Genomic DNA, 111866 nt, shown 5'->3' on the forward strand with positions numbered 1-111866 from the left:
GCACCGATTTCCAAACCAACGGGTATCTTGACGATTCTCACCGCCCTACCCGACCTCTATAAAACGCAAAAACTCTTACGCGCAGAGATCACACATATTCGCGACACGCCGCACGATGGTTTGCTAAGCACTTTGATCCACGACCCCACGTGCAATCTGACGGATGATGAGATCTTGTCGCTTGCGTTCATTTTTTCATCGCGGGCCATAAGACGACTTTACATTTGATTTCCGACGCAGTTTTTGCAATCCCAGAAGGGGCATCATTCAACGAACCGACCTCTCTCACCATCGAAAAATTCATGCTGTTTTTCAGCCCTATGAAGATGAAAAGACCACTATTCATGCGCGAAATTTATGACCGCTTTGGCAAGACTTTGAAACAAGGCGACAAGGTCATCGCACAATTAATTGCCGCCAATCATGACCCTGCCCGTTTCGAAAACGCGACTGACCTCCAAACAGTCCGTCGTCCCAACGCACATATTGGATTTGGATTTGGCCCGCATGTGTGTCTCGGGATACACATTGCCCGCCTGGAAACTCAGATCCACTCGAACGCCTATTCCAGCGTTTTCTAAACCTTGAATGCAGCCCCAAAGATGCGACCCCACTTTACAGTCCGCGCGTCGGCTTTCGCAGCATAAAGCATCTCAAGGTCAAAATCAGACCTAAAGCCCTTTCCTTTTCCACAAATATCCCCAGCTCAGCGCAGCGCTCGAGGGGCAGCGCCCCTCTTTTAAGCAACGCTAGCCTTTAACTCCAAACGGCGCGCGTGAAGCACTGGTTCAGTATAGCCCGACGGTTGATTACGCCCTTCAAACACCAAATCGCACGCGGCTTTATAGGCAATTGTATCAAACCCCGGCGCCATCTTGCGATAAAGATTATCACCCTCGTTCTGGCGGTCGACAACGGTGGCCATCTTTTCCATCGCCGCACGAACCTGATCTTCGCTCACCACGCCATGATGCAACCAATTTGCTAATGCTTGGCTTGAAATCCGGCAGGTTGCGCGATCTTCCATCAGCCCTACGTCGTTGATATCAGGAACTTTTGAGCACCCAACACCCTGATCTATCCAGCGCACAACATAGCCCAAAATACCTTGGGCATTGTTCTCAACCTCACGCTGAATTTGCTCAGGCGACCACTGCGCATATTTCGCCAAAGGAATTTCCAGCAAGGTCTGCACGTTCGCGCGTCGGCCCTTTGCTTTGATCTGATCCTGCGCTTTTAGCACATCAATCTTGTGATAGTGCAACGCGTGCAACGTCGCCGCCGTTGGACTTGGTACCCACGCGCAATTCGCGCCCGATTTTGGATGATCTACTTTCTGCTCAAGCATCGCCGCCATAAGATCCGGCATCGCCCACATGCCCTTACCGATCTGCGCGCGCCCTTGCAGACCGCACTCCAGACCAATGTCAACATTCAGGTTCTCATAGGCACCGATCCAACCCTTGAGCTTGATGAAATCCTTGCGACTAAATGGACCAGCCTCCATGGAAGTGTGTATCTCATCACCAGTACGATCTAAAAACCCTGTATTGATGAAAGCAACGCGCGATTTAGCCGCTCGGATGCAAGATTTGAGGTTGGCCGAGGTGCGGCGTTCCTCATCCATGATACCGATCTTCACTGTATTGCGCGGCAGGCCAAGAATGTCTTCGACCTTGGCAAAAATCTCGTCAGAAAACGCGACTTCTGCGGGGCCGTGCATCTTTGGTTTCACAACATAAACAGAGCCATGCACCGAATTCCCGCTCTCGCGTGTCAGGTCATGCATAGCGATCATCACAGTGCAGAGCGCATCCATCAAACCTTCACTGATCTCAGCGCCATCACGGTCCAAAATTGCAGGATTGGTCATCAGGTGACCCACATTGCGCACCCACAAAAGGGCGCGCCCTTTCAGCGACACTTCTCCGCCCTCTGGCGCTATGTAAACGCGATCCGCGCTCAAGCGGCGGGTCATCGTCTGGCCACCTTTCTCAAAGGTTTCTTCTAGATCGCCTTTCATGAGCCCTAGCCAATTCCCGTAAGCGCCGACTTTGTCCTCTGCATCCACGCAGGCCACGCTATCCTCGCAATCCATAATCGCAGACAGCGCACTTTCCAGCACAACATCCGCGAGCCCCGCCTGATCGCGGCTGCCAATCGGGTGCGTGCGATCAAAGACTAGCTCCACATGCAGACCATTGTTGCGCAAAACGAGCGCACTTGGGGCCTTCGGATGCCCTTGATACCCAATGAATTGCGACGGATCACTTAGCGGTAAATCATCAACCAGTAGCGCCCCATCATGCACATGATAGCGACGCACATCTGCATGCGAAGCCCCTGAAATCGGGAAAGTTTCGTCTAGAAACACACGTGCACGCGCCACGACGCGGGCACCGCGGCCCTTGTCATAAGCGCCTTTTGGCGCAGCGCTGCCCATCACATCCGTACCGTAAAACCCATCATACAAGCTGCCCCAACGCGCGTTCGCAGCGTTCAGCGCAAAGCGCGCGTTCGTAACAGGCACCACCAATTGCGGACCGGGCGTTGTTGCGATCTCTGGATCAACGTTGGTCGTATCGATCTGGAAATCATCCCCTTCAGGGAGCAAATAACCGATCTCGCGCAAGAAACCGAAGTAAGCATCTCGCGTGTCACCACCTGCCTTGTGCGTCCTATGCCAAGTGTCAATTTTGCCCTGCATTTTCTCGCGCTCTGCCAGTAATGCGCGGTTCTTTGGCCCCAGATCATGCGCCAAATCCGACAGACCGGCCCAGAACACATCCGGATCGACACCCGTACCTTCAAGCGCGTTGCCTTCGATGAAATCCACAAGGATTTGATCGACCTGTAGCCCATGCTTTTCGATCCGTTTGGTCATGTCATTCACCTGCAAATGTATATCATCGTGCCTGACCTAGTTCACGCAGCACTAAGGGGCAACAAAAGCTTTGAAAGACTATTCACAAATTTCGAAACTAATTGCGTTCTACACCGATGCACCAAACAAATACGCCTCATGGGCGCGCAGAAATAGAAATGCTGCGGTCATCTTAGATGTGGTCTTCAACAAGTCGGGAAAAAGCGTTTCAAGCTCTTCTCGTGCAGCACTGCTCAATGCAGGGCGGGATGAATTGCCCAAGAAAAGCGTCTCCGTCGGTGCGCCATTGGCAAAAATTACGTCATTTTGGGCCGTGAGAATATGAAAATAGGTGATTTCATCGGTTTCAAGCTGTTTGATCGTGGTTCCATTAACCAAGATTTCGCCGCAACCAAAGCAGCGCTCGCTCCTGAATAAAGTTCGGACCATCGGGTTGCAGACATAAACGCGATGGTTGGGCGACGAGTGCAGGTCTTGCGAATTTCCCATAGCACCCGCCTCAAAACAAATTAGCGCAAGCTTGCCGCGCCCACGTACCGTGCTTTTGCCAGAGCAAAGGACTTCTTGCGCCCCATTTTCCAAAGTCACAAGATTATCACCGGCGCGTATTTCTGCCACGTCAACCAAGCCAAAATTTGTTTGAATGTTCGTGCCTTCAACGAAGCATGCAACATAATCGTCATATGCATTTGGTTTGTGTGTAAGATGTGCGTTCCTGATTAAACGTGTAGCTGCTGCCCGCGCGCAACAAAACTTTGGGAACAAGGCCATCCACCGGCCCTTTTTGGTAGCCATCTCCGCCAAAGTGCAATGACGTGACCTGATGGCCCGATGCTGTGTTTATTAGATCGTAAGCAGTGATAATCGATGTTTCAGCAGCGATGGCTGATCCGTCAATATTCGCGGCGACATCAAAGATTTACGAGCCATCGACCTCGTCAAAAATCACATCATCATCGTCAACTCCAATACGCGTTCCGGTCGCTCCGGGTACCAAGGTCAGCGTAAAAGACCCCGTGCCTGCCGCTGCCGCAAAAGCCTCATCAGGCAAACCACCGACAAAATCGGACGGGCTATATACGTAAAGATAATAAGGCATAAAACGACCTCATTCATGAACACTCGTACGCAACTAACTTTTAACTATGTCCAGATTGCGTGACTATCTTGTCTATCGGTGACAATTTTGGGTCGAGGATATTAATTAGCGACAGATGGGCGACAATCGCGATCTAATCAGCCTTGCTGCGCCGACATCGTTCGGAGCAATATTTTACACTCTCCCAATCGCGTACCCATTTTTTGCGCCATATAAATGGGAGCCCACAACATGCGCAAATCTTGCTCGGCAGGTTGGCTTTCTTCACACCTTTTGGCATCGTTTACTCCTTCTTTTCATTGCCCTCTCAGTTCGTTAGCCTGCGCCCAAGCAACAGGAGCACACGATGCGCGAGCCAGCACCGCAAACGATCTATCTCAAAGACTACACAGCTTTTGGTTACACCGTAGAAGATGTGCATCTGACGTTCAAACTCTCCCCCGCCGCCACGCGCGTCCTCTCACGTATTCGATTCGCGCCCAATTCTGAGGCCACTGATAAGACGTTCTTTCTAAATGGGGAGGGACTTGATCTGAAATGGGCGAAAATCAATGGTGCAGATATCGCGCCAAACCTCACGCACGAAGGCTTAACAGCCGATGTCCCTGATGAACCGTTTATGTTCGAGGCAGAGGTCGAAATCAGCCCGCAAACCAATACCGCGCTTGAGGGTCTCTACATGTCGAGCGGCATGTATTGCACGCAATGCGAGGCTGAAGGTTTTCGCAAAATTACCTACTACCCTGATCGTCCCGACGTGATGAGCACCTTCACGGTGCGCGTCGAAGGCCCGCATCCGGTTCTCTTGTCCAACGGAAATCCCACATCCTCCGGCACACATTTCGCAGAATGGCACGACCCTTGGCCCAAGCCTGCCTATCTATTCGCGTTGGTCGCAGGTGAGTTGATCGCGCATCCTGACCGCTTCACAACGATGTCCGGTAAAGACGTAGAATTGAATATCTACGTGCGGGCGGGCGACGAAGACAAATGCGCCTTCGGCATGGAAGCGCTCAAGAAATCAATGGTTTGGGACGAAAAGGTCTATGGGCGCGAATATGATCTCGACATCTTCAACATCGTTGCTGTCGATGATTTCAACATGGGCGCGATGGAAAACAAAGGCCTGAACGTCTTTAACTCCTCATGCGTGCTCGCCTCGCCAGAAACTTCGACGGATGCCAACTTTGAGCGGATCGAAGCGATCATCGCCCATGAATATTTCCACAATTGGACCGGCAATCGCATTACATGTCGCGACTGGTTCCAGCTCTGCCTCAAAGAAGGGCTGACCGTCTACCGCGACAGTCAGTTCACCTCTGACATGCGCTCTGCTCCGGTCAAACGCATCTCTGACGTAATTGATTTGCGAGGTCGTCAGTTCGCCGAAGATGGCGGTCCCCTTGCCCATCCCGTACGCCCCAACAGCTTTGTGGAGATCAACAATTTCTACACTGCGACAGTCTATGAAAAGGGTGCCGAGGTCATCGGTATGCTCAAAACCCTCGTCGGCGACGGCGCTTACGCAAAGGCCGTGGACCTCTATTTTAAACGCCACGACGGCGACGCAGCTACAATCGAGGACTGGCTTCAGGTCTTTGAAGACGTCACAGGTCGCGATCTGAAACGCTTCAAACGCTGGTATACTTCCGCAGGCACACCGCGTTTGCATGTGAAGGAAAGCTACAAGAATGGCCGCTATAAACTGACATTCCGCCAAGAAACGCCGCCCACACCGGGCCAGCCACAGAAGAAGCCGCGTGTTATTCCGATTGCCGTGGGTCTGTTAAATCCGAAGGGCAATGAAATTGCGCCGACACAGATTTTGGAAATGTCAAAACGCCAGCAAAGCTTCAAATGGGAGGGCTTAAACGAGCAACCGACGCCCTCGATCCTACGTGGTTTTTCAGCTCCTGTGATTCTAGAGCGCGAGACGAACGATACGCAACGCGCCTTCCTGCTCGCCCATGACACCGACCCGTTTAATCGTTGGGAGGCTGGTCGCGAGCTTGCCAAATCCACGTTGCTTGCGATGATCGTAGACGGTGCCGCCCCGAACGCAGGCTACCTTGATGGTATGCTCGCTGTGCTACGCGATGACAGTCTTGATCCCGCAACCCGCGCGCTGATGCTTGGTCTGCCCAGCCAGTCCGATCTAACGCAAATCCTTGCCGACAAGGGCGTAAACCCCGACCCACAAGGAATTTACGACGCAGTGCAAACCCTGAAACTCGCGATGGCGCAGCACATGCAAGACACGCTGCCGCGTATTTATGCTGAGTGCCAAGTCACCGGCCCCTACTCGCCCGAGGCAGAACCAGCAGGAAAACGCGCTTTGGCCAACGCTGTTCTCGCGCTTGGATCGCGCCTTGATGGGGGTAAAGCCGCGCAGAAACAATACGACGCAGCGGACAACATGACCCAACAACTCTCCGCACTGGCCTGTCTTTTGCAAGAGAACGTCGGCAAAACTGCTTTGGCAAACTTCTATGAACAATGGAAGCATGACCGTCTCGTAATGGACAAATGGTTCGGCCTGCAAGTCAGTTGCGCGGCACCAGAAGACACGGCGACGACTGCAGAAAACCTAACTATCCACGCGGATTTCGACCACAAGAACCCGAACCGGTTCCGCGCCACGCTTGGTGCCCTCGCGATGTGCCATGCAGGATTTCATCACATCTCCGGGCGGGGATACACGCTTTTGGCGGATTGGCTAATTACGCTTGACCCAATCAATCCACAGACCACCGCGCGCATGTGCAGCGCGTTTCAGACGTGGAAACGTTATGATGAGGCACGTCAAAACATGATGTTGGCAGAGATTGATCGCATTCTTGCCCAGCCGAGCCTCAGCCGCGACACGACTGAAATGCTTACACGCATTCGCACCGCATGAGCGATTTCACCTTCCAACGCGCCGCGCGCAACCCGCGCGCGGTTGGGTTTGTTGTGCTGTGGTGGCTCGTGATTTTCGCGCTTTACGCCGTTCTCAATGGCTCTTGGGTGATCCTTGCAATTTTGGCGCTGTACAGTGTTCCTGCCCTCTTAGATATTTATCGTGGGACCACAGCTGCATTACAGATCACTGCGAAAGACATCCAATGGCGGTCTGGCAAACGCGCAGGCAATTTAGCGCGCGGGCAACTAAAATCGGTAAGGTTTGATACACGGCTTGATCTGTCTTTGCGCATGACGTTGCTTACCTATCAAGACGAAAAATTACGTCTACCTTATGAGTGCACACCGAAAGCTAGCGATATCGAAGCCGCGCTCAAAGCCCGAGACATCCCCTACGATAGGCATCATTTCACATTGATGTCCTAAGCACCGGGCCACAGTCGTGGTCGCACTGATTTCAAATTCCGACAATATTTTTGTTTGCGCGTCCATGCGGCGATGTCTTTGCGTTTGGAGCTGATGAGCATCGGGCCCCAATGAGCGGCGACCCCGCGCCAACGTTTGTCCTTGGTAACCATGACTTTGTCGTGCGGCATCACAACAGTCAAAATACGCACAGCACATTCTAGATTTGAAGGCCCATGCTTGAGACCCTCGCGGCTTGACGCTCTACATTTATAGCCTCGCGCTATTGCAGACAAAATCTGCAACAAGCCATACCAACGGCTATTGCAGCCAACTGCGTCCTGACAATAGGTGCTTTCGTGTTAAGCCAAAGCCGACATAAACACTGCCCAAAAGGCAGCGCGTTGCTCCACGCCAGCCTCTGGATAGGCCGGACACCAACCAGCAATATCGCCCGTACGGTTTGCAAAATAGGTTTCCCATGCGATCGCAACGCGGAAATAGCCGCCCGCGTCCAGATGCGACCGGCGGGGCGATGGTCCCAACGCGCCACTGTTACACTGTCCCCCGCCCTGCGGTTTGGGCGTAGGGATTCTTGTGGTGCTTAAAATTTGGGTTCAGTGATTCGTGTAAAACTTCCGAATTCGGGCGGATCAATGGGCGCACGGTGTGATCTGCCGCGTTGCTCGCGACCGGGATCCACAGACACATCATTGCAAGAGTAGCTTAGCATAGGTGTTTCATCGCGCCACTCTGGCTGTTTCTATGGGTCGGACGCAAGCAAGTCCCTGCCTCTATCCCGTTTACAAGCAAGTCCCTGCCTCTATCCCGTTTAACGGTCTTCGGAAACAGTTTGTTCTCGCCCATCGCCCGCCACGATTGCGCCTGATTGCACCGCCATACGATATTCAACGCCTCGATCAAGAGGAGTGAAAGAAATACGGTATGTCTATTTTAAAATCGCTAATGGCTCGTCTGCCTGAAACGCAAATCACACCGCGCACCGCGATGGTGAAAAAGCCCTCAAAAGCAAGCATTCAAACCGACGCGCCAGATCTGGACAGCTCTTGGTCATTCCCGTCTCGAAAGAGCCGCGTGAAGAACAGCTGCGCAGCTATCGCTCTAATCAAGGTCAATTTTTGGCGCGCTAATAGCGTTGGGAAGATCTAAGTAAGCTTGTGCAGAACGAAGACACGCAGCGCCACGCCGCCGCTGGCGGCATGCCGATTGCTGAGCTTTTGTGCCAAGGTGCGCGCTCGGATGTGTTTGCACTCGCGGAACATCTTTTAATCGATGGAACACCTGAGGAAAACCACCCCCTGACAGAGATGATTTCCGCACTTGAAGGGATCTTAAGCGAGTACGCTGACAACAATGTCATCGCGACGATTGTTGCGCTCATACATCTCGATATTGCATGGGCACGGCGCAGCACCGAAAGCATACGCGATACACCAGCGCGCAACCTCGAAGCGTTCAACTTGCAGTCCAAACGCACGCAGCAAGTGCTTGATCCCTTTTGCGGAATAGAGCTTGACAGCCTACTCTTAACCTCTGCGCGCTGCGCACTTTTGGTTGGCAATCCGAACGCGAATGATCGCGTCACCAACGATTATGAGGACTTGATTGATCTCACGCCGCAACAACAACGCCATATCCACGCGCTTGGACATCACATTTTGCCGCAATGGTTTGGCAGCTACGGCTCCCTCGAATTGGAAGCGCGCCGAACAGCCTCCAGAACCCAAGACATATGGGGGGCTGGTGCCTATACATAGGCGTTTTTTGACGCGCTTTTGGTTGATCCGGCCTGTGCCCGCGTTCTCGACATTCCATTCTTCTTGGAAGGGATGCGCGATATTCTCGAGCGCTCTGAAGATCCACATAAATCGAACTTGTTTGCCTCCTTTGCGGCAGTGTTGATCCCGAATGCAGCAAAGCAATATAGTGAAGACCTCGAAGCAATCACAGCACTGAAACAAATTCAAAAGTCTGCGCGGTGGATTATGTCGGACCGTCTGCATGAACTGCATCCCCTCATTTGGGGGCATGCTATGGAAGCGTTCGACAACCAAGCCCGCATCGCATCCATTGACACTATTTTTAAGCAAGGTTGTGAAAAGGCGAACCAAGTCTTTGTGAGCCTGTTCGGGGATCAAATGCTTAAAGGCAACGCCCTCATATTCATTTGCAACCAAGCAGCAAACCCGAATCCAACGCGCAGCGGAGCAAATCATCTGGTATGCCCACTCGTTCCTGTTGTTAGCGCCTAAAAGCTTAAGGTTGGCATACAGGATCAAAGTTTAGCGATTTTTTAAAATTTTCCCAATTTTTGTGACCTCCGACAGAGCCCCTCTTGCCCCCTCCTCAGCTCTGCCTTAAAAGCCCTTAACGCCCTGATTTCATGGACCCACAGCATGCTTGATCTGACCTTCGAGACCCCTAAAATTAAAACGATTGCAGGGGCAAAACACGATTGGGAACTCGTCATCGGTATGGAAGTGCACGCGCAAGTTGCGTCGAACTCCAAATTGTTCTCTGCTGCCTCGACAAAATTCGGCGCAGAGCCCAATTCCAATGTCGCTTTCGTTGATGCGGCAATGCCCGGAATGCTGCCTGTTATCAACGAGTTCTGTGTTGAACAAGCAGTGCGCACAGGGCTTGGTCTAAAGGCAGAAATTAATCTGTTCTCGGCGTTTGATCGCAAGAACTACTTCTACCCTGACCTGCCGCAGGGCTATCAAATCAGCCAGTTGTACCACCCAATTGTAGGCGAAGGCGAAATCATCGTTGATCTTGAGCCCGGCATCGCGCGCCGAGTGCGGATCGAGCGTATTCACCTCGAACAAGACGCGGGCAAATCGATTCACGATATGGACCCGAATATGTCTTTCGTTGATCTCAACCGCACGGGCGTCGCCTTAATGGAGATCGTCTCGCGCCCAGATATTCGCGGCCCCGAAGAAGCCGCTGCTTTCGTGGTCAAACTGCGCCAGATCCTGCGTTATCTGGGCACCTGCGACGGCAATATGCAAAGCGGCAGCATGCGCGCCGACGTCAACGTCTCGGTCTGTTTGCCAGGCCAATACGAGAAATTCATCGAAACGGGTGATTTCGGCCACCTTGGCACGCGCTGCGAGATCAAGAACATGAACTCCACGCGCTTCATTCAGCAAGCCATCGATGTAGAAGCAAAACGCCAAATCGCAATCATCGAAGCGGGCGGCAAAGTCGATCAAGAAACCCGCCTCTACGATCCCGACAAGGGCGAAACCCGCTCTATGCGTTCCAAGGAAGAGGCGCATGATTACCGGTATTTCCCCGACCCTGATTTGCTCCCTTTGGAGATCGAACAGGCTTGGGTCGACGATATCGCCAAAACCCTGCCAGAGCTACCTGACAAGAAGAAAGCACGCTTCGTCACCTCATTCGGCCTTTCGGAATATGACGCCTCGGTCTTGACCGCAGACGTTGAATCCGCAAGCTATTTCGAGTCAGTTGCAGAGAATCGCGATGGCAAACTCGCGGCGAATTGGGTGATTAACGAACTCTTTGGACGTCTTAAGTCAGACGAAAAGGACATCACCACCTGCCCGATCACACCAGCACAGCTTGGTGGCATCATTGATTTGATCAAGACCGACACGATCTCTGGAAAAATCGCCAAAGATCTGTTCGAGATCGTCTACACGGAGGGCGGCGAACCCGCCGACATCGTCAAAGCGCGCGGAATGAAACAAGTGACAGATACGGGCGCAATAGAAGCCGCAGTCGATCAGATCATCGCCGACAATCCGGCGCAGGTGGCGAAAGCAAAAGAAAACCCAAAACTCGCAGGCTGGTTCGTCGGTCAGGTGATGAAAGCGACAGGTGGCAAAGCCAACCCGAAAGCCGTCAACCAAATCATCGCTGCAAAGCTCGCCGAATGATACGCTACGAATATAAGGTCCTGCCTGCCCCATCTCGGGGTCAGCGGGGCAAAGGCGTCAAAGGCAGCGATGGCAGATTCGCCAATGCCCTCGAAACCCTGATAAATCAAATGGGATCAGACGGCTGGGAATATCAACGCGCTGAAACTCTTCCCTCCGAAGAACGCGTAGGTATAGCTTCCAAGACGACAGTGTTTCGCAATGTGTTGGTGTTTCGCCGCTCTATTGAAACCGATGTAGAGGCGTTTGAGCCGAATTTGCTCGATGCGCCGAATGAAGAACCAGAGTTCGACAGCGAAGACACTGAAACGGATGACCCGCCCTCTGACCCAGAGCAACCCTCGGATCCAGACGCTCCAGTGCAAAACGAAGACCCCGACGACTACAGAGCCTAAACCCCAGGGCTTCTTTCGTCCTAAAATACCTCGGGGGAATCTGCCTCGCAGACGGGGGCAGCGCCCCCACCGCTCTCAACAAAACATACGGCCGCTAGGGCACATCCAGATCCAGCGCCAGCGCATGAATGCGGCCAATCAACTCAGGTCCAAGTGCTGCATGCACCATGCGATGCCGCGCAATCCGGCTCTTACCTTCAAACAGCTCTGCGCGAATACGCAGGTTATAATGGCTCTCGCCACCTTCCTGATACCCGCCATGTCCGCGATGGCTTTCGCTATCATCGACCACATCCAACGCGCTTGGGGCCAATGCGGCCTCAAGTTTTACACGAATTTCATCTGCCTTGGACATTTTTACAAAACTCCCCTTCAAACCCCTGCCAAATACTCTATTGTTATGCCCCTGATAGGACGAGGTGAGCAATGCAAAAGAAGAGCGATCCCTTTGGTTTCGATATGTCCGTATCGTCTGCAAAGAAGAAAAATACACGTGGTCGCAGGGGCATGTCGGGCGAATCTGAGACCTCGCAGCGTGTGTGCACCAAGGACGGCTGCGAATTGCCAGGCAAGTTTCGCGCTCCGCGCGCGCCTGATGTTCTGGATGATTTCATCTGGTTCTGCAAAGACCACGTGCGCGAATATAATCTGAAATGGAACTTCTTTAACGGCACGACAGAGGCCGAACTGAATGCACAACAAAGCAAGGACAAGGTCTGGGAGCGCGAAACAAAGCCCGTCAAAGACCCCGAAGCCGCTGCATGGGCCCGCCTTGGCATTGAGGATCCACATCAAGTTCTAGGCGGTAATGCTACGCGCAATCCGGGCAAAGGCGGTGGTGCGGGCAAGCGTCTACCACCCACCGAACGCCGCGCGATGGAAATTCTCGAGGCCAAAGATTTCTGGACCAAACCCGAAATTCGCAAGTCTTATAAAGCCCTTATCAAAGTGCTACACCCCGATATGAACGGCGGCGACCGCTCGCAAGAAGAGCAATTGCAAGAAGTCGTTTGGGCCTGGGATCAAATCAAAGATAGTCGCAACTTCAAGTAGCGAACACATCACCCAATACAGCCATTTCGGGAATTCCAAAATTTCCAATACGCGTTAAAACGTGAAAGATCTGCTAATATTTGAACATTAAGAGATCTTTTATTATCGATGCGTTTTTGTCCTCAATTCATACCAAGTCAAACGACACATCAGCCGACCAAGCCAGTAAATGCGAAGATATCCAGCAAACCGTGACCGATTTTATCGGCAAAACTGTGAGCCACTCGCTAACAGCTTGCAAAGAACTAAGGCCACCATTTGCGCTTGTGACCAAGCTTTACCAGTTGATGACTTGGACCTAGTCATATTAATTGATCAGTCGATGAGCATGGATGACATTGCCCCGCTTGTTGCCGATGCAAGTGCAGCCGCCTTATAATCCGCCAAGGAAAAGTGTGGCGCGGAAAATCTAAGGGTCGCGTGGTTCACTAACGATGGCTCCGATTATAGAGCCTCCATCCCGCGCGTGCCCTATATTGTAGCAGGTTTCACGCAAACCCATGAACAATACTTTCGTGAGCTTGATCACACGGGCCCTTTCGCCGGCAACGGCTTCCAAGGAAACAACAGCGAAGAAGGCGCAAAATCGATTAACGATCTTGCGCGCACGTATGATTGGCTCCCAGGTCTATACCGCGCTATTTTCTACGTCAGCGATGAGCACTTTGGCGATTATGGCCGCACGCACCGACAATAAATGCAGGCTGTTAATGCAGCTGTGGCTGAATAACAAATGGCTGGAGTCAAAGTATTTGCACATTATGAGGAGGGCGGAGAGCACAGCGGAACACGGCTTGCCGAAAATACCGAAGCCTACGAAACCTTGTGCAATTCAATCAATGGACCGGCCGAAATCGGCGGCTCTGCGTCGCAAGCACTATACGAAGGGCTCCTCCGCGAAGCGATATGTGAAGCCTGTATTACAGACGCAGGCTGCTCAGTCGTGGACAGGCCTGGCATCAAACCCTGCATCGATATCAAATGGGGACAAAGCGACTGTGACGGCGTTCAATCCGATGACAACGAAACGCTCTGCATCTCAATTTGTAACTGTTATGAAAATGTTACTTTCTCAAACGTGAAGATCGTATATCTTTGGCTCACAGACGAAAATGGAGAGGCCCCGCCCCCATTGCCCGACGGATCACCCTCCGGTCGCATTTACCCGCTTGGCCCCATTTGTTTCGGCAATATCGGACCCTACGTTGATGGCGAACCACCTGCGCTCACCACGAAGCGATTGTCGTACTTTGGGGCGTAAAACCTGATATATATAGCGTTTCTGTCGGTGGATTATGCTTTGATATCAAACGTTCGGTCTTCGTTGAGAAATCTACATTTGAAATGATCGTCTGTGCAAGTTGACACGTTAAACGTCCAGCATTTCCTCTTTTGTGCAAAACGTCTATATGTCGCGCCAAGCAGCCCAAGTGAGCGGGACACAGCAGCGATGCCAGCAAAAAAGACCCGTGAAACAGATCTCTACCCCCCTGTGAAATCCTTTTTGGAAGCACAGGGGTATGAGGTCAAAGGCGAGGTTGGAAAGCTCGATGTCATGGCCATGCGCAGCGATGAACCACCCTTGATCGTGGAACTCAAAACTGGCTTCTCGCTGTCACTGTTTCATCAAGGGGTGGAGCGGCTCTCGATCTGCGACACGGTCTACATCTGCGTACCGCGACCCAAGGGAAAAGCAGGGCTAAAGTCGCTCAATAACAACAAAACCCTGTGTCGCCGCTTGGGCCTTGGCCTGCTCACTGTACGCGCCTCTGACAATTTGGTAGAGGCGCATGTGGATCCAACACCCTACACCCCGCGCAAGTCGAAAAAGAAAGCCGACCGCCATTTGCGAGAATTTCAACGCCTTGTCGGTGACCCCAACACAGGCGGTTCAACGCGGCAAGGGCTTGTGACCGCTTACCGACAAGACGCGCTCAAATGCTTAGGTTTTCTTGAAGGACACGGGCCAACCAAAGCCTCCGAGATCGCAAAAATCACAGGTGTGCCAACCGCGCGCAATTTGATGTCGCACAATCACTACGGCTGGTTCGAACGTGTGTCGAAAGGCATTTACTGGCTCAGCCCCAAAGGCCAGGAGGCCCTAGGCGAATATGAAGCAAACCTTGATGCGATCCGCGATCTTTATCCAGGGGCTGAGGAATAGCGCCTGATTTTTCGAAGAAAAATCGTTTACGCAGCTTTGAACTCCAAAGACACTCCGTTCAAACAATGAGGCTTGCCTGTTAGCGTAGGTCCATCACCAAAAACATGACCCAAGTGCGATCCGCATCGGCGACAATGCACCTCTGTGCGCACAGCAAACAGCTTGTGGTCTGCCTTTGTGCAAATTGCATTTGGCGAAGACCGATAAAAGCTCGGCCACCCAGTGCGGCTTTCGTACTTGGTCTTAGAGGGGTAAAGTGCCAGATCGCAGCCGCGGCAATGATAGGTGCCAGCCGCATAATTTTTATCAAGCGGAGAAGAGCCTGCGCACTCCGTACCCTTTTCTCGCATCACCTTATATTGGAGAGTGCTTAGCATCTCTTTCCACTCTGCCTTCGAGCGCATCACTGCAAACGTACCAGCAGCCGCAGAACTCGGTGGCGCACCGAACGCGCCTATAACGCTCATACTGGCCAAACCGCTGGCCGTTCCGAGGTAAAGAAAGTGACGTCGATGCATGTGTAATCTTCTTTCCTCAAATCTGAGGGGCCGCTCCATCATTTGAAAGACAAGCTAAAGCACATCCATGTGAGTAGTGTTTACGGCCAATCGACCTCAAACCGCGGCTTAAAAATCGGATCGCCCCATAAGCGGTGCCATACCTAAGAATTCAGGTGTCTCTGCCTCTTGTGAAGCCGCAAGCATTACCCCTGCACGCAACGCCCTGCTTTGCGCGCCATTCAAACGCAGCGCGCCAAGTCGCTGCACAGGTATCACCAAAAAAAACACAGGTGCAGAATTGCCCTTTACGACCCAAACAGCGAACCCACTGCCCTCTAATTTCTGCCCATCGCCATACTCAAAATGCAGTAAGGCAGTAACTGGGTTGAACGTAAATGTAAGGTCGGCCTCACTCTGGGAAATCTGAATATTTGCTTGCAAAACATCAGTCACGGGTCGCGATCCCATGTCTGAGTTATAAACGAAATACGCCAGTAAAACCGCAGCCATACCGCCAAGCACATATTCCCAGATGCAGATACGGCGCCGCCAAGGCAACCGATTTTCTAACCACAATTCCCTTTTGAAATGACCGAAGATAAATGAGTGCAAATCTTTCCATGCAAGTAAGCTGCCAAGCCATTGCGTTGAAGCCTAGCAAAAGACTTTGACCGGGGTTTGGATTTAGCCGCCCTTCCCCTTGTCCTTGGGCCGGATTTGAGGCACGTGTTGATCATCAGACACGGCTGCGCCGCACGCACAAGACAAGGACAGACACCATGGCCGACGAGATGCTGGACATCGACATGAAACCAACTGAAGACATCTCCGTTCGCGAGGTCTTTGGCCTCGACACGGATATGGTCGTTAAAGGCTTTGCCAAGCGCACGGACCGTGTCCCGGAACTCGACAGCACTTACAAGTTTGACCCTGACACAACGATGGCGATCCTTGCGGGCTTTTCGCACAATCGCCGCGTTATGGTTCAGGGCTATCACGGCACGGGTAAATCCACCCACATTGAACAAGTTGCGTCACGTTTGAACTGGCCTGCTGTGCGTGTGAACCTCGACAGCCACATCTCTCGGATTGATTTGATCGGCAAAGACGCAATCAAACTGAAAGACGGTAAGCAAGTCACTGATTTCCAAGAAGGCATTCTGCCTTGGGCGCTGCGCAATCCCACTGCGATCGTGTTTGACGAATACGACGCGGGCCGCGCGGACGTTATGTTCGTGATCCAGCGTGTTCTGGAAGTGGACGGCAAGCTGACGCTTCTCGATCAGAACAAGGTGATCAACCCGCACCCCTATTTCCGCATCTTCGCAACCGCGAACACGGTCGGTCTGGGTGACACCACGGGTCTTTATCACGGCACACAACAAATCAACCAAGGTCAAATGGACCGCTGGTCGCTTGTGGCCACGCTGAACTATCTCAGCGTTGATGCTGAAAGCTCCATCGTTCTGTCCAAGAACGCGCATTATAATAATGAAGCGGGTCGCAAGACTGTGAAGCAAATGGTCAAAGTAGCCGACCTCACGCGCACAGCCTTCATGAACGGGGATCTGTCTACGGTGATGTCACCGCGCACAGTTATTGCATGGGCGCAAAACGCAGAAATCTTCCGCAATGTGGGTTACGCGTTCCGTCTGTCTTTCCTCAATAAATGCGACGAACTTGAACGCCAGACAGTGGCCGAATTCTACCAGCGTTGCTTTGACGAAGAGCTTCCAGAAAGTGCGGCAAGCCTCACAATTGCCTAAGCAGCACTAAGGAGGTCACATGCATCTGGGATTGATCGGCGGAATTGGACCTGCCTCTACAGTCGTTTATTATCAGAGGCTAACGGACGCGATCGTTCTTTCTGAAACTGATTTGGGCCTCGCCTTTTATGGGCAAACAACGGAATATAAAGTGATCGACGCGCTCGATGTGCATGTCGATTTGCTTGTCAGCCTTGCGACGGGCAAGGCACAATTGAACGATCACGCGGTAGGTGTATAAAATGGCGAGCAATAACGACAACCCAGCCGATCCCTTCAAGAAAGCCTTGGCGGAAGCCACAAAGGTGATGGCGAATGATCCCGACTTGTCCGTCACATACACGGTCGACCCCTCTGGTGTGTCCGGCGACACGATGCGCCTGCCCCAAGTTTCCCGCCGCATGACCCGCGAGGAGGTGTTGATCGCGCGCGGCACCGCAGACGCGCTTGCCATGCACCGCAAATTTCATGATGGCAGCACCCATTCGCGGTATGTCCCACAGGGCGAAACCGCGCGCGAGCTCTATGAAGCGATGGAAACAGCGCGTTGCGAGGCAATGGGCGCGCGCGACATGCCCGGCACCGCGGGCAACATTGACGCGAAAATCGGCAATGAGGCGCTGCGCAAGGGCTATGACCAGATCAAGGATGCCGCTGACGCGCCTTTGGCCACTGCCGCTGGCTATCTTGTGCGTCACCTCGCCACGGGGCGTGATCTGCCAGAGGGCGCGCAAAATGTGATGAATCTTTGGAAGGATTTCATCAAAAAGCAGGCCGGTGAAACGCTGGATGATATCGATGATTTGCTCGACGATCAGGCCGCTTTTGCCAAATTATCGCGTCAATTGATCCAAGATCTTGGTTACGGCGACCAGCTTGGCGATGATCCTGATGACATCGATGATGATGCGCAGGATGATGCCGAAGAAAGCGGCGAAGACGAACAACAACCCGATAGTTCCGGTCAGGATGACGAGGGCGAAGAGGCTGATGATGCCTCCGCTGAGCAATCCCAAGAAGAACAGGAAGACGCTTCGCAAGCCCAAGTCTCCATGGACGATGTCTCTGATCAGGAAATGGGTGATGAGGCAGAGATGCCCGAAGGCGAGGCCCCTCTTGAGCCGCCGCAGCCTCAATCAATTTCTGACGCTGATCCGAATTATCAGGTTTATGACACCCAATTTGACGAAGAAGTGCGCGCAGAAGATTTGGCAGAACCAATCGAGCTGGAACGCTTGCGTGCCTACCTTGATCAACAGCTAGAGCCTTTGAAAGGCGCGGTCTCGCGGCTTGCGAACAAATTGCAGCGCCGCTTGCAAGCGCAGCAGAACCGCTCTTGGGAGTTTGATCTTGAGGAAGGTACGCTTGACGCGGGCCGCCTCGCACGCGTGGTTGCCAACCCGACAACACCGCTTAGCTTTAAGGTCGAGAAAGACACAGAATTCCGGGACACGATTGTGACACTCCTGCTCGACAACTCCGGTTCTATGCGCGGTCGTCCGATTTCTATTGCTGCGATCTGCGCTGATGTTCTGGCGCGCACGCTCGAGCGCTGCAATGTGAAGGTAGAAATCCTAGGCTTTACCACGCGCGCGTGGAAAGGTGGCCAATCTCGCGAGACTTGGCTCAATGCGGGGCGTGAACAACAGCCCGGACGCCTGAATGATCTACGCCATATCATCTACAAAAGTGCTGATAGCCCTTGGCGTCGTGCGCGGCCCAATTTGGGCCTGATGATGAAAGAAGGTCTGCTCAAAGAAAACATCGATGGCGAAGCACTGGAGTGGGCGCACCGCCGCATGGCTGGTCGCCCTGAGGCGCGTAAGATCTTGATGGTGATCTCGGATGGCGCACCTGTGGATGACAGCACTTTGTCTGTTAACCCTGCGAATTACTTGGAAAAACACCTGCGCGACGTGATCGCGATGGTCGAAAAGAAACGCGCAGTTGAACTGCTCGCTATCGGTATCGGTCATGACGTGACGCGCTATTACGAACGCGCCGTGACGATCACCGATGTGGAACAGCTTGCAGGTGCCATGACAGAGCAACTTGCCGCCTTGTTTGACAGTGACCCACGTGCCCGCGCGCGGGTAATGGGTATGCGGAAAGTCGGTTGACGCCCCTCTGACTTTGCGCTCCTCTCACGTCAAAAGAGGATGCGCGCCATGTTTCAAAGCTTTGACACCACCAGCACACCAGAGCATGGCGCAGCGCGTCTTGCAGACCTGCGCACTCAGATGCAAGACGCGCAGCTAGACGGCTTCATCATCCCGCGCGCAGATGCGCATCAGGGCGAATACGTTGCACCTCGGGATGAGCGTTTACAGTGGCTTACAGGTTTCACAGGCTCTGCGGGCTTTTGTTGCGCCCTGCGCGAGACCGCTGGTGTGTTCATCGATGGGCGCTACCGCACGCAGGTGAGATCCCAAGTTGACCTGGCTCAATATAGCCCTGTCCCTTGGCCCGAAACATCGATGGCAGATTGGCTCAAAGAACAGATGCGGAGTGGTGGCACCGTGGGATTTGATCCATGGTTAATGACTCAAGGCCAGTTGAACTTGCATGAAGTCGCGCTTGCTGATAGCGGAATTGTGCTGCGCCCTTGCGATAATTTAGTGGATGCAATCTGGGCGGATCAACCAGCTGCGCCAATGACGCCAGCTTTCGCCTACCCCATTGAATACTCTGGAAAATCCTCTATAGACAAACGCAACGAGTGCGCTGCAGACTTGCAAGAAAAGGGCGAACAAGCAGCAGTGATCACCCTGCCTGACAGCCTTTGTTGGTTGTTGAACATTCGCGGCAATGACGTTTCCAAAACCCCATTGCTCCATGGCTTTGCGATCTTGCACAGCGACGCGCGCGTGCAACTATTCGTGGAGACGTCTAAGGTTGCGAGCCTCGGCCTTGATCCGACTATCGACATCGCACCGCCTTCTGAGTTTAAAGCCGCACTCAGCCAATTCGCAGGCAAAATGCGCTGCGATAAAACCTCTGTGCCGGTCGCCGTGATCGACGCACTCACAAAGGGCGACGCGGAAATTACATATGGCAACGAACCCTGCGTCCTGCCTAAGGCGCGCAAAAACCCTGTCGAGATCGAAGGTACGCGCAACGCTCACATCACAGACGCCACAGCCGTTTGCGAGTTACTCTGCTGGCTTGATCACCAACCCGCCAATAGTATTTCTGAGATCGACGTGGTGAGCCAGTTGGAGCATTGCAGGCGCGCCACCAACGCGCTGCAAGACATCAGTTTTGATACCATTTCTGGCGCTGGACCAAACGGCGCGATCATGCATTATCGCGTCACGAATGAGACTGCGCGCACCCTAAGCGACGGCGACCTTTTGGTACTCGACAGTGGCGGGCAGTACCTCAATGGTACCACCGATATAACCCGCACCATCGCAATAGGTACTGCTGGGAACGAAGAACGCACCGCCTTCACGCGCGTTTTGCAAGGGATGATCGCAATCTCACGTATGCGCTGGCCTAAAGGTCTTGCGGGGCGTGATATCGAAGCGGTTGGACGTGTGCCGCTCTGGCTTGCGGGGCAGGATTTTGATCATGGGATTGGACATGGCGTCGGACATTTCCTTGGCGTGCATGAAGGGCCCCAGCGGCTAAGCCGCGTCAGCCAAATCCCCCTTGATCCGGGCATGATCCTATCCAATGAACCGGGCTATTACCGCGAAAGAGCCTTTGGGATTCGCATCGAAAATCTTGTTGTTGTCTGCGAGGCGGATGTGCCCAAAGGCGGCGATGTACACCGCGTAATGTATGATTTTGAAACGCTCACATATGTGCCAATTGATCGCCGCTTGATCCGAACCGATCTGCTGAATGCGGCCGAACTGGAGTGGATGAACAGCTATCACGCCGCGTGCAAATTCAAGCTCACAGGCAAGCTAAGTGGAGCTGCACAAGTTTGGCTGGATGCAGCGACCATGCCTTTGTAAACGCTTAGCTATGCTCTTCCGCAGCGGTCGTAGCCAACGCACGGTTATAAGCTTTCAACGCATCCACATGATACAAAGCTCCCCACAATTCAGGCGCTTGGCCTTCCCCTGACAAGGTCACCACGGGAATGAAATCAACGCCAAATTTGTCAAAGATCGGCAACGCTGCCTCTAATGTAGCGTTACCATCTACGTAGATCCCTTCCGAAATCATCTCCCAACAGGCGTCCTCATCAAGCCCATCTTCGACCTTGCGCATCACGCCGGCCACACGGAACATCGCCAAAAGATAGGCCTGCGGACCAGCAGCAAGATGGATATTGCGCCGCTCTAACTGCGTTAAAAAGAACGACCGATCCACAAGTCGCGAGGCCAAGGCCGTAGACAACGACACCGACACCATCACCGCAAGGCCCGTTTGCCAATCCCCCGTTAACTCGAACACAATTAAGGTCGTTGAAATCGGCGCTCCCAAAACCGCAGCCGCCACAGCACCCATCCCTGCCAACGCATAAAGCGTGTGTGATCCGCTGATTTCTGGAAACACCGACGTCGCGATCAGACCAAACGCCAAACCCGTCAACGCTCCGATCATCAAGGACGGCGAGAAAATGCCACCCCCCATGCGCCCGCCCATCGTGATGGCGACCGCTGCAACTTTGATCATCGCGAAAACGATCGCTTCGTGCAGCAACAACTTACCTGTCAAAGCGGCCGACGTTGTCTCATATCCCACACCAATGATATGCGGAAACCAGATCGCCAAAAGCCCAAGCAGCGCCCCCGCAAAGGCGGGCCTGATCCAATACGGCAATCCCAATCTACTTTGAAGGCGCGACTCCATATCATCCGCCCAAAACACGCAGCGCATCAAAGTCACAGCGACCAAGCCACAGACCAAACCAAGTATCAGATAGGCTGGAAGCTCTGCATAAAATTCCAGAGCCGTGGTACCTGGCAAAGCGAATTCAGCGGTGTCACCAAAGGCCAAGCGGTTGATCACCGTACCCGCCACGCTGGCGATCACGATGGGGGCAAAAGCGTGCACCGCGAAATGGCGCAATACGACCTCGAGCGCGAACAACGCACCCGCAATCGGAGCGTTAAAACTCGCTGACACCGCCGCAGCAACGGCGCAGCCCAAAAGGTCGCGCCCCGTAATACCATCCGCGCGGATGAGGTTGCTGAGCCAGCTCGAAATCATCGCCGCGATATGCACCACAGGCCCCTCGCGCCCGGTCGATCCCCCCGTGCCAAGTGTGATCATCGACGATAGCGCAGAGGCGACGCCCGCCTTCTTTTCAACCCGACCTTCGTTGAGGGCTGCCCCTTCGATCACGTCCGCAACGGAGCGCACACGCCCATCAGAGGTAAAATGATGCAAAATGATCCCCACAGCGACACCCCCGATCATCGGGATGGTCAAAACCCAATACCACGGCAAATTTGCCGCGAAACTGTGCAATTTGGTGACATCTTCAACGCCGTAAATTTTTGTTTGCAATAGTAAAATACCATATCTGAACAGTACAGCCGCAAGGCCTGCCGCGATCCCGATCAACAAAGCTATAAACCAGAACTGGATCTGCGAAGGACCACGTCGCCGCATATGTGCCCAGACCTGTTTCAGACTGTCTTTGGCATCGTTTAGCACTGTGCCAAGCGCTAAAAGGACAGATTTAATCACATCAACCCGCCAGCAAAGACCGCGCAGCAGCGCGCGCTTCATCGGTGATCGTATCGCCTGAAATCATCCGTGCGATTTCGTCCGTCCGCTCGTCGGGTGACAAGGGCACAACCGTCGACAATGTCGCCTCGTTCACCACATGTTTTTCAACGCGCCAATGATGCCCGCCAAGGGCTGCGACCTGTGGCGAGTGCGTGACAACCAAAACCTGCCCGCCCTCCGCAAGGCTCGCCAAACGACGTCCAACTGCATCCGCTGTCGCTCCGCCAACGCCGCGATCAATCTCGTCGAAAATCATCGTAATACCTTGGCTCTCATTCGACAGACACACCTTCAAAGCCAGCAAAAAGCGACTCAACTCACCTCCCGAGGCGATCTTGTTGAGCGGCCCACTTGGCGCACCGGGGTTCGTGGCCACTGTAAAGGCAACCGCGTCGCGCCCTGTCCCCGTCGCAGGCGTTTCACTCACCTGCGTGGTGAACACAGCGCGCTCCATCTTTAGCGGTGCTAACTCTGTCGTCACTGCCTGATCCAGCGCCATCGCCGCTTTTCCACGTGCGTCGCTCAAGGCCTGCGCGGCACCGTCATACTGCGTATCTGCCTCTTGAGCGGCCGTACGCGCCTCACCCAATTGGGCGTCCCCTGCGTCCAACCCTGCAAGGCGATCGCGTAATTCAACCGCAAACACCCCAAGCTCATCCGGCGTCACATTATGCTTGCGCGCCAAGGCACGGATTGCAAACAAACGCTCTTCGCAATTCTCGAGATCCGTTGAATTGAACTCTAGGTTATCAAGGCAATTCTCAACTCCAGCGCTCGCTTCACCCATTTCTTCTAACGCACGGCTGAGCCGCGCCAAAGGCGCATCCAATTGCCCCTCCGCCTGCGCGGAAACGCCATCAAGCCAGCGGATCGCTTCGCCGATCACACCTTCAGCGCCCTCAAATCCAATCATGCTGTGCGCGCGCGCCACGTCACCACGAATCTTCTCCGCGCCCTGCATCTTGCGTCGCACCGTGTCAAGGGTCGCCTCTTCGCCCGGTTGCGGATCAAGACAATCTAACTCGGCCACAGCGTGACGCAAGAACTCTTCTTCCTCACGCACTGCAGCAATCGCAGCCTTTAATGTCTTCAGAGACTTGCGCGCCACAGACAGTTCTGTCCATGCGCTAGCTACAGCCTTGTGCAGTTTTGGCTGATCAAGAAATGCATCCAAAACGGTCATATGGCCTTTGGGATCTAGCAAGCCACGATCATCGTGTTGACCGTGCAATTCAACCAAGGTTTCGGACAGCGCACGCAGCACTTCGCCAGAACATCGTCGATCATTGACCCAAGCCGTTTTGCGCCCATCGCTGCGGTTCACACGGCGCAGGATCAACTCATGCTCCACAGGTACGCCCGCCTCTTCAAGAACACCTAGTGCTGCGTGGCCCTCCGGCAAATCAAAGACGGCTGTCACTTCGCCTTGCTCCGCACCTGCGCGTACAAGTTCGGCGCGACCTCGCCAGCCCAGAACAAACCCGAGTGAATCCAATAGGATAGACTTACCTGCCCCCGTCTCACCAGTCAAAACATTCAAGCCCGACTGAAAGCCGAGCTCGAGATGATCGATGATCAGGATGTCACGTATTTCGAGCGAGCGTAGCATTTAGCTATCCCTTCGCGCGAACCAGCCGCGCGCATGCAGAATTACAGCCACTTGCCTTGCAACATCTGGCGGTAAACTTGACGCAACCAGCTATCACCCGCCGCTTTCAATTCCAGACCACGCCCTGTGAGCAGCTTGAAACTATCCTCATACCATTCCGTGCTTTTGTAGTTATGGCCAAGGATCGCGCCCGCAGTCTGCGCTTCTTCGTTCAAACCAAGGGACAAATAAGACTCAACTAAACGATGCAGCGCTTCAGGTGTATGGGTAGTCGTTTGGAAATCCTCAACAACGACACGAAAGCGGTTAATCGAAGCGGTATAGTGATCGCGACGCAAATAATAGCGACCTATTTCCATCTCCTTGCCCGCCAAATGATCAAAAGCAAGATCGAATTTCAATATCGCAGAGTTCGCGTATTCACTATCAGGATAACGCTCAATCACGGTGCGAAGGCTCTGCAAGGCCTGGAAGTTCAGGCTTTGATCGCGGCCCACGTCTTCGATCTGGTCATAATAACTCAGTGCCAGTAAATACTGCGCGTAAGCGGCGTCATCATCGGTGGGATAGACATCAATGAAACGTTGCGCCGAGGCGCGCGAATTATCGTAGTCTTTGTCTTTGTGATAGGCAAAAGCCTGCATAATCAACCCGCGTTTCGCCCACTCTGAGTACGGATAAAGACGCTCAACTTCACCGAAATAGAATGCCGCATCATCATCGCGCTTGCGCTCCAACTCGAACTCACCGCGCTCGTAGATTTGTTCGGCTGTAAAAGTGTCTAGGGCAATAGTCGATTCATCGCCCAGAAAACGAGAGACCCCGCCTCCATCACCGCCGCTGCATCCGGCAAGTGTCAGAGTGAGTACAGTCGCAACTGTCAGAGCGTGACGCACAGATTTGCGTTTCATTCCAGCACCTTTGATCGAACCTGTTAGAGTTTTATCTCTGTTTCCACGTCGGTCCTAGCACATAATATTCACATGCAAAATGGCTATACCCCAAAATCTTGGGACAATGCGCATCTTCACGTCATATTGAAGTTAATGAGCCGCAGGAATCTCGCTACGAGTGACACCAGCACCGGGCAGACTGGCATTGATCGAGGCATCGCACTCGACTATTTCATAGGCTGTCGGATCCGCGAACAAAGCGCGCAGCAAAGCGTTGGTCATCGTATGCCCTGCCCGTGTGCCCGTGTAGCGACCCAAAATTGGCGCACCGGCCAGCGACAGATCACCCAAGGCGTCGAGCATTTTGTGACGCACAGCTTCATCCGAATGACGCAAACCACCCGGGCTCAGCACACGGTCACCATCAACAACGACGGCATTTTCCAAAGTTCCGCCTTTGGCGAGACCCTGAGCATACATCGCTTCCACGTCCGAATTGCGGCAGAACGTGCGGCTATTGCACAGCTCACGCACGAAAGATCCGTTCGCCATATTCAGCGACTTACTTTGCGAACCAATCGCTGCGTCTTCAAAATCAATTGCGAAATCTATTGACAGGCTGCGCGCAGGTTCAAACCGCGCCCACCCCGTATCTGTCTGAAATTCAACGGTTTTCAGGATTCTCAAAGCCCAGCCATCATGGCTGAGTGTAAGCACACCTTTGCCTAACAGGCCGCGCACAAACTCTGCAGAGCTGCCATCCATTATCGGCACTTCCGCGTCGTTGATTTCGATCAACGCGTTGTTAACACCACATCCAACGAGTGCTGCCATGATATGTTCAATGGTAGACACAACCGTTCCATCTGCATTCTCGATCTTAGTGCACAACGGCGTTGGTTTCACTGCATCCCAACGTGCTGGCACCATCGCGTCAACACCCGTGACGTCACTGCGGCGAAACCAAATCCCGTGTCCGGCAGACGCCGCATGCACAGTCATCTCGACAGGCGCACCAGAATGCAAGCCGACGCCAGCAAAAGTAACAGATGATTTCAAAGTCGTTTGCAAGGCAATCTCCGATACCAGACAGTCAAGCCTCGCCGTTCTGAGCTACAGTGATCTGATAACGATGCAGGTAGAAACCCTCAACTCAAACTTTGTAACGGTCTGAAACATGATTATCAGGCGGTTAAGCGGGTTTCTGCTGAGCATGCTCAAACCCACCGCAAAAAAGCTATTTCAAACGAAAAAAGGACGCCCGAAAGCGCCCCTCTTAAATCAAGTTAATTTTAATTTAGTTTGCTTGGCGGCGCAAAAATGCAGGGATTTCGATGCGCTCTTGCTGAGGATCGCTCTCTGCGACTTGCCGAGCTGCAGGTTGCCCCATTTGCATTTGAGGTTGCTGACGCGCAGGCTGCGCTGGGGCACCCTCTTGGCCATGACCAGTCATGCGGTTGATCAAGGAATTGATGCCAAAACGTGGGCGTTCAACCTCGGCAGATGCAGCAGGTTTCTGGTATTGTGACTGTTCTACGGGCGCACGGTGAACTGCAGCTTGCAACCGAGCCATCGCTTCTGGTGACGGCGCGCCCAAGCTTGATGCTTTTAGTGCGTCATAACCTGCTTGCCCTGGTTCTTGCATCGCTTGTGGCTCAAACGCAGGTGGCTGATATGCGGGCGGTGGCAGGTCTTCTTCAACAGGCGCTGGCGAGCGCTGCTGACTGCGATCCGCGATAAAGCTTGGAAGTTCAGGCTGGAATGCTCCTGCTTCTTCCTCGAAAATAACTTCCGCTTGCTCAGAGGCCGCGGCAGCTCGCGTGTTCATTTCTTCAGAAAAAACACGCTCTTGCGCGACAGGTGCCGTGGTTGCGACAGATGAAATCGTAACAAGTGCTGCGGGGGCTGGCTGCTCTTCTACTTGCGTAGCCAAAGGCTGCGCCATGGAGCGGCGCGGCACTGGTGTTTCGTTGGTCGTTGCAAGTGCGTCGATGCCCGTAGCAACAACGGAGACACGCATGCCGCCCTCCAAAGATGGATCCATTGTGGAACCCACAATGATATTGGCGTCTGGATCGACCTCTTCGCGAATGCGGTTCGCCGCTTCGTCGAGCTCGAACAATGTAAGGTCGCTGCCACCCGTGATGTTGATAAGAACACCCTTAGCGCCGCGCAGTGAAATCTCATCCAACAGCGGGTTGGCAATCGCTTTCTCGGCCGCTTGGATCGCACGATCCTCACCTGTCGCTTCTCCCGTGCCCATCATCGCCTTGCCCATCTCATCCATTACAGCGCGTACGTCTGCAAAGTCGAGATTGATCAAGCCGGGACGCACCATCAGATCTGTGACACCCTTAACACCTTGGTAAAGCACATCATCTGCAAGACTAAACGCCTCGGTGAAAGTAGTTTTTTCATTAGCCAGACGGAACAGGTTTTGGTTTGGAATAATGATCAGCGTATCGACAACTTTCTGAAGAGCTTCAACACCATCTTCAGCCTGCTTCATACGCTTACCGCCCTCAAACTGGAACGGCTTGGTAACAACACCAACAGTCAGAACACCCAATTCACGCGCCGCTTGTGCGATAATTGGCGCCGCACCTGTTCCAGTACCACCGCCCATTCCGGCTGTGATGAAACACATGTGCGCACCTGCGAGGTGGTCAACAATTTGTTCGATGCTCTCTTCGGCAGCGGCAGCACCAACAGTTGCACGCGCACCGGCACCGAGACCTTCAGTAACTTTAACACCCAGCTGAACCCGGCTTTGCGACATCGATTGTTGCAGCGCCTGCGCATCCGTGTTCGCGACCACGAAATCCACACCATCAAGTTCTTTCTCGATCATGTTGTTGACAGCATTGCCGCCCGCTCCGCCCACGCCAAATACCGTAATGCGTGGCTTCAAGTCTTCCTGTCCTGGCACCGTTAGGTTCAATGTCATGTTCTGTCCGCCTGTGTCTGCCGATCCATTTTCGGATCATTTTTGTTGCCTGATTGCTTTTAGCTTAACCAAGTGATTCGGTGACGTCACGCAAAAAAGCGAAAAACTCACAAAATGTGCGGGTCTTTCAGCGGATTTCTGCCGTATTTAGCCTAAACGGCCAGATGTAGCGGTTACCAATTGTCGCGGAACCACTTTACAGCGCGTTTGATAGAACGCCCTTGATTATTCTCAAGAATTTCAAAGTCCCACAATTCGTCTTGTGGATGCGCCGCAAACAGGCACAAACCAACTGCGCTGGAGAAGCCGGAGCCTGTGGTTGCACCAGGCAACCCACGCACACGCAAAGGCCGACCAAGGCGTACTTGCTGGCCCAAAATTTTGCTTGCCAAACCGTCAAGCCCCGGGATTTGGCTGCCCCCGCCTGTCAAGACAATTTGTTGGCTCGCCAGGTGATCAAATCCAGCGGCATCAAGACGCGCGCGCACGTCTTCTAGAATTTCTTCGACGCGAGGACGCATAATCCCGATCAGTTCCGCACGGCTCACTTGGCGACGATCGTGATCCCAATCGCCCGTGTCACCGCCTGTGTCGATCATGTCGCGATCATCCATGCCCGTTGCCACAACACCGCCGTTCACTGTTTTAATCCGCTCGGCTGTGGTCATCGGCACTTGCAAGCCCATCGAAATATCCGATGTTATGTGATTGCCACCCATGCGAACGGCATCGGCGAAAATCATGTGCTTTTTCATAAAGATAGAGATGCTGGTCGCCCCCCCCCCCATATCAATACACGCCGCGCCCAGTTCCTGTTCATCCTCAACCAGTGTGGAAATGCCCGACGCGTAAGCAGAAGACGCAACGCCAGCAAGTTCAAGATCACAGCGCCGCACACAATGTGCGAGATTTTGAATTGCCGCCGCATCAACGGTCAACATGTGCATATCAGTGTTCAACTGCTGGCCAATTTGGCCACGCGGATCACTGAGACCAGATCGATGATCCAGCATAAAATTCACAGGCTGCGCATGCAAAACTTCGCGCCCCGGCCCTAAATCAGGCACATCACAGGACGACAGCACGCGCGCCACATCCTGCTCGGACACAACCGTATTTTCGATTTCAACAGACCCGTCGAGCCCGTAAGAGCGCGGCTCCGCACCAGAAAAGCAGGCAATCACGTGATCCACGCGAATTTGCGCCATTTTCTGCGCAGACTGGAGCGCTGTGCGAATGGCGCGTTCTGTTTCTGACATGGCGCTGATTTCACCAAAACGGACGCCGCGCGAACGCGTCGTTGCAGCCCCAATCACGCGAAATCCGGTCTGTCCCGCAAGGGAGCTGACGCCTTCGGTTTCGCTCACCTTATCCGAGCCATCAAAGCGTAAAATCAGACATACAATCTTGGAACTGCCCACATCCAAAATCGCTACGACACCGCGCTGCATCGCTGCTTTTCGCATACTGCGCATTGCACGCTGAGAGCTATAAAGATCATTCATTATAAGGGACTTTCACTGCTGTCGTCTTGATGCGCCATAGTTCTTGCACGGCGTTCTCGTTCATTCGAATTGTCGGCCTGTGCGCAAGGCGCATGTCAACACGCGCCAAATCACGCTCAAGCACGTCTTGGACTTGGTTCAGCGCAATCACGCGCTCAAGCGCCCGCACGGGATCGTCTTTAGGAAGCATGATCCGCTGATCACGATCCAACACTACATCCCAACGCCGCGCACCCATGCGCACGAGCCCCTTAAGGCGATCATCCAAAGGTGCCGCCGCCGCCATCAATTCCTGCGCTTCAACAACGGCTTCGTCCGCGCCATCACCTGCAAGAATTGGCAATTTCGGGTAGTCATCACGATCAAGGGCAATGCCAATGTAGACACCCTCTTTGTCGAGACGAAACAACCCATCATGCGTACGCCAAAGCGCAGCCACTTGGCGTTCATCCACCGTGACTTGCAACACACCACCCGGCTGAAGATGCACATCTGCGCCGCGCACAGGGTTCATATCGGCTATGGTTTTTTGGACGTTTGATAGCTCGATATCAAATGAGCTAACGGGGAATTTGATCGATATAATTTCGTGAATGGCAGAGGCAACGTCTTCGCTCGCCCCGTCAACCTGCATCAAATGCACCATGAACTCAGGGCGCTCTTCGATGTTGGTACGCATCTCTGCGACGACATCCTGCAACTCCGTGCGGCGCGCTTCGTCTGACAAGTAGACCAGCCCTAACGAAAAGGTCAGCGCGAAAGGCACACCCACACGCAGGGAAAACCGAAAGAGCGGCGTCAACATCAAACGTTGAAGACGATAAGACCAACGCGATGGCGCGGGATCGGCCTTGCGCCGCTTAGACGCACGGCTCAGCACACTACCACCTTGCCTCTGTGGGCCGCCAGATGGGGCTGGGCCTACCTGTTGCATGACGCATCCTCAACCATCCAAGAACACAACTCGGGAAAACTCATACCAATCGCTTGGGCCTGCTCGGGCGACAGAGACGTTGCGGTCATGCCGGGCTGAGTGTTGGTTTCCAGCAAAATTAGCCCTGCCAAACCGCGGGTTTCATCCCAGCGAAAATCTGTACGTGATACGCCGCGACAACCTAATGCCTCATGGGCGCGTACGGCATAGTCAATGCAGGCATCCCAGATCTCTTGCGGGATTTGTGCGGGTACAACGTGGCGCGATCCGCCTTCTTTGTACTTTGCATCATAATCATACCAACCATCCGTCAGGATGTCGGTGACAGTCAGCGGGCGATCCCCCATGACTGTCGCTGTCAATTCGCGGCCCGGTGCAAACGCTTCAACCATGACCATTTCGGGCATCGTGTCATCAAGTTGCGGCGGACCATTTGCCGCCTCATCGACGAGATACACACCCACGGAGGAGCCTTCACTATTGGGCTTCACCACATAAGGCGCGTCCATCAAATGACGCGCGCGCACGTCGGCGGCAGGCACGATAATGCTTTTCACAATCGGCAAACCGACCCGTGCGAACATTTCTTTGCTGCGCTGCTTGTCCATCGCCAAAGCCGAGGCCAAAACACCAGAATGCGTGTAAGGAATTTGCAACCATTCAAGCATCCCTTGAACGCACCCATCTTCACCCCAACGCCCATGAAGCGCATTGAACACGACGTCAGGCGCAAGTGCGATGAGACGGGCCGCCAAATCAGCGCCCGCATCGATTTCCGTCACTTGGTATCCGTGTTCCCGCAAAGCTGCTGCGCATGCGCGCCCAGAGGACAATGACACTTCGCGTTCAGCCGAAGGTCCGCCCATCAAAACAGCTACGTTGCGGGGTTGCCTGATCGACATTCCCAACTCGTACCTCAAATACTTGTAAGAGCTGCTCGCTCTTTTGCCACCGAAGCATCCGTTTCTCGGACACAGCTATTTTTGCGGGACCGGTTCGCCGATCCTCAACACTTCCCAGTTTAACGTTATTGATTGTGTTTGGAAAACCTTTTTTCGCACCATCTCGCCCAAACCCTCAAGATCTGCAGCAGTTGCGCCACCGGTGTTGATCAAAAAGTTCGGATGTTTGGTGCTCATTTGTGCACCACCAAGGGTCGCACCACGCATGCCAGCCTCATCAATGACCTTCCACGCCTTAAGTTCATGGGTGTCATCCGCCTGCCCTGTGGATGAAAAACCAGCAGGATTGCGAAAGGTACTCCCCGCAGTGCGATTTCTCGTGGGCTGCGTTTCATCGCGCTTGCGCAGCTGCTCTTCCATCTTGGCGTGCAGCGTTTCGGGATCGCCCCGTTCTGCGCGCAGCACAACTTCGGTCAGAACGTAGCCCTCGGGCAAGCTGCTTTGGCGATAGGCAAACTCCAGCTCATCGGTACTAAAGCGCACTTCTTCACCCGCTCGCGTCACGGCCGTCGCTTCCACGAAATGATCCGCCACATAACTGCCATAGCACCCTGCGTTCATCCGCACAGCGCCACCAATTGCGCCAGGGATCGTGCGCAGAAACGTCAAATCTAACCCCGCATCCGCCGCTTTGCGCGCCACATGTGCATCCAGAGCAGCCACACCAACGCGCATCGTTTCACCTTCAAACTCGATATGGTTGAACCCGCGCCCCATGCGGATTACAGCCCCTTTGATACCGCCATCGCGCACGATCAAATTCGACCCGACGCCCATCGGGAACACCGAGGTCTCTATCGGTAAGGCCCTAAGAAAGGATTGAATATCGTCCTTATCTGCAGGTTGAAAGAACATTTCCGCGGGACCACCTACACGCAACCACGTTAAATCAGCCAAAGGGCGATCCATCCTGATCTTACCACGAATATGAGAAAAGTCGGTCATAAGTTGCTCAATCTGCTAATTCGGCTCGGTTTCGATCCTGTTTAGAGCGCGCTTAGCACATTGAAAAGAGTCCGCGTGCACCCCTTAGCTCAACGGCTACTCCGTTTCGAGCTCGATCCCAGGCGCATCACTCTCAACAAGATCCAACGTCTCTTTTCCCGCTTCAAGATCCTCGCTCTGATACTTTTTAAACGCGACTCTGTCTTCCACAACAGGCTCTTCACGCGCCAGATTATCCCGCTTCACCACGCGACGCTTTTCGCCAACAGCCTTGCGCGCGAACTTGCCCGTTACGCGTCTATAGCTGCCCAATAAAGGCTCCACAGTGCAATCAGCATTTAGGCATTGCGCCAGTGGTAGTTTTTTGAAGGAAATATTGCGATCACATTGGCGAACACAAGCCACACAAACGCCAGAACCAAGGATGTGCTCATCGCGGCAGCTCTACATGTTCACCGCGCGCTTTGCGCCACAAATAGCGCAAAGGATTGCGGAACATCGACAGGAACGCCAGCATGCTAAGCACGAACCAGAACCAGCCATGTTGATAGCAAATAAAAGCGAGCAACACAGGGGCCGCGAGCAGCATGATCCCAACGGGCCAATATTGGCGTTAGATCGGCAGCATCGCAACGACGGCAGCCAAAAGCACATAGACTGACGCAAAAATCAGCGACAAAATCATACTATTGCTCCCCTGAATTATCGGCGAAAATTCGCGCCCCTATTTCAAACATGCGGGCAATTCGTTTGCCCATGCGGAAATCGTACCCGCCCCGAGACACACGACCATATCGCCCGGTTTCGCTTGCTCTTTCACCAAAGCCGTCAGCTCATCCTGTGTAGTGATAGAGCGCGCATGGCGGTGTCCATGACGGATCAAGCCCGCCACAAGATCATCGCGTGATGCCCCCTCAATCGGCTCTTCGCCCGCTGCGTAAATCTCTGTGATCGCCACAACGTCGGCTTCGTTAAAGCAGGCGCAGAAATCTTCAAAGTGGTGGTGCAAACGCGTATATCGGTGCGGCTGATGGATCGCGATCACACGCCCTTCGGACGCTTGGCGCGCCGCTTTCAGAACCGCTGAAATTTCGGTTGGATGATGACCATAGTCGTCAATGATCGTCACGCCATTGATCTCCGCAACTTTGGTGAAGCGCCGGTTCACCCCACCAAACGCAGCCAAAGCGCTGCGAATTTCGTCGCCTGACATGCCCAGATGGCGGGCCACGGCAACCGCGGACAAGGCGTTGGACACGTTGTGATCGCCCGGCATCGGCAAGGAGCAGCCCTCAATCACTTGATCTTCGTTCTGCAGATGGATGTCGAACATCGCGACGCCGCCTTTGTAATGAAGCCCCACCCCGCGCACGTCCGCTTGGGCGTTAAAGCCATAGGTCACCACACGTCGATCCGTCAGTTTGCCAACTAGCGTTTGCACATCTGCATCATCGGTGCAGCAAATCGCGAGGCCATAAAAGGGGATGTTCGATGTAAAATCGAGGAAGCCTTTATGCAGATTTTCCTCTGTGCCCCAATGCTCCATATGTTCAGGATCGATATTTGTGACAATCGCAATGGTCGCGGGTAAGCGGTTGAACGTACCATCGCTTTCATCCGCTTCCACAACCATCCATTCGCCCTGCCCCATACGCGCGTTGGAGCCATATGCGTGGATGATCCCGCCGTTTACAACTGTAGGGTCAAACTTGCCCGCATCGAGCAAAGTCGCGACCATCGTTGTGGTCGTCGTCTTGCCATGCGTACCTGCCACCGCGATGTTGAGCTTGAGGCGCATCAGTTCCGCGAGCATTTCTGCGCGGCGCACGACGGGTAGTCCGCAACGCCGCGCTTCATCGAGTTCTGGATTACCCGGCTTGATTGCAGAAGAGATTACGACGACTTCGGCACTTTCGAGGTTTTCGGCCTTCTGCCCTACAAAAATATGCCCACCAAGTTTCGCAAGGCGATCAGTGATCGGCGAAGACTTCAGATCCGAGCCTTGCACAACATAGCCATGGTTCAACAGCACTTCGGCGATGCCAGACATGCCGATGCCACCGATACCTACGAAATGAATAGGCCCCACATCACCCGGAAGTTTCGTGGGCGGGCTCATCGACAGGGCTGCATTCATGGGAAGGTCTTTCAGTTGGAATTAGGGGTCGCGAGGTGCTCCACCAGAGCGGCCAATTGTTGTGTTGCATCCGGCTTGCCACAGCTCAATGCGGCTTGCGCCATCGTGTTCGCACCCTTTTCATTGCCCAGAACCAGCATCAATTGCTCTGTCAGGCTTTCCGGTGAGAAACTGGCTTCTGGCATCAAAATTGCTGCGCCTGCTTCAGTCAGACCACGCGCATTTGCGGATTGATGATCCGCGGTTGCTGCCGCGAACGGAACAAGGATCGACGGGCGTCCAATGACGGAAATGTCGGCGACAGAAGAAGCCCCTGCGCGACTGATCACCAATTGCGCTTCGCTCATGCGATTTGGAACATCTTTAAAAAAGGGTTGCACATCGGCGCTGATGCCGTGCTCTGCGTAATACTCTGCCACACGCTGCTCGTCCTCATCGCGCGCTTGATGGCTGACTCGGAGGTTTTGCAGGATTTCCAACGGCAAAGCGGCAATGGCTGGGGGGACAACATCCGACAGGATCCGCGCTCCTTGAGAGCCTCCCATGACAAGTAAGCTCATTGGGTAACCCCCAGGAGGAATGTAGCCTGCGCCCGCACGATCAAGCACAGTTGCGCGCACGGGATTGCCCGTGTGATGCGCCTCGATGCCCGCAGGCAATTCTGTCGGCCAAGTGCCGCAAGCAATGCTATCCACACGTTTCGCGAAGACCTGATTCACGCGACCAAGCACTCCGTTTTGTTCATGGATCATGCGCGGCCGGCGTAAAATGGTTGCGGCCGCGAGCGCGGGAATGGACGGATATCCACCAAAGCCGACAACGACCGTTGGCTTGTCGCCAAGTATCTTGAAGATCGAACCGATAACACCGCCTGCAATGCGCGGCAGCACCGCAAGCTTGGCCAAAACCCCACCGCGCGCGAAAGTGGCGCTGGCAATTTGTTCGATCTCCACCGTGTGAGGAAAGCCGCCTGTATAGCGCGCGCCGCGTGCATCTGTGCTGAGCTTAACGCGCCAGCCTTTGCGCAACATGTGTTCGGCCAAAGCTTGAGCCGGAAACATATGGCCGCCCGTGCCACCAGCTGCGATCACCAAAAGGGGTGTTTTGTCACTCATCACTTACGTCCTCGAAGAAGATCACCGATTTGGCCCTGTGGCCGAGTGCGCGTGAGGGCCAAAAGCATGCCAACTGCAATACCACCTGCAATCAAAGACGAGCCACCGTAGCTGACGAAGGGTAGCGTCATGCCTTTCGCGGGCAACAAACGCACTGCTACGCCAAGATTGATCATCGCTTGCACCGTGAACATGCAGGCCAGACCTGTGCCTGCGAGGCGGATAAACGGATCACGTTCGCGCATGAGGCGCAAAAGGGAACACACGATGATAATCGTGTAGACCACAATGATGCAAAGCACGAGGAAGAGGCCATATTCTTCTGCCGCGACCGCGATGATAAAGTCGGTGTGCGCGTCGGGCAGCGACCATTTCACTTCGCCCTCCCCCACACCGACGCCAAAGAAACCACCCTCGCGGATCGCGTTGCTGGCGTAGCCTAGCTGCGTTGTCGGATCCACATCTGTTGAGAGGAACCCGTCAATACGACGCGCGAAATGTTCTGAGTTATTGTAAGCAACCATGCCGCCTGCGACGACAAGACCCGCCATGCCAAGGAGAAGCGTCATGGGGGCCCCTGCCACGAAATACATGACACCCCAACCGAACAAGATCAGAGAGGCTTGCCCGAAATCAGGCTGCATCACGAGGATCAGAACGATCGTTATGGTCAACATAAAGGACCAGAGGCGTCCAGGAGGTCCGCCAATTTCTTGCGAGGCCGCCATCATCCAAGCGGCCACAATAATGAAGCCAGGTTTGAGAAATTCGGAAGGCTGCACCGATGCGAACCCCAAGGAGTACCAGCGTGTGGCCCCTTTGCCGAAGTCCGTGCCGAAGAACGGCAACAAGATCAACGCGATGAAAGCAGCCACAAAGCCAAGCACCGCAAGACGGCGCACGACAACGGGGTTGAGCATAGATGTGATAAACATCGCAGTAAGCGCGAGACTACCAAAGAACGCTTGCCTTTGAACGTAGTGAAACGGCTCGAAGCCGTTCTTAGCCGCGAGAGGCGGAGATGCGGCAAGGCCGAGCAAAAGACCAATACCGAAGAGAATGAGAATGCAAGAGATCGACCATTTGTCGACCGTGCGCCACCACTTTGGAAGAATAGGCTCGCCATCCCGCACGGGGACGCTGCCATACACCATTTCTGTCATAGATCACCGCTGATCGTTGCCTCTTTCATGTCCCGTTTGCCAGGATCTAAACTCTGTTTAGCGAATCAGTGATTCGAATGCCAGCTTTGTTTGCTATTAAGCGAATTGCCGCAAAGTGGCATGCTTGATGTGCATGGCCAAGCCTATCCGAATTGCCTACGGCGAAAGTTTATCTCAAAAAATGAAGAGGCTTGAGTTTGCAGGTCTTCGCGTGCAGATGAAGGATATGGATTTTGACACGATCATTATTGGCGCGGGCGCTGCGGGCATGATGTGTGCTGCGCATTCTGGTGGTCGCACCTTGGTGCTTGATCACGCAAAAGCTGCAGGTGAGAAAATACGCATCTCAGGCGGTGGGCGTTGTAATTTTACTAATTTAGGAGCTTCAAGCGCCAATTTTATCTCTCAAAACGCGCATTTTTGCAAGTCCGCCCTTAGCCGATATACGCAATGGGACTTCCTAGACCTGATCGCAAAGTATGAGATTACTTGGCATGAGAAGACCTTGGGGCAATTGTTTTGTGACGGATCTGCAAAGCAGATTGTTGCGATGTTGCTGGAGGAAATGAAGTGTGCAGGCGCTGATTTGTGGCTGAATGCGTCGGTCAAACAGGTGGATCATGACGGCAGAGCCTATCGTTTATCGGTTTTTTGTGACGGTAAAAGCATTGATCTGAGTGCGCGTAATTTGGTGCTAGCAAGCGGTGGAAAATCGATCCCGAAGATGGGAGCTACTGGGCTTGCCTATGATATTGCTCGGCAATTCGGGCTTGGCTTAACGGACATTCGCCCTGCCCTCGTGCCGCTCACCTTTTCGGATCAACGCTACGCCGCGATTTCTGGGGTCAGTGCGCCCTCGCGGGTGTCGGCGAATGGCACCGCTTTTGAAGAAGCCACTTTGTTTACCCATCGCGGCCTATCAGGACCTGCGATTTTGCAAGCCTCCTCCTATTGGCTCGACGGGGATCCGGTGGTTTTAGATATTGATCCGAATGGCAGCTTGTTTGAGGCCTTGCGCACTGCGCGGCAGGCGCAGGGCAAGAAAGATATAACAACGATTTTGACGCAGTCTTATCCGGCTCGATTAGTGCAGCACTTGAGCGAAGAAATGGGTATTGGCGGCCGGATCGGCGATCAGTCAGATCGAGCTTTGCAAGAGCTGTGTGACAAGCTCAGAAATTGGTCCCAGGTGCCAACGGGCAGCGAAGGGTATCGTACTGCGGAAGTCACTTTGGGTGGCATTGGCACAGATCACGTTTCATCGAAAACGATGGAGGCGAAGGCGAAAAAAGGGCTTTATGTGATAGGTGAGGCAATTGATGTAACCGGTTGGCTTGGTGGATATAATTTTCAATGGGCATGGTCGAGTGGCTGGGCCGCAGGTACGGCTGTAGCCGCCACTTTGAATTAGATCTTCGGGTCGGGATTCTCAGTGTGACCGTCAACCGCTATGACCTGACCGGAGACCAAACGCGCAGCATCACTACCCAAGAACACCGCCATGTTTGCGATATCTTGTGCGGTGACAAATGAGCCCATGGATGTGCCGCTTGCGTAGCCTTGATAGACTTCATCGCGCGTCGTGTTTTTTGCTGCCGCTTCACGGGTGAGAACCCCTTCCATACGCGGGCCTTCCACCGCCCCTGGGCAAATCGCATTGGCGCGAATGCCATGCGGTCCCAGCTCCATCGCGAGGGTTTTCATCAGGCCGATTACCCCCCATTTTGCCGCCGCATAGGGAGCGCGATTTGGATAGCCGTATTGGCCTGCAGTTGAAGAAATCAAGATGAGTGCGCCTTTGCCCGCGCGCTTCATCAAAGGGGCTGCGTATTTCGCGCTCAGGAATGCGCCACCTAAAGTGGTTGAAACGCAGGTATTCCAGTCCGCCCACACGACATTTTCGACTTTTGCGGTTGGCCCTGCAACGCCCGCATTGGCACAGACCACATCTACAGTGCCCCAGACAGCAGCGATTTCGTCAAACAAAGCACACATTTGCGCATCATTAGCAACATCCACACAAGATTTGCGCCAGCTCGCTGGGCAGGATTGCAGCGCGTCTTTATCAATATCTGTGATCCAGACCTCACTACCTGATGCGGCGAAGGCCGCAGCCAAAGCATAGCCAATGCCTTTAGCCCCTGCTGTGATGAGAACGAGCGTCATTTTCGCACGCCAACCGACGCTCCCGCCGCATCTGGGCGTGGCAAAGCGCTGTGACCTTGGGCGATACGGGTCAGGTTAGCTTCAATCGCAGCGCTTGGCGCAGAAGGACGGCGCGTTTCCAAGCTTACGTGGATCAACATATGCTCTCCCGTCGCCAAGAGGCGCGCCCCGTCATACATTTCATGCCACAGGTGCATTTTCTTACCGTCGCCCAACAAGACCTGCGTGCGTACCTCGATGCGCGTGCCCGCGTGGACCTCGTCGATATGGCGGATATGAGTTTCGGCGGTGAAATAACTGCCGCCCGTCGCGATGTAATCCGCGTCGCAGCCCACCAGCTCCATAAAGCGATCCGTGGCATCGCCGAAAGCCTGCAGATAGCGCGCTTCGTTCATGTGGCCGTTGTAATCGGTCCAATCGAGGGGAACCGTACGTTTCGATGTGACCACATGCTGGGTCGGATCTATGTCTGCAGCCATTGCGTCCATGCCGCTGAGCGCCGCGAGTGTTTGATCGTGGGCCTTCGTGGTCGCACCCGCCCCCCAATTGCCCGCGCGCAGCGAACGGATGATGCCAACGAGATTGCTATCGCGCACGCGCTCAAGGTCACGCGGACTGAGTGCACCGGACTGCGTATCACATTGATCGCCCACCATTTCGACAAAATCATCTGTAAGATCAGGCACATCCATCAGTTTCGTCCAAGGCCATTTGAGGCAAGGGCCGAACATCGCAAGCATTGCACGCATACCGCCTTCGCCGCCCGCAAGGTGGAAGGTTTGCATCGTGCCCATCTGCGCCCAGCGAAGGCCGGGGCCGTAGGCGATTGCTGCATCGAGTTCCTCTGCGGTAGCGACCTCATCCTTAAGCAGCCAGAGCGCTTCGCGCCAAAGCGCTTCTTGTAGGCGGTCGGAGAGGAAGCCTTCGATCTCGACACGACAATGAAGCGGATGCATGCCGATGGAGCTGTAAAGGGCCTTGGCTTTTTCAATATTAGCAGAGTCAGTTTTCTGGCCTGCAACCAGTTCGACCAGAGGCAACAGATAGACCGGATTGAATGGATGCGCGACGATCAATCGTTCGGGGTATTGCAGTTGGCTTTGCAGATCAGTCGGCATAATGCCGGAGGTTGAGGACGCGATGATGCCCGTTGAGTTGGCGGCCTCAATCTCTGCATAGACGCTGTGTTTTACATCCAACCGCTCAGGCACAGCTTCGACGATCAGATCGCAGCCTGAAACAGTATCTGAGATTTTGTTACAATGGGTTAGCGAGCCTTCTTTAGGCAGCTCGACATCAGTTAACCCTGGCAAAGCGCGACGTGCATTTTCAAGAACGGAGCCGATCTTGCGCTCGGAATCCGGATCAGGATCATAGAGACGCACATTCCAGCCGTTCAACATGAAACGAGCGGCCCAACCGCCCCCAATGACGCCGCCACCGACGATTGCTACACCTCTAGTCATGCCTTGATCCTATTTCTGAAGAACGTCTTCTAATTGAATGACATCATATCCATTTTTAGAGAGTACAACTTCCGCCTTGGCGCGCTCTTTCGCATTAATGCGCGGGGTGCGCGCCAAAATCCAGCCGGTTGTTCCTTTCGGGCTGCCCACCACCGCGAGGCTGTAATCAGGGGCCACATAGAGCACCCAATAGTCGCCACGCGCGAAGGGAAGCCAAGGCACAAAGTTCACCGACAAGCGCCCCGGCGCTTCGACACGAGCACTTCCGTCTGCAACCTCAACCTTGCCGTTTAGGGTGCTTTTGCGGCACGTGTTGAGCACCCGCACATCGCCGTCTGCACGCATTGAATATTCGGCCGTGACCCCGACACATCCGCGTTCAAACCGGTTCGGAAAACGGGCAATTTCATACCATTTCCCAAGATATTTTTTCAAATCCAGCCCCGCCTGAACTGCCATTGGAACAGAGCGGTCACGGTAGTTCGCTGCTTCGGCTTGAACCGCAAAACTGATGAAGGCCGCCGCGATGAGGGTGTTAAGAATAATACGCATGATAATACCTTTAGGTAGCAGGTGCGCGTTTGGTGAGGCCAAGCTTTTGCCGCACAGCCTCAGGTCCGATGACGCGCGCGCCCATGTTTTCGATAATTGTCACTGCGCGATCAACCAATTGTTCATTTGTTGCGAGCACACCTTTTTCGAGCCATAGATTGTCCTCTAATCCGACCCGTACATTGCCCCCTGCCAAGACCGATGCTGCGACATATGCCATCTGATTACGACCTAGACCAAAGCCGCTAAACGTCCAATCGTCGGGAACATTATTCACCATTGCCATGAATGTATTTAGATCATCAGGTGCGCCCCAAGGCACTCCCATGCACAGCTGCACAAGCGCCGGGCTATCAAGCACGCCGTCTGCAACCAATTGTTTTGCATACCAGAGATGTCCAGTGTCAAAAGCTTCGATTTCAGGCTTCACACCAAGCTTGGTCATCATACCACCCATTGCCGTTAACATGCCCGGGGTATTTGTCATGACGTAGTCAGCTTCCGCGAAATTCATTGTGCCGCAATCCAAGGTGCAAATTTCCGGCAAACACTCAGCGATATGAGCCACACGTTCGCTTGCGCCGATCATGTCTGTGCCTGCGGCTGTTGGAAAAGGCTTCTCTGCACTGCCGAAAATGATGTCGCCACCCATGCCTGCGGTCAGGTTTAGAATCACGTCCACGTCTGCATCGCGGATACGGTCTGTGACCTCGCGGTAGTAGGTAAAATCACGCGAAGGTGCGCCGCTTTCAGGATCGCGCACATGGCAATGTGCAACAGCAGCCCCTGCTTTGGCAGCCGCGATGGCGCTATCGGCGATCTGTTTGGGGGAACGTGGAACATGGGGGCTGCGATCTTGCGTCCCGCCCGACCCTGTCACGGCGCATGTGATAAATACTTCGCGGTTCATTGTGAGAGGCATAGGCTCAAGCTTTCCAGAAATGATTTGGGCCACGTTGCCGCGAAACGCCAAGATGCGAAACCACAAAAACGACGTCGCTTGGCGCTTTGCCCTTTTATGACGAAATGTGGTGCGCAAATTGTAAAGGCGGGCTGTCGTTTAGTGCGCTTTTGAGTAGTAGATCTGAATTCTGGCCGGATGACGATATTGCGGCCAAGGCTGTTTACGGCTGACGCTCAAGCTCGAGCAAGGCGCGTTTGCGCCACAAGCCGCCCGCATATCCGGTCAAGGATCCATCCGCGCCGATCACACGGTGGCAGGGGATCAGAATTGCGATTTGATTGGCACCGTTCGCGCGCGCAACCGCCCGCGTCGCGGTCGGATTGCCCAACGTTATCGACAAATCCCCGTAGCTGGTCGTTGTGCCAAAGGGCAACTTGAGCAAGGCGGTCCAAACGCTTTTGGTGAAATCTGTCCCGTGCAACACCATCGGAATGGAGAAATTTGAGAGCGACGTCGCGAAATAGGCCCCGAGTTGATCGTGCAAATTGCGTGTGATCTGGGTTTGACCCGTTGCAATGGATCCCAAAGACGCGCCCAATTTACGCAGCTCTTTTGGCAGCTCTTTACGATCTGCGAATTCAAGTAAGTGCAAATGGGTCGCGTCACACACAGCGACCATCGTGCCAACTGGCGTTTCAATCGGGTGCGCGAACAGCTTGGCCGCCCCTTTTTGCGTTCCCATCCAGTGACTAAGCGTCCTAGAAAAATCCTGTGCGCTTTTAAATGCGGGCTCGACCTTTGGGGTTGGTACTGATCCTAAATCAAAGCCGAGCTGCTCCATCGCTCAATACACCTGCGGATGCTGGCGGTGCGCCTGGTTGAGATCGTCAAGCACCTCTTGGCTGAGAGTCACATCGACGGATCCAAGCGCATGTTTGAGTTGAGTCGTGCGCGTTGCCCCGAAGATCGCGGATGCCATAAAGGGCCGTGTGCGACACCACGCGAGTGCCATATGAACTGGATCCAGCCCATGTTTTTGCGCGATTGCAAGATAGGCATCGACGGCAGGGAAGACACGGGCCGTGACACGTCCGCCAAGCCCATCTGACACGCTTAGGCGAGACCCATCGGGCACAGCTCCACCTTGATATTTTCCGGTTAGCAAGCCCGTTGCCAAGGGGGAAAAAGCCAGCAAGCCGACGTTTTCGTTCACACTGAGTTCTGCGAGGTCGGTGTCATAGAGCCTACAGAGCAGCGAATATTCGTTTTGGATCGATGCGACGCGCGGGCCAAGACCTGCCTCGGACAGGCGCAACCACTCGGATGTGCCCCACGCGCTTTCATTGCTGAGACCGAACGAACGAATTTTCCCAGCATCTACAGCGGCTTGCAACGCTTCAAGCGTTTCGATCATATGATCTAAGATTGCGGCGCGGTTCTGCTTCGAGGGATCAAAGGTCCAATTCTGGCGAAACATGTAGGAGCCACGATTGGGCCAATGAAACTGGTAAAGATCAATGTAATCCGTCTGCAAACGTTCCAGCGAACCGTCGATCGCTTCAGGAATGCTGGCTGCGGAAATGCCCGCTTTGTTGCGAATATGATCCCAACCATTGCCGGAGTGTTTTGTCGCGACGATCACATCATCGCGCCGCCCTGTCTTCGCGAGCCACGTGCCAACAACGCGTTCGCTGTCACCCTGCGTCTCAGCGCTGATTGGATTGACCGGATACATTTCCGCGGTGTCGAGAAAATTCAAGCCCGCATCGAGCGAGATATCAATCTGCTCATGCCCTTCCGCTTCGGGCGTTTGGGTGCCGAAGGTCATCGTCCCAAGGCATAGCTCAGGCACGATGATTCCAGTTCTGCCAAGCGGGTTCATTTTCATATTAACACTCCGGTTCGTCAAATTTTATAAATCGTACGCTATTGATCTTGAGTCAAAAAGTTTAAAGACTCTTCCAATTAGCGATCGCATGCTGCGAGAAACAGTGTTGTGAGTGCCATCGTAAATGTGATCTTAAGATTGATCATTTTGGATCTCCTGATGGTCTAAAAATTCAAAAAACTATGGGGCAGCCTACTTCTGACGACAAGCGATTCTGCCGCGTTGGGCAGTGCTATTTGCGCCGAACCCGCGGGATACGGCTGTTGGTGAGTTCGTATTCGGCGTCGGGATGCGGGGGTTGGCCATGGTTTACTTGCCAGTAAGAAAAACCGCCGAGCCTGAGGAAGGTCGGGATCGCCAAGATCAGACCCACCACGAAGCCACCCGCATGTGCCCAATAGGCGACGCCGCCAAAATCAGGATCAGACGCCACACCATTGCCGACCTGCAACGCAAACCACACGCCCAACATGATCCACGCGGGAATCGGGAAAATGCGGAAGAAGACGATTAAGATCAGCAGGATATCGACCTTCGCTTTTGGGAAAAGCAACAAGTAACCTCCCATTACACCCGCGATTGCACCTGAAGCGCCGATGGTGACGATGGTTGAAATTGGCTCGACGATCCATTGCGCGAGGGCTGCAAAAACGCCGCTGACAAGATAGAAAACAAGAAAACCGATATGGCCCATTTCATCTTCGATATTGTCACCAAATATCCACAAAAACAGCATGTTACCGCCGATGTGCATAATGCCACCATGCAAAAATTGCGAGGTCACAAGCGTATAATAATCCTGCCCGCGCGAGATATGAAGCGGCACCATGCCCCAGTCATAATAAAACGCATTCAGCTCGCGCCCTTCCCCCAGCGAGAGATTGAACAAAAGAAAAATTAGCACGTTGATGGCGATCAGCGTGTAGGTGACATAGGGTGCGCGCCCCGACGGGTTATGGTCGCGAATTGGAAGCATTTGGGCAGGCTGGAGTTTGCCCACCCAAAGGTCAAGCGATTAGGTATCAGGCGCGCTTTTAGCGAGGAGCGCGGCATTGCCGCCAGCTGCGGTTATATCGACGCAAAGGTGCTGTTCTTCGAGGACGTATCCGGCGTTTGGCAAGCCGGTAAGGAGTGGAAGGATAGCGCCTGTGCGAGCGGCCAGTGCTTGTGCGATGTCGCGTTTTTGCGTGAGGTTACCCCAGAAGATCACGCCTGAAATGCCATTGAGGTTTATTAAATCGCCCGTAGCGATGATGGCACGTCCGCCTAATGCTTTAACGTCCTCCGCTTGGTTCTTTGCCGCGTTTGCCCCGGCCCCATGCATAGAAATGGCGCGCGCGCGTGGCGGCTGATTTGGTTAAGCTCCCCCGTGGGATCTAGTAGGATGGTTTTGTGGATCTTGTGCGGCGTATGTTCGGCCTTGATTGCTGGAAATTTTGACTATCTGTTGAAGGTGCGCGTCAGCGATATGAGCAGCTATCGGCAGGTCTTAGCGGAGAAGCTTTCGACACTGCCCCATATCTCGAACACCTCGACCTATGTGGCGATGCAGACCGTGAAAGAAGACAGCAGCGAGACGTTTTAGGTGATCACAATTGCGTGGCGCTGAGAGGCACCATCTTGACAGGATGCGCATTCACGCCATCCTCTATCTCGTGAAAAACCTTACCCTCTCCGCTTTTCTCGTCGGTTTCGCCAGTTTTGCAGCCGCTGACTGCCCTGCCCCAACCGATCATCGCGCGTCTATGAAACGCTTGCTAGACGCCGTAAAAATTGCCCCAAATGAGACGGCGGCGGCACGGATTTCCAACGATATGTGGGCACTTTGGGCCGACGCTCCGGATGACAGGGCCCAGCAAATGTTGGACGACGGGATGGCGAGGCGTTCCAGTTTTGATTTTGACGGCGCGATCAAAGCATTCGAGCAATTGATTGCCTACTGTCCAGACTACGCCGAGGGCTACAATCAGCGCGCATTCGTGCTGTTTTTGCGCGAAGACTATGAACCCGCCTTGACCGATTTGGACCGTGCGATTGACCGATCCCCGACACATATCGCCGCAATTGCAGGCAAGGCGCTGACCTTGATCGGGCTAAAACGCGATGCAGACGCGCAGAAAGTTTTACGAAAGGCTTCAGCGCTTAATCCCTGGTTGAAAGAGCGCCAGTTTCTGACCGGCGATGCGCCCACTGCAGAAACAGATCTTTAGACGCGTTATCCGCATTTTCGGCTTTGAAACGCATTGTGATCGCCATTGTGTGGCGTTAAAGATTGCGTCAGGACTTTTGTGAAGCAGCAAAGGACTATGTGGGCGTGGTGGAATGGTAGACACACCAGACTTAAAATCTGTTGGGCGAATGCCCGTGGGGGTTCGAGTCCCCCCGCCCGCACCATTGATTTGAACCTCAATTTTGAACATCGCCCCCGCGCGTGCGGCGATGTCTGTCGAAGGATACTGTTATGACCAAGATGTTGCCTGAAAACCTGCGCTCCCGTCAGTGGTTCAACAATCCTGAAAATCGTGAAATGACAGCGCTCTATCTTGAACGGTATCTGAACTACGGGCTGACCCGCGAAGAGCTACAAAGCAACAAGCCGATCATCGCGATTGCGCAAACCGGCAGTGACCTTTCCCCGTGTAATCGCCATCATATTGAGCTGGCCAAGCGCGTGCGCGACGGCATTATTGCGGCAGGCGGTGTGCCTTTGGAAATGCCTGTGCATCCCATTCAGGAGACGGGTAAACGCCCCACCGCATCGCTAGATCGCAACCTTGCATATTTGGGATTGGTCGAGACGCTATATGGCTATCCTGTTGATGGCGTCGTGCTAACGATTGGCTGTGACAAGACCACACCTGCCCTATTGATGGCTGCCGCAACCGTTAATATTCCTGCGATTGCTTTGTCCGTTGGCCCAATGCTCAATGGCTGGTGGGAAGGCGAGCGCGCAGGCTCTGGCACGGTAATCTGGAAAGCCCGAGAAAAGCTGGCGGCAGGTGAGATTGACGAAGATGGCTTTATGGATATCGCAGCGGCTTCTGCGCCTTCTGTGGGTTATTGTAATACCATGGGCACAGCGACAACGATGAACTCATTAGCCGAAGCATTAGGGATGCAATTGCCGGGGAGTGCTGCGATTCCAGCGCCTTACCGTGAGCGTGGGCAAATTAGCTATGAGACGGGCAAGCGCATTGTCGATATGGTCTGGGACGATTTGCGCCCCTCTGACATCATGACGCGCGAGGCATTCGAGAACGCGATTGTCATCAATTCGGCGATTGGCGGATCGACAAATGCACCGATCCATTTGAACGCGATTGCGCGGCATGTGGGCGTACCTTTGGACAATGATGATTGGCAAAAGCATGGGCATGATGTGCCTTTGTTGGTTAACCTTCAGCCTGCGGGCAAATACCTTGGCGAGGATTTCCATCGCGCGGGTGGTTTGCCGGCGGTCGTAAGTGCGCTGCTTGGAGATGGGCTACTGCCGCATCCTGATGCAGTGACCGCGAATGGCAAGAGCATGGGCGAAAACTGCGCGCTGCGCCCGTCCACGAATGACGATGTGATCCTACCCATTGCGGCGCCTTTGAAGGAAGCGGCCGGCTTTATCAATCTTAAGGGCAACCTTTTTGACAGTGCTATCATGAAAACCTCGGTGATCAGCCCCGCGTTTCGCGCCGCGTATCTCAGCAATCCTGAAGATATGAATGCCTTTGAGGGGCGTGCGATCGTATTTGACGGGCCCGAAGATTATCACCACCGCATCGACGATCCTGCGGAAGGTATCGATGCGGGTTGCATCCTTGTGATGCGCGGCGCAGGTCCCAAGGGATATCCAGGCGGCGCGGAAGTGGTGAACATGCGCGCACCTGCGTATCTTTTGAAAGCGGGTGTGGAGGCTTTGCCGTGCATTGGGGATGGGCGTCAGTCTGGCACGTCAGGCTCGCCCTCGATCTTGAATGCTGCGCCCGAAGCGCCTGACAATGGTGGCTTAGCGGTGCTGCAAACCGGGGATGTGATCCGTATTGATCTCAATGAATTCAGCGCCAACATTCTGGTATCAAAAGAAGAATACAATGAACGTAGGGAAGCGTTGATTGCGTCTGGCGGTTTCCCCTTCCCTGAAAGCCAGACACCGTGGCAGCAATACTTCCGCGAGATGGTTGAGCCGTTTGACAAGGGCATGACGCTGCGCGGGGCGGATTCCTATCAAGATGTAGCACGTAAAGGGATGCCGCGGGATAATCACTAAAGAGGGCCACAAAATGATCCGTAATTTAGCTTTTTTCGCACCTTTCGTTATCGCAGGGAATTATTTGCTGAAACGCCGATTATGTCTGCACCAGATGCATTTTTGGCGGTGAGCAACGATGATATGATCATGATCGATATTCGCAGTCCCGGCGAATGGGATCAAACAGGTGTCGCCCAAGGCGCTGTAGCACTGACTATGCAAAACCCTAATTTTTAAAATAAAATCATATACGTGATGAATTCACAAAAAGGCAAAACAATCGGTTTGATCTGCGCGACAGGTGGGCGCACCGAATATGTTGTGTCGTTTCTGTCCAAAACGGGTTTCCCGATGTCGTAGATGTCTCAAAGGGTATGATGGGCAACAAGCTCGGGGCTGGTTGGATTGCACGCGGTTTACCCACAATCACATTGAGCGAAGCAAAAGAAGCCTACCGCCTCTTGTCACTTAAATAGAAAAGCCGCCCTAAACGGGCGGCTTATGTTTTTACTCTGCTGCGAGCGCGTAGTCTTCCATCGGCGGGCATGTGCAGGTCAGATTGCGATCCCCCCAGACGTTGTCGACGCGGTTCACCGGCGGCCAATATTTGTCCACGCGGAAAGCTCCGGGTGGGAAACAACCCGTTTCGCGCGTATATGGACGATCCCAGCCTTTCACGAGATCTTCCATCGTGTGTGGCGCGTTTTTCAAAGGGTTGTTGGCCTCGTCAATGTCGCCTGCTTCGATCTGGGCGATCTCCGCGCGGATGGCGAGCATGGCGTCGCAGAAACGGTCGAGCTCGGCTTTGGTTTCACTCTCTGTTGGTTCGATCATCAACGTGCCAGCCACAGGCCAACTCATTGTTGGGGCGTGAAAGCCGCAATCAATCAAGCGCTTAGCGATATCATCCACGCTCACATGCGCGCTATCCGCAAAGGGGCGCGTGTCGATAATACACTCGTGTGCAACCCGACCCGTCGGTCCTTTGTAAAGCACATCAAACGCACCCTCGAGCCGTTTAGCGATGTAGTTGGCGTTCAGGATCGCGACACGTGTCGCTTGGGTGAGACCTTCGCCGCCCATCATCAAACAGTAAGCCCATGAGATCGGCAGTAAGGATGGAGAGCCGAAAGGCGCCGCTGAAACAGCGCCCTCGCCACCATTGGGATCACCTGGAAGATGAGCGATCAAATGCTCTTTCACACCGATGGGACCCATGCCAGGGCCACCGCCACCATGCGGGATGCAGAAAGTTTTGTGCAGGTTCAAATGACTCACATCGCCGCCCAGATCACCCGGGCGCGACAGGCCGACCATCGCATTCATGTTCGCACCATCAATGTAGACCTGACCACCCGCGTCGTGGGTGATCTTGCACACATCTATAACTGTTTCCTCGAACACCCCGTGGGTCGAAGGGTATGTGATCATGCAGGCCGCTAGGTTATCTTTATGCTCATCAATTTTCGCACGGAAATCATCGAGGTCGATATCGCCGCGATCATTACATTTCACCGGAACCACTTTCCAGCCTACCATCTGCGCAGAGGCAGGGTTGGTGCCGTGGGCATTCATTGGAATGATGCAAATGTTGCGATGGCCTTGGTCGTTGCTGAGGTGATAGCTGGCGATGCTCAAAAGGCCCGCATATTCGCCCTGCGCACCAGAATTGGGTTGCATCGAAATCGCATCGTAACCCGTCACATCACAGAGTTTTGCGCTGAGATCGTCGATCATTTCGTAATAGCCTGCGGCCTGATCCTTGGGGATGTAGGGGTGGAGCAGGGAAAATTCATCCCAGCTTACAGGCATCATTTCAGCGGCTGAATTGAGCTTCATCGTGCAAGAGCCAAGCGGGATCATCGCTCGATCCAATGCCAGATCACGGTCCGCAAGACGGCGCATGTAGCGCATCATTTCCGTTTCCGCACGGTTCATGTGGAACACGGGATGCGTAAGGAAATCAGAGGTGCGGATCAACTTTTCCGGCATGTGGTAATGCGGGGTGTAATCCTTGTCTTCTTGCGTGATGCCAAAGGCGCGCCAGACCGCTTCGATGGTTTCAGAGCGCGTACGCTCATCCAGCGTGATACCGATCTTCGTGCTTCCGACCGCGCGCAGGTTAATGCCCTCATCCACAGCGGATTTCATCACCGCAGATTGCAAAGGACCGACGTCAACAGTGATCGTGTCAAAGAAAACGGAAGGCTCGGAGTGAAAGCCATTTTGGCGCAGGGTTTCTGCCATCCGTGCAGTCTTGCGATGGATGCGCTGCGCGATAGCTTTGAGACCTGCGGGACCATGAAAGACTGCGTAGAAACCCGCCATAACGGCAAGCAAGGCTTGCGCGGTACAAACGTTCGAGGTCGCTTTTTCGCGGCGGATATGCTGCTCGCGGGTTTGCAGGCTGAGGCGGTAAGCGCGGTTGCCATGGCTGTCGATGGAGACGCCGACAATGCGCCCCGGCATGTTGCGGGCATAGCTTTGCTTCGTCGCCATATAGGCCGCGTGCGGGCCACCATAGCCAACGGGCACGCCGAAACGCTGGGTGGAGCCGACAGCAATGTCCGCCCCCATCGCGCCCGGTTCTTTAAGCAAAGTCAATGCCATAGGGTCAGCCGAGATGATGCCGATAGCTTTGGTGTCGTGGAGCTTGGTGATGTCATCGGTGAAGTCACGCAGGTGGCCATGGGTGCCCGGATATTGGTAAATTGCGCCAAAGATCGCCTGCGCATCCATGTCATCTGGATTGCCGACGGTAATTTCTATCCCAAGAGGCGCAGCGCGGGTTTTCATCACGGCGATGTTTTGTGGATGGCACCCTTGATCAATGAAGAAACCCTTCACTTTGGATTTGGACACGCGCTGCGCCATGGTCATGGCTTCTGCGCAGGCGGTAGCCTCGTCGAGCAAAGACGCGTTGGCGATCTCTAAACCAGTGAGGTCGCTGACCATGGTTTGGAAGTTCAACAGCGCCTCAAGGCGACCTTGAGAAATCTCTGGCTGATAGGGCGTGTAAGCCGTATACCAAGCAGGGTTTTCAAAAATATTGCGCTGGATCGCGGGAGGTGTGACCGTGCCGTGATAGCCTTGCCCAATGAGCGAAGTCAGCACTTTGTTTTTGCCCGCGGTGACCTTCATATGATGCAGCAACTCGCGTTCTGACTTGGCCTTGCCGAAATCAAGCGGCACGTCCTGTCTGATCGATTGCGGCACCGTGTCTTCGATCAAATCATGAAGGTTTTTCGCCCCCACCACGTCCAGCATGTCGGCCATCTCTGTGGGTGATGGTCCGATATGACGGCGGTTGGCAAAATCATATGGCAGATAATCGGTGGGGGTGAAGGTCATTGTCGCGGTCCTTTAAACGATAAATTTTTTGTAGCCTGCTTCGTCCATGTAATCGTCCATTTGGGACGCATCAGAAGCTTCGATTTTAACGAACCAGCCTGCCCCAATCGCATCTTCATTAGCGAGCGCGGGGTTCTCTGCTAGGGCTTCGTTTACTTCGACAATTTCGCCATCAATCGGCGCGAGGATATCGGACGCGGCTTTGACGCTCTCGATCACAACGATCTCTTCGTCTTTAGTGACTGTTGTGCCCACTTCGGGCAGTTCTACGAAAACGATATCGCCAAGCTGCTCAGTCGCGTGCTCTGTGATGCCGACAACAACGCCGTCGTTTTCAACGCGCAGCCATTCATGCTCTTCTGTATATTTCATAATGGTATCTCCCTTTTATCGTTTAAAATTTGCCGGTGTGAAGGGCATTTTTGTGATCGTAAGTGGTAAGCGCTTGCCACGCAATTCGCCAAAGATTGTCGCGCCCAGCTTGCTGTGATCGGCGTTGATCAGCCCCATTGCTACGGGGCCGCTGACTGTTGGACCAAAGCCGCCTGAGGTTATTGTGCCAATGCTGGTGCCGCCTTCACTGGTGGCGAATAGTTCAACCCCTTCACGCATGGGCGCACGTCCTTCGGCTAGCAGGCCAACACGCTTACGCGGCGCGCCATTCTCCATTTGCACAGCGATAATATCTGCACCGGGGAAACCACCCGCACGAGCGCCACCTGAGCGACGGACCTTTTGGATCGCCCAAGTCAGCGCGCCTTCAACAGGAGTTGTAGATGTGTCGATGTCGTGACCATAAAGGCAAAGTCCGCCTTCAAGGCGCAGCGAATCCCGCGCGCCGAGGCCGATGGCTTCTACGTCTTCGTGCGCAATCAAGGCTTCGGCCAAAGCCACGGCATCGACGTTTGGGACCGAGATTTCATAACCGTCTTCGCCCGTGTAACCAGAGCGGGACACCCAGCATTCCGCGCCGTTCAAATCAAGCGTGGCGACGTCCATAAAGGTCATCGTCGCAGCTCTGGGATCGAGCGCGCTGAGCACAGCCTCAGACGCTGGACCTTGCAGCGCAAGGAGCGCGCGATCGGTAATTTCGGTGACTATGACTTCAGGCTCAAGTTGCGCTTTCATATGGGCGATGTCAGCGCCTTTGCAGGCGGCATTCAACACCACAAAGATATGATCGCCGCGATTAGCAAGCATCAGGTCATCCATGATGCCGCCCTGTTCATTGGTGAACATGCCATAGCGCTGGCGGTTTTCTGCGAGACCTTCAATATCGACTGGGATCAGCGTTTCCAAAGCGGCAGCGGCCCTCTCCCCTGAGACTTTGACTTGACCCATATGGCTGACGTCAAACAGTCCCGCTTTCTCGCGTGTGTGCACATGTTCTTTCATCACGCCGAGGGGATATTGCACGGGCATGGAGTAGCCTGCAAACGGCACCATTTTCGCACGCAATTGAACGTGCAAATCGTGCAACGGTGTCTCTAGAAGGTCAGACATGTGTAGCCTCTTTCCCTAAGGCCGACTGTCTTTTGAAAAAGAACATGCGGCACCACATTTAGCACGCGAAACCCTCGCGCACGTGATGCCCCCTCTGTCATGGTGCCTGAGATCGCTATCCCTTCGGCGGACGATTCAACGCCTCTCTCCAGAGTGTCGTATCGCAGCAAAGGTCCCTTGGCCTGAGAGTTTCCGGGGCGGTTGCTCCTTCGGCACCAGCGTTTCTGGTTCTCCCGATACTGCTGGGGTGTATGTGCGACAAAGCCGTGCGCTGTGTCAACGCCTGTATGCAATGGAGTACAAAAAAGTCGGGCAAGTCGCACCCTGCCCAACTTAAGATTTTAGATTAAGATGCTGCGGTAACCGCTCGACCTGTCATAACTTTTATCAAGTGTGCACGGTATTCTGCGCTACCATGTAAGTCTTCGATCATGTTGTCAGCACTGGCGCTAAGATCCGCTAAAGCATCGGCTGAGAAGTTCGCACTCAGCGCTTCTTCCGCCTTTGTCCAGCGGAAAACACCCTCATTCGAGGCACCGGTCACAGCGACTCGTACGCCATCGGCGTATTTCGCAACAAAAACACCAACCAAAGCAAAGCGCGACGCGGGCTGTACGAATTTCTCGTAATGCGACGCCTCTGGGATTGGGAAAGACACGGCTGTGATGATCTCGCCTTCCTCCAGCGCGGTGTCAAACATGCCTTGGAAATAGTCATCCGCCGCGATCTCACGCGCGTTGGTCGTGATGGTCGCACCTGAGCCAAGCACCGCAGCGGGATAGCACGCGGAGGGGTCATTATTAGCGAGCGAGCCACCAATCGTGCCACGATTGCGCACCGCCGGATCACCGATGTTTGACGCCAGTGCAGAGAGGCCAGCATAGCTGCCGTCTGCTGCCACAGACGCATGGTTGGTTGCACCGCCAATAGTGAGGCTGCCCGCGCTTGTGGTGATGCCCTGCATCTCGGTCACACCGCTTAGGCTCACCAAAGCCAAAGGTGATGCAAGACGTTGTTTCAGCGTCGGGATCAGCGTTTGACCACCGCCCAGCGCTTGTGCCTCATCTGCCCCAAGAGCGGTGACAGCATCGGCCACAGTTGTTGGGCGTTCGATATCAAATGAATACATATCCGCTCTCCTTATTCAGCGTTGTGCATGGCAGACCACACGCGATGTGGGGTCATGGGCATGTCGATATGGGTGACATTCTTGCCGCCTGATTGCAGCGCGTCAATCACCGCGTTGACCACTGTTGGAGGTGATCCAATCGCTCCTGCTTCACCGCAGCCTTTGACGCCCAACGGGTTATGCGTACAGGCGTTGCCTTGGCTGTGATCGACCACGTAGAACGGTAAATCATCGGCGCGCGGCATGGTGTAATCCATGTAGGACGCGCTGAGTAGCTGGCCGTTTTCATCGTAGGTGGTGTTTTCAACGAGCGCTTGACCTATGCCTTGGCCAAGGCCGCCATGCACCTGCCCTGTCACCACAAGCGGGTTCATAACGTTGCCGAAGTCATCCACGGCCGTCATGCGATCAACACGCACTTTGCCAGTGTCTGGGTCCACTTCGACCTCACAGCAATAGGCACCGGATGGATAGGTGAAGTTGGCCGGATCATAGAAGGCCGTCTCCTCCAAGCCCGGCTCGATCTCCTCAAGGGGGAATTCATGCGGGATGTAAGCTTTCAATGCCACTTCGCCAAAGCTGACGGATCGGTTCGTACCCGACACGCTGAAATTGCCGTCTGTGAAATCCACGTTGGATGGCTCTGTCTCCAACATATGTGCCGCGATACGGCTGGCTTTGTCGATGATCTTCTCCGTCGCACGAACTATGGCAGAGCCACAGACCGCAAGCGAGCGGGAGCCGTAAGTACCCATTCCAAATGGGATTTTCGACGTATCGCCATGCACGATGTCAATCACAGAAGGATCGATACCGAGCATATCACCCACGATTTGCGGGAACACAGTCTCGTGGCCTTGCCCGTGGCTGTGCGCACCGACCATGACCGAGAGATTGCCCGTCGCATTCACACGCACGGTCGCCGCGTCATAAAGGCCGATGCGAGAGCCAAGGATACCCACAAGGTTGGACGGCGCAATGCCGCAAGCCTCGATATAGGCGTTCACGCCGAAACCACGTAGCATGCCTTTGGCCTCAGACTCAGCACGACGCGCAGCAAAACCAGCCATGTCGGCGACATTTTCCATGCGGTCCATCAAGGCGTCATAGTTGCCGCTGTCATACTCAAGACCTGCCGCAGAGGCGAAGGGATATTGATCCGGCTTGATGAAGTTCTTGCGACGCAGCTCGATCGGATCCATGCCAATTTCACGTGCGGCCATGTCGATGACGCGCTCAAGGGAATAGGTCGCCTCTGGTCGCCCAGCGCCGCGATATGCATCCACAGGGGCTGTGTTGGTGAAGACCGCTTTAACGTTCACATAGACCAGCGGCACCGTGTAGTTACCCGCCATCAAAGTGCCGTGCAGAAAGGTTGGGGTCGCAGTCGAGAAGTTTGACAGATACGCGCCGACATTCGCCATTGTTTCTGTGCGGAAGGCGAGGAAATTGCCCTCTGCGTCGAGTGCGAGTTCGATCTTGGTCACGTGATCGCGGCCATGCGCATCCGTCAAGAACGCCTCTGAACGATCAGAGGTCCATTTGACCGTGCGCCCGAGCTTTTTCGCGGCGGCGAGCACCAGGGCTTCTTCACCATAGTGATAGATCTTGGAGCCAAAGCCGCCACCCACATCAGGGGCAATCACTGTCAGCTTGTTCTCTGGGATGCCCATTACGAACGCACTGAGCAATAAACGCGTAAGGTGCGGGTTTTGTGACGTCGTGTGCAGGACATAATCGCCCGTTCCTGTGTTGTAGTGGCCAATGGAGCAGCGTGGCTCCATAGCGTTGGGCACAAGGCGGTTGTTGATAAGCTCGAGCGTCGTAACGTGATGCGCGTTCTTGATTGCATCATCCGTGGCCGCGCGGTTGTCTTCGATCCAACCCCAGTCAAAACATTGGTTCGTCTCGATTTCATCATGCACATAATTGGTGCCAGAAAGTGCGTCAGCCATGTTGATGATGGCATCATGCTCTTCAATGTCGATCTCAATCGCTTCGACCGCGTCTTTGCCTTGCTGAACAGTCTCGGCGATCACGGCTGCATAAGCATCGCCGACATGCCGGACTTTACCGTGTGCAAGCACAGGGCGCTTTGGTTCTTTCATCGGCTCACCGTCGCGGCTCACAATCGCCCAACCTGCTGGGTTGCCACCGACTTCGACAAAATCTTCACCTGTGAAGATTGCCAGAACACCTGGCATCGCAGAGGCAGCACTTGTGTCGATTGATTTGATTGTTCCGTTGGCCACATTCGAGCGCGCAAAAACTGCGGCGCATTCGCCGGCTGTCTGGATGTCGTCGCTATAGTTGCCTTTGCCGGTTAAGAACCGGATGTCTTCGCGCCGTTTTGTTGAAGCGCCTATTCCACCATCTTTTGGCATTGTGTATTCCTTCCGTGAGGAGGCGACTTTTCTTGAAAAATCAACCGCTCCAAATTTTTTAGAAAATTTGCTTACTCAGCAGCTATCGCAGAGACGTCCTGACCGGATGCGGCCATGATTGCTTTAACGATGTTATGATAACCAGTGCAGCGACAGATATTACCCTCTAAATACTCTCGCACCTCGGTCTCTGTCGGCTTTGGGTTGTCTTTCAACAAAGCGCTGGCAGACATTACCATTCCCGGTGTGCAAAAACCGCACTGCAAACCGTGGTGATCCTGAAACGCTTGCTGGATCACGTTGAGCGATCCGTCGCCGTTCGCTTGGCCTTCAATCGTGCCTACGTCTGCGCCATCAGCTTCTGCGGCGAACATTGTGCAGGACTTCACAGCCTCGCCGTTCACATGCACCACGCATGCGCCGCACTGCGATGTATCACAGCCGATGTGTGTGCCTGTCAGTCGTAGGTCTTCGCGCAAAAATGCCGAAAGCAGGGTATTGCTTTCTACACTGCCGGAAACGGACTTCCCGTTCACCGTCATAGAAATCTCTGTCATGCTGTCCTCCCAGATCATGCAAGACCACCCTGGCAAGAAAATGGCTGGCTGGCTAATAATTTTTTTAACTTTTTTGGTCACTGAGATGGAATGCAGAAAGACGCTCTTCCAAAAAATGGCAAAAATGTGGTAAAAGAGGGAGCTTTTATGAAAACAAAGAGTTTCCAAGGTATGCCTGTCAAATTCATGGCAGTCTATTCGGAATTCGTGAGACGTTTTGGTGGGCGGGCGTGAAAATATGCGTCGACGGTCCAAAATCAACCGCAGTGCGTCACGAGTAAAGCGACCGAACGCGTCGCTGCTACTAGCTGGACTGGGGAGTCTTCAAACGTGCCAAACTTTATTCTTCGTGGCACGCTGACAGGCACTGCGAATGACGACACACTCAGTGGCGGCACGGGAACTGAAGTTCTGAACGGTTTTGCTGGCAACGATGTCTTCGTCGCAAGCGCTGGCCCTAACACGGTCGATGGCGGTGTAGGTGCAGATGTTTATGATACCAACACTCTGTCCTTTCGGCCGACAATATCAACGTGGACCTTGCAGATGGTACCGCGGGTGCCACTGCACCTGTACCACCACCGAAAATATCGACGTTGGCCTTAGCGACGATAACTTCACAGGCACAGACGATGCCAACGTTCTGATTGGGCGCACGGGCGATGATATGCTGAGCGGTGGACTTGGCGGCGACGTTCTAAATGGTGGTGCGGGTGATGATGTGCATGATGGTAGCGGTGATAACCTTTTGATCACAAGCGCCGGGACTGACACACACAACGGCGGTGCGGGTATTGATACCTATGACATCGACATCTCAGATGATTATGAGGCGGATTACGGTGTTAACCTAGCGACGGGTGTCGATAATCTTGGCGACAGTTATTCCGGCATTGAAAATGTGAATGGCGGCTGGGGCGATGACAGCCTGACAGGTGATGCAGGGATCAACATCCTAGATGGCGGTGTCGGCGATGACGTTGTGATAGGCGGCGCGGGCGACGATTCCCTTGCGGGCGGTCTGGGTAATGACATGCTGGATGGCGGCGCAGGTGTGGACACGGTCGACATCGGCGGTGCAACCGCTGGCGAGGCAGATTACAACATCGATCTGAACGTCGGTCAGGATCAATACGGCAACACCTATTCCAACATCGAGAACGTCACGACCGGGTCTGGTGATGACAACCCCTTTTGGCAATGTGGCGGGCAACCAGTTGCAAGGAAATGACGGCGACGACACGATTGATGGTGCGGCAGGGAACGATTTCCACAATAGTGGCAACGGTGATGATGTGTTCCTCGCGAACGCTGGCTCCAACAGCTACTTTGGTGGCAATGCTGTTGATACACTGCAGATTGCGGGCACCAAAGAGAATGCGGTCAGCTATTCGATCATCCTTGCAGAGGGCATCGATAATCAGGGCAACACTAGCTTTGGTGTTGAAAACATTAATGCAGGGTCCGGCAACGACAGTCCTGTGGGCAAGCTTGATGACAACGCGCTGAACGACAATGTTGGTGATGACACGCTTACAGGTGGCGGTGGCGATGATACGCTAACGGGCGGTCTCGGGGATGACTTATATACGATGGACAATGATGCCGGCAGCATTGAGGTCACCAACTTCACACAAGGGGCCAATCAAATTGGTCTGAGCAGTATCGCGGGTGTCGAAGACTTCGATGATCTTGCAGCCTTCTTGCTCTCCGATGGCGGCACGTCGACGCTTACGTTCGATATCACTGAGGTGGATCAGCTTCAGTTGATCATCCAAGCGGAAGAAAATCTGGAAGCGTCCAACTTCATCTTATAAATCCTATTTCAAGGGCCCTTTGTTTCGCACATGGGTCCCTTTTACTATCGAAAATCGTATACAGCGCGCTACCACTATCGCAAAGCAGCCTAACAATGGAAGAGCCGCGCGATGACCACATCCGATTTGTTCGACAACCTGCCCCACCCCAACAAAAACTTTGCCTTCACCCCGACGCGAGCCGCAGGCCTGGCGCAGCTTGAAAAATTCGTGTCGCGCATGGGCGACCACTACACGTCGCAGCGCAACTATGACCTTGGCGCACAGGATCGCAGCACGGCCTCCACACTGTCCCCATGGATCCGGCACCGTTTGATCACTGAGGAAGAGGTGCTGACACGCGCTTTTGCAAGGCACAGCCCGTCTGCCGCCTCCAAGTTCGTGCAAGAGGTGTTTTGGCGCGGGTATTTCAAAGGGTGGCTGGAACACCATCCGAGCGTTTGGCAGGCTTTTATGCATGATTTGCGCTTAGCATATGCGCGCATAGAAACCGATCAAGTGTTAAAGCATGACTACACTGACTCGACAGAAGGGCGATCCGGCATCGCCTGTTTTGATCATTGGGTGCAGGAGTTGGTGCAGACAGGCTATCTGCACAATCACGCGCGCATGTGGTTCGCCTCGATCTGGATTTTTTCTCTGCGGCTGCCGTGGCAATTGGGTGCCGATTTCTTCATGCAGCACCTGCTGGACGGCGATCCCGCGTCCAACACGCTAAGCTGGCGTTGGGTTGGCGGGTTGCACACGAAGGGCAAAACTTACCTCGCGCGCGCCTACAACATTGCAAAATATACGGGTGGGCGGTTCAATCCTGAAGGGCAAATCGCCGGTCTTGCGATTGCTTTAGAAGAACCCAATGAGCATCCATTTGTGCCCCTGCCCTTGCCTCCGAGTGCGCCCAAAAACACAGCCTTGCGGCTGATTACGGAAGAGGATTGCTACCCCGAAATTGGTGCCAGCCAATCAGATTCGCCTGTTTTGCGAGTATTCACCCCGGTGCCAGAGCAAAGTGAAAAGGTGAGAGCCTTCAAACAGGCCGCTTTGCCGGGTACCGAGGTCCTAACCAGTGCCGATTGGGCAACGTGTATTGTTGAAGCAGCACAGGTCTCAGGTACGCGTGAAGTTATCACTGCCTACGCCCCCGTCGGGCCTACCGCCGCGCATTTAGCGCAAGCAAAACCCTTGCTTTCGGGCGAAGGGATCACGTTGCATCAACAGATGCGAGCTTATGATCACCTCACATGGCCGCACGCGAACAAGGGGTTCTTTAAGCTCAAAAAGCAGATCCCCAAAATCCTCGCGCAGTTGGATTTGAAACCCTTGGCTTAGACGCGCACCTCCTCAGGTCTTTTTCGCGTCATCCACGATATTCATGGTCGCCACGCCACTGTTGCCCAAGGCCACACTGGCGAAGGGCCCTCCGTGGCACATGTCGCCCACATCCTGTGGATTGGCGGGGTCTGCATTGGCGAGAATCTCTGCGGCGAACTGCTCTGCATTGTCTCTCGGGCGATAGCCGAGAAAGCTGGCCTGACTGTTATCCACCGGCGCGCGGTCGTTCTTGGACACCCCATAGACCACCGAAAAACCCGTCGTTGGCGCATCAATGCAGCGAGTGACCAGTTGGATCAGATCATCATAGGACAACCAAGACCCAAGCGCGCGCGGATTGTTGACCTGCGCGCAGGACAAAATGCGCATATGCACGCTCTCCAACCCGTGTTTGTCCCAATAGAGCGAGCCGAGATCTTCGGCAAAACACTTGGCCAGACCGTAGAACGTATCGGGACGATGAGGCACATTTGTGTCAATGAAATCAGTCTTAGCGTGCATCCCAACCGCATGGATCGAGCTGGCATAAACAACCCGTTTCAACCCATGGCGATGCGCGGCTTCCCAAATATTATACGCCCCGATGAAATTGGGGCCGAGTAGTTTTTCAAACGGGCCTTCATCCACGTAAGCGCCCATATGCACCACCATATCCGCGCCCTCCATAACGCGCATCATATCGTCCATGCTGGCGAGATCACCTTTGATATAACTCTCCCCTTCGTAGAGCGTGCCAATGTCATCAACGATATCCGTGCTAACCAATGCATCGCAAAGCTGAGTCAGCGGTTCGCGCAGGTAAGAAGACAGCCGACCAGCCGCGCCAGTAAGAACAAATTTTTTCATAAGGGTTAGTCCTTGGAGTAGAGTAGAAATTTCAAGTTAGCGTACAGCGGCTCTAACACTAGAAAGTGCGGCATCGCAGGCTTTGGCAAGCAGCATTGTATCAGTGGCGCAGGCAACGAAGGTAAAGCCGTCGTTCAAAAGCTGAGCCGCAAAAGCGGTGTCATTGACCAGAGTTCCAACAGGCACGCCTTTTTCGATCAGCGCTTGTGCGGCAGGTTTGATCAGCGCCCACACATCTTCGTGCAGCGGCTGACCCAAAAGCCCGATATCAGCCGCAATATCCGCAGGCCCGAAAAATATACCGCTGATGCCCTCAATTGTGCCAATCTCGACCGCTTGCGCGATCGCAGCGGCAGTTTCGAGCTGGAGGATCACCGTGGTTTCATCTTCAACACGGGCCAAATAATCCGTGACGCGGCCAAATTTTGTGGCCCGTGTACCACCCGAAAACCCGCGCGTACCATGCGGGGGGTAGCGCGTCGCGGCCACCGCTTTTTGCGCGTCTTCCAAAGATTGAATCATTGGGAACAAAAGTCCTTCGACACCCATATCAAGCAGGCGTTTCACGATCACTGGATCGTTCCATTCAGGGCGCACAATCGCGGTGGTGTCAGTATTGGCAAAGGTTTGTAGCTGACCGAGAACGCTGAAGTAATCGTTCGGCGAATGTTCCATATCAATCAGTACCCAATCATAACCAGAGGGGGCTGTAACCTCTGCGGCCACATTGTGAGCGAGCGAAATCCAAAGGCCAATTTGCTTGTCTTTTCCCACCAGCGCTTGGGTGAAGCAGTTTTTCTTCAGTTCCATTCAAGCTTCTCCCTTCACGATGGCTGCGTCAGTCACCGCAATACCACGCGCGCTTTAGCAAAAATTCTCAGCTACAGTTTGTGCAAAAATATGGCCGCGTGCAAGGTTGCGTTTAGACCGTGCCACCAGCCGGGCCGCAAGAAATTAAACAAAATGTTCCAGCGGCAACGCGACGCATACTTTGATCAAAACGCATTTTCGACAAAAAAGATCCAGTGCTGAAATGAACGTTGCGCTAGAAAATGGCGATCCCGCGAGGACTCGAACCCCGAACCCCCTGCTTAGAAGGCAGGTGCTCTATCCAGTTGAGCTACGGGACCGGATCGAGCGACTTATCGCGCAAATCGGGGACCGCGTGCAAGTAGAAAGGCGAATTATTGCAGATCCAGTTCTGCCAGAATTGCAGCCCGGTCCGCATCGCGGGGGGTGGCTATGTTGATTGGAGCAGAGTGTCCATCAAAACGTGGCGCTGGAGCCGCTTGGAGGTAGCCTTGCGCGCTGTCCCAGACATTACGGGCTTTCATATGCGGCTCTTCCGCGGCGGTCTTTGGCGATAAAACAGCTGCTACGCAAGCGTCTGAGCCGTCAAAGTGCGCCATCCAATTTGCGCGTGATTTTTCTAGAAAAACCGCACCTAGCCGCGCTGTCTGAGTACCCCATTGCCCTGCATCATGCTGCGCTTGCATTCTGGGATCGTCGCTTAAATCCAAAGCTGTCAACAAAGCCGCATAAAACTGCGGCTCTAATGCTTGCACCGACACATCCCCACCGCATGCGCATCTATAGCTGCGCGACCAATGTGGACCATCAAGCAGGCTTGCGCCGCGCTCTTCAGACAGGCCACCGCCCTGCCCCAAGGCCATCAGCAAGTTCATCATATGCGCAGAGCCATCAACAATCGCAGCGTCCACAACTGTACCCTGCCCTGTGCGCGCAGATTTGATGATCCCTGCGAGCATTCCCGCCACCAGATACAATGCCCCGCCACCTATGTCGCCAAGCAAGGTCGCAGGCGTTACGGGCGTGTCGTCCGGCAGGCCCGCGTAATAAAGCGCGCCAGAAGTGGCAATGTAATTGAGGTCATGTCCCGCTTGATGAGCGCGCGGGCCACTTTGGCCCCAACCGGTCATGCGGCCATAAACGAGTTTGGGATTGTCGGCATGACACAGCTCAGGGCCAAGCCCGAGGCGCTCCATCACACCGGGGCGAAACCCTTCAATCAGCCCGTCTGCCTGTGTGATCAGTGCTTTAGCGACAGCGAGATCTTCGACGTTTTTCAGATCCAGCGCGATGGAACGCTTGCCACGATCGAGCAAGCTCGCCTCAGCGGTGATCCCCGCCGACTTACCTGCACGGTGGATCACCGTTACCTCAGCACCTAAATCAGCCAGCATCATTCCCGCAAAGGGCGCAGGGCCAAGCCCTTCTATTTCAACGATTTTAATACCGTTTAGCACTTAAGTCAGAACGCTTTGAACGTCATTGTTGTGAGCGAACGCTCAATGCCTTCAATCGGGAGCAAATGATCGTTGATGTATTTTCCGATGTCTTCGTCTTCAGGGATATACATTTTTACCATCAAATCATATTCGCCCGAGGTCGAGTAGATTTCCGAATGAATTTCCTCGAACGCGATCTTTTCAGCGACCTTGTATGTGGTGCCGGGTTTGCATCTGATCTGTACGAAAACACAGGTAGACATGGGCGCTCTCCTTTTGCTGGCTCAGCTCCAAAGCTTGCATAGAGGTCACGCCAACGCAATCGCGAAACAGAGCCGCTTGGCCTGCGCCGCGCGACTGTTATAAGGAACTCATTCAGCAAGGCTAAGGAAAGTGCAATGCGAACGGCAACAGTGACACGCACGACGGCGGAAACGGATATTTCCGTCGAGATCAATTTGGATGGAACAGGTGTTTACGACAACCAAACAGGTGTCGGTTTCTTTGATCACATGCTAGATCAACTGGCGCGTCATTCCCTGATCGATATGACGGTCCGCGCGAAGGGAGATCTGCATATTGATGATCACCACACGGTTGAGGATACGGGCATCGCGCTGGGTCAAGCTTTGACGCAAGCCATTGGTGACAAACGCGGAATTCACCGTTATGGCGAATGCCACTTGCCTATGGATGACGCACAAGTGCGCTGTGCATTGGATCTGTCGGCACGCCCCTTTTTGGTGTGGAACGTGGAGCTTCCAACGCAGAAGATCGGCGCATTTGATTGCGAATTAGTCCGCGAATTTTTCCAAGCCTTCGCAACACATGGTGGCATCACCCTGCACATCGATCAATTGCACGGGTTCAACAGCCACCACATAGCAGAGGCCGCGTTCAAAGCTGTGGCGCGCGCGCTGCGCACAGCAGTCGAAACCGATCCGCGTAAATCCAACGCGGTGCCGTCGACCAAAGGAACGCTTTGACGTGCTGACAGCCATTGTTGACTATGAAAGCGGCAATCTGCATTCCGCAGAAAAAGCTTTCGGGCGTATGGCGTCAGAAGCGAATGCAGGCAAGGTTGTCGTCACATCTGACGCCGAAGTTGTCGCGCGCGCGGACCGCATTGTTTTGCCCGGCGACGGCGCGTTTCCCGCCTGTGTGAAAGCCCTAAAAGGCACGGGTGGTTTGTTTGACGCCCTGCAAGAAGCGGTCACCGTGAAAGCGCGGCCCTTTTTGGGGATTTGCGTCGGCATGCAATTGATGGCCACGCTGGGGCGTGAGTATAAAGATACGGACGGATTGGGCTGGATCGATGGTGAGGTCGTCGGAATCACGCCTACTGATCACACGCTGAAAGTGCCGCATATGGGATGGAATGATCTGGTGGTCGACACGCCCCACCCAGTGTTTAAGGGTGTTGAAACGGGCGATCACACCTATTTCGTGCATTCCTATCACTTTGATGTGGCTAAGCCTGCCGAACGTTTGGCCCATGTGGATTACGCGGGAGACATCACGGCGATCGTTGGGCGCGACACAATGCTTGGCATGCAGTTTCACCCAGAGAAGAGCCAGCAGGTGGGCCTGCGGCTGATCTCTAATTTTCTTACGTGGGCGCCGTGATTAATTCACGCGGCTCCACGTTTGCTTTCTGCAGATAGGTCCAACACAGCCTGACACTTTCAGCGTGTTCCCACTAAGGGACATTTTGGATTTGAACACCTTATCTGTCGCGGGCTGCCAAATTTTACCGCTTTTGTAACGACCAGACCCTTTGGCTTGCATGTCCCAAACCAGCTTCTTACCGATATTGGCGCTTTTATATTCGCCCGTGCTGTTAAAGGTGCGTGATATCACGCCACACAGCTTAGCCCCGCAGGGCGACATGGTCACATACGCATAGGCTCCGTCATCAACTTGCGTTTTCCACACGCCTGCGACTGGATCAGCAAATGCAGATGTCGCGGCCAAAATGGCTAGCCCCGCGGCTGATAACAAAGTTCCCATATCTCTCTCCCAAGTTTTCTGGGTAAGACTGCAAGGAGATGCCGTTCAAAGCAAGTCATGACGCTACGCCCAGTTGCAAATCAGTCCTTCTCATGCGAGTGCATTCCCCAAGAAACGAAAGGCCTATACAGATGTTCCTCTATCCTGCAATTGATCTGAAAGACGGCCAAGCCGTGCGCCTGGTGCGTGGTGAAATGAATCAAGCCACCGTCTTTAGTGACGATCCAGCCGGGCAAGCGATGGAATTTGTAAGAGCGGGCTGCGAATGGCTGCATCTGGTTGATCTCAATGGGGCTTTTGCAGGAGAACCTGTCAATGCGGCCCCTGTCGAGGCCATCTTGAAGGCATGTAATGTACCCACGCAACTGGGCGGTGGTATTCGCGATATGGCAACGATCGAGCGTTGGCTCGATAAAGGATTACAGCGTGTAATCCTTGGAACAGTTGCGGTTGAGAACCCTGATCTTGTGCGCGAAGCAGCGAAAGCCTTTCCCGGTCACGTGGCTGTCGGTATTGATGCGCGCAGCGGCAAAGTCGCGACAAAAGGTTGGGCAGAAGAAACCGATGTGGAGGTGACGGATCTTGCGAAGTCCTTTGAGGATGCTGGTGTCGCGGCGATTATCTACACGGACATTAACCGCGATGGTGCGATGCAAGGACCAAATATTGAGGCAACGGCGGCTTTGGCCCGCTCGGTTTCGATCCCAGTGATTGCTTCGGGTGGTGTTTCCTCTTTAGAAGATCTGATTGCATTGCGCGAATGCGGTGCGGGATTGAATGGTGCCATTTCCGGTCGTGCGCTTTATGATGGTGCGTTAGACTTGGGTGACGCATTGAAAGCGTTAAAATGATGCAATCATTCTAGAAAAATTGAGGGAACCCACAATGCTTAAAACACGTATTATCCCTTGTCTGGACGTTGCCGATGGCCGCGTTGTTAAAGGTGTGAATTTCGTGGGTTTGCGCGATGCGGGCGATCCTGTCGAAAGTGCACGTGCTTATGATTTGGCTGGTGCGGATGAGCTATGTTTCCTTGATATTCACGCAACGCACGAAAACCGTGGCACAATGTTTGATGTTGTGCAGCGCACTGCCGAGCAATGCTATATTCCCTTAACCGTCGGTGGCGGTGTGCGCGAGGTCGAAGATGTGCGCGCACTTTTGTTGGCGGGGGCAGACAAGGTCAGTTTTAACTCTGCTGCAGTTGCTCGGCCTGACGTCTTGTCCGAAGCTGCAGATCAGTTTGGCAGCCAGTGCATCGTCTGTGCTATTGATGCCAAAACAGTCAAACCCGGACGTTGGGAAATTTTTACACATGGCGGTCGCAAGCCAACTGGCATTGATGCAGTTGAATTTGCGCAGTTGGTGGCGGCAAAAGGTGCCGGGGAAATCCTGCTCACCTCGATGGACCGCGATGGTACGAAATCAGGGTTCAACTTGCCTTTAACGCTTGCGGTTTCAGATGCAGTAAGTATCCCCGTCATCGCATCAGGGGGGGTCGGCAATCTGGATCATCTTGTTGAAGGCGTTACCAAAGGCGGTGCGAGCGCAGTTTTGGCCGCCTCTATCTTCCATTTTGGTGAGTATACTGTTGCCGAGGCCAAGGCGCATATGGCCGCCTCGGGCATCCCGATGAGGTTCAAATGAGTATTCTGCACGATTTATTCGACACGATTGAAGCGCGCAAAGCTGAAGGTGGTGCCGAGAGCTGGACCGCCAAATTACTTTCCAAAGGGCCAGAGAAATGCGCGGAAAAGTTTGGTGAAGAGGCCATCGAAGCAATCATCGAAGCAATCAAAGGCGACAAGGTCGCGCTCACAGCAGAGGCCGCGGATGTGCTGTATCATTTATTGGTAATGCTGGCCGCGCGCGATGTGAGCCTTGAGGAAGTGGAGGCTGAGCTTGCAAAGCGCAGCGGCGTGTCTGGCATTACTGAAAAAGCGTCGCGCGGCAGATCTTAGGGTCGGATTTGAGTTTATTTGGCAAGATGAAGCGGTATTGTTGCGCGCACTTTCCAATTGGTACTCGGTCTGGCGATTGGCGCAGCGACGAGAGCACCGTCGAGCCAGATCGCAGGGGTCGAGAGCAAGGAACGGCGCGGCAAAAGCGCTGTGTTGCGCCAACCGTCACATTGCTTCAGACCATTTTCACCCAAGGGCGTGATCCGATGACTTGGAGCTAGAGGGCCGTTAATCTGCCAATAGTGTTCAATGTTTTCAATGGCATTCACTTCTCGGGTAAGTCGAAGTGTGCCTTTATGATGATAAATTAAACACCCTTCCAATGTGCGCGCAACGTCACTGTGGAGGAGTTCCGACAACGCGGAAAAGCGCGGGCGATAAGGGTTGCCAGAGAGGGTGCTCAGCGCACGTGTGAGAACGCGGAACGCTGTTTCCTTAGGTGCGATTCTGAGAGCCTTTAGGTCAAGAACGACATCTCCATATTCTGTGTAGGCATGGGTCTTGATCCAATTATCGGCAGCGTTGTTGAGCACCTCGGAGGCAGCGCGCATCCAATCTGCGGTTTGGCTCAAGCGGTCCGAGTAGAGGCCTAGGGTATCGAGGGTCGTTTGAGCTTGGCGCATTTTCACGCGTGTAAAGCGCGGATCTTGGTTGGACGGATCCTCGCTCCACTTGATACCACGCTTGTTGAGCATCACTTGCAACTCTGCGCGGCTAGCTGCAAGGAGCGGGCGCTTGAACACCATCCCTGCCCTCTGGAAGTACTCCGGCATCGTCGCCAAACCGTCCACACCAGACCCACGTGCAAGGCGCATTAGGAAGGTTTCGGAAACGTCGTCTTTCGTGTGGCCCAAGGCAATCGCCGAAATGCTGTTAAGCTGTGCACGTGCCCAGTCGCCAAGCGCCATGTAGCGGGCGTTACGCGCGCGGGCTTGCAAATTAGGGCCGTCTTTTAGCGCCAGTGTTCGGGTTGTGTGCGGGACACCGAGGGATGCGCAGAGTTTTGCAGCTTGTCGTGCCTCGGCTTGAGCAGCAGCACGCAGGCTATGATCGATGGTGATCGCTTGTAGATTTTCTGCGCCGAAAGCATCCACTGCTAAGACAAGCAACGCCGTTGAGTCACTGCCACCCGAAAGCGCGATACCCAAAGGGACGTTGCCATGCAGCAAGTCTGTGTTCAGCATCACGTACTACAGCTGAGCGTTGTCATTTCTGCTTGCGCCTCGCTTGCAGCGGATGTGCCGGGGTGGCGTACGCCGACTTCTCCCAAAGTTACGCAGGCCGCTGACATTTTACCGAGACGGCCTAACATGCGCCCCAATAGGTACAATGCATCCGGCGCGATTTCGCTGGACGGATCGCGCGAGTAAGCTTCGAGGTAGGCGCGCGCGGCTTCGCGTGCATCGCCTGACGCTTCATGGGCTTCGCCCTGCTTCAAACGCGCTTGGCTTTCTAGTGGACTGCCGGGGTAATTCTGTGTGAAAAGGCCGAATTGCGCAGCAGCCCCTGCCGCGTCACCCGATGTCATCAACACGTTGGCTGCGTCGAAATCCGCTTGCTCACCCATCGCTAATTGTGCGCCGCCCGCATCTGTGCCTTCTGTTTGCACTGGCGCAGTCGGGGTTGCTGCGGCAGCCCCACCGCCAAGTGTGCTGGTCTCGCCAAGCGTGCTAACATCTCCGCCCTCAAGCTCAACCAAACGGAATTCCAGGTCGCCAATGCGGTTGGTGCCATCTCTCACAATGGAATCGATTCGAAACTCAAGCTGTTCGATCTTGCCCGTTAGCCTTTGCAATTCGCCCTCAACGGAATTGATCCGATCTGTCGCTGAAGATCCGCCAATTGCGGGGGCGGAACTGCCTGTTGTCGACAGTTCGCGCATGAGACGTTTCATTTCAACAGACAGGACCGTCAGGTCCTGCCGGATATCCGCAAGGGTTTGTTCATTGGTCGCTTGTCCAAGTGCCATTACGGGAAACATTGCAAAAGACAGCGCAGCCGCTGCAAAAACCTGTGTCACTCGAGCCGTCATATGTCTCTTCTCCGATGCTAAACGCTAGCCGGACAGGCCTGCTGCCAAGACTGTCACCGCGCGACGATTCTTAGCATAGCACCCCTCTTGGCTGCAAATCTCAATCGGGCGTTCTTTGCCGAAGCTCACAACACGAAGTCGCGAGGATGGCACGCCTTTGGATACGAGATAATCGCGCACTGTATTGGCGCGGCGTTCGCCCAATGCAACGTTGTATTCGCGCGTACCTTGCTCGTCCGCGTGACCTTCGATGATCGCGGTATAGTCAGAGTTGGTGGTTAGCCAGCGGGTTTGTCCGTCAAGGATCAAGCGGCCCTGCCCTGTTAGTGCCGATGTATCAACCTCAAAGAAAACACGGTCGCCCACACTTTGCTGGAAGAAGGCCACGGAGGTGGGGTCGTTGGCACCATCGTCAAAACCGCTACCAGCACCTGCGTTCAAGTCGACGACATCGTCGCCAACAAAGTCAGATTTGTTTGAGCAAGCGGCGAGTGCCAGAACGCTCATCAGAAGGACTGCCTTGGTAATCATTTTCATTTGTCTGTCTCACTGCTTATTAAAATATTTCAGAGTGTTAGGGGTCTTCTATTAGCGCTGAAGAGGCGACCATGATGGATCGGACGCACCGCCTTCGGTCGGAATGCGTTTCAGGTTTCGACCTGAGATATCAACGGAGTAGAGCGAGGCAGAGCCTGCGGAGCCTTGTGCTTCGCGTGTGAACATGATCACACGTCCATTTGGCGACCATGTTGGGCCCTCATCAAGGAAGGACGCCGTTAGCAAGCGTTCCTCAGAACCGTCCGTGCGCATCACGCCGATATGGAAACGACCCTTGGATTGCTTGGTAAAGGCGATCAAATCACCACGCGGCGACCACACAGGCGTGCCATAACGCCCCTTGCCAAAACTAATGCGTTTCGCTTCACCGCCATTTGCGCCCATAATGTAGATCTGTTGGGATCCGGAGCGGTCACTTTCAAACACGATACGTCTGCCGTCAGGGCTGTAGCTGGGCGCGGTTTCAATTGCGGGACCAGAGGTTAGGCGCGCACTTGATCCGCTTGAAACATCCATGCGGAAGATGTCCGTGTTGCCACCGCGCGCCAATGAGTAGACCACCGTGCGGCCATCAGGTGAAAAGCGTGGTGCAAAGCTCATAGAGCCGTCCTGGCTTTCGAGCTCGCGACGTTTTACGGACACTACGTCCAATACATAGATGCGCGGGAAACCTGTTTCGTAAGAGGTGTAGAGCACGCGATCGCCCGTCGAGGAAAAGCGCGGCGCAAGGACAAGATGCTCCGAGCCTGTCAAATATTGCACGTTCGCACCATCATAATCCATGATGGCAAGGCGCTTGCGGCGTTTGTCTTTCGGGCCCTGCTCGGACACATAAACGAGACGGCTGTCGAAATAAGGTTGTTCACCGGTGATGCGCGCGTAGACTTGATCTGCCACTTTATGCGCCATGCGACGCCAACCTTGTGTTGTGCCCGCAAATTGCAGGCCAGAACCGATTTCAGCTCCGGAAAACACATCAAAGACGCGGAACTTCACGCTTAGGTTTGATCCACTGACGTTGACCGCCCCTGTTACCAAAGCCTGCGCATTGATCGCTTTCCAATCAGCATACTGCACAGGCGCGTCAAAGCTGGTGATATGACCGATATAGGCATCACGCGGAACTTCGCGAAACAGGCCTGTGCCTGCAAGATCACTGACCACAACCCGCGCGAGGCGTTCGGCGAACTCATTCGCGGCACCGCTTTCGGGCACAAAGTTAGGGGCTGCGAAGGGCATGGGTTCCACCACACCTTCGGTAATTTCAATCCGCAACGGGCCGTTTTGCGCCCATGCGGTCAAAGGCAATACACATATTGCCACAACTGCCATCAATACTCTCAGGGTCATTGCTTGTCCTGCCACTGCTTTTTTGCACACTCTAGGAGGTGTGTTCTTTATAAAAAAGGGGTTTGCGCGGGATCGGCGCGTGCTTGCCGACCCGCTGTGTCTAAAGAGACTCATCTGATGCGCATATCCTTAGGATTGAAGGTCATTTCGATCTCTTTCCACTGCTCATATTTGTCATCCGGCAAGTCATAGCCTTCCTTTTGACAACGAAGCACCGCGCGCCGCGCTGATTGGAACGCAGTTTCCCTTGCTACGCCATTGCCCCCTGTTGAGGACACAAGACGCAGACTGTCTGGAACAACCTTACCGCGTAGATCCATCGACATACCAATAACTACCATTACGTTGGCAGCTTGGCTGCCCACATCCACGACCCAGCAGTTCTGCACGGCGAGGCGCAACGCATCGGTCTCACCTACAGTCAGTGTCGGGCCGCTTGTTTCATCGCTTGCCGCGGGTTCGCCCAGTGCTTCGGCCAACGCTGCATTCACGGCCGAACTCGTATCTGGCTGCGTAGCTTCAGATGCAGCCGCAGTGTCACGCGGACGCGCTCTTGGCCGTATCGCACCGCTGGGCGCGCTAGCCGAGGGCTGTTCCGCCTCTGTCACGAGCTCCGTTGCCGCCTCTTCGGGCGCGGTTTCAGATTGCTCGTTCACCACTTGCTCGGCGTTTGCATCTGGCTCGCTCGCCTCTTGCGCCGTATTGTCGATTTCAACGTCCGGTTCAGGCGCTGACACCGCCTCAGATGCCACACGGTCCGCAGGGCGCGGCTTTGGACGTAGCGAGCTATCAGGCGCGATACCGGGAATAACGACTGCTTCTTCAACAGGTTCTGGAAGCGGCTCAGGCTCGGGTGTTAGCTCTGGTGGCGCTGGCTCAGGCTCCACAATTTGCGGCGACTCGGGACGTGGCTCTGGCGTAGGTTCCGGCACAGGTACCACAGGATCTGGTTCTGGCTCAGGTTCCAACGCACGTAGAATGGGTTCGAGCGCAGTCGGCTCCACATCAGGAGGTTGTGCGGCCCGTGTTAGCGCCGCGAACTCTGCCTCAGAGATCACCGAAATATCAATTTCCGGCAGTTCTAACGGTTCTGCGTTAAACAACCCACCAAAAAACGCATAGCCCAGCAAAAGCGCATGACCGCCCGCAGATATGTAGGTGCTTTTTTGCACCGCGCGCGCCCTAGTTATCCGCGAGATCGGCGTTCAGATCAGGACCGCCGGTATCTGTCACAAGGCCGATGTCGCTAAACCCACCCGCATTCAAAGCGCCCATGACCTGTACGACCCGCTCGTAGGCAACAGCTCCATCTGCTCGCAAATAGACCCGCGTGCTTGCGCGCTCAGACGCTATCGCTTGCAGCTTAGTGACCAACTCTGTGATGTCTGTCTCTGTGGTTTGGATCAACACGCGGCCGTCCGCGGCAATCGTCACTGTCAGCGGCTCTTCCGAATCAGAGGGCAAGGCACCCGCTGCAGTTTTTGGTAATTCCACAGGCACACCAACGGTCATCAGCGGTGCTGCCACCATGAAGATGATCAAAAGCACCAGCATCACGTCCACAAAGGGTGTAACGTTGATCTCTGCCATAGGCCGCGCACGGCCACCACGCCGTCTTCCTCGCTTGCCGCCCGTCTCTTTTTGTACAACGCCCGCACCCATGGCTTAGCTATCCAACTGGCGCGACAGGATGGTTGCGAATTCGTCCGCGAAAGCCTCGTAGCCGCCCACGATGCGGTCACTGTCGGCACTGAATTTGTTATAATAAATCACCGCGGGGATCGCAGCCAGCAGGCCAAGACCCGTCGCCAAAAGCGCCTCGGCAATACCAGGAGCCACAACGGCAAGGTTGGTGTTTTGCGCTTCTGCGATTTCAATAAAGGCGTTCATGATGCCCCAAACTGTACCGAACAGGCCGACAAAGGGCGCGGTCGATCCAACAGTCGCGAGCACGGACAAGCCGCTTTGCAACTCTTCCGCTTCTTTGGAAATCGCCACATCCATGGAGCGGTCAATCCGGCTTTGCGCCCCAGCGATCAAGCCCCCATCTACACGGTGAGAGCGACGCCATTCTGTCATGCCCGCCGCAAAAATCTTCTCTGACGCTCCATTGGGCTGCGTGCCGATTTGCTCAAACAGCTGGTCCAACGGCTCCCCCGACCAGAACTCTTGATCAAATACTGCCTGTTCCGCACGCGCTGTGCGGTACTGAATGTATTTCTGCACCACGATCGACCACGCCCAAATTGAAGCAACAATCAGCATGATTATCACAAGTTTTACGGTAATTGTCGCACGTGCGAAAAGGGCCCACATGGAGAAATTAATCTCCTGCGCCATCGCAAGGGTTTCTGCTTCCATTTGCCTGCTCTTTTTTGTCCGGCCACTGGTATGGCTCTTAACTGTGGAACAACCTTAGACGATACTGGCAGCAAAACCAATATCTCACAGAGCGCGAGTGCGTGATTACCGCATATTAGTGGACGATTCGGCGGATATTCGCTGGAAGGCGCGCCAGTTGGCCATCCACCGTCAGCGCCACAAGAGTGACTTGCGATGAAAACAACAGGTCCATGCCGCGCATCACATCTTGGTTCAAAACGATGCGTGCGCCTGTAATTTGTTCCACACTGGTGCGCACTGTAAGGTCATCGTCAAAGCGCGCGGGCACGAGGTAATCCGCCTCGACACGTCGCACCGCGAAAACCAGACCCTCCTCTTGCTTCAAGCGCGTCTGATCAATGCCCTGTCCACGCACCCACTCCGTACGCGCACGCTCGATGAAGCGGAGATAATTGGCGTAATAGACAATTCCCGCAAGATCCGTGTCCTCATAATAGACGCGCAGCGCAAATTCGTGCATGAGCCCTCTCCTATTGCTTGCGTGGCATACGTGCCGACAGGCGCAGGGCGTGGCTTGGATCACTCGCGGCCACAGGCATCACCGCATCATAGGCGGCGGCCAAAAGTCCCGAAATCTCGGGTTTCACAATAACGCCTCCCCCGTCCATCACAGCCAAGGGCGAGACTTGCAAGAAAGCGCGGTCCGACCAAAGCACCATCATTTGAACCGCTTGGCTGAGCGCTAAAGTTTCCGCGGGCACGTCTCGGAGATGTGTGTCCATCCTGATGAAAGTAAAGCAGGCCTTGATCGCGCCCTCCTCATCAAAGCGGAACACGCGGTACTGGTTCGCGTCCGCCGCCGACACACGCGCGACCATCGCAGCCAGATCGGGCACCAATACGTCAAGCTTCGGAACATCTAGCAATTCCGCCCAGTCCGAGAAGAAAAAGAACATCGCGTTAGAGCCAAGCTCAGGATCGGTCTCGGCCATGTGGTGGTTGGACACCAAACACACCGCCTCAATCGCGCCTTTGACAACCTTCAAGGTTTCGTCATTGATCCCGAATACCACAGGCGAAATTGCGCGCCCCCAACGCGCAAACGTATATTCGCCACTTGTGCGCGTAAAAAGCTTTTCAATTTCGTTCACATCCAACACTGATCTTCATCTTTCCAAATAAACTTACCGCGGAGCGGTCTTCGCTCTCACTCAAACAGCCCCGCCTGATCGGGTTTACGCGGTGCGGCCATGCCCAAATGCGTCCAAGCCTTTTGCGCCAACATGCGCCCACGCGGGGTACGTTGGATCAATCCTTGCTGCAACAAAAACGGCTCGATCACTTCCTCAAGCGCATCGCGACTTTCCGAGAGCGCCGCTGACATCGTCTCTATCCCCACAGGTCCGCCCTGATAATTCTCCGCAATCAGACGCAAGTATCGCCGATCCGCGCCATCCAGACCCAACTTATCAACGCCTAGTCGTGTCAGCGCATTATCAGCCAAGTCGCGCGTCACGCGGCCATCCCCCTCAACAACCGCGAAATCTACGACGCGTCGCAATAAACGTCCGGCAATCCGAGGTGTGCCTCGCGCACGTTTGGCAATCTCGCGTGCGCCGCCCTCATCGGCGGGCGTCCCAAGTTTGCGCGCATTGCGCTCAACAATCGTGAACAACTCATCTTCCGTGTAAAATTCAAGCCGTGTGGGGATACCAAAGCGATCCCGCAAAGGCGTGGTCAACAAGCCAAGCCGGGTCGTCGCACCCACCAAAGTAAAGGGCTGTAATTCAATGCGAACAGTCCGCGCGGCAGGGCCTTCCCCGATCACTAGGTCTAGCTCAAAATCCTCAAGCGCGGGATATAGGATTTCCTCTACGACAGGATTCAAGCGATGGATTTCGTCGATAAACAAAACGTCACGCGCTTCAAGATTTGTCAGGATTGCCGCCAAATCGCCAGCTTTGGCCAACACAGGACCAGAGGTCATGCGAAACGACACGCCTAATTCGCGCGACATAATTTGCGCGAGTGTTGTCTTGCCCAAACCGGGGGGGCCATGAAACAGCGTGTGGTCCATCGCCTCGCCCCGCCGCTTGGCACTTTCAATAAAGACCTTAAGGTTTGCGCGTGCTTCAGCTTGCCCAATAAACTCATCCAAAGCTTGCGGACGCAACGCGCGGTCATTGTCTTCGGGCAATTCCGCTGGTCGCATGGTGGGATCAGGGTCCATCATCGCCTAGCCTTTCGGTGCAAGCAGCTTCAGTGCTACGCGGATCAAAACCGACGTTGTCGCCTCAGGATCGGTACCTGCGGCTTCTGCCACAGCGCTTGCAGCCTCGGACGGCGCGTAGCCAAGGTTGCTCAGTGCGGACAAGGCTTCTGCCTGAGCGCTCGCGCTTGGCGCTGACACTTTGACAGCGGGTGTTTCAATGACGTCGAATTCATCGGCTGCGGGCACCTCGCCCATGGCCGTTGCGAGAGCTCCAGCGCCCATGGCCATCACGCCGGGCGCTTTGTCCTTTAGTTCAATCACAACCCTTTGAGCAGTCTTGGGGCCGACGCCTTTTGCCGCTTTGATCGCTGTCACATCTGCCAAAGCAATCGCGCGGCTGACCCCGTCTGCCCCCAATGCGCCTAAGATCGCCAGAGAAGCCTTTGCACCAATGCCCTGCACGCTCATCAACAGGCGGTGCCACTCTTTTTCAACTAATGTGGTGAAGCCGAAAAGTTGCAAAAGATCTTCGCGCACCAAAAGGTCGGTATATAAAGAGACGACTTCGCCCGCTCCAGGCAGCCCCACCAAGGTGCGATCAGAGCAATAGACCATATAGCCAACACCGCGCACATCGATCATCACATGATCCGCCGCGCGGTAGTCTATGCGTCCTGAAAGTTTGCCAATCATCCGTTCACCGCCTCTTTTGCTTTTTCCCACACGCTGGTGGAGCGCGTGTAGTGGGCATGACACATCGCAATAGCAAGTGCATCTGCTGCATCAGGACCATTCAGCACAACGCCATGCAATTGTAGCTTCACCATGTGTTGCACTTGCTCTTTCGCCGCGTGACCTACGCCCACAACAGTCTTCTTCACCTTATTCGGGGCGTATTCACCAATCTTGAGCCCTGCCTGCGCGGGCACTAACAACGCAATACCCCGAGCTTGACCAAGTTTGAGCGTCCCTGCCCCATCCTTATTCACAAATGTCTGTTCAACTGCCGCCGTGGTCGGTTGGAATTCACGCAAAACGTCCGTCAACTGACGATGCAAGGATAGCAAACGCAACCCTAAGTCCTTGCCCTCAGACTTGCACACACCATTGCCAAGGTGACGCATACGACTGCCATCCACCTCGATCACGCCCCAACCCATGTTTCGAAGGCCCGGATCAATTCCCAAAACGCGCATACTGCTCGCACCCACTGTGCTACCTGTTGTTTTTTTGTTGCGGTAGCACGAAACGCGAACAAAAGGAAAGGTTAATCCGAATATGTCGGATTTATCCACCAGTAAGCTCAAAGCCACATCGCCCTTTTGCAGACAGTCCAAAAACGTCTTCGCAGGCGCATAAACTCATACCTTTGCATACTCAATTTGGTTTATCTTTAAGAGCTTTGGCGTCACTTTCTGCCATGCAGCAATATCATAGCTTCCTTGCAATTCGAACGCTTGTTTGTTTAAGGCGACCCTTCTAGACGGGCCGCAGAATGAAACATTGGCCAGCCTGAGGGCGGCCCGCAAGAAGGAATACGATCATGGCTGTTATCGACAACACGCGCTCCGCATACGTCTCCAACGGTGGGGCATCCGCGCTCGTTAATATTTTCGCGGTATTCTCCACATGGAATGATGAGCGCCAAACACGCAAAGCGTTAAACCAACTGTCCAGACGCGAGCTGGAAGACATCGGCCTGTGCAGTAGCGATATCGAAAGTGTGGTTGCTGGCACATACCGCGGATAATCACACGCAAGATTTTGAAGACGCTAAAAGCCGCTGCATTCCAATGCAGCGGCTTTTCTGATTGCGTTGGGTGCTGATTTCTTCAGCACACCCTCTCATTCGGCGACAAACCCCTATTTTAGGTAAGGCGTTAGATAGGAAGAAATGGCTTCTGTCGCAGGATTGATCCAAAGCACGAAAGCCCCAGCTTGTTCAAACACATTACCTTCTGACAATGCCAAACACTCTACTTCATATGGGTTTACTTTAACACTCAGCAAGGCCAGTGCTATGAAAAGCATGATAAATACAACGAAGAAGGCGATCAATTAGAATGACAAAAGAAAGCTTTGAGCGCTTTTGGGCGCGGCACAACTTGGATAATGCCGTTCTTATCGACGAGCGTCATATATCGCGCTGTCGCCCGACTTTCTTGCTCGGACAAAAGCACAAAGAATGATTTTGCTGGAGATGGGAAAAACCCATGACAGTCTCCGTTGATTTGGCCCCCACCAACTCACATGGGATTTATCTAGATAATATGGCAATTTCTGGGAAATTGCGACAAAGTTAGCCCAATTGCTATTGAATTTAGCCTTCTTTGCGAAGTGTAAGTGAAGACCATTCACCAATCACCTCGTGATGTACAAGATTGGCACCAGATCGTGCATAAACTTCAATTATTTCGTCGGCTTGTTCATTGAGCAAACCCGAGAGAATCAAATAGCCATCCCGCTCTAGATTCGCGCACATTTCAGGGGCAAGCATAATTAACGGCCCTTTTAGGATATTGGCGAATATCAGATCAAACGGACCTGCGGCGCTCAGCTCTGGATTGTCAAAACCCGCAGCCTCTACACAATGAACGCGCCCTTCGAGTTTGTTCGCCGAGACATTGACGCGTGCCACATCTACCGCGACTTCATCGATATCGCTCGCGATCACGTCTCCAGTCCAGATACGCGCGGCTCCCATCGCAAGCACAGCCGTGCCGCATCCGATATCGGCGACTGATTTGCCGAAAAATCCTTCATTTGCAAGACGATCAAGCGCGCGCAAACAGCCAAGTGTGGTGCCATGGTGCCCCGTGCCAAAGGCCATCGCTGCCTCAATCAAAAGCGGCTCACACTCGTCAGGCACTTGATCTGCGTCATGGCTGCCGTACACGAAAAAGCGACCTGCTTCCACGGGGGCAAGTTCGCGGCGCACATGCGCGACCCAATCGGTCTCTGGGATTTCGGAGACAACGAATGGCTTGGCGTTAAATGCCGCAGCCAGCAGATCCAATCCACCAATGTCTGGGGCATCGATGAAATACCCGCCGACTTCCCAAAGGCCCGAACCGTCTTCCACTTCAAACACGCCGACCCCTGTGGGTTCGGGGATCAGGCGTTCCATGGCCTCGCCCAAACGGTCTGCGCCCTCTTTGCCGAGAACTGTGGTCAATGCGGAGAATGTGGTCATGGGTCGTCCTTTTGGATCTATTCTGCGGGCTGGGGTTTAAGCGCGCTAAACCTCGTCTCGTTTCCGGGTGTGGGGTGACGCGGGATCAACAGTGCAAGGGCAAAAGAGGTCAGCGCCATAAGGGTGGCGACCACAAAGACGGCTGAGGGTGAAGTCAGCCAAAGATACCCCAAGACCACAGGCAAGAAGACTGCCGCGATATGATTGATCGTGAAAGCCACCGCCGCCGTGGGCGCGATATCTTGCGGATCCGCGATCTTTTGGAAATAGGTCTTCAAAGCCAGCGCCAACGCGAAGAAGATATGATCGATCACGTAAAGCGCCGCTGCCAGGAGGACGCCCCAGCCGAACCAATAGATGCCGCCATAGGCCAGAAAGACCAGCGCAAGCCCCATGTATTCAAACAAAAGCGTGTTGCGCTCGCCAAAATGCGCCACCGCGCGCCCCATAATTGGGGCGGCGAAGATGTTGATAACAAGATTGATAAGGTAAAGCGCGGTGATTTCATGCACCTCAAAGCCAAAGCGCTCCACCATCATGAAGCCCGCGAAAACCATAAAGATTTGACGGCGCGCGCCGGCCATGAATTGCAGCGCATAGTAGAGCCAATATCGCTTTCGCAGGACCATCTTTTTGAGCTGCGGGTGCGGTGCATCAAATTGTGGGTAGATCACGAAACAGGCGAATGCGATGATGGCCGTGAGCCCGCCAGATACCAAGTAGACGAGATTATAGCTCAGATCGAGCGCTTCCCAAGTCAGCACGATGAGGCCATAGGCCAACAGGGTTGCGCCAGAGCCAGCAGCAAGCAACCACCCCAGCATTTGTGGTGCGCGTGCTTTGTCTATCCATTGTAATTGCAGCGATTGGTTGACGGTTTCGTAGTAGTGATACCCGATGGAACTGAGCATGGTGATCGTTAAGATTCCTCCCATGCTCGGAAACCAGGCCGTGACTGCAGTAGCGACACCAAGCAAGATAAGCGAAACCAAACCCAGCACCTGCTCGCGCATGAACATGATGATCGCGATCACGCCGACTGCGAAAAACCCGGGGATCTCGCGGATGGAATGCAGCCAGCCGATATCGGATCCGTCGAAATTTGCGACATCAATCACGAAGTTGTTCAGCAAAGCTGACCACGTGGCAAAGGCAAGCGGCATCGCAATCGCCATCGCAAACAAGAGCGCAATCGGCCTGCGCCAAAGCGGCATTTTTTGCGCGTCGAGAAGGGTGATTGAGTTCATAGCGGACCCATATGCCTCTTTTTACCGATTAGCGAGCGGCATTTGCGCTACCCCAGCCTATCCAAAACCAAATCGAATGGTATTCTTTTCTCATGACACAAGAGAAAATTACCGTCGAAAACATCAATGCACCGGATCAACTTGTTCAAGTGCGCGCAGACAAATACCAAGATATGCACGACGCAATTTTGAAAGCCTTGCCAGATTCAGCGCCGGGCTCCACCTTCAACGAGATTGTCGAAACCGTAAAAATCCATCTATCGCCGAAGCTGTTTCCTGATGGCAAAAGCTCAGGATGGTGGGCGAAGACAGTGCAGCTTGATTTAGAGGCCAAAGCACAAATCATCCGTTCGAACACGAAGCCCCTCAGGTTTTACAGGGCCTAGGCACAGCGTTTTAATCAAACTTCTTACTGATAACACGCGCCGCGTCGCAATCTATTGAGTCTTTTTTTTGCGCGCATAAAAAATCCACGAAACACGCTTCAATCCATTGTTTCGCGACCTTGAGATTTGGATTTTTCAAACGACTCTCATGTGTAACCAGCCAAGCTTCGCAGACGGTCGTTGGGTTTCCGGTATCCGGACCAAATCAGTGTCGTTACTAGTCATCATTTCAGGGAAAACCGACGCAACCTTCATTTTTTTACAAGCATCAAGAGCAGCTTTTTGATCAGTCACGCGTAAGATCGGTGGCGTCTTGAATTAGTCATTGGCCATTTTCAATTCAGGAAGCCACTCAAGCTTTTCTTCACGCCCAATCCATTCGGTTGCTTTGCCGCCTTCAGGGCAAAAAAACGAATATTTCAGATCAGATAGCTTTTTAGCATGAAGTCGGCCTGACGTCGGACGCGCAAGACGAATTGCAACATCGGCTTCACCGAACGCTAAACTCAAGTTGGCATTTGAACTATGTAAATTCAATTTGATCTCAGGGTAATTCGTATGAAAGTCATGTAACCGCGGGAAAAGAATTGTTCGGTTAATAAAATCCAAACTCGTAATCATAATTTAGCCTGCATGCTCTCCAGAAATGTACCAATCCCCCAAGTCAGCAATCGACCTCTCAAGTTTAACACCAATGTCAAAAAGCCGACGCCCAACCGGCGTCAAAACCCATTGATTATTGGTTTTTACAACCACTTTTTCATTGAGCCGTTCCGAAATAGCCGAAATCTTGCGCGAGACTGTTGTCGCACTTGTGCGAAGTAAATCTGCCGCAGCCTGAGAGGATCCCGTCCGTTCCAAAGCGAGCAGATATCGCAAGTCATCCCAGCTTCTATTGATAACTGCCCCCCGACAATATCGGGGCACCCACTCATATCATTATAAATAAGTTAATCTTAACACCAAGCGAATATTTAACGAAATTTTGCAGAGCTGGCTTTGCAATTTTCGCCCATACTTGGGCCATTTGGTTAGTAAAAGCTTTGTGGATCAATATCGATGCTCAAACGCAAGTGTGTTGGCACCTTAACTTGCTTGATCCACGCTTTCAGCGCGCGCTGCAACGGTGCGTTCTTATCTGCTTTCACCAACAAACGGACGCGATGTCGGCCACGCACCCGCGCAATAGGTGCCGGTGCAGGTCCAAAGACCTGCGCATCAATTTGGCGAAGTGGTCCATCAAGGCGCGCCAACTCACCGCCAAAATCAAACACTTCTTGAAGATCGGTTGAAGACAAAATGATCCCCGCCAAACGCCCGTAAGGCGGCACGCCCGCCATGCGCCGTTCCCCCGCCTCTGCGGTCCAAAACGCATTTTCGTCCCCTGCTAAGATCGCGCGGATCACGGGATGTTCGGGCTGATAGGTTTGCATCAAAGCCGTGCCCTTTTTCTCTGATCGTCCTGAGCGCCCAGCGACTTGGCGCATCAATTGAAAGGTTCGTTCCGCCGCGCGCAAATCAGATCCTTGAAGACCCAGATCCGCATCAATCACACCGACCAATGTGAGCAATGGGAAATTGTGCCCTTTCGCAACCAATTGCGTGCCGATGATAATGTCCGCTGCCCCTTCGGCGATCCCCACAATCTCGGCTTTCAAGGCACGCGCGGATCCATACATGTCCGAGCTCAACGTCGAGATACGTGCCTCGGGAAAAAGCTCAGCCGCTTCTTCGGCCAGACGCTCAACACCGGGTCCAACGGCGGCGAGACTATCCTCTGCCTCACAGGATGGACAAATCTCGTGCAGTGCTTTGCTTTCCCCGCATTGATGGCACACTAATCGCTTTTGAAAACGATGCTCCACCATACGCGCATCACAGTGATCGCATCCAATCTGATGACCGCAGGCCCGACAAATCGTCACCGGCGCATAGCCGCGACGGTTGATAAACAAAAGCGCTTGCTCACCTGAGGCCACCCGCGCCTCCACTTCCGCCTTGAGCACAGGCGAAATCCAGCGGTTCCCCGCCAGTTTCACGCCGCGCATATCAATCGCGCGCATATCCGGCATCACTGCGTCACCATAGCGCGAGGTCAAATCAATGCGTGTGTATTTTCCCGCCTCCGCATTCGCCCAACTCTCCAAGCTTGGCGTCGCACTAGCCAAAATAACCTGAGCGGAGCAGATCGAGGCGCGCAATACCGTCATATCACGCGCATTATAAAGCACACCGTCTTCTTGCTTGTAGGACGTGTCATGCTCTTCATCGACCACGATCAAGCCCAGTTCACGAAACGGTAAGAACAGCGCTGATCGCGCACCAACTACCAATTGCGCCCCTCCTTGGCCGACCATCTTCCATGTGCGCCGCCGCTCTGTCATGGTCACACCCGAATGCCATTCTGCGGGCTTTGCGCCAAATCGCTCCAACACACGGGTGAGAAACTCTGCCGTTAAGGCGATCTCAGGCAGCAGCACCAAAGCTTGCCGACCTTTTCGCAAGCACTCTGCGACGGCTTCGAGATAGACTTCGGTCTTGCCCGACCCGGTGACCCCGCGCAGCAAAGTCGTTCCGTAAGCCCCAGAGCGAACCCCTGCTTTGAGTTGCTCTGCTGCCTCTGCTTGATCGGGGGCAAGTTCCTTGCCCGGTAAGGACGGGTCAAGGCGCGCAAAAGGCAAATCACGCGGCGTGTCCTGTTCTGACACAGCGCCTAACTTCACCAAGCCTTTCACCACCGACGACGTGACCCCCGCAGTTTCACTGAGCTCTTTCAAGGTGAAGGACAGATCGCCATATTCATCCAAAGCATCTAAAATGCGCCCGCGCGCTTCGGTCATCCGATCAGGTTCTACTTCGCCTTTGCGGTAAATCTTACGCATTGAAGGCGGATCGCCTAGACCCGGTGCGCGTACGCCAAGGCGCAACATGCTTTCCATGTCCGTGAGCGTATAGGCACCCGCTTTCTCCAGAAATTCGCGCAATTCTGCACGCATCGGCGGCACGTCCAACACGCGGATCACCTTGCGCGTTTTCGCATAATCCCAATCGCCCTTGCCCGGTCCCCACACAACTCCCATCACTTTACGCGGGCCCAACGGCACCTCGACGAATGCGCCGATCCAACACCCGCCTTCGGGTCCTTTATAATCCAAACGACGCCCCAAAGGTTGCGTGGTCCACACACCCACAAGTTGCCCTTCATCAAAGAACTCTTGTGCGTCATCGCGTATTGGGGGGTTTTCGCTCATACCCCCATGAGGTAAAGCCTCCCCCAACCGACGCCAACCCCTCTCATAGGATGCACAACATGAAATTTTTCGTAGACACCGCCGAAATCGATCAAATCGCCGAACTTAATGACCTTGGCATGGTGGATGGCGTCACAACCAACCCATCACTTATCATGAAATCCGGCCGCGATATTCTTGAAGTCACCAAAGAGATCGCCGCTTTGGTTGATGGCCCTGTATCTGCCGAAGTTGTCGCCACCGAAGCGGATGAGATGATCGCAGAAGGTCGCAAGCTCGCGAAAATAGCAGAGAACATCACAGTCAAAGTGCCGCTCACATGGGCTGGCCTGCAAACCTGCAAAACGCTCTCGTCAGAGGGCACAATGGTCAATGTCACGCTCTGCTTCTCCGCGAACCAAGCGCTTTTGGCCGCGAAAGCTGGTGCAACGTTCATTTCGCCTTTCGTGGGTCGTCTAGACGACATAAACATCGACGGCATGGATTTGATCAACGATATCCGCACGATCTATGACAACTACGCATTTGATACGGAAATCCTCGTGGCCTCTATCCGCACAGTGAACCACGTGCTCGACTCCGCATTGATTGGCGCAGATGTCATCACAGCGCCCCCCGTAGTGATCAAAAAGCTCGCCGATCACCCGTTGACCGATGCAGGTCTGGCACAGTTCATGGCTGATTGGGCAAAGACAGGTCAGAATATTCTCTGATTTTTCAGCTCTTGTGCTATAGGCAAAAGAAAAAAGTACGAGAGCAGCATGAACACCACCGCAAAAATGACCGATGATCTGCGTGAGCGGATCATCACACGGCCTGACCTCATCCTTGAAGATAAGGATTTGATGAAGGCCTTGATCGAAGCCAATGAACGCGCAATGGGCGGCAACATAGTCGATCTGCGTGGCATCGTGATGGAGCGTCTTGAGGCGCGGCTTGATCGGCTTGAAGACACGCATCGCTCCGTCATTGGCGCCGCGTATGAAAACCTTGCTGGCACGAACCAAGTGCACCGCGCCATTCTGCGCATGCTCGATCCAGTTGATTTTGAAAGCTTCCTCAAGGATCTTGGCGGTGAAGTCGCTGAGATCCTGCGTGTCGATTGCATTCGCCTCGTTCTTGAATCTGTGCAGGCCGAAGATGAGCCAGCGGTTAGCAAACTTTCCGATGTGCTGTGCGTCGCCGAACCCGGCTTTATTTCAACCTACCTAGGTGGCCATCCTGATCGCCCCTCGCGCAACGTGACACTGCGCCAGTTATCTGAAGGTGATAGCGCGATTTACGGCGACGCTGCTGGATGGGTCCGCTCAGAGGCTTGCCTGACCCTTGATTTTGGCGAGGGCCGCCTACCCGGCATGTTGGTTATGGGCGCGGAAGATCCGCATCAATTCACGCCGCAACAAGGCTCTGATCTTTTGGCCTTCTTTGGGGGCGTATTTGAGCGTGCAATGCGCCGCTGGCTGTCGTGAGCCTAATCTCCCCACAAGCACGCGACGCGTTAGCACATTGGTTAGAAACGCAAAAATCCCTCAAAGGCGCGTCGGAAAACACTATCAAAGCCTATAGCGCGGATACCGCCGACTTCATCAGCTTTATGACCAGCTACAAGCGCGAGCCTCAGGGCCTCGCTGCGCTTGCACGCATCACCACTCGCGATATGCGCGCTTGGATGGCGCAAACGCGCGGGGATGATGTGGGGGCGCGTTCGCTCGCACGTAAACTATCGTCAGTGAAAAACTTCTATCGCTGGCTCGCGGAACGCGAAGGGTTTGAACCCACAGCCGTTCTCACCATCCGCGCCCCTAAATTTCAAAAGAAACTCCCACGTCCATTAGCTGTTGAAGCTGCCAAGGCGATGATCGAAACAGTGGAATATCAAACCGTTCACACATGGGTTGCCGCACGCGATAGCGCTGTGCTGACGTTGTTATACGGCTGCGGCTTGCGGATTTCCGAAGCCCTGGGTCTCACAGGTGCAGATGTGCCGCTGCCCACCGCTTTGCGCATTTTAGGCAAAGGTGGGAAAGAACGCGTGGTCCCTGTCCTACCAGCTGCACGCGAGGCGATTAAAGCTTACCTCAATATTTGCCCTTACCCGCTGGAACCGAACGCCCCGCTGTTTCGCGGCATTCGCGGTGGTGCTCTCAATCCACGTGCCGTTCAAAGCGTGATGGCAAAAGCGCGTATGCAACTCGGCTTGCCCGCAACCGCAACACCACATGCGATGCGCCATAGTTTTGCGACCCATTTACTGAGTGCAGGAGGCGACTTACGCTCCATCCAGGAACTTCTTGGCCATTCATCTCTATCCACAACACAAGCCTACACCGCCGTCGACACCGCCCGTCTCATGGAAGTCTATGAGCGCGCGCATCCCAAAGCCTGAACGCTTCCCATCTCTAAAAAATATCGCCGCCGGTGGCATCCTTACTAGAAGCAATTTGCGCCCGCGGTAAAAATAGGCCATGACGCCCGTTATGACACCACAAAACCGCGCCCTCGCCGTCCACCTTCTCACCGCCACTGGGGCTGTTTTCGCGATGCTCGCGATGCTCGCCGCAGTGGAGGCCAAATGGGACATGATGTTTCTCTGGCTCGTCGTCGCCTTCGCAGTCGATGGGATCGACGGCCCGCTTGCCCGCAAATATGATGTCAAACAATATGCCCCACAATTTGATGGCGTGCTGCTTGATCTGATCATCGACTACCTCACTTACGTCTTCATACCCGCCTTCGCGCTTTTCAAGTCGGGACTGCTTCCGGGTTGGACCGGCTGGTTTGCGATCATCGTGATCACCTTCGCATCGGCCATGTATTTCGCCGACAATCGCATGAAAAAAAAAGATAATTCCTTTTCTGGCTTTCCCGGTTGTTGGAACATGTTGATCATCGTAATCTTCGCGATTGAGCCAAATTTCTGGATCTCGCTCGCCCTCGTTGCCGCACTTGCACTTGCGATGTTCTTACCTTTGAAGTTCATCCACCCTGTGCGCACAGAGCGCTGGCGCACCCTGTCGCTGCCTATTGCACTGGCGTGGACATTCTTTGCAGGCTGGGCCGCTTGGGTCGATTTCTACCCGCAAAGTTGGGCGCATTGGGGTCTTGTTGTGACATCGGTCTATCTGCTGTTCGCAGGGATTGCTCAGCAAATTACTCCGGCTAAATCCGCGTAAGGACAACGCCGAGAACGATCAAAGCTGCGGCAAAGCCTTTGCTCCGATCCATGCTGTCACCCATCACCAACCACCCGATGAGCACCGCGAATAAGATAGATGTTTCGCGTAATGCGGTGACCAAAGCAATCGGAGCTTGTGTCATGGCCCAAACTACAATCGCGTAAGCCCCATAAGACGCAGCGGCCGCGACACTGCCAAGGGCCCAATCGCGCTGCTCTGCGCGCAACACAGCACGCCCGCGCAAGGCCAGACAGATCGGCGTGAAGAACACCGCGTCCAATATAAACAACCACGCCACATACATGACGGTATCGCCCGAGATCCGCGCACCCAGCCCGTCTGCAATCGAATACCCTGCGGTCATCAAAGCCGAACCAAGCGCGAACGGCACCAAACGCCGCGATTCCCCGTTGGCAAAAACACCGCGCGCCATCAGCAAGATGCCAATGCCGAGGGCGAGCACCCCGAGAAACTCCTTGATGCCAAGGGGATCCGTCAACACAGAAACGCTGATAACAAGCACCAACATAGGCGCACCACCGCGTGCTATTGGATAAACACGGCTGAGATCGCCCTGCTCATAGGCGTAAACCAGAAACAGTTTATATGCGGAATGAAACGCACCTGAGGCCAAGAGCCATGGGAACCAAACTGACGCCTCGGGAAATTGTTGCGTGAGCGCAATCACCGCGCCCAAGCCGCCTTGCACAAGGGTCATGATCAGCATCGAGGTGAGCTTGCTCACCGAATTTTTGATGAGCGCATTCCAGCAGACATGCAGCAAAGCAGCCGCAAGAACCGCGAAGAATGTGAATGCGCTCATATATGCGTCATCGTCGTTTAGCCATCCAATGCTTCTGTGCAGCGTCTGCACACACCTTCGTGCGCGTGAGTGCCTACATCTGGCAAGATTTTCCAGCAACGCTGGCATTTCTCGCCCTCTGCCTTGGCGAAAGCCACGGCAACACCGCTAACATCCGGCACTGTGAACGCTCCTTCCGGGGCCGCCTCGCCCGAAACTGTGATCGCGGATGTGATGCTGATATCGTCAAAGGGCACGCTGTCTAGGGCTTCTAGCAGCTCTGCATCTGCGATATAGACGGTGGGTGCCGCTTCCAGCGATGCGCCGATGACTTTCTCAGTGCGCTGGACTTCCAAGGCCGCTGTCACAACACGGCGTGCTTGGCGAATGGACGCCCATTTGGCCGCCAATGCATCATCGCGCCACGCGGACGGTGTTTCGACGAAATCCTCCAAATGGACAGAGCTTTCATCTCCGCCGAAACGTTCCAACCAGACCTCTTCCATCGTGAAAACCAACACTGGTGCAAGCCATGTGGTCAAGCGCGTGTACAACAAATCAAGAAGCGTGCGCGAAGCGCGACGGCGCGCAGTGTCGCCATCACAATAGAGCGCATCTTTGCGGATATCGAAATAGAAGGACGATAATTCAACTGTCGCAAAATTGAAGACTGCAGAGAAAACTCCTTGGAAATCAAAGGCTTTGTAGCCCGCTTGGACCGTCTCATCGAGTTCGGACAGGCGATGCAGCACCCAACGTTCCAGCTCTGGCATATCCTCTGGGTCTACGCGATCTGCTTCACTAAAGTCGTTCAAAGACCCCAGCATAAAGCGCATGGTGTTGCGCAAGCGGCGATAGCTATCTGCCACACCTTTTAGGATTTCAGGACCGATGCGCTGATCGGATGTGTAATCCACCTGCGCCACCCAAAGGCGCAGAATATCCGCGCCATATTGCTTGACAACAGTCTCCGGCACGATCGTGTTGCCCAGCGATTTGGACATCTTCATGCCCTTTTCGTCCAGCGTAAATCCGTGTGTCACAACATTGCGGTACGGTGCGCGTCCCAGCGTGCCGCAAGCCTGCAAAAGCGAGGAATGGAACCAACCACGATGCTGGTCTGTGCCTTCCATGTAGACGTCCGCGATGCCATCTTCCGTACCATCAGGACGGTCGCGTAGAACGAAAGAGTGCGTGGAGCCAGAATCGAACCAAACGTCCAAAACATCGAACACTTGATCGTAATCATCCGCGTTCACAATGCCATCCAAGAACCGTGCCTTCGCGCCATCCTTGTACCACGCATCTGCACCCTCAGTCTCAAACGCTTCTGTGATGCGCGTGTTCACTTCGTCATTGCGCAAAAGGAATTCAGGATCGGTCGGCAACAGGCCTTTGCTTGTGAACACCGTCAGCGGCACACCCCAAGCACGTTGCCGAGAGAGCACCCAATCAGGGCGCGCTTCGATCATGGAATAAAGGCGGTTACGCCCCGTCTGTGGCGTCCATTTCACCAGTTCGTCAATAGAGGTCAGTGCACGCTCACGGATCGTCGTGCCATGGGTGTCCAGCCCGTCGTCCACCGCGCGATCCACAGCTGCGAACCATTGCGGCGTGTTGCGGTAGATGATCGGCGCTTTCGAGCGCCAGGAATGCGGATAGCTATGCTTGACCTTGCCGCGCGCCAAAAGGCCGCCAACTTCGACCAGCTTATCGATGATCGCCGTATTCGCATTGCCCTCTTTGCCGTTGGGCTTGAGGATCGCTTTGCCCCCAAAGAAAGGTAGATCCGCGCGGAAACGGCCATCATCCATGATGTTGTACGTGATGACTTGCTCAAGCATGCCAAGGTCGCGGTACAGCTCGAATTCTTCCATACCGTGGGAGGGCGCGCAGTGCACAAAACCCGTGCCTTCGGTATCGGTCACAAAGTCAGCGGGGCGGAAATCACGGATGTCATCCCATTCGCCGTTGCCGCCTTCTGCTTCAAAGAGCGGGTGCATGAGCGAAATCGTCTTTAGCTGCGTATTCGTGACATCGGCTTTGCGGTTGTACATCCCCTCTTCTAAACGCGCACGTCTGAATACGTCCGCGGCAAGGTTATCTGCCAGCAAATAAGTGTCGCCTGCATTCAACCAGCATTCTTCTGGCGTCGAGGTGACTTCATAAAGACCGTAGGAAATCTCAGCCCCGTACACGACGGCTTTGTTGCTCGGGATTGTCCAAGGCGTTGTCGTCCAGATCACCACTTTCGCCGCGTCAAGCGTCGCATCACCCGTGCCTGTTACTTGAAACTTCACCCAGATCGTAAAGCTTTCCTTGTCGTGATACTCGACCTCCGCCTCGGCCAGCGCTGTCTGTTCAACAGGTGACCACATCACAGGCTTGGAGCCTTGATACAAAGTTCCATTCATCAGGAACTTCTGGAACTCCGCCGCGATCACCGCTTCGGCGTGGAAATCCATCGTCAGGTAGGGATCAGGCCAGTTGCCCGTGATCCCGAGGCGCTTGAATTCCTCGCGCTGGATATCTACCCAACCTTCGGCAAATTTGCGGCATTCCTGACGGAAATCAACGATATCCACTTCGTCTTTGTTCTTGCCCTTTCTGCGATATTGCTCTTCGATCTTCCACTCAATCGGCAGACCGTGGCAATCCCAACCGGGCACATAACGCGCGTCAAAGCCCATCATTTGGTGCGAACGCACGATCATATCCTTGATCGTTTTGTTCAACGCGTGACCGATATGGAGATGCCCGTTCGCATAAGGCGGGCCGTCGTGCAGCGTAAAGGGCGTGCGGCCCTCTTTCGCGCGAAGGCGGTCATAAACCCCCATCTTTTCCCAGCGTTCAAGCCATTCAGGCTCGCGCTTGGGCAATCCGGCGCGCATCGGAAAATCGGTTTTGGGCAGGTTCAATGTGTCTTTGTAGTCAACAGTATTTTCAGGTGTGTCAGCACACATATCGGGCGTCCTTTGGAACGAAATATTTATAGAGAATTGAGAGGCGGCGCGGGTCGTCCTCATAAGCCTTATCCCGGCGGCTCACACTCAGAGCGCCGGGCTGATAATTCGAATAATGATCGCGTATATCAGGCTCATCTTGATGCCGTTATAGGGCTGCATGCCTGCCGCGTCCAGAGCACCATCGCCCCCATTCCACCACAATTTTATCACGACCAAATCACAATCACACTCCACTAAAGGTTGAGTTTAATTTTGGTTTCCGGCGTTTTTGGTGATGATGATGTTTAACAAGGGCCTTTTATACGTCCTCGCAGGTCTCGGATGCATAGCATTGCCCGGGGTCAACCGTTTGTATCAAAACCACTTTGTGAAGGACGAAGCAGCACCACAGGTTCGTCAAACAAAGCAGCAAGCCGAAGACAGTTGTGTTCGAGACTCAGTCCAAATTGCAGGCGTTTGGGTCGGATGCAAAGCAACCAGCTCTGCCCGTGAAGAAAAAACCGCCCCGCGCAAATTGCAGATGAACTCGCAACGGACCAAAGGCTCCGCAACGGGATCGCACTTTATCAAGTTGAAGTAGACGGCCCCACCTCATTTGCGTTTTCTTCTTGTTAGGAATCTTCAGGATTCCAACGTGCGCTCATCGCGCGATTAAGCCAAGCGAGCCCCGTTAGCGCCAATCCAAGGCCAAGGAAAGACGCGACGCGCACCAACCCGTTTAACCCACTCATGTCAATCAAGAAGACTTTGGCAATAGTCACCGCAATTCCCACCATTGCCAGTTTGCGCAACAAATCAGAGCGACGTGCGAAGGCGAACAACAACAAACCCACCGCTCCCAGCGTCATCGCAATCGTGTAGCTGTAAAGCTCGCCTTGACTTACAGCATTGCTGGCGATTGCATCCCCTTTCCAGAAGCGCCTGATTTCTATGGCCATATAGACAACACCCATGAGAGCACTGAGGCCCGCAAACGTTGCACGCAGGTATCTGTAGATATGATCAAGCTTCCATACCAGCACTGCAAGCACGCCCGCGGGCACCAAATAGGCAATCGCTATCGTGTCGAGCAACAAAGGCCCCGCAATGTCGCGCACGCCCCAGCTCGTAATTGGAGCCATGCCTACCAGCGCAATGAACAAAACACCAAAACCGAGCACGCCAAGCAAGCTCGCCAATGGCACGCGCACCCATGCAAAGCGCACCCCCTTGCGCCAGCGATACAGCTGCGCGCCCATCGAGATCAGCAAGATGGAGCCCGCAAGCGAGAGCCCCCAAAAACTGTCGATATCACTACGCAGCGCGAGATCTAGCAGCCATTCGCCGGGTTAGTCCACAATATCCAGATGCACAGTGCGCGGTCCTTGCAAACCACCCAACAACCCGTTGGGCTGCACTTTCAACTACACCCGTAGCTCTGAAATCGCACGTGTGCTGTCGGGCTAATGCGGCTTTTGCGCCGTGAGTGCGCCAAGATGCGCTTCATATTCAAAACGAGGGACAGTGTCGTCCGGCTGCGGCTGCAGGTAGGCCGCCACAATGCGCCCCTCTACCGCCGCACGAAGCTGCGCCATACGACCCTGGTCCAAAAGATTCGCCACCAAAGACGTGATAAACACAGTCTTGCCAGAGCGCGCCAAGCCGGTGACACCCAAACGGATCACAGGTTCGAACAACGCTTCGTTTACCGTGTCGCGCGCGCCCTCGATGGTGCGAATGATCCCGTCTGCACGGGTAGAAATGACCACTGGTGCTGCCTCGAAATTCATATCAATGCTTAAAGGATAAGGGCGCACCCTGCCCGTTACCAGAGGGGAAAAGCATTGCCGCAGGCCCCCTTGGGCGCTAAGAGCAACGCCATGCCCAGATATGCACTCAAAGTTGAATACCACGGCGCGCCCTTTGTTGGCTGGCAAAGGCAGAAGACGCACGTCAGCGTGCAGGGCCAGATCGAGGCGGCGCTGGCAAAACTCGAACCCGGCAGCCACACGATTGGCGCAGCGGGTCGCACAGATGCGGGGGTACATGCGTGGGGGCAAGTGGCGCATTGCGACTTGGCGAAAGACTGGGATCCGTTCAAGTTATCGGGGGCGATAAATTACCACCTTAAGCCTGACCCGATTTCAATTGTGGCTTGTGTAGAGGTCAACGATGACTGGCACGCTCGCTTTTCTGCGCTAGAGCGCCGCTATGAATTCCGCCTGTTGATGCGCCGCCCTCCTGCGACCCATGATGCGGGTCTCGTTTGGCAGGTCCCGCGCCTCTTGGACGTTGAGGCGATGCGAGAAGGCGCACAGCATTTGCTGGGCATGCACGATTTCACAACTTTTCGCTCCTCAATTTGCCAAGCTCAAAGCCCGCTTAAAACCCTCAACGAGCTCGAAGTCAGACAAATCGACGGCCCCTCAGGCCCCGAAGTCCGCTTCACTGTGCGCGCACGCTCGTTCTTACACAATCAAGTCCGTAGCTTTGTGGGCACCCTGGAAAGGGTTGGTTCAGGTGCTTGGACACCCGATGACGTAAAAACCGCACTAGAATCCCAAGACCGTCAAGCCTGCGGCCCGGTCAGCCCGCCCCATGGCCTCTACCTCGCAAATGTTACCTATCCCGAAGACGTCTTTAAAAGCGCCCCTGTTTAGACTTCTTTGGTTCCAAAACACCTCGATAAGTCCATCATTGATGAAAGGGGCAGCGCCCCAGCAACATCAAATTAAAAATCAGTCGTTGTCCGTCAATCCTGCACCCGCCCCCGCTAGACGCGATGCATCGCTCTCGGGCACCAAAGTCTTTGCAGCAAAATTAGAAAGTTGATCCCAAACCTGCTCATTCACCTCGAAAGGCCCACAGATTAAGGTATGCGCACACAGCGCGTCAAACAACACCTGCGGCACCTCACAGGCAAGCGTAGCATCGACACCAGCCGCTTTCAAATCTCGCCAAGCGAGCACCGCTAGCACCGCATGCCCGTCACAGACGGAGCCATTTACCAGCTGAGGCACATCAAACGGCTGTTTTAACAGATCATTAACGCAGTCCAACGCGCCCTGCGCGGCCAAAGCAGGCGCTGCGCGGCCAAGCTCTTCTGCGCAACCAATCGACATCCCTGTCCCCCGCGCGGCTTTAAGAACCATACCGGAGATTTCATTGGCAGAGCGCATCACTTACTCCCCGAAACACGGCAACCACCAATCATCAGCACGGTCTAATTCATCAAACAACGGTGCGCCTTGGCAGAGCGTGATGCGGGTCCAGCGATCGGATTTAGGATCAAACTTGGCCGCTCCAAAGAATGACAATTTGCACCGCAACATATCGATGGGCAAACAGCGCTCCGCAATCATATTGTCTCGTATTTCGCCATAAGGCGCGATAGCCAGGGTTTGCACGCGGCGGGTAGCAAAGCGCAGGTCGGGCCTTTCCATTAACAGCTCAGCGACAATCCCAACTTCGCTCTCCAAAGCCTGCGATAAACGCGCAACCTGGCGGGCTATATCAAGCGGGCTTTCCAAATCTGCGCCGTCTTCTTCATAGCGCATGCCAAGTCGGGGTTCTTGTTTTGCTTCTGAAACATACCAGAATTGCGCGGATTCCGCTGCGCTGTTGTAATCAAGATCACATGCCCATGCCCAATCGCGCGCAATAAGATCTCGCAGATCGGAGATCTGCATCGCAGGATCAAGCTCCGCCACATAAGGATTGGCCATGCAATCGGTCAAACCATCAATCAGAACGCCAAAAGGCTCCAACAAAAGCGCAATCAAGAGCTCCTGAGTGTCTTCAAACCAATGTTCGGACGAATTCAAAATCGCAGCGATTGGGTTGGCGGCAGACAGCGTCGACGATAGGAACGCTCGCACCTCTGGCCAGTCTTTACGGAGCTGTGTAATACGATCCGCAGCGATCTGGTCCGGCACAGTCCATTCAAGTAAATGTCGCCCCGCCCGTGCTGCGAGAGTTTGAATCTGCGCTTGTTCCGATGGGCTCAGGACAGGCAATGCCGCGATCCGCGCCAACCCGGTTTCGCGCACTTGCATCCAGCTATCCAACAGCCGCGGATGGCTTACCAAAAACGGTGCCATGCCAAGCCCCGTAGAATTTCCAATTCCAAGATGGCGTTTCAACTTCGAGTCAAGCGGTGCGCCACCCACATGTTCTGCCAGATCATGAGTAAAACCGCGAATAAGCCAAACCGTCAGCATTTCCGCCGCAAACGGCCCACCAAGACAGGGTCGCGCTGCGATGTGCGCACGATCTGCGATACCGAATTTGCCATTGCCATAAACCGCCGTTGTGCGCATCAAATAGCCCACATCACGCACCATTTTCTCATCCGGCTGCGTTCCAGCGCGTAGCGCATCTGTAACATGTTGGAACAAGCGCACTGATTTATTGGCCCGACTGAGCACCAGATCTTTCGACGTAAAGCGCGCTGCTTCCTGCTTGGGTGCTGATTTGACAATACGCGCGATTTCATCCGCATTCGGGATGCCATCATAAAGTACATAGGCCGAATCCCACGCGGTCGCGATAACGCGATCCGTACGCAGCTCTGGCGGTAAATCGGTTGAGATTGCGACAAGCGAATAATCATATCCCCCAAGGCGTACGGAATAGACCGCATGGCCAAACCCCTCCGCATTCATATGCCAAACGGGGCGCTGGACCTGCACAGTCTCGCGCGCAAGATCACGCAATAAAGTGCGCAAAAAAGAAAGCCGCGTCGGAAACATTGCTCCCATCCGGCGCAATCGCATCACCGTGCTTGGCGGGCGCAGTTCCGCTTGTGGGACAATGTCGTACTCAGGCGCGCTCACTTCACGGCACCGAAGGAGGCGTCATAGAAATCATACCAATTGCCACCCATGATCCCGTCCATCTCCATTTTGCTAAAGCCAACATCAAGCAAACCCTGGGATATTTTGCCAAAGTCGCGATTGTCATTGAACCAGTTCGGCATCGGCGGAAAGCCTGCGTCGTTCGCACTGCCTTCGCCGTAGTCAATCACCTTGCTCCAACGACCAACACGCATCCACTCAACAATGCTGTCGGGTTGATCCTGACACAGATCCGTGCCGATCCCGAGATGCTCTGCCCCATAGCGCGACGCGGCTTCTGCCACCATTTCGCAAAAGCTTTGTAAGGTACACGCGGACCCGTCTTTTAGGTGATGCGGATAGACTGAAAAGCCAAGTATACCGCCCCTGCCCGTCAACGCTTTGAGCACCTCATCGGATTTGTTGCGCAATGCGGGATGCCACCAATGGGGGTTCGCATGGGTGATTGCGATCGGTCTTCTGGAATGATCAATCGCCTCTAGAGTGGAGCGATCCGCAGAGTGGGACATATCCACGACCATGCCGACACGGTTCATCTCTTGCACAACCTGCTTGCCCATGCGCGTGAGGCCGGTGTCATCGTCCTCATAACAGCCCGTCGCCAGTAGGGATTGGTTGTTATACGTGAGCTGCATAAAGCGAACGCCAAGCTGATGGCAGATTTCGACAAGGCCTATATCGTCTTCAATCGGGCTAGGATTCTGGAAGCCAAAGAAGATCGCAGTGCGCCCCGTTTCCTGCGCCAATCGCACATCGGCAGCGCTGGTGCCTTTGAAAATGATCTCGGGGAACCGTTCAAACCAGCGGTTAAAACTTTCTAGGTTCAGCACCATTTCACGAAAGCTCTCGTGATAGGCTATGGTGACGTGAACCGCGTCCACTCCCCCCGCGCGCATTTGGTGGAAGATGGTTTCGGACCAGTTGGCGTATTGCAGATTATCGATCAATGGCGTTTTCATACCTAACGCTTAACCCAAAACATGGCTCTCGCAAGCGTAAAAAAACGACACTGCGGGGCGGGATCCAGTTTTTAAACGAAAAATCGCGCACCTTTCCTAATGACGTTTCCCTATAAAAAACGCGCGCAGCAACGCTCCGGATTCATCCGCTCCAATTCCATCATAGACCTCGGGACGATGATGCGATTGCGCGTGATCAAACACGCGCGCGCCCACAGTGACCCCACCTGATTTCGGATCGCTTGCCCCGTAATAAAGCCGCGCAATCCTTGCATGCGCAATCGCACCTGCACACATCGCACACGGCTCTAATGTCACGTATAAATCGCAATCAATAAGACGATCTTGCCCCAGCACCGCACAGGCCTCGCGGATCGCCAAAATCTCCGCATGCGCTGATGGATCACACCCCGTGCGCGTCGCATTGCGACCCCGACCGATGATCACCCCATCCTTAACGATAACAGCCCCCACAGGCACTTCACCTGCGGCTTCAGCCAAGCGCGCCTCGTACAGAGCCGCTTCCATAAAGGATGTGAATTGCATCAAACGCGCCCATCTCTCTTTCACTAAGCGTTCCAATACCCTAAAGCACCCTCATGAATACAGAAACACCCAAAGGCGATCGCATCGCAAAAGTCTTGGCCCGTGCAGGCGTTGCCTCACGCCGCGAAGCGGAACGCATGATCGAGGCGGGTCGCATCGCCGTGGATGGCAAGATCATCGACAGCCCCGCCCTCAATGTTTTGCCGAATGCGCGCATCTCTGTGGATGGCAAACCTATGGCCGCGCCTGAACCGCCACGCGTGTGGATGTATCACAAGCCGACGGGCCTTGTGACGACGGACAGCGATGAAAAAGGTCGCAAGACGATCTTTGATGATCTGCCTGAAGACATGCCGCGCGTAATGAGCGTTGGTCGGCTTGACCTTAATTCCGAGGGTCTTTTGCTGCTGACAAACGATGGCGGTCTCAAACGCAAGTTAGAGCTGCCCTCCACGGGCTGGCTGCGCAAATACCGTGTCCGCATTAATGGACGCCCGACGGAAGAGACATTTGAGCCTCTGCGCAAAGGACTCAACCTGCAGGGCGAGATCTTCCAACCCATGCTGGTCTCCATTGATCGCCAGCAAGGCGCGAACGCGTGGCTGACCGTGGGTATCCGCGAAGGTAAGAACCGTGAAATTCGCCGCGCGATGGAAGCGATCCAGCTCAACGTGAACCGTTTGATCCGCGTGAGCTACGGCCCTTTCCAATTGGGTAACCTAAAAATCAGTGCCGTCGAAGAATTGCGCCGAAAAACATTGAAAGACCAGCTTGGTCTTAGCGACGAAGATCTTGAAGCGCCGGGTGCAAAGCCAAGGCCTGCTCAAAAAGGTCGCCCAAACGTCACACGCGGCAAGCGTCCGCCTTTAAACAAAGGTCCGATGCGCAGCAGAGATGAGTTTGCGACAAGCGATCCGATGGCGCGTGACAAACCGGTTGGTAAATCGGGCAAAACCTTGGCGGACAAAGCCGCTGGGCAGGCCACTGGCAGACCTAGCGGTAAGTCGAGCGACAAGCCATCCGGCAAAGGCTTTGGCAAACCGCTTGATCGCAAAAGCGGCAAACCTTCGAGTCGTTCAAATGGTAAACCATCAGGGCCACGTCGCTAAAAATCTGGAATTCACCCTTTCCTATTTTCAGTGCTCTCCGCTATAGGAGGCACAAAACAGACCAACTCGGCCAATACCTACGTTTGCTGCGGTTTCGGCACAAGATGTAGTAGCGTGACGGATTTGCATCAAAACTTGTGTTTCAAGTCGAAAAAGGCTTGTTTACAGAACAACTGCCTCTCCCAAAATCGCTGATTGCTGCGCGGCTTGGCCTATTCTAACGGCCCAAGCACCATCCTCTAGCGTGACATCAATCGAGCCTTTACCGCGTACGGCCCCAACGAAACGTTGATGCTGATAAAAGGTTGAGCCATTGTGATCTCCTGCTGAAAGCAAAGCCGGATCGACTGGGATCTCATGCTCCACGGGACCCATAGGAGAACGCGGACTTTCCACAAGACGAGCGATTGGCGGCGCGCCCAAATGCTCTGGCCAAAAACGCCCAGGCCCCGGAACAAAGACTTCAATTTTTCCGTCTGGCCCAACGGCACATATCTCTTCTTGATAGCGGGCACCTTCCGCAAACATGCAAAGCTCAAGCATTGCGCGCGCACCATCTGCAAAATCAACAATTACATAACCGCTGTCCCAAATGTCAGGCACTTTACCATTATAGCGCTCTTCAAGGTGGTTCACCGCCTGCCCCGCACTGGCCATCACACGCACCGGGTCACTGCCAAGCGCAAGGCGCATCAGATCAAAGAAGTGGCAACACTTCTCCACCAAAGTGCCGCCGGTGTTTTGATTGAAGCGGTTCCAATCACCAACCTTTGGCAAAAACGGAAAACGATGCTCACGGATTGTTAGCATTTTTACCCCCCCCGTCGCACCTTTGAGCTTTTCCAACAAAGCAGCGATCGGCGGCATGTAGCGATATTCCATCGCCACCCAGATCAATGCTTCGTGTGATTGCCTCAGCGCATCGATCCGCTTCGCATCTTCTGGATCCGTAAAAAGCGGCTTTTCCACAAGGATCGCTATATCAGGACGCGCCGCGCTGATCGCTTCGAGCTGGGCCGCGTGACAATGATTGGGCGACACGATCAGGATCGCATCGAGATTGGGGAAGCCGATCAACTCCGCTTCGCTCGCCACAAAGACCGCATCCGGCGCAAGCGCTTTTGCAGCAGCAGCCATACCCACATCCGGCTCATAGATCGCGCCGACTTTTGCATCGTCCAACAGCGCGATATTGCGAATGTGCTCGCCGCCCATCATGCCGCAACCAAGAATTCCGTATGTAAAAGTCCCCATGGGCCACCCTCCTCCTACTTGATACGCGCGACGTAGCGCGCTAAATTTGTGTCGATCCAATTTCGCGAAACTTCCGCGCGCGCGCCATCCTGAGCCGAGCTAATCCGCTCGGCGAACGCGAGGGGCGTTCCTGCTTTGGGACCAAACTCTTGCGGGCCCCAATCAGGACAGGGCGCGATACTCAGGTGATCCTCGGCGCGGGTTATCCACAGCCCCAAGGCTTCGCGGTAAAAAAGATAAAGCGAGTCGGGCAAGTCTTGCGCGCTCAAAGTGTCGATGAATGACCCATCCAGCCATATTTCCTCAAGCACACAGGGCACGCCCGAAAGACTACGCAAACGGCGAATCCTAAAGGCCTCTTCACTTGCACCGAATTCGGGAAGGTCATCGGGTTTTGTCAAACGATCGACAGACAACAAACGCGCTGTGGGCAAGCCACCACCCTGCAACAACTCGACCCGAAAAAAGGCGTAAACACTATCCACGTCGGGCTGCGCTTGAATGTAATTTCCCGACCCTTGAACGCGCTTTAAGAGTTTCTTTTCTTCGATTATTACCAATGATTTACGAAGTGTTGTTACCGTAGTACTTAAACGCGATGCAAGCTCACGCTCGGGCGGCAAGCATTCGCCATCTAGATATCGCCCAGCCGCAATGTCACGGATCAAAAGCTCTGCAATTTGAACATAAAGGGGAAGAGATTTCTGGATGACCACCGAGCGCATTCCAATAATTGATATACCATTGATTTACACGATCGCTGATGGTACGCAAGACAAAATTACGCATGCGAAAGGCCCCTTAATGTCGGTGGTTCCAATCACATCTCAAGACCTCGATGGCGCAGAAATTTCGTGGTTCTCCGCGCTCTGCTCAGATGACTATCAGTTCCTTGGCGTGCCCGATGGCGCGCTGCGGTCTAGCTGGGATCATTGCTCAAGCATCGTGAAAGAGGCTGAAGCGCAGGGCTTTGGAAACATCCTGTGCCCGTCCTCTTATCAAGTGGGTCAAGACACGCTGAGCTTCGTTGCCGGCTGCGCGCCGATCACGGAAAAGATCAACATGCTGGCGGCTGTACGCTGTGGTGAAATGCAACCCATCATGCTTGCGCGAACAATCTCGACGCTGGATCACATGTTGAAAGGGCGTTTGACGGTCAACATTATCTCGTCCGATTTTCCAGGTGAAAAAGCCGATAGCGCGTTCCGCTATCAACGCTCCCGCGAGGTTGTGGAGATCCTGAAACAGTCTTGGACGCAGGATGAAATAAACCACTCTGGTGAGGTTTATAACTTCGAAGCGGTTTCAACTGATCCTGCACGCCCCTATCAAACGGGTGGTCCGCTGCTTTACTTCGGTGGCTACTCCCCCTCTGCACTAGAGCTATGCGGTGAACACTGTGACGTTTACCTGATGTGGCCAGAGCCGAAAGATCAGCTGGCAGAGCGCATGAAGGCGGTTCACAAGGTTTCGGAAACCTACAACCGGACGCTTGATTATGGCCTTCGTGTGCACATGATTGTGCGCGACACCGAGGCCGAGGCGCGTGAATACGCCGAGTATATCGTGTCCAAGCTGGATAATGATCACGGTAAAACCATCCGTGATCGTGCCCTCGACAGCACATCGCTCGGGGTTAGCCATCAGGCCAAAAACCGTGATCTTGCAGATATGGAAGGCTTTATAGAGCCACATCTTTGGACCGGTGTTGGGCGCGCGCGCTCTGGCTGCGGGGCCGCGTTGGTCGGAAGCGCAGATCAAGTCCTGAGCGAGATTGAGGCCTATCAAAAGATGGGCATTCGTGCTTTCATCTTTTCAGGCTACCCGCATATTGACGAGTGCAAGCACTTCGGAAATTTGGTGCTGCCCCACTTGAAAACCTGCTCACTGCCCCACGTCTACGGCCGGGTGCCAGACAGCACACCTTTGACCCCTCTTGGCGCAGGAGAAAGACGCTAAATGGAACGCATTTCACTAAATTCCGACGTGAGCTTGAGCCGATTGATTTACGGCATGTGGCGCATTGGCGATGACTCCGACACCAGCACAAGTCACGTGCAGGCCAAGATCGAAAGCTGCCTGTCGCAGGGCATCACAACAATGGACCAAGCCGATATCTATGGCGGTTATGAGGCCGAGGAAATCCTTGGCAACGCTTTGCAAGGCACCAATCTGCGCGAGAAGATCGAGATCGTGACGAAATGCGATATCCTGGCACCCGTGGGTCGCTACTCAGACGCAAAGGTCAAATACTACGATACATCGCGCGCCCATTTGTTGGCATCGGTCGAGCATTCTTTGCGTTTGATGGGCACGGATTACGTTGATCTTTTGCTGATCCATCGCCCCGATCCAATGATGGACGCCGAAGAGACCGGTGCCGCATTGGATGAGGTTGTCGCCTCTGGCAAAGCAAAATCAATTGGCGTTTCAAACTTCAAACTGCATGACTGGACGCTTTTACAAAGTGCGATGTCCTCGCCGCTTGTGACCAATCAGATCGAACTGTCCCTGCTTGCACATGAGGTATTCACCAATGGTGACTTAGCCTACTTGCAAGAACGCAAGGTTGCGCCAATGGCCTGGTCTCCCTTAGGTGGGGGTTCTCTTTTCTCACAAGATAACAAAGTACTGCTGGACGCATTGAAGGAGATAGGTGAATCAAGTGGCGTCGATGAAACCGCCGTCGCCGTCGCATGGCTGCTCGCGCACCCTGCAAAGATTATGCCTGTGATGGGGACCAATTCACTCGCACGGATAAGTAAGATCAGTGACGCTCTTAAAGTCACAATGGACCGCGAAACATGGTTCGAACTTTACTCCATTGCGCTCGGGTCCGAAGTGCCATGAGCCGCAATATGCCTACCCTTCCGCTGCCTGACAGCTTTGAACCGAACGACGACACCAAGCTTGCGTACCGCGATGCTTTGGGGCGTTTCGCAACGGGGATTGCGGTGATCACATGCGACAGCGACAGGGGGCCGTTGGGCATCACTGCGAACAGTTTTTCGTCTGTTTCGCTTGATCCGCCGCTTGTACTTTGGTCTCCAGCGAAAGCGTCAAAACGCTACGAAGCTTTTGTGAATGCTCAAAACTTCGCCATTCACATCATGTCGGCGGACCAGGCGCAAATATGTGGCGGCTTCGCGCATAATGGACATGCTTTCGATGGTTATGACTGGCATGCTTGCCCACAGGGCGTACCCTTGATCGCACATTGCTTGTCGCGCTTTGAATGCACGCAATTCGCCATTCATGACGCTGGGGATCATTCAATAATCGTTGGGCGCGTGACTCGTGTAAGCACACAAGACGCGAATCCGTTAATGTTCTATTCTGGAAAGTACCGGAGCTTAAATGATACTTAAGACCAGCGATATAGGCGCATTAAGATAAGTCATCCTTGGGAGGGGAGCGACCATGGGACTACTCAAAGGGCTTTTGATGCCCTTCCAAGTCTTCAACGATTTGGTCCTGCCATTAGGGCGCGGCCTTGCCGTGGTCTGCATCGGGCTGATGGTGGTATGTATTCTGATCCAAGTCTTCTTTCGCTACGTTTTGAACAACGCTTTGCCTTGGCCTGATGAAGCCGCGCGCTTTCTGATGCTTTGGATGACGGGTTTTATTGCCCCATCTGCCTATCGCATCGGTGGTTTCGTCGCGATTGACATGTTCGAGCGCGCCTTGCCGCGCGCCCTAGCCGCAATCGTGTCTCTGTTCTTGCTGAGCGTGTCCCTCTTGGTGCTCGTCACTGCCGTGCAGCTTGGCATGGATCACTCAGGCGGGATGGCGTGGAACTTCAAGTCAGCAACCCTTTGGGTGCCACTCGATTGGGTGGGCGGCAAGAGTTTCAAGCTCGCGCTTGCCTGGATGTACATGTCGCTGCTTGTTGGTTTCATTCTGCTCACAATCGTTAGCATCGAGCTGATCCTGCGTTCCCTCATCACTTTAGCGGGCGGCGGTAGCACGTTGAAACCGCTCTCTGATGAAGAATTTGTGGGGGCTGAATAAGTGTTAATTTGGTTCCTCCCCGTATTCCTTTTCCTGTTGATGATAGGTCTCCCCGTCTTCTTCGGCTTGCTCGCTGCACCGGGTATTTTGCTCTACCTTAACGGGCAAGAACGAGACATCGCCCTGCTCTATCGCAACGTCTATAATGGCATGGACAGCTTCCCTTTAATGGCCATTCCTTTCTTCATGCTCGCGGGCGAGCTGATGAACCGCGGTGGCATCACAGAACGCCTAGTCGAGTTCTCTCAAGCCTTGATGGGCCATTTACGGGGCGGTCTTGCGCAAGTGAACGTGCTGTCCTCAATGCTTTTTGCAGGTCTATCCGGCTCGGCCGTTGCGGACACATCCGCGCTTGGTTCCATGCTCGTTCCCGCGATGGAGAAAGAGGGCTACACCCGCAAATACGCCGCTGCGATTACTGCAGCGTCCTCGGTCATTGGGCCGATCATCCCACCGTCGGGCATCATGATCATCTACGCATACGTCATGGGCGAAAGCGTCGCAGCCTTGTTCCTTGCGGGCATCGTTCCGGGTATTTTGGTTGGTCTGGGCCTTATGGTTATGGTGCGCTTGACAGCGGACAAGTATGACCTGCCAGCCGCCAAACGTGTTGTACTCCAAGGTACGACGATGGGAGCAACCGAATGGTGGGTGTCCTTCATCCTTGTACGTCTCAACATCGGTCTTATCATCTGGTCCTTTGTGCCGCTTGGCGACGAGGCAAGCGCGACAGCGAACTGGCTCAGCCTTGGGGGCGCACTGCTCGCAGCACATGGTATCTTCCTTGGCATTCGCCAATTGGTCGGGCATGATTTCCGCATGGTTTGCAAACGCGCGATGGTGCCTTTGCAAACGCCAATCCTGATCCTTGGCGGCATCCTTTTGGGTATCTTCACACCTACAGAAGCCGCTGCAATCGCCGTTTTCTATGCGACGCTCGTTGGTTTCTTCATCCTGCGCACACTCAAGATAAAAGACATGCCGTTAATCTTGATGAAAGCAGCGAGCACATCTGCGGTCGTTTTGTTGCTGGTCGGCGCAGCCATGGCGTTCAAAACCGTTGTCAGTCTTTCCCATGCGCCAGAGCAACTGGCCGCGATCATCCTTGGCCTGTCAGACAATCCTTTGATCCTGCTGCTGCTAATCAACCTTTTGCTCTTCATCGTGGGTATGTTCCTAGACGCAGGCCCGGCGATCATCATCCTTGGTCCTATTTTGGGACCAATCTTTGTGGACCTCGGCGTGCACCCAGTGCATTTCGCGATCATCATGAGCGTGAACCTCACCGTTGGCCTTGCAACGCCGCCCATGGGCCTTGTGCTGTTCGTCGCCAGCTCGGTCTCGGGCGAGCGGGTCGAAGCCATCGCGCGCGCAATTATTCCATTCCTTTTGGTCGAAATATTTGTAATCTTTTTGATTACATACGTTCCGGCCATTTCGATGACGATCCCCCGCCTTACGGGTTTCGTGAACTAACTAAAAAACCAAATTGGGAGAACCAAAAATGCTAAAAAGCTTAACCAAAACACTGCTTGCTGCGAGCTTCCTCGCAACAACGGGCTTCGCGGCCTACGCAGACGGCCACGCGCAATACAAAATCCGCGCGACGGCGAACTCGAATGAAAACGACGAAGACTATGACGGTCTGGTTGTCTTCAAAAACTACGTCGAAGCGGCCTCCAACGGCGCAGTCGAAGTTGAACTCTTCATCGGCACGCAGCTGTGCTCCAAAGGCGCTGAGTGTTTGCAGGGTGTCGCCGATGGCTCCATCGACGTCTACATCTCCACATCCGGCGGCGCGGCTGGCCTGTTCCCATATGTTCAGGTCCTCGACTTGCCATACCTGATGGCGGACGACCGCGTGGCAGAAGCTGTGCTTGAGGGTGACTTCACTCGCAAAATGCGCGAAATGGCGCTGGCAACATCCGGCGACAAGATCCGCTTGATGACCATCGGTAACACAGGCGGCTGGCGCAACTTCGCGAACACAAAGCGTCGCGTACAGAACCCGTCCGACATGGAAGGCCTGAAAATTCGCACAGTTGTTGCTGATCTTCCACAAGAGCTCGTGCGCGCACTCGGTGCCTCTCCGACGCCGATCCCATGGCCAGAGCTGTTCACATCGTTCCAAACGGGCGTTGTTGAGGGTTCCAAGAATGGTATCACAGACATTATGGGCATGAAATTCCCAGATGCGGGTTTGCAGTACGTCACGCTCGACGGCCACGCCTACATGGGCGCGCTCTGGTGGATGAGCAACGACAGCTTCATGGCGATGCCAGAAGATGTGCGCCAAGTGGTTGTGGATGGTTTCTCCCAGCTACAGCAGGCGACGTTTGCGTCCCCCAAGCGTAAGTCGATCCAAGCCTACGCGGACTTCGTCGCAGGCGGCGGTGACCTTTATGTGCCAACACCTGCGGAGAAAGCGTCTTTCAAAGAAGCGGCTGCGCCTGTGTATGGTTGGTTCAAAGGCAATGTTGATGGCGGTGAAGAGATCTTCAACGCACTGACATCCGCAGTTGCTGAGGCTGAGGCCGATATCAATGCGGGCCGTATGGCTGATATTAAGTAAGACGGGTTGCTTTGCTGGTCTTCTGATTGAAGGCTATTGAAGTTTGGGGAAGCGTCGCTTGAAAAGGCGGCGCTTCTTTTATTTCTCAAAGTGCAACCTATGCGCGATTACTAGCCCTGGCAACAAACTGCGAACATCGTGTAACGGGCGTTATGTTGTTCAGCTAGGGGTTGAAAACTTAGAAAAGTTCAGTTTTTTTATGCTGCAAAAAGATTCGTGCATTGTCCGTCATTACTGACAAAAGAATTTCTATTTTGTTTCGCTGTATAAAAGCTTCGTTCTTGCAACTCACCTTGAGCTTGAGCTTACTAGCCACCACAGCATCAGGCCAAACGCAACCATTTGGGAACGTCTTCTTCGGCTTCGATTTCATTTTGCACCCCATCGCTATGAAGTGGTTATGTGGGGGGGGGCTCCAGATCAAGATTTACACCAAATAAACCCACTAATTGAAGCGTTCCCCAAAGACGCTGAACAAGCAGGAGTTCAGAGCGCAAACGGCGCTATGTTGAATAGGTTAGAACGACAAGCAAGTTTGTCCGAAATTCTCAATGCGAAGATTTCTAAGCAACAGGAGCAAATATTGGGCACTGCGGCGCTTCCCTTGAACATCGACTGGTTAACACCAGAATATCTGACCAATGATGATGGAAGCGCTTATCCTCCTGAACAGAAAGTGGTACGAGAAGCATTTTTTAAAACCGTTGAAAAGCTTCAATGACAAAATTGATATCTATAGATAGTTCAAATCCAGACTGGCCTGAAGCAGCTTTTAGTTATTTTGCCAAATCTATACCCTACGACAACGAGCGCGAAGGATGGCAACATAGTTCTTTGAGCGCGTATCAAATGGGATGTAACGCCCTCGTAAAGCCTGGATACACGCTCGCGACAAATTGGGGAGCGATCCCGCTCGATGTGTCCCATACCCCTTCTCCCGCGCCCCGTTGGGATGACGTAAGTGTAGCCGTCATTAAACTCGCAAATCAGCGTCATGAACTTTCGTACCGACGTGCAGATGGTAGCCCGCAACTATTCGTCAAGCGTGCTCGCGCAATGACACAATACATCGCTGCAGGTGGGTAGTTACCTCCAGAAGCGAATATAGAATATTCTGACAAGCTTGGCTGTGCGCATGCAAGTGAAGAAGTCCTAGGTATTCTTCGCGTATTAGGTTTACTGAAACAGGATACTTGGACTGAACGAGCCGAGCATGTATTTTGGAGAATACAGCCTAAACCTTGGGAAATGAGTATCACTACTGATCAGCATTTTGCCGATGCTTTTGAAGCGGTATGCGAAACGATCCCTGCCAACATAAAAGAAGAGATCTCCCGCCTCACTGAGATAACTCAGTTGGATATTGATACGAGCATCTCAAATGCGGATTTGGCGCGTTTTGAAATGCAAAAGAAGTTTGGCACAAGTGCAAAGCTTGTGTTTACCACTTTGTGAAGAACAAGCTCGGAATCGTCTTGCTTCTTCGAGAGGACATGAAATCGATTGGATATTTTTTCGAAACTGGCGCTTAGCTGATGGATGGCTGAACTCGGATCAGATCGGCGGTACATTGGATATTTTCCATGATCTTCTTGCGAAGGAAATGAGCCGTCGAACCGTATCAAACCTTTTTCCAAACGCTCAAATTTCAAATGAGTGAGTTGGCGGCAAGGACGAGTTTTCACTGATAAGGCGTGTTATGTAACATTGCACGTCCAGCACACCAAGCCCCTTCCCCCTCAAACAAAACACCACTACCCTCCCTACCGAAACGGATACATCCAGACACGATAGTCATCGATCAGCACATGGGCCTTATCAATTTGTTCTTGCGTCATTTTCTTCACAACCTCTTCCTGCGAGATCGCAGCATCGGGATCGCCGCCAATCGCGCTCAAAACATACCACAGATACGCGCGCGTGAGATCGGGCGCGGGCATGCCAAGACCAACCTCATAGTACCAGCCCACCCCACTCTGCGCGCCCGGATGCCCTTTCATGGCAGAGCGCAGATACCACTCAAACGCGCGCTCATAGTCCTGCGCCACCCCAAGGCCGAGCGCATACATCACGCCGATCAACTCCTCCGCATCCGCATTGCCAGAGCGGGCGGCAGGCCAGAACGCCTCGCGCGCCTCCTCAAAGCGACCCTGCTCCATCAGATCGCGCCCTTCTTCAATCTCGCCCAGCGCGGGGCTCGCCAGAAACGCCAATATCGTCAGTATCTTGCGCATGCCACGCTCCTTGCTGTGTTACCCACGGTGGGGGTCGCGAATGATCTGCCTGCGCCTTTGACGCGGGATCAGTTTCACCCCAGTGATCCGCAAAAGGCAAGGATTGGGCAACTGTTATTCTATGACAAAATCCTGAGCGGCAATCGCAATATTTCCTGTGGCACTTGCCATCATCATGATCTTGGCGGAACCGATGGTTTGAGCCTTGGGATTGGAGAGGGCGGCGTTGGCCTTGGCCCCAAACGTAACGCTGGCACGGGGGAGAGCAAAATCCGCAAACGCATCCCGCGCAACGCCCCTGCCCTTTGGAACATCGGTCACAAGAGCATTCGCAACATTTTCCATGATGGGCGGTTGTCGGTTTCGGGTCTTTACGGCAACGGCTTCAACTCCCCCGCAGAGGAATGGCTGCCCCAAGGCCTCGACAACATCACCGCCGCGCAGGCCTTATTCCCTTTGACCGCGCAATTCGAAATGGCTGGAAATCCGAAAGAGAATGAGATCGCAGGTGCGGTGCATGACCGCATAGATGCCGCATGGCCGATCATCGCCAAACGCGTGCGCGCAATCCCTGAATATGCGGACATGTTTGCAACGGCATTTAACGAGATCAATGATCCGCAAGACCTCACCATCGTGCAAATCGGCAATGCCCTCGGCGCTTTCATCAATTCCGAGTGGCAAAGCCATGACAGCCCGTTCGACACCTACCTCACCAAGCAAACCCTACTTCCCGAACCGACCCAGCGCGGCAAAGACCTTTTCTATGGCAAAGCAAACTGCGCCTCCTGCCACTCTGGCCCACTGTTCACCGATCAAAAATTCCACGCGCTTGGCCTGCCCGCCTTTGGCCCGGGCCGCACACGCCGCTTCGATCCAATGCCTCGCGACGTAGGCCGCATGGGCGAAAGCGACGCTTTAAAGGACGCGTACCGCTTCAGAACGCCCCCGCTTAGAAACATCGCCCTCACCGCGCCATATGGACACAACGGCGCTTTCCCAACGCTGGAAAGCATGATCCAACATCACAGCAATCCGAAAACTTCGCGCGACATCTGGACTCTTGATATGGCGAACCTCCCCGATGCCCCTTGGCTGCAAGTAATTGATTTCACGATCCAATCCGATATACGCGAAATGGCACGCCAAAGCCGGGCACTCGACATCACGCCAATTACACTGACACCAACAGACATTACTGATCTGAAAAGCTTCCTGCTCAGCCTCACCGGCGCATCAGGAAACAATCGCCCTCTCGGCCGACCCTCAACAGTCCCCAGCGGCCTGCCCGTCGACTAAGCTTCATTTTTCCAAATAAACTTTGGGGAGCGCGAGGGGCTAACCCCTCGCCCGGTCGGATCGAGCAAGCGATCCGAAACATCAACGAATACGCATCTCGCTCGCCGCATCAAAAACATACGACCGGCTATCTTCAAAACTCAAACCAACCACATCACCTTCGCGCGAACGCTCATCACCGCGCTCTTCGACGATCATGCGCTCACCGGTTTCCCCAACCAAATAAGCAAAAGAAATCCCGCCAAGGCTTTCGGTCATTTCAACTTTATGCGTGCTCCCTGCAGGATCAATCGTGATGTGCTCAGGGCGAAGACCAAAACTGACCTCGCTGCCTACAGCTCCACCAACACCAGTCGCGACGTCACGCTGCAAAGCGGGCACTTGCACAGAGCCGTTCTCCCCGATCACACCTTCCATGAAGTTCATCGCAGGCGAGCCGATAAAACCAGCTACAAATTTATTGTCGGGATCACGGTAAAGCTCCATCGGACTACCAACCTGTTCGATCACACCCAAACGTAATACAACTATCTTATCGGCCAAGGTCATCGCTTCGACTTGATCGTGCGTGACATAAATCATTGTCGCGCCGATTTCCTTGTGCAGGCGCGCAATCTCTACACGCATTTCTACACGCAGCTCAGCATCCAAATTGGACAAAGGTTCATCAAACAAGAACACCTCAGGCCCGCGCACAATCGCACGACCAATAGAAACACGCTGACGCTGACCACCAGAGAGCGCCGCAGGCTTACGCTCAAGATATTCATCCAGCTTCAGAATACGGCTCGCCTCTGCGACTTTCTCTTTGATCTCGGCTTTCGGATGTCCGTTCATCTTCAAGCCAAAGCCCATGTTATCGCGCACGGTCATATGTGGATACAAAGCATAGGTTTGGAACACCATCGCAACACCACGCTCTGACGGGTCTACGCGGGTAACATCACGCGTGCCGATATGAACCTGACCACCCGTTGTTTCCTCTAAGCCTGCAACCATGCGCAGCAATGTCGACTTACCGCAACCAGAGGGACCAACAAACACGCAAAACTCACCATCATTAATCTCAAGATCAATCCCATGGATTACCTGAACGTCACCATATTTCTTAATGACCTTGTTGAGCGTCACACCAGACATAAGCCTACCCCTTTGCCGTCTCTATGGATTGAAATTTCGATTGATCAGGAAAGCGCCAGCTTTCCGCTTCATTTGCAATGGCGGTTACAGCCACTTGAATACGTGGCACCAAAGCCTCTAGCGCCGCCAAATTAGTGCGCTGCGTGGAACTCGTCACAGACAAAGCGCCTAAAACACGGCCCCGCGCCGTCAAGATTGGCAGAGCCACACAGATGATATCCGGCTCATGCTCTTCGCGATCAAAACCGTATCCGTTAGAGCGGATATCAATCAGCTCCGCTCTTAACGCGGCTTCGTCTGAAAGCGTGTTTTCTGTGAAGACATGAAAACTTTGCTGACCAATGACCTCAGCCAAATGCAACGCTTCAAGGTAGGCCATCATCGCTTTGCCAACGCCCGTACAATAGGCGGGGCCAACTTTGCCGGCTTGCGAAAACATCTCGATCGGCTTTCCGGGGTCAATCTTGTCCACGTAGAGGACCTGCGCATGATCCAACTGCGCAAGATGCACGGTTTCGCCAACATCGCCCGCAAGTTTTTCGATATGCGGATGCGCGACTGGTGCCAATGAGGATTGCTGCCAAGCGGAGTGCGCCAGTCGTACAAGCCGAATCCCCAGAGCATAAGTTTGGCGATCGGGATCGTAACTCAGCATCCCCTGAGAGGTGAGCGTTTGAATAAATCGATATACCGTGGCCTTAGGGAATTCGGCGACATCGAGCACATCAGAAAAACGCACAGGTCGACCGAAGGAGGCGACAAGATCCAATATCTCCAACGCCTTACCAACTGTTCCGTCACTTTTTCTCTTGTCCAAAGACACCACCATTTCCTCTCTGCCACCCCCGCGCGCTTGCGTCAAAATTGCTGCACTGCCGCATATGTTGGCTGTTGACAAGCCTAGCCCGTGCGCGATTTAGTATCAATATCCAAAACCAAGTTTCAAATAATGGAACCAAAGTTTGGAAAAGAAAGACCGAGGGGGTGACGCGATATCGCGCGCCCTTTTCGACATACGAATGCATCTAGGGAGGAC

The 111866-nt window shown here is 54.1% G+C and carries 116 protein-coding genes, 2 tRNA genes, 3 pseudogenes and 1 riboswitch (1 of these 122 cut by a window edge); of the genes and pseudogenes, 48 read left to right on the top strand and 73 right to left on the bottom strand.

Annotated features, from left to right (window positions below):
- Positions 1-228 carry the 3' portion of a hypothetical protein gene (locus QZ280_RS13230; RefSeq protein ID WP_293444941.1) on the top strand. It extends 201 nt beyond the left edge of the window, so only the last 228 of its 429 coding nucleotides appear in the window; its start codon lies beyond the left edge, outside the window; it ends in the stop codon at positions 226-228.
- Between the two features lie 116 nt (positions 229-344).
- On the top strand, positions 345-581 hold the full coding sequence (locus QZ280_RS13235) for a cytochrome P450 (protein ID WP_293444943.1): 237 nt from the start codon (positions 345-347) through the stop codon (positions 579-581).
- 158 nt (positions 582-739) lie between these two features.
- On the opposite strand, the gene QZ280_RS13240 is transcribed toward QZ280_RS13235, so the two are convergent.
- The 4 genes from QZ280_RS13240 to QZ280_RS13255 form a co-directional block, all read right to left on the bottom strand.
- Entirely contained in the window at positions 740-2884 is a 2145-nt protein-coding gene (locus tag QZ280_RS13240) for a malate synthase G (protein WP_293444945.1), read from the bottom strand.
- 108 nt (positions 2885-2992) lie between these two features.
- Complete coding sequence (locus QZ280_RS13245; RefSeq protein WP_365734703.1) at positions 2993-3679, bottom strand: Hint domain-containing protein; 687 nt, start codon at positions 3677-3679, stop codon at positions 2993-2995.
- A gap of 124 nt (positions 3680-3803) precedes the next feature.
- On the bottom strand, positions 3804-3983 hold the full coding sequence (locus QZ280_RS13250; protein WP_293444949.1) for a hypothetical protein: 180 nt from the start codon (positions 3981-3983) through the stop codon (positions 3804-3806).
- A 133-nt stretch (positions 3984-4116) separates the two neighbouring features.
- Positions 4117-4263, bottom strand: a complete 147-nt coding sequence (locus QZ280_RS13255) for a DUF2256 domain-containing protein (protein WP_293444951.1) — start codon at positions 4261-4263, stop codon at positions 4117-4119.
- A 66-nt stretch (positions 4264-4329) separates the two neighbouring features.
- Between QZ280_RS13255 and pepN the strand changes: the two genes are divergently transcribed.
- Positions 4330-6882 carry an aminopeptidase N gene (gene pepN / locus QZ280_RS13260; protein ID WP_293444953.1) on the top strand — a complete coding sequence of 851 codons (2553 nt, stop codon included), beginning with the start codon at positions 4330-4332 and terminating at the stop codon, positions 6880-6882.
- Entirely contained in the window at positions 6879-7310 is a 432-nt protein-coding gene (locus tag QZ280_RS13265) for a hypothetical protein (protein ID WP_293444955.1), read from the top strand. Before pepN ends, QZ280_RS13265 begins: the two co-directional genes overlap by 4 nt.
- 341 nt (positions 7311-7651) lie before the next feature.
- Here the strand turns inward: QZ280_RS13265 and QZ280_RS13270 are convergent, their stop codons facing one another.
- On the bottom strand, positions 7652-7834 hold the full coding sequence (locus tag QZ280_RS13270; RefSeq protein ID WP_293444957.1) for a hypothetical protein: 183 nt from the start codon (positions 7832-7834) through the stop codon (positions 7652-7654).
- 633 nt (positions 7835-8467) lie between these two features.
- Here QZ280_RS13270 and QZ280_RS13275 point away from each other — a divergent pair.
- The 4 genes from QZ280_RS13275 to QZ280_RS13290 all read left to right on the top strand — a co-directional run bounded on the left by QZ280_RS13275 (position 8468) and on the right by QZ280_RS13290 (position 11613).
- Positions 8468-9067, top strand: a complete 600-nt coding sequence (locus QZ280_RS13275; protein ID WP_293444959.1) for a hypothetical protein — start codon at positions 8468-8470, stop codon at positions 9065-9067.
- A gap of 18 nt (positions 9068-9085) precedes the next feature.
- A complete protein-coding gene (locus QZ280_RS13280) occupies positions 9086-9562 on the top strand; it encodes a hypothetical protein (protein WP_293444961.1) in 477 nt (158 codons plus the stop codon).
- Between the two features lie 144 nt (positions 9563-9706).
- Positions 9707-11218 carry an Asp-tRNA(Asn)/Glu-tRNA(Gln) amidotransferase subunit GatB gene (gene gatB, locus QZ280_RS13285; RefSeq protein WP_293444963.1) on the top strand — a complete coding sequence of 504 codons (1512 nt, stop codon included), beginning with the start codon at positions 9707-9709 and terminating at the stop codon, positions 11216-11218.
- The gene (locus QZ280_RS13290; protein ID WP_293444965.1) at positions 11215-11613 is read left to right on the top strand and encodes a DUF4177 domain-containing protein; all 399 of its coding nucleotides are present in this window, start codon (positions 11215-11217) and stop codon (positions 11611-11613) included. Before gatB ends, QZ280_RS13290 begins: the two co-directional genes overlap by 4 nt.
- Before the next feature lie 94 nt (positions 11614-11707).
- Here the strand turns inward: QZ280_RS13290 and QZ280_RS13295 are convergent, their stop codons facing one another.
- On the bottom strand, positions 11708-11968 hold the full coding sequence (locus tag QZ280_RS13295; protein ID WP_293444967.1) for a BolA family protein: 261 nt from the start codon (positions 11966-11968) through the stop codon (positions 11708-11710).
- A gap of 71 nt (positions 11969-12039) precedes the next feature.
- On the opposite strand from QZ280_RS13295, the gene QZ280_RS13300 reads away from it, so the two are divergent.
- From QZ280_RS13300 to QZ280_RS13315, 4 genes are all read left to right on the top strand, one after another.
- Complete coding sequence (locus QZ280_RS13300; RefSeq protein ID WP_293444969.1) at positions 12040-12666, top strand: J domain-containing protein; 627 nt, start codon at positions 12040-12042, stop codon at positions 12664-12666.
- A 466-nt stretch (positions 12667-13132) separates the two neighbouring features.
- Positions 13133-13363 (top strand): hypothetical protein, encoded by a 231-nt coding sequence (locus QZ280_RS13305; RefSeq protein WP_293444971.1) that lies wholly within the window; start codon positions 13133-13135, stop codon positions 13361-13363.
- A 36-nt stretch (positions 13364-13399) separates the two neighbouring features.
- Positions 13400-13927 carry a hypothetical protein gene (locus tag QZ280_RS13310; RefSeq protein ID WP_293444973.1) on the top strand — a complete coding sequence of 176 codons (528 nt, stop codon included), beginning with the start codon at positions 13400-13402 and terminating at the stop codon, positions 13925-13927.
- 189 nt (positions 13928-14116) lie between these two features.
- Entirely contained in the window at positions 14117-14830 is a 714-nt protein-coding gene (locus tag QZ280_RS13315; RefSeq protein ID WP_293444975.1) for a DUF2161 family putative PD-(D/E)XK-type phosphodiesterase, read from the top strand.
- 26 nt (positions 14831-14856) lie between these two features.
- On the opposite strand, the gene msrB is transcribed toward QZ280_RS13315, so the two are convergent.
- Together msrB and QZ280_RS13325 are read right to left on the bottom strand one after the other, a co-directional pair.
- A complete protein-coding gene (msrB, locus tag QZ280_RS13320) occupies positions 14857-15348 on the bottom strand; it encodes a peptide-methionine (R)-S-oxide reductase MsrB (RefSeq protein ID WP_293444977.1) in 492 nt (163 codons plus the stop codon).
- Between the two features lie 108 nt (positions 15349-15456).
- Entirely contained in the window at positions 15457-15888 is a 432-nt protein-coding gene (locus tag QZ280_RS13325; protein ID WP_293444979.1) for a hypothetical protein, read from the bottom strand.
- A gap of 221 nt (positions 15889-16109) precedes the next feature.
- On the opposite strand from QZ280_RS13325, the gene cobS reads away from it, so the two are divergent.
- The 4 genes from cobS to QZ280_RS13345 are packed head-to-tail and all read left to right on the top strand — an operon-like array spanning position 16110 to position 21061.
- On the top strand, positions 16110-17096 hold the full coding sequence (cobS, locus tag QZ280_RS13330) for a cobaltochelatase subunit CobS (protein ID WP_293444981.1): 987 nt from the start codon (positions 16110-16112) through the stop codon (positions 17094-17096).
- 19 nt (positions 17097-17115) lie between these two features.
- Positions 17116-17337: a hypothetical protein gene (locus QZ280_RS13335; RefSeq protein WP_293444983.1), complete on the top strand. Its 222-nt coding sequence runs from the start codon at positions 17116-17118 to the stop codon at positions 17335-17337.
- A gap of 1 nt (position 17338) precedes the next feature.
- Positions 17339-19216: a cobaltochelatase subunit CobT gene (gene cobT, locus QZ280_RS13340; protein ID WP_293444985.1), complete on the top strand. Its 1878-nt coding sequence runs from the start codon at positions 17339-17341 to the stop codon at positions 19214-19216.
- 48 nt (positions 19217-19264) lie between these two features.
- Positions 19265-21061 carry an aminopeptidase P family protein gene (locus QZ280_RS13345; RefSeq protein ID WP_293444987.1) on the top strand — a complete coding sequence of 599 codons (1797 nt, stop codon included), beginning with the start codon at positions 19265-19267 and terminating at the stop codon, positions 21059-21061.
- Between the two features lie 4 nt (positions 21062-21065).
- Here QZ280_RS13345 and QZ280_RS13350 read toward each other — a convergent pair whose 3' ends face one another.
- The 15 genes and pseudogenes from QZ280_RS13350 to ftsW all read right to left on the bottom strand — a co-directional run bounded on the left by QZ280_RS13350 (position 21066) and on the right by ftsW (position 37000).
- A complete protein-coding gene (locus QZ280_RS13350) occupies positions 21066-22670 on the bottom strand; it encodes a chloride channel protein (protein ID WP_293445206.1) in 1605 nt (534 codons plus the stop codon).
- Positions 22671-22749: 79 nt separating this feature from the next.
- Positions 22750-24399, bottom strand: coding sequence for a DNA repair protein RecN (recN, locus tag QZ280_RS13355; protein WP_293444989.1), 1650 nt, complete (start codon positions 24397-24399; stop codon positions 22750-22752).
- A gap of 41 nt (positions 24400-24440) precedes the next feature.
- Positions 24441-25310: an outer membrane protein assembly factor BamD gene (locus QZ280_RS13360; RefSeq protein ID WP_293444991.1), complete on the bottom strand. Its 870-nt coding sequence runs from the start codon at positions 25308-25310 to the stop codon at positions 24441-24443.
- Between the two features lie 132 nt (positions 25311-25442).
- Entirely contained in the window at positions 25443-26363 is a 921-nt protein-coding gene (gene lpxC / locus QZ280_RS13365; protein WP_293444993.1) for a UDP-3-O-acyl-N-acetylglucosamine deacetylase, read from the bottom strand.
- A gap of 226 nt (positions 26364-26589) precedes the next feature.
- The gene (gene ftsZ / locus QZ280_RS13370) at positions 26590-28239 is read right to left on the bottom strand and encodes a cell division protein FtsZ (RefSeq protein ID WP_293444995.1); all 1650 of its coding nucleotides are present in this window, start codon (positions 28237-28239) and stop codon (positions 26590-26592) included.
- A 173-nt stretch (positions 28240-28412) separates the two neighbouring features.
- Positions 28413-29744, bottom strand: a complete 1332-nt coding sequence (ftsA, locus tag QZ280_RS13375; RefSeq protein ID WP_293444997.1) for a cell division protein FtsA — start codon at positions 29742-29744, stop codon at positions 28413-28415.
- Positions 29737-30678 (bottom strand): cell division protein FtsQ/DivIB, encoded by a 942-nt coding sequence (locus QZ280_RS13380; RefSeq protein ID WP_293444999.1) that lies wholly within the window; start codon positions 30676-30678, stop codon positions 29737-29739. The genes ftsA and QZ280_RS13380 overlap by 8 nt, the downstream gene beginning before the upstream one ends.
- Entirely contained in the window at positions 30666-31580 is a 915-nt protein-coding gene (locus QZ280_RS13385) for a D-alanine--D-alanine ligase (RefSeq protein WP_293445001.1), read from the bottom strand. Before QZ280_RS13385 ends, QZ280_RS13380 begins: the two co-directional genes overlap by 13 nt.
- 75 nt (positions 31581-31655) lie before the next feature.
- Positions 31656-32585: a UDP-N-acetylmuramate dehydrogenase gene (murB, locus tag QZ280_RS13390; RefSeq protein ID WP_293445003.1), complete on the bottom strand. Its 930-nt coding sequence runs from the start codon at positions 32583-32585 to the stop codon at positions 31656-31658.
- A 96-nt stretch (positions 32586-32681) separates the two neighbouring features.
- The gene (locus QZ280_RS13395) at positions 32682-32897 is read right to left on the bottom strand and encodes a hypothetical protein (RefSeq protein ID WP_293445005.1); all 216 of its coding nucleotides are present in this window, start codon (positions 32895-32897) and stop codon (positions 32682-32684) included.
- Between the two features lie 26 nt (positions 32898-32923).
- Positions 32924-33019 (bottom strand): DUF2484 family protein, encoded by a 96-nt coding sequence (locus QZ280_RS13400; RefSeq protein ID WP_293445007.1) that lies wholly within the window; start codon positions 33017-33019, stop codon positions 32924-32926.
- A pseudogene (locus QZ280_RS13405) lies at positions 33016-33180 on the bottom strand (DUF2484 family protein); the annotation flags it as partial. The gene QZ280_RS13400 and the pseudogene QZ280_RS13405, both read right to left, overlap by 4 nt.
- Positions 33181-33309: 129 nt before the next feature.
- Positions 33310-34722 carry a UDP-N-acetylmuramate--L-alanine ligase gene (murC, locus tag QZ280_RS13410; RefSeq protein WP_293445009.1) on the bottom strand — a complete coding sequence of 471 codons (1413 nt, stop codon included), beginning with the start codon at positions 34720-34722 and terminating at the stop codon, positions 33310-33312.
- Between the two features lie 11 nt (positions 34723-34733).
- Complete coding sequence (locus tag QZ280_RS13415) at positions 34734-35837, bottom strand: UDP-N-acetylglucosamine--N-acetylmuramyl-(pentapeptide) pyrophosphoryl-undecaprenol N-acetylglucosamine transferase (protein ID WP_293445011.1); 1104 nt, start codon at positions 35835-35837, stop codon at positions 34734-34736.
- Positions 35837-37000 (bottom strand): putative lipid II flippase FtsW, encoded by a 1164-nt coding sequence (gene ftsW / locus QZ280_RS13420; protein ID WP_293445013.1) that lies wholly within the window; start codon positions 36998-37000, stop codon positions 35837-35839. The genes QZ280_RS13415 and ftsW overlap by 1 nt, the downstream gene beginning before the upstream one ends.
- Positions 37001-37181: 181 nt before the next feature.
- Here ftsW and QZ280_RS13425 point away from each other — a divergent pair, with 181 nt between their 5' ends.
- Entirely contained in the window at positions 37182-38411 is a 1230-nt protein-coding gene (locus QZ280_RS13425; protein WP_293445015.1) for an aminoacetone oxidase family FAD-binding enzyme, read from the top strand.
- Here QZ280_RS13425 and QZ280_RS13430 read toward each other — a convergent pair.
- The 8 genes from QZ280_RS13430 to QZ280_RS13465 all read right to left on the bottom strand — a co-directional run bounded on the left by QZ280_RS13430 (position 38408) and on the right by QZ280_RS13465 (position 45300).
- Positions 38408-39166 carry an SDR family oxidoreductase gene (locus QZ280_RS13430; protein ID WP_293445017.1) on the bottom strand — a complete coding sequence of 253 codons (759 nt, stop codon included), beginning with the start codon at positions 39164-39166 and terminating at the stop codon, positions 38408-38410. The two genes, QZ280_RS13425 and QZ280_RS13430, sit on opposite strands and share 4 nt — an antisense overlap.
- Positions 39163-40632 carry a carnitine 3-dehydrogenase gene (locus QZ280_RS13435; RefSeq protein ID WP_293445019.1) on the bottom strand — a complete coding sequence of 490 codons (1470 nt, stop codon included), beginning with the start codon at positions 40630-40632 and terminating at the stop codon, positions 39163-39165. The genes QZ280_RS13430 and QZ280_RS13435 overlap by 4 nt, the downstream gene beginning before the upstream one ends.
- Before the next feature lie 9 nt (positions 40633-40641).
- Entirely contained in the window at positions 40642-41184 is a 543-nt protein-coding gene (locus QZ280_RS13440; protein WP_365734712.1) for a lipocalin family protein, read from the bottom strand.
- Between the two features lie 10 nt (positions 41185-41194).
- Complete coding sequence (locus tag QZ280_RS13445; RefSeq protein WP_293445210.1) at positions 41195-42106, bottom strand: 3-keto-5-aminohexanoate cleavage protein; 912 nt, start codon at positions 42104-42106, stop codon at positions 41195-41197.
- A 202-nt stretch (positions 42107-42308) separates the two neighbouring features.
- Positions 42309-42830, bottom strand: a complete 522-nt coding sequence (locus QZ280_RS13450) for a methylated-DNA--[protein]-cysteine S-methyltransferase (RefSeq protein ID WP_293445021.1) — start codon at positions 42828-42830, stop codon at positions 42309-42311.
- A 102-nt stretch (positions 42831-42932) separates the two neighbouring features.
- Entirely contained in the window at positions 42933-43976 is a 1044-nt protein-coding gene (locus tag QZ280_RS13455; RefSeq protein WP_293445023.1) for an aldo/keto reductase, read from the bottom strand.
- Between the two features lie 232 nt (positions 43977-44208).
- Complete coding sequence (locus QZ280_RS13460; protein WP_293445025.1) at positions 44209-44952, bottom strand: rhomboid family intramembrane serine protease; 744 nt, start codon at positions 44950-44952, stop codon at positions 44209-44211.
- Positions 44953-44991: 39 nt separating this feature from the next.
- Positions 44992-45300: a hypothetical protein gene (locus tag QZ280_RS13465; RefSeq protein ID WP_293445027.1), complete on the bottom strand. Its 309-nt coding sequence runs from the start codon at positions 45298-45300 to the stop codon at positions 44992-44994.
- Between the two features lie 96 nt (positions 45301-45396).
- On the opposite strand from QZ280_RS13465, the pseudogene QZ280_RS13470 reads away from it, so the two are divergent.
- From QZ280_RS13470 to QZ280_RS13490, 5 genes and pseudogenes are all read left to right on the top strand, one after another.
- Positions 45397-45561 (top strand): annotated as a pseudogene (locus QZ280_RS13470) (Lrp/AsnC ligand binding domain-containing protein); the annotation flags it as partial.
- Positions 45562-45604: 43 nt separating this feature from the next.
- Positions 45605-46186, top strand: a complete 582-nt coding sequence (locus tag QZ280_RS13475) for a hypothetical protein (protein ID WP_293445029.1) — start codon at positions 45605-45607, stop codon at positions 46184-46186.
- A 98-nt stretch (positions 46187-46284) separates the two neighbouring features.
- Positions 46285-46370 (top strand) — tRNA-Leu (locus QZ280_RS13480).
- A gap of 67 nt (positions 46371-46437) precedes the next feature.
- Positions 46438-48234, top strand: coding sequence for an IlvD/Edd family dehydratase (locus QZ280_RS13485; RefSeq protein WP_293445031.1), 1797 nt, complete (start codon positions 46438-46440; stop codon positions 48232-48234).
- An 81-nt stretch (positions 48235-48315) separates the two neighbouring features.
- A complete protein-coding gene (locus QZ280_RS13490; RefSeq protein WP_293445033.1) occupies positions 48316-48453 on the top strand; it encodes a hypothetical protein in 138 nt (45 codons plus the stop codon).
- A gap of 270 nt (positions 48454-48723) precedes the next feature.
- On the opposite strand, the gene gcvP is transcribed toward QZ280_RS13490, so the two are convergent.
- From gcvP to QZ280_RS13520, 6 genes are all read right to left on the bottom strand, one after another.
- A complete protein-coding gene (gene gcvP / locus QZ280_RS13495; RefSeq protein WP_293445035.1) occupies positions 48724-51567 on the bottom strand; it encodes an aminomethyl-transferring glycine dehydrogenase in 2844 nt (947 codons plus the stop codon).
- A gap of 12 nt (positions 51568-51579) precedes the next feature.
- A complete protein-coding gene (gene gcvH / locus QZ280_RS13500) occupies positions 51580-51939 on the bottom strand; it encodes a glycine cleavage system protein GcvH (protein ID WP_293445037.1) in 360 nt (119 codons plus the stop codon).
- Positions 51940-51954: 15 nt separating this feature from the next.
- A complete protein-coding gene (gene gcvT, locus QZ280_RS13505; RefSeq protein WP_293445039.1) occupies positions 51955-53070 on the bottom strand; it encodes a glycine cleavage system aminomethyltransferase GcvT in 1116 nt (371 codons plus the stop codon).
- An 84-nt stretch (positions 53071-53154) separates the two neighbouring features.
- Positions 53155-53232: riboswitch (glycine riboswitch) on the bottom strand.
- 184 nt (positions 53233-53416) lie between these two features.
- Positions 53417-54199: a xanthine dehydrogenase family protein subunit M gene (locus tag QZ280_RS13510; RefSeq protein WP_293445041.1), complete on the bottom strand. Its 783-nt coding sequence runs from the start codon at positions 54197-54199 to the stop codon at positions 53417-53419.
- A gap of 11 nt (positions 54200-54210) precedes the next feature.
- Positions 54211-56583: a xanthine dehydrogenase family protein molybdopterin-binding subunit gene (locus QZ280_RS13515; protein WP_293445042.1), complete on the bottom strand. Its 2373-nt coding sequence runs from the start codon at positions 56581-56583 to the stop codon at positions 54211-54213.
- Between the two features lie 71 nt (positions 56584-56654).
- Positions 56655-57140: a (2Fe-2S)-binding protein gene (locus QZ280_RS13520; RefSeq protein ID WP_293445043.1), complete on the bottom strand. Its 486-nt coding sequence runs from the start codon at positions 57138-57140 to the stop codon at positions 56655-56657.
- 330 nt (positions 57141-57470) lie between these two features.
- On the opposite strand from QZ280_RS13520, the gene QZ280_RS13525 reads away from it, so the two are divergent.
- From QZ280_RS13525 to QZ280_RS13540, 4 genes are all read left to right on the top strand, one after another.
- A complete protein-coding gene (locus QZ280_RS13525; protein ID WP_293445044.1) occupies positions 57471-57746 on the top strand; it encodes a hypothetical protein in 276 nt (91 codons plus the stop codon).
- Complete coding sequence (locus tag QZ280_RS13530; RefSeq protein WP_293445046.1) at positions 57634-58371, top strand: calcium-binding protein; 738 nt, start codon at positions 57634-57636, stop codon at positions 58369-58371. The genes QZ280_RS13525 and QZ280_RS13530 overlap by 113 nt, the downstream gene beginning before the upstream one ends.
- Positions 58322-58957: a hypothetical protein gene (locus tag QZ280_RS13535; RefSeq protein WP_293445048.1), complete on the top strand. Its 636-nt coding sequence runs from the start codon at positions 58322-58324 to the stop codon at positions 58955-58957. The genes QZ280_RS13530 and QZ280_RS13535 overlap by 50 nt, the downstream gene beginning before the upstream one ends.
- Before the next feature lie 111 nt (positions 58958-59068).
- Positions 59069-60286 (top strand): FAD-binding domain-containing protein, encoded by a 1218-nt coding sequence (locus tag QZ280_RS13540; protein ID WP_293445050.1) that lies wholly within the window; start codon positions 59069-59071, stop codon positions 60284-60286.
- 12 nt (positions 60287-60298) lie between these two features.
- Here the strand turns inward: QZ280_RS13540 and QZ280_RS13545 are convergent, their stop codons facing one another.
- The 5 genes from QZ280_RS13545 to QZ280_RS13565 form a co-directional block, all read right to left on the bottom strand.
- Positions 60299-61135 (bottom strand): NAD(P)-dependent oxidoreductase, encoded by an 837-nt coding sequence (locus QZ280_RS13545; RefSeq protein WP_293445052.1) that lies wholly within the window; start codon positions 61133-61135, stop codon positions 60299-60301.
- Between the two features lie 36 nt (positions 61136-61171).
- Entirely contained in the window at positions 61172-61945 is a 774-nt protein-coding gene (locus QZ280_RS13550; protein ID WP_293445054.1) for an aldolase/citrate lyase family protein, read from the bottom strand.
- Between the two features lie 243 nt (positions 61946-62188).
- A tRNA-Arg gene (locus QZ280_RS13555) sits at positions 62189-62265 on the bottom strand.
- A 54-nt stretch (positions 62266-62319) separates the two neighbouring features.
- The gene (locus QZ280_RS13560) at positions 62320-63402 is read right to left on the bottom strand and encodes a CaiB/BaiF CoA-transferase family protein (RefSeq protein WP_293445056.1); all 1083 of its coding nucleotides are present in this window, start codon (positions 63400-63402) and stop codon (positions 62320-62322) included.
- A 5-nt stretch (positions 63403-63407) separates the two neighbouring features.
- On the bottom strand, positions 63408-63647 hold the full coding sequence (locus tag QZ280_RS13565; RefSeq protein ID WP_293445058.1) for an Lrp/AsnC ligand binding domain-containing protein: 240 nt from the start codon (positions 63645-63647) through the stop codon (positions 63408-63410).
- Between the two features lie 135 nt (positions 63648-63782).
- On the opposite strand from QZ280_RS13565, the gene hisB reads away from it, so the two are divergent.
- Together hisB and hisH are read left to right on the top strand one after the other, a co-directional pair.
- Complete coding sequence (hisB, locus tag QZ280_RS13570) at positions 63783-64370, top strand: imidazoleglycerol-phosphate dehydratase HisB (RefSeq protein ID WP_293445060.1); 588 nt, start codon at positions 63783-63785, stop codon at positions 64368-64370.
- 1 nt (position 64371) lies between these two features.
- On the top strand, positions 64372-65010 hold the full coding sequence (gene hisH / locus QZ280_RS13575) for an imidazole glycerol phosphate synthase subunit HisH (protein WP_293445062.1): 639 nt from the start codon (positions 64372-64374) through the stop codon (positions 65008-65010).
- Here the strand turns inward: hisH and QZ280_RS13580 are convergent, their stop codons facing one another.
- Positions 65011-65394 (bottom strand): DUF2147 domain-containing protein, encoded by a 384-nt coding sequence (locus tag QZ280_RS13580; RefSeq protein ID WP_293445064.1) that lies wholly within the window; start codon positions 65392-65394, stop codon positions 65011-65013.
- Positions 65395-65525: 131 nt separating this feature from the next.
- Between QZ280_RS13580 and hisA the strand changes: the two genes are divergently transcribed.
- Genes hisA through QZ280_RS13595 form a run of 3 tightly spaced genes read left to right on the top strand, consistent with a single transcriptional unit; the run spans position 65526 to position 67355 of the window.
- Entirely contained in the window at positions 65526-66245 is a 720-nt protein-coding gene (hisA, locus tag QZ280_RS13585) for a 1-(5-phosphoribosyl)-5-[(5-phosphoribosylamino)methylideneamino]imidazole-4-carboxamide isomerase (RefSeq protein WP_293445066.1), read from the top strand.
- A gap of 34 nt (positions 66246-66279) precedes the next feature.
- Positions 66280-67041: an imidazole glycerol phosphate synthase subunit HisF gene (hisF, locus tag QZ280_RS13590; protein ID WP_293445068.1), complete on the top strand. Its 762-nt coding sequence runs from the start codon at positions 66280-66282 to the stop codon at positions 67039-67041.
- Positions 67038-67355, top strand: coding sequence for a phosphoribosyl-ATP diphosphatase (locus QZ280_RS13595; protein WP_293445070.1), 318 nt, complete (start codon positions 67038-67040; stop codon positions 67353-67355). The genes hisF and QZ280_RS13595 overlap by 4 nt, the downstream gene beginning before the upstream one ends.
- A 14-nt stretch (positions 67356-67369) precedes the next feature.
- Here the strand turns inward: QZ280_RS13595 and tilS are convergent, their stop codons facing one another.
- The 12 genes from tilS to ruvC form a co-directional block, all read right to left on the bottom strand.
- Positions 67370-68539 (bottom strand): tRNA lysidine(34) synthetase TilS, encoded by a 1170-nt coding sequence (gene tilS / locus QZ280_RS13600; RefSeq protein ID WP_293445072.1) that lies wholly within the window; start codon positions 68537-68539, stop codon positions 67370-67372.
- Entirely contained in the window at positions 68539-69387 is an 849-nt protein-coding gene (gene ybgF / locus QZ280_RS13605) for a tol-pal system protein YbgF (protein WP_293445074.1), read from the bottom strand. The genes tilS and ybgF overlap by 1 nt, the downstream gene beginning before the upstream one ends.
- A gap of 24 nt (positions 69388-69411) precedes the next feature.
- On the bottom strand, positions 69412-69924 hold the full coding sequence (gene pal, locus QZ280_RS13610) for a peptidoglycan-associated lipoprotein Pal (RefSeq protein ID WP_293445076.1): 513 nt from the start codon (positions 69922-69924) through the stop codon (positions 69412-69414).
- A 51-nt stretch (positions 69925-69975) separates the two neighbouring features.
- Positions 69976-71295: a Tol-Pal system beta propeller repeat protein TolB gene (tolB, locus tag QZ280_RS13615; RefSeq protein ID WP_293445078.1), complete on the bottom strand. Its 1320-nt coding sequence runs from the start codon at positions 71293-71295 to the stop codon at positions 69976-69978.
- A gap of 110 nt (positions 71296-71405) precedes the next feature.
- Positions 71406-72467: a cell envelope biogenesis protein TolA gene (locus tag QZ280_RS13620; RefSeq protein WP_293445080.1), complete on the bottom strand. Its 1062-nt coding sequence runs from the start codon at positions 72465-72467 to the stop codon at positions 71406-71408.
- A gap of 10 nt (positions 72468-72477) precedes the next feature.
- Positions 72478-72957 (bottom strand): protein TolR, encoded by a 480-nt coding sequence (tolR, locus tag QZ280_RS13625; protein WP_293445082.1) that lies wholly within the window; start codon positions 72955-72957, stop codon positions 72478-72480.
- A gap of 3 nt (positions 72958-72960) precedes the next feature.
- Complete coding sequence (gene tolQ, locus QZ280_RS13630; RefSeq protein WP_293445084.1) at positions 72961-73656, bottom strand: protein TolQ; 696 nt, start codon at positions 73654-73656, stop codon at positions 72961-72963.
- 115 nt (positions 73657-73771) lie between these two features.
- Positions 73772-74158, bottom strand: coding sequence for a tol-pal system-associated acyl-CoA thioesterase (gene ybgC, locus QZ280_RS13635; protein ID WP_293445086.1), 387 nt, complete (start codon positions 74156-74158; stop codon positions 73772-73774).
- Positions 74159-74168: 10 nt separating this feature from the next.
- Positions 74169-74798, bottom strand: coding sequence for a hypothetical protein (locus QZ280_RS13640; protein ID WP_293445088.1), 630 nt, complete (start codon positions 74796-74798; stop codon positions 74169-74171).
- A gap of 47 nt (positions 74799-74845) precedes the next feature.
- Positions 74846-75871 carry a Holliday junction branch migration DNA helicase RuvB gene (gene ruvB, locus QZ280_RS13645; RefSeq protein WP_293445090.1) on the bottom strand — a complete coding sequence of 342 codons (1026 nt, stop codon included), beginning with the start codon at positions 75869-75871 and terminating at the stop codon, positions 74846-74848.
- Between the two features lie 3 nt (positions 75872-75874).
- The gene (gene ruvA, locus QZ280_RS13650) at positions 75875-76543 is read right to left on the bottom strand and encodes a Holliday junction branch migration protein RuvA (protein WP_293445092.1); all 669 of its coding nucleotides are present in this window, start codon (positions 76541-76543) and stop codon (positions 75875-75877) included.
- A complete protein-coding gene (gene ruvC / locus QZ280_RS13655) occupies positions 76540-77046 on the bottom strand; it encodes a crossover junction endodeoxyribonuclease RuvC (RefSeq protein ID WP_293445094.1) in 507 nt (168 codons plus the stop codon). Before ruvC ends, ruvA begins: the two co-directional genes overlap by 4 nt.
- Positions 77047-77393: 347 nt before the next feature.
- Between ruvC and QZ280_RS13660 the strand changes: the two genes are divergently transcribed.
- Positions 77394-77600 carry a DUF1127 domain-containing protein gene (locus QZ280_RS13660; protein WP_293445096.1) on the top strand — a complete coding sequence of 69 codons (207 nt, stop codon included), beginning with the start codon at positions 77394-77396 and terminating at the stop codon, positions 77598-77600.
- A 570-nt stretch (positions 77601-78170) separates the two neighbouring features.
- Here QZ280_RS13660 and QZ280_RS13665 read toward each other — a convergent pair.
- Both QZ280_RS13665 and QZ280_RS13670 read right to left on the bottom strand, forming a co-directional pair.
- On the bottom strand, positions 78171-79043 hold the full coding sequence (locus tag QZ280_RS13665; RefSeq protein WP_293445098.1) for a 50S ribosomal protein L11 methyltransferase: 873 nt from the start codon (positions 79041-79043) through the stop codon (positions 78171-78173).
- 17 nt (positions 79044-79060) lie between these two features.
- On the bottom strand, positions 79061-80290 hold the full coding sequence (locus tag QZ280_RS13670; RefSeq protein ID WP_293445100.1) for an MFS transporter: 1230 nt from the start codon (positions 80288-80290) through the stop codon (positions 79061-79063).
- A gap of 92 nt (positions 80291-80382) precedes the next feature.
- On the opposite strand from QZ280_RS13670, the gene QZ280_RS13675 reads away from it, so the two are divergent.
- Positions 80383-80676, top strand: a complete 294-nt coding sequence (locus QZ280_RS13675; RefSeq protein WP_293445102.1) for a hypothetical protein — start codon at positions 80383-80385, stop codon at positions 80674-80676.
- A gap of 318 nt (positions 80677-80994) precedes the next feature.
- Here QZ280_RS13675 and QZ280_RS13680 read toward each other — a convergent pair whose 3' ends face one another.
- The 3 genes from QZ280_RS13680 to QZ280_RS13685 form a co-directional block, all read right to left on the bottom strand.
- A complete protein-coding gene (locus QZ280_RS13680; protein WP_293445104.1) occupies positions 80995-81285 on the bottom strand; it encodes a LysR substrate-binding domain-containing protein in 291 nt (96 codons plus the stop codon).
- Positions 81286-81300: 15 nt separating this feature from the next.
- Entirely contained in the window at positions 81301-81603 is a 303-nt protein-coding gene (locus QZ280_RS16460; RefSeq protein WP_365734728.1) for a LysR family transcriptional regulator, read from the bottom strand.
- Positions 81604-81707: 104 nt separating this feature from the next.
- Positions 81708-83927: a primosomal protein N' gene (locus QZ280_RS13685; RefSeq protein WP_293445106.1), complete on the bottom strand. Its 2220-nt coding sequence runs from the start codon at positions 83925-83927 to the stop codon at positions 81708-81710.
- A gap of 59 nt (positions 83928-83986) precedes the next feature.
- Here QZ280_RS13685 and fsa point away from each other — a divergent pair, with 59 nt between their 5' ends.
- From fsa to QZ280_RS13705, 4 genes are all read left to right on the top strand, one after another.
- Complete coding sequence (fsa, locus tag QZ280_RS13690) at positions 83987-84640, top strand: fructose-6-phosphate aldolase (protein ID WP_293445108.1); 654 nt, start codon at positions 83987-83989, stop codon at positions 84638-84640.
- Positions 84641-84688: 48 nt separating this feature from the next.
- Positions 84689-85396, top strand: coding sequence for a DUF484 family protein (locus tag QZ280_RS13695; RefSeq protein WP_293445110.1), 708 nt, complete (start codon positions 84689-84691; stop codon positions 85394-85396).
- A complete protein-coding gene (locus QZ280_RS13700; protein WP_293445112.1) occupies positions 85393-86313 on the top strand; it encodes a tyrosine recombinase XerC in 921 nt (306 codons plus the stop codon). Before QZ280_RS13695 ends, QZ280_RS13700 begins: the two co-directional genes overlap by 4 nt.
- A gap of 91 nt (positions 86314-86404) precedes the next feature.
- The gene (locus QZ280_RS13705) at positions 86405-87100 is read left to right on the top strand and encodes a CDP-alcohol phosphatidyltransferase family protein (protein ID WP_293445114.1); all 696 of its coding nucleotides are present in this window, start codon (positions 86405-86407) and stop codon (positions 87098-87100) included.
- Here the strand turns inward: QZ280_RS13705 and QZ280_RS13710 are convergent.
- From QZ280_RS13710 to QZ280_RS13725, 4 genes and pseudogenes are all read right to left on the bottom strand, one after another.
- Positions 87087-87926: a DMT family transporter gene (locus tag QZ280_RS13710; RefSeq protein WP_293445116.1), complete on the bottom strand. Its 840-nt coding sequence runs from the start codon at positions 87924-87926 to the stop codon at positions 87087-87089. The genes QZ280_RS13705 and QZ280_RS13710 overlap by 14 nt on opposite strands.
- Positions 87927-87943: 17 nt before the next feature.
- Complete coding sequence (gene ileS, locus QZ280_RS13715) at positions 87944-90868, bottom strand: isoleucine--tRNA ligase (protein ID WP_293445118.1); 2925 nt, start codon at positions 90866-90868, stop codon at positions 87944-87946.
- 614 nt (positions 90869-91482) lie between these two features.
- The gene (locus tag QZ280_RS13720) at positions 91483-92187 is read right to left on the bottom strand and encodes a DUF2339 domain-containing protein (RefSeq protein WP_365734752.1); all 705 of its coding nucleotides are present in this window, start codon (positions 92185-92187) and stop codon (positions 91483-91485) included.
- 15 nt (positions 92188-92202) lie between these two features.
- Positions 92203-92619 (bottom strand): annotated as a pseudogene (locus tag QZ280_RS13725) (YcjX family protein); the annotation flags it as partial.
- 111 nt (positions 92620-92730) lie between these two features.
- On the opposite strand from QZ280_RS13725, the gene truA reads away from it, so the two are divergent.
- Complete coding sequence (gene truA / locus QZ280_RS13730) at positions 92731-93510, top strand: tRNA pseudouridine(38-40) synthase TruA (RefSeq protein ID WP_293445120.1); 780 nt, start codon at positions 92731-92733, stop codon at positions 93508-93510.
- A gap of 78 nt (positions 93511-93588) precedes the next feature.
- Here truA and QZ280_RS13735 read toward each other — a convergent pair whose 3' ends face one another.
- The 4 genes from QZ280_RS13735 to QZ280_RS13750 form a co-directional block, all read right to left on the bottom strand.
- Complete coding sequence (locus tag QZ280_RS13735) at positions 93589-94029, bottom strand: DUF3726 domain-containing protein (RefSeq protein ID WP_293445122.1); 441 nt, start codon at positions 94027-94029, stop codon at positions 93589-93591.
- Between the two features lie 3 nt (positions 94030-94032).
- Positions 94033-95685 carry a hypothetical protein gene (locus QZ280_RS13740; RefSeq protein ID WP_293445124.1) on the bottom strand — a complete coding sequence of 551 codons (1653 nt, stop codon included), beginning with the start codon at positions 95683-95685 and terminating at the stop codon, positions 94033-94035.
- Complete coding sequence (locus QZ280_RS13745) at positions 95682-96665, bottom strand: membrane dipeptidase (protein WP_293445126.1); 984 nt, start codon at positions 96663-96665, stop codon at positions 95682-95684. Before QZ280_RS13745 ends, QZ280_RS13740 begins: the two co-directional genes overlap by 4 nt.
- 96 nt (positions 96666-96761) lie before the next feature.
- Complete coding sequence (locus QZ280_RS13750; protein WP_293445128.1) at positions 96762-97211, bottom strand: nucleoside deaminase; 450 nt, start codon at positions 97209-97211, stop codon at positions 96762-96764.
- A gap of 53 nt (positions 97212-97264) precedes the next feature.
- Here QZ280_RS13750 and QZ280_RS13755 point away from each other — a divergent pair, with 53 nt between their 5' ends.
- On the top strand, positions 97265-98320 hold the full coding sequence (locus QZ280_RS13755; RefSeq protein ID WP_293445130.1) for a pseudouridine synthase: 1056 nt from the start codon (positions 97265-97267) through the stop codon (positions 98318-98320).
- A gap of 162 nt (positions 98321-98482) precedes the next feature.
- Here the strand turns inward: QZ280_RS13755 and QZ280_RS13760 are convergent, their stop codons facing one another.
- Together QZ280_RS13760 and QZ280_RS13765 are read right to left on the bottom strand one after the other, a co-directional pair.
- A complete protein-coding gene (locus tag QZ280_RS13760) occupies positions 98483-99574 on the bottom strand; it encodes a Gfo/Idh/MocA family oxidoreductase (RefSeq protein WP_293445132.1) in 1092 nt (363 codons plus the stop codon).
- Between the two features lie 14 nt (positions 99575-99588).
- Complete coding sequence (locus QZ280_RS13765) at positions 99589-100290, bottom strand: GntR family transcriptional regulator (protein WP_293445134.1); 702 nt, start codon at positions 100288-100290, stop codon at positions 99589-99591.
- A gap of 88 nt (positions 100291-100378) precedes the next feature.
- Here QZ280_RS13765 and QZ280_RS13770 point away from each other — a divergent pair, with 88 nt between their 5' ends.
- From QZ280_RS13770 to QZ280_RS13805, 8 genes are all read left to right on the top strand, one after another.
- The gene (locus tag QZ280_RS13770) at positions 100379-101533 is read left to right on the top strand and encodes an LLM class flavin-dependent oxidoreductase (RefSeq protein ID WP_293445214.1); all 1155 of its coding nucleotides are present in this window, start codon (positions 100379-100381) and stop codon (positions 101531-101533) included.
- A complete protein-coding gene (locus tag QZ280_RS13775) occupies positions 101534-102424 on the top strand; it encodes an aldo/keto reductase (protein WP_293445136.1) in 891 nt (296 codons plus the stop codon).
- An 8-nt stretch (positions 102425-102432) separates the two neighbouring features.
- Positions 102433-102942 carry a flavin reductase family protein gene (locus QZ280_RS13780; RefSeq protein ID WP_293445138.1) on the top strand — a complete coding sequence of 170 codons (510 nt, stop codon included), beginning with the start codon at positions 102433-102435 and terminating at the stop codon, positions 102940-102942.
- Between the two features lie 52 nt (positions 102943-102994).
- Positions 102995-103585 carry a TRAP transporter small permease subunit gene (locus QZ280_RS13785; RefSeq protein WP_293445140.1) on the top strand — a complete coding sequence of 197 codons (591 nt, stop codon included), beginning with the start codon at positions 102995-102997 and terminating at the stop codon, positions 103583-103585.
- A complete protein-coding gene (locus tag QZ280_RS13790) occupies positions 103586-105061 on the top strand; it encodes a TRAP transporter large permease (protein WP_293445142.1) in 1476 nt (491 codons plus the stop codon).
- A gap of 28 nt (positions 105062-105089) precedes the next feature.
- A complete protein-coding gene (dctP, locus tag QZ280_RS13795; RefSeq protein ID WP_293445144.1) occupies positions 105090-106157 on the top strand; it encodes a TRAP transporter substrate-binding protein DctP in 1068 nt (355 codons plus the stop codon).
- 400 nt (positions 106158-106557) lie between these two features.
- Positions 106558-106878 carry a hypothetical protein gene (locus QZ280_RS13800; protein WP_293445146.1) on the top strand — a complete coding sequence of 107 codons (321 nt, stop codon included), beginning with the start codon at positions 106558-106560 and terminating at the stop codon, positions 106876-106878.
- Between the two features lie 527 nt (positions 106879-107405).
- Positions 107406-107612: a hypothetical protein gene (locus QZ280_RS13805; RefSeq protein WP_293445148.1), complete on the top strand. Its 207-nt coding sequence runs from the start codon at positions 107406-107408 to the stop codon at positions 107610-107612.
- A gap of 308 nt (positions 107613-107920) precedes the next feature.
- Here QZ280_RS13805 and QZ280_RS13810 read toward each other — a convergent pair whose 3' ends face one another.
- Complete coding sequence (locus QZ280_RS13810) at positions 107921-108391, bottom strand: tetratricopeptide repeat protein (RefSeq protein ID WP_293445150.1); 471 nt, start codon at positions 108389-108391, stop codon at positions 107921-107923.
- A 15-nt stretch (positions 108392-108406) separates the two neighbouring features.
- Between QZ280_RS13810 and QZ280_RS13815 the strand changes: the two genes are divergently transcribed.
- The gene (locus QZ280_RS13815) at positions 108407-109690 is read left to right on the top strand and encodes a cytochrome c peroxidase (RefSeq protein WP_293445152.1); all 1284 of its coding nucleotides are present in this window, start codon (positions 108407-108409) and stop codon (positions 109688-109690) included.
- Positions 109691-109771: 81 nt separating this feature from the next.
- On the opposite strand, the gene ugpC is transcribed toward QZ280_RS13815, so the two are convergent.
- Together ugpC and QZ280_RS13825 are read right to left on the bottom strand one after the other, a co-directional pair.
- On the bottom strand, positions 109772-110830 hold the full coding sequence (gene ugpC / locus QZ280_RS13820; protein ID WP_293445154.1) for a sn-glycerol-3-phosphate ABC transporter ATP-binding protein UgpC: 1059 nt from the start codon (positions 110828-110830) through the stop codon (positions 109772-109774).
- A 4-nt stretch (positions 110831-110834) separates the two neighbouring features.
- Positions 110835-111659 (bottom strand): IclR family transcriptional regulator, encoded by an 825-nt coding sequence (locus QZ280_RS13825; protein ID WP_293445216.1) that lies wholly within the window; start codon positions 111657-111659, stop codon positions 110835-110837.
- Between the last annotated feature and the right edge of the window lie 207 nt (positions 111660-111866).

This window comes from Planktotalea sp. (assembly GCF_018607995.1).
Classification (GTDB): domain Bacteria; phylum Pseudomonadota; class Alphaproteobacteria; order Rhodobacterales; family Rhodobacteraceae; genus Planktotalea.

Coding starts and splice junctions, on each gene's coding strand:
- QZ280_RS13755 (WP_293445130.1), top strand. CDS start 97,265: ATGAATACAGAAACACCCAAAGGCGATCGCATCGCAAAAGTCTTGGCC.
- recN (WP_293444989.1), bottom strand. CDS start 24,399: ATGCTACGCTCGCTCGAAATACGTGACATCCTGATCATCGATCATCTC.
- QZ280_RS13685 (WP_293445106.1), bottom strand. CDS start 83,927: ATGAGCGAAAACCCCCCAATACGCGATGACGCACAAGAGTTCTTTGAT.
- QZ280_RS13745 (WP_293445126.1), bottom strand. CDS start 96,665: ATGAAAACGCCATTGATCGATAATCTGCAATACGCCAACTGGTCCGAA.
- ftsZ (WP_293444995.1), bottom strand. CDS start 28,239: ATGACATTGAACCTAACGGTGCCAGGACAGGAAGACTTGAAGCCACGC.
- ruvA (WP_293445092.1), bottom strand. CDS start 76,543: ATGATTGGCAAACTTTCAGGACGCATAGACTACCGCGCGGCGGATCAT.
- ileS (WP_293445118.1), bottom strand. CDS start 90,868: ATGTGTGCTGACACACCTGAAAATACTGTTGACTACAAAGACACATTG.
- QZ280_RS13775 (WP_293445136.1), top strand. CDS start 101,534: ATGGAACGCATTTCACTAAATTCCGACGTGAGCTTGAGCCGATTGATT.
- fsa (WP_293445108.1), top strand. CDS start 83,987: ATGAAATTTTTCGTAGACACCGCCGAAATCGATCAAATCGCCGAACTT.
- QZ280_RS13315 (WP_293444975.1), top strand. CDS start 14,117: ATGCCAGCAAAAAAGACCCGTGAAACAGATCTCTACCCCCCTGTGAAA.
- QZ280_RS13780 (WP_293445138.1), top strand. CDS start 102,433: ATGCCTACCCTTCCGCTGCCTGACAGCTTTGAACCGAACGACGACACC.
- hisB (WP_293445060.1), top strand. CDS start 63,783: ATGCGAACGGCAACAGTGACACGCACGACGGCGGAAACGGATATTTCC.
- QZ280_RS13425 (WP_293445015.1), top strand. CDS start 37,182: ATGAAGAGGCTTGAGTTTGCAGGTCTTCGCGTGCAGATGAAGGATATG.
- pepN (WP_293444953.1), top strand. CDS start 4,330: ATGCGCGAGCCAGCACCGCAAACGATCTATCTCAAAGACTACACAGCT.
- QZ280_RS13675 (WP_293445102.1), top strand. CDS start 80,383: ATGACACAAGAGAAAATTACCGTCGAAAACATCAATGCACCGGATCAA.
- QZ280_RS13360 (WP_293444991.1), bottom strand. CDS start 25,310: ATGAAACGCAAATCTGTGCGTCACGCTCTGACAGTTGCGACTGTACTC.
- QZ280_RS13545 (WP_293445052.1), bottom strand. CDS start 61,135: ATGAAAAAATTTGTTCTTACTGGCGCGGCTGGTCGGCTGTCTTCTTAC.
- QZ280_RS13535 (WP_293445048.1), top strand. CDS start 58,322: ATGACAACCCCTTTTGGCAATGTGGCGGGCAACCAGTTGCAAGGAAAT.
- murB (WP_293445003.1), bottom strand. CDS start 32,585: ATGACCGACTTTTCTCATATTCGTGGTAAGATCAGGATGGATCGCCCT.
- QZ280_RS13345 (WP_293444987.1), top strand. CDS start 19,265: ATGTTTCAAAGCTTTGACACCACCAGCACACCAGAGCATGGCGCAGCG.
- ftsA (WP_293444997.1), bottom strand. CDS start 29,744: ATGAATGATCTTTATAGCTCTCAGCGTGCAATGCGCAGTATGCGAAAA.
- ybgC (WP_293445086.1), bottom strand. CDS start 74,158: ATGCACGAATTTGCGCTGCGCGTCTATTATGAGGACACGGATCTTGCG.
- QZ280_RS13310 (WP_293444973.1), top strand. CDS start 13,400: ATGGCTGGAGTCAAAGTATTTGCACATTATGAGGAGGGCGGAGAGCAC.
- hisF (WP_293445068.1), top strand. CDS start 66,280: ATGCTTAAAACACGTATTATCCCTTGTCTGGACGTTGCCGATGGCCGC.
- QZ280_RS13810 (WP_293445150.1), bottom strand. CDS start 108,391: ATGCGCAAGATACTGACGATATTGGCGTTTCTGGCGAGCCCCGCGCTG.
- QZ280_RS13510 (WP_293445041.1), bottom strand. CDS start 54,199: ATGTATTCATTTGATATCGAACGCCCAACAACTGTGGCCGATGCTGTC.
- QZ280_RS13665 (WP_293445098.1), bottom strand. CDS start 79,043: ATGACCACATTCTCCGCATTGACCACAGTTCTCGGCAAAGAGGGCGCA.
- QZ280_RS13455 (WP_293445023.1), bottom strand. CDS start 43,976: ATGAAAATGAACCCGCTTGGCAGAACTGGAATCATCGTGCCTGAGCTA.
- QZ280_RS13520 (WP_293445043.1), bottom strand. CDS start 57,140: ATGACAGAGATTTCTATGACGGTGAACGGGAAGTCCGTTTCCGGCAGT.
- QZ280_RS13800 (WP_293445146.1), top strand. CDS start 106,558: ATGTGGGGGGGGGCTCCAGATCAAGATTTACACCAAATAAACCCACTA.
- QZ280_RS13445 (WP_293445210.1), bottom strand. CDS start 42,106: ATGCCTCTCACAATGAACCGCGAAGTATTTATCACATGCGCCGTGACA.
- QZ280_RS13825 (WP_293445216.1), bottom strand. CDS start 111,659: ATGGTGGTGTCTTTGGACAAGAGAAAAAGTGACGGAACAGTTGGTAAG.
- tolQ (WP_293445084.1), bottom strand. CDS start 73,656: ATGGAAGCAGAAACCCTTGCGATGGCGCAGGAGATTAATTTCTCCATG.
- QZ280_RS13450 (WP_293445021.1), bottom strand. CDS start 42,830: ATGGGAACGCAAAAAGGGGCGGCCAAGCTGTTCGCGCACCCGATTGAA.
- QZ280_RS13380 (WP_293444999.1), bottom strand. CDS start 30,678: ATGCAACAGGTAGGCCCAGCCCCATCTGGCGGCCCACAGAGGCAAGGT.
- QZ280_RS13290 (WP_293444965.1), top strand. CDS start 11,215: ATGATACGCTACGAATATAAGGTCCTGCCTGCCCCATCTCGGGGTCAG.
- ugpC (WP_293445154.1), bottom strand. CDS start 110,830: ATGTCTGGTGTGACGCTCAACAAGGTCATTAAGAAATATGGTGACGTT.
- QZ280_RS13710 (WP_293445116.1), bottom strand. CDS start 87,926: ATGAGCGCATTCACATTCTTCGCGGTTCTTGCGGCTGCTTTGCTGCAT.
- ybgF (WP_293445074.1), bottom strand. CDS start 69,387: ATGACGGCTCGAGTGACACAGGTTTTTGCAGCGGCTGCGCTGTCTTTT.
- QZ280_RS13670 (WP_293445100.1), bottom strand. CDS start 80,290: ATGAACTCAATCACCCTTCTCGACGCGCAAAAAATGCCGCTTTGGCGC.
- QZ280_RS13540 (WP_293445050.1), top strand. CDS start 59,069: ATGACCACATCCGATTTGTTCGACAACCTGCCCCACCCCAACAAAAAC.
- QZ280_RS13760 (WP_293445132.1), bottom strand. CDS start 99,574: ATGGGGACTTTTACATACGGAATTCTTGGTTGCGGCATGATGGGCGGC.
- gcvH (WP_293445037.1), bottom strand. CDS start 51,939: ATGAAATATACAGAAGAGCATGAATGGCTGCGCGTTGAAAACGACGGC.
- QZ280_RS13475 (WP_293445029.1), top strand. CDS start 45,605: ATGCGCATTCACGCCATCCTCTATCTCGTGAAAAACCTTACCCTCTCC.
- QZ280_RS13705 (WP_293445114.1), top strand. CDS start 86,405: ATGACACCACAAAACCGCGCCCTCGCCGTCCACCTTCTCACCGCCACT.
- QZ280_RS13350 (WP_293445206.1), bottom strand. CDS start 22,670: ATGCGGCGACGTGGTCCTTCGCAGATCCAGTTCTGGTTTATAGCTTTG.
- QZ280_RS13785 (WP_293445140.1), top strand. CDS start 102,995: ATGGGACTACTCAAAGGGCTTTTGATGCCCTTCCAAGTCTTCAACGAT.
- QZ280_RS13300 (WP_293444969.1), top strand. CDS start 12,040: ATGCAAAAGAAGAGCGATCCCTTTGGTTTCGATATGTCCGTATCGTCT.
- QZ280_RS13750 (WP_293445128.1), bottom strand. CDS start 97,211: ATGCAATTCACATCCTTTATGGAAGCGGCTCTGTACGAGGCGCGCTTG.
- tilS (WP_293445072.1), bottom strand. CDS start 68,539: ATGCTGAACACAGACTTGCTGCATGGCAACGTCCCTTTGGGTATCGCG.
- QZ280_RS13805 (WP_293445148.1), top strand. CDS start 107,406: ATGAGTATCACTACTGATCAGCATTTTGCCGATGCTTTTGAAGCGGTA.
- QZ280_RS13465 (WP_293445027.1), bottom strand. CDS start 45,300: ATGCATGGGGCCGGGGCAAACGCGGCAAAGAACCAAGCGGAGGACGTT.
- tolB (WP_293445078.1), bottom strand. CDS start 71,295: ATGACCCTGAGAGTATTGATGGCAGTTGTGGCAATATGTGTATTGCCT.
- QZ280_RS13770 (WP_293445214.1), top strand. CDS start 100,379: ATGTCGGTGGTTCCAATCACATCTCAAGACCTCGATGGCGCAGAAATT.
- gcvP (WP_293445035.1), bottom strand. CDS start 51,567: ATGACCTTCACCCCCACCGATTATCTGCCATATGATTTTGCCAACCGC.
- QZ280_RS13415 (WP_293445011.1), bottom strand. CDS start 35,837: ATGAGTGACAAAACACCCCTTTTGGTGATCGCAGCTGGTGGCACGGGC.
- msrB (WP_293444977.1), bottom strand. CDS start 15,348: ATGCATCGACGTCACTTTCTTTACCTCGGAACGGCCAGCGGTTTGGCC.
- gatB (WP_293444963.1), top strand. CDS start 9,707: ATGCTTGATCTGACCTTCGAGACCCCTAAAATTAAAACGATTGCAGGG.
- QZ280_RS13660 (WP_293445096.1), top strand. CDS start 77,394: ATGGCTGTTATCGACAACACGCGCTCCGCATACGTCTCCAACGGTGGG.
- QZ280_RS13595 (WP_293445070.1), top strand. CDS start 67,038: ATGAGTATTCTGCACGATTTATTCGACACGATTGAAGCGCGCAAAGCT.
- QZ280_RS13265 (WP_293444955.1), top strand. CDS start 6,879: ATGAGCGATTTCACCTTCCAACGCGCCGCGCGCAACCCGCGCGCGGTT.
- pal (WP_293445076.1), bottom strand. CDS start 69,924: ATGAAAATGATTACCAAGGCAGTCCTTCTGATGAGCGTTCTGGCACTC.
- QZ280_RS13385 (WP_293445001.1), bottom strand. CDS start 31,580: ATGTCGATCAGGCAACCCCGCAACGTAGCTGTTTTGATGGGCGGACCT.
- ruvC (WP_293445094.1), bottom strand. CDS start 77,046: ATGCGCGTTTTGGGAATTGATCCGGGCCTTCGAAACATGGGTTGGGGC.
- tolR (WP_293445082.1), bottom strand. CDS start 72,957: ATGGGTGCGGGCGTTGTACAAAAAGAGACGGGCGGCAAGCGAGGAAGA.
- QZ280_RS13430 (WP_293445017.1), bottom strand. CDS start 39,166: ATGACGCTCGTTCTCATCACAGCAGGGGCTAAAGGCATTGGCTATGCT.
- QZ280_RS13695 (WP_293445110.1), top strand. CDS start 84,689: ATGAACACCACCGCAAAAATGACCGATGATCTGCGTGAGCGGATCATC.
- gcvT (WP_293445039.1), bottom strand. CDS start 53,070: ATGTCTGACCTTCTAGAGACACCGTTGCACGATTTGCACGTTCAATTG.
- ftsW (WP_293445013.1), bottom strand. CDS start 37,000: ATGACAGAAATGGTGTATGGCAGCGTCCCCGTGCGGGATGGCGAGCCT.
- QZ280_RS13250 (WP_293444949.1), bottom strand. CDS start 3,983: ATGCCTTATTATCTTTACGTATATAGCCCGTCCGATTTTGTCGGTGGT.
- QZ280_RS13485 (WP_293445031.1), top strand. CDS start 46,438: ATGACCAAGATGTTGCCTGAAAACCTGCGCTCCCGTCAGTGGTTCAAC.
- QZ280_RS13515 (WP_293445042.1), bottom strand. CDS start 56,583: ATGCCAAAAGATGGTGGAATAGGCGCTTCAACAAAACGGCGCGAAGAC.
- hisA (WP_293445066.1), top strand. CDS start 65,526: ATGTTCCTCTATCCTGCAATTGATCTGAAAGACGGCCAAGCCGTGCGC.
- truA (WP_293445120.1), top strand. CDS start 92,731: ATGCCCAGATATGCACTCAAAGTTGAATACCACGGCGCGCCCTTTGTT.
- dctP (WP_293445144.1), top strand. CDS start 105,090: ATGCTAAAAAGCTTAACCAAAACACTGCTTGCTGCGAGCTTCCTCGCA.
- QZ280_RS13235 (WP_293444943.1), top strand. CDS start 345: ATGCGCGAAATTTATGACCGCTTTGGCAAGACTTTGAAACAAGGCGAC.
- QZ280_RS13400 (WP_293445007.1), bottom strand. CDS start 33,019: ATGAGCACATCCTTGGTTCTGGCGTTTGTGTGGCTTGTGTTCGCCAAT.
- QZ280_RS13565 (WP_293445058.1), bottom strand. CDS start 63,647: ATGTCTACCTGTGTTTTCGTACAGATCAGATGCAAACCCGGCACCACA.
- QZ280_RS13295 (WP_293444967.1), bottom strand. CDS start 11,968: ATGTCCAAGGCAGATGAAATTCGTGTAAAACTTGAGGCCGCATTGGCC.
- ruvB (WP_293445090.1), bottom strand. CDS start 75,871: ATGATGGACCCTGATCCCACCATGCGACCAGCGGAATTGCCCGAAGAC.
- cobT (WP_293444985.1), top strand. CDS start 17,339: ATGGCGAGCAATAACGACAACCCAGCCGATCCCTTCAAGAAAGCCTTG.
- QZ280_RS13240 (WP_293444945.1), bottom strand. CDS start 2,884: ATGACCAAACGGATCGAAAAGCATGGGCTACAGGTCGATCAAATCCTT.
- QZ280_RS13490 (WP_293445033.1), top strand. CDS start 48,316: ATGTCTGCACCAGATGCATTTTTGGCGGTGAGCAACGATGATATGATC.
- QZ280_RS13435 (WP_293445019.1), bottom strand. CDS start 40,632: ATGACTAGAGGTGTAGCAATCGTCGGTGGCGGCGTCATTGGGGGCGGT.
- QZ280_RS13255 (WP_293444951.1), bottom strand. CDS start 4,263: ATGCCAAAAGGTGTGAAGAAAGCCAACCTGCCGAGCAAGATTTGCGCA.
- QZ280_RS13460 (WP_293445025.1), bottom strand. CDS start 44,952: ATGCTTCCAATTCGCGACCATAACCCGTCGGGGCGCGCACCCTATGTC.
- QZ280_RS13245 (WP_365734703.1), bottom strand. CDS start 3,679: ATGGCTACCAAAAAGGGCCGGTGGATGGCCTTGTTCCCAAAGTTTTGT.
- QZ280_RS13440 (WP_365734712.1), bottom strand. CDS start 41,184: ATGCGTATTATTCTTAACACCCTCATCGCGGCGGCCTTCATCAGTTTT.
- QZ280_RS13550 (WP_293445054.1), bottom strand. CDS start 61,945: ATGGAACTGAAGAAAAACTGCTTCACCCAAGCGCTGGTGGGAAAAGAC.
- cobS (WP_293444981.1), top strand. CDS start 16,110: ATGGCCGACGAGATGCTGGACATCGACATGAAACCAACTGAAGACATC.
- murC (WP_293445009.1), bottom strand. CDS start 34,722: ATGAATGCAGCCCTGTCGATGAGCCCGCCCACGAAACTTCCGGGTGAT.
- QZ280_RS13580 (WP_293445064.1), bottom strand. CDS start 65,394: ATGGGAACTTTGTTATCAGCCGCGGGGCTAGCCATTTTGGCCGCGACA.
- QZ280_RS13335 (WP_293444983.1), top strand. CDS start 17,116: ATGCATCTGGGATTGATCGGCGGAATTGGACCTGCCTCTACAGTCGTT.
- QZ280_RS13530 (WP_293445046.1), top strand. CDS start 57,634: ATGATACCAACACTCTGTCCTTTCGGCCGACAATATCAACGTGGACCT.
- QZ280_RS13735 (WP_293445122.1), bottom strand. CDS start 94,029: ATGCGCTCTGCCAATGAAATCTCCGGTATGGTTCTTAAAGCCGCGCGG.